Source organism: Streptomyces sp. ISL-99 (genome assembly GCF_018614005.1).
Lineage (GTDB): Bacteria > Actinomycetota > Actinomycetes > Streptomycetales > Streptomycetaceae > Streptomyces > Streptomyces flavidovirens.
Genome location: NZ_JAGGPC010000010.1, coordinates 1 through 109,269, shown reverse-complemented (window position 1 = coordinate 109,269; position 109,269 = coordinate 1). Strand labels below are relative to the sequence as shown.

The 109,269-nt window shown below is 69.3% G+C and carries 94 protein-coding genes, 1 tRNA gene and 4 pseudogenes; 62 read left to right on the top strand and 37 right to left on the bottom strand.

Annotated elements, in window-relative coordinates; all coding sequences use genetic code 11:
• The coding region (locus J7E91_RS06245) for a shikimate kinase (RefSeq protein ID WP_308376102.1) at window positions 1-545 on the top strand (545 nt) is incomplete at its 5' end.
• Complete coding sequence (aroB, locus tag J7E91_RS06240; RefSeq protein ID WP_214899798.1) at window positions 542-1,654, top strand: 3-dehydroquinate synthase; 1,113 nt, start codon at window positions 542-544, stop codon at window positions 1,652-1,654. The genes J7E91_RS06245 and aroB, both read left to right, overlap by 4 nt.
• On the opposite strand, the gene J7E91_RS06235 is transcribed toward aroB, so the two are convergent.
• Window positions 1,606-2,481, bottom strand: a complete 876-nt coding sequence (locus J7E91_RS06235; RefSeq protein WP_308376100.1) for an NAD(P)H-binding protein — start codon at window positions 2,479-2,481, stop codon at window positions 1,606-1,608. The genes aroB and J7E91_RS06235 overlap by 49 nt on opposite strands.
• A gap of 282 nt (window positions 2,482-2,763) precedes the next feature.
• On the opposite strand from J7E91_RS06235, the gene J7E91_RS06230 reads away from it, so the two are divergent.
• From J7E91_RS06230 to J7E91_RS06190, 9 genes are all read left to right on the top strand, one after another.
• A complete protein-coding gene (locus tag J7E91_RS06230; protein ID WP_374224632.1) occupies window positions 2,764-4,269 on the top strand; it encodes an MFS transporter in 1,506 nt (501 codons plus the stop codon).
• Window positions 4,270-4,348: 79 nt separating this feature from the next.
• The gene (locus J7E91_RS06225) at window positions 4,349-4,972 is read left to right on the top strand and encodes a TetR/AcrR family transcriptional regulator (RefSeq protein WP_308376098.1); all 624 of its coding nucleotides are present in this window, start codon (window positions 4,349-4,351) and stop codon (window positions 4,970-4,972) included.
• A gap of 173 nt (window positions 4,973-5,145) precedes the next feature.
• Window positions 5,146-5,988, top strand: coding sequence for a tryptophan 2,3-dioxygenase family protein (locus tag J7E91_RS06220; protein ID WP_214899797.1), 843 nt, complete (start codon window positions 5,146-5,148; stop codon window positions 5,986-5,988).
• A complete protein-coding gene (kynU, locus tag J7E91_RS06215) occupies window positions 5,981-7,198 on the top strand; it encodes a kynureninase (RefSeq protein ID WP_214899796.1) in 1,218 nt (405 codons plus the stop codon). Before J7E91_RS06220 ends, kynU begins: the two co-directional genes overlap by 8 nt.
• Window positions 7,199-7,301: 103 nt before the next feature.
• Window positions 7,302-8,186, top strand: coding sequence for an alpha/beta hydrolase (locus J7E91_RS06210; RefSeq protein WP_214899795.1), 885 nt, complete (start codon window positions 7,302-7,304; stop codon window positions 8,184-8,186).
• A gap of 85 nt (window positions 8,187-8,271) precedes the next feature.
• Window positions 8,272-9,099, top strand: a complete 828-nt coding sequence (locus tag J7E91_RS06205) for an NAD(P)H-binding protein (protein WP_214899794.1) — start codon at window positions 8,272-8,274, stop codon at window positions 9,097-9,099.
• 87 nt (window positions 9,100-9,186) lie between these two features.
• Window positions 9,187-10,503, top strand: coding sequence for a histidine kinase (locus J7E91_RS06200; protein ID WP_308376095.1), 1,317 nt, complete (start codon window positions 9,187-9,189; stop codon window positions 10,501-10,503).
• A complete protein-coding gene (locus J7E91_RS06195) occupies window positions 10,500-11,159 on the top strand; it encodes a response regulator transcription factor (protein ID WP_214899792.1) in 660 nt (219 codons plus the stop codon). Before J7E91_RS06200 ends, J7E91_RS06195 begins: the two co-directional genes overlap by 4 nt.
• 87 nt (window positions 11,160-11,246) lie before the next feature.
• The gene (locus J7E91_RS06190) at window positions 11,247-12,455 is read left to right on the top strand and encodes a cytochrome P450 (RefSeq protein WP_214899791.1); all 1,209 of its coding nucleotides are present in this window, start codon (window positions 11,247-11,249) and stop codon (window positions 12,453-12,455) included.
• A gap of 15 nt (window positions 12,456-12,470) precedes the next feature.
• On the opposite strand, the gene J7E91_RS06185 is transcribed toward J7E91_RS06190, so the two are convergent.
• Both J7E91_RS06185 and J7E91_RS06180 read right to left on the bottom strand, forming a co-directional pair.
• Window positions 12,471-12,752 carry a hypothetical protein gene (locus J7E91_RS06185; RefSeq protein WP_214899790.1) on the bottom strand — a complete coding sequence of 94 codons (282 nt, stop codon included), beginning with the start codon at window positions 12,750-12,752 and terminating at the stop codon, window positions 12,471-12,473.
• A gap of 172 nt (window positions 12,753-12,924) precedes the next feature.
• Window positions 12,925-13,743, bottom strand: coding sequence for a diacylglycerol kinase (locus J7E91_RS06180; protein WP_214899789.1), 819 nt, complete (start codon window positions 13,741-13,743; stop codon window positions 12,925-12,927).
• 165 nt (window positions 13,744-13,908) lie between these two features.
• Here J7E91_RS06180 and J7E91_RS06175 point away from each other — a divergent pair, with 165 nt between their 5' ends.
• A complete protein-coding gene (locus J7E91_RS06175; RefSeq protein WP_214899788.1) occupies window positions 13,909-15,192 on the top strand; it encodes an adenylosuccinate synthase in 1,284 nt (427 codons plus the stop codon).
• Window positions 15,193-15,230: 38 nt separating this feature from the next.
• Here the strand turns inward: J7E91_RS06175 and J7E91_RS06170 are convergent, their stop codons facing one another.
• The 3 genes from J7E91_RS06170 to J7E91_RS06160 form a co-directional block, all read right to left on the bottom strand.
• Complete coding sequence (locus J7E91_RS06170) at window positions 15,231-17,189, bottom strand: serine/threonine-protein kinase (RefSeq protein WP_214899787.1); 1,959 nt, start codon at window positions 17,187-17,189, stop codon at window positions 15,231-15,233.
• A gap of 82 nt (window positions 17,190-17,271) precedes the next feature.
• Window positions 17,272-17,721: a MarR family winged helix-turn-helix transcriptional regulator gene (locus J7E91_RS06165; protein ID WP_214899786.1), complete on the bottom strand. Its 450-nt coding sequence runs from the start codon at window positions 17,719-17,721 to the stop codon at window positions 17,272-17,274.
• Window positions 17,718-18,317, bottom strand: coding sequence for a DJ-1/PfpI family protein (locus tag J7E91_RS06160; RefSeq protein WP_214899784.1), 600 nt, complete (start codon window positions 18,315-18,317; stop codon window positions 17,718-17,720). The genes J7E91_RS06165 and J7E91_RS06160 overlap by 4 nt, the downstream gene beginning before the upstream one ends.
• A gap of 168 nt (window positions 18,318-18,485) precedes the next feature.
• Here J7E91_RS06160 and J7E91_RS06155 point away from each other — a divergent pair, with 168 nt between their 5' ends.
• From J7E91_RS06155 to J7E91_RS06140, 4 genes are all read left to right on the top strand, one after another.
• A complete protein-coding gene (locus J7E91_RS06155; protein ID WP_214899782.1) occupies window positions 18,486-19,847 on the top strand; it encodes an aspartate aminotransferase family protein in 1,362 nt (453 codons plus the stop codon).
• Window positions 19,848-19,965: 118 nt separating this feature from the next.
• Window positions 19,966-20,664 (top strand): GntR family transcriptional regulator, encoded by a 699-nt coding sequence (locus J7E91_RS06150; RefSeq protein WP_214899781.1) that lies wholly within the window; start codon window positions 19,966-19,968, stop codon window positions 20,662-20,664.
• Window positions 20,661-23,090, top strand: a complete 2,430-nt coding sequence (locus J7E91_RS06145; protein WP_214899780.1) for a dolichyl-phosphate beta-glucosyltransferase — start codon at window positions 20,661-20,663, stop codon at window positions 23,088-23,090. The genes J7E91_RS06150 and J7E91_RS06145 overlap by 4 nt, the downstream gene beginning before the upstream one ends.
• 94 nt (window positions 23,091-23,184) lie before the next feature.
• Window positions 23,185-23,835, top strand: coding sequence for a hypothetical protein (locus J7E91_RS06140; RefSeq protein WP_214899810.1), 651 nt, complete (start codon window positions 23,185-23,187; stop codon window positions 23,833-23,835).
• A gap of 159 nt (window positions 23,836-23,994) precedes the next feature.
• Here the strand turns inward: J7E91_RS06140 and J7E91_RS06135 are convergent, their stop codons facing one another.
• Entirely contained in the window at window positions 23,995-24,750 is a 756-nt protein-coding gene (locus J7E91_RS06135; protein ID WP_214899779.1) for an SLATT domain-containing protein, read from the bottom strand.
• Between the two features lie 295 nt (window positions 24,751-25,045).
• Between J7E91_RS06135 and J7E91_RS06130 the strand changes: the two genes are divergently transcribed.
• The 3 genes from J7E91_RS06130 to J7E91_RS06120 all read left to right on the top strand — a co-directional run bounded on the left by J7E91_RS06130 (window position 25,046) and on the right by J7E91_RS06120 (window position 26,713).
• Entirely contained in the window at window positions 25,046-25,381 is a 336-nt protein-coding gene (locus tag J7E91_RS06130) for a YbaB/EbfC family nucleoid-associated protein (protein ID WP_138896391.1), read from the top strand.
• Window positions 25,382-25,452: 71 nt separating this feature from the next.
• Window positions 25,453-26,052: a recombination mediator RecR gene (gene recR / locus J7E91_RS06125; protein ID WP_028810454.1), complete on the top strand. Its 600-nt coding sequence runs from the start codon at window positions 25,453-25,455 to the stop codon at window positions 26,050-26,052.
• Complete coding sequence (locus J7E91_RS06120; RefSeq protein ID WP_214899778.1) at window positions 26,045-26,713, top strand: DUF5063 domain-containing protein; 669 nt, start codon at window positions 26,045-26,047, stop codon at window positions 26,711-26,713. Before recR ends, J7E91_RS06120 begins: the two co-directional genes overlap by 8 nt.
• Window positions 26,714-26,850: 137 nt before the next feature.
• On the opposite strand, the gene J7E91_RS06115 is transcribed toward J7E91_RS06120, so the two are convergent.
• The gene (locus J7E91_RS06115) at window positions 26,851-27,264 is read right to left on the bottom strand and encodes an ATP-binding protein (RefSeq protein ID WP_214899777.1); all 414 of its coding nucleotides are present in this window, start codon (window positions 27,262-27,264) and stop codon (window positions 26,851-26,853) included.
• Window positions 27,265-27,347: 83 nt separating this feature from the next.
• On the opposite strand from J7E91_RS06115, the gene J7E91_RS06110 reads away from it, so the two are divergent.
• The gene (locus tag J7E91_RS06110) at window positions 27,348-28,151 is read left to right on the top strand and encodes a helix-turn-helix transcriptional regulator (protein ID WP_214899775.1); all 804 of its coding nucleotides are present in this window, start codon (window positions 27,348-27,350) and stop codon (window positions 28,149-28,151) included.
• Window positions 28,148-28,390, top strand: coding sequence for a DUF397 domain-containing protein (locus tag J7E91_RS06105; protein WP_214899774.1), 243 nt, complete (start codon window positions 28,148-28,150; stop codon window positions 28,388-28,390). Before J7E91_RS06110 ends, J7E91_RS06105 begins: the two co-directional genes overlap by 4 nt.
• A gap of 58 nt (window positions 28,391-28,448) precedes the next feature.
• Here the strand turns inward: J7E91_RS06105 and J7E91_RS06100 are convergent, their stop codons facing one another.
• Window positions 28,449-28,799, bottom strand: a complete 351-nt coding sequence (locus J7E91_RS06100) for a PRC-barrel domain containing protein (RefSeq protein ID WP_214899773.1) — start codon at window positions 28,797-28,799, stop codon at window positions 28,449-28,451.
• 163 nt (window positions 28,800-28,962) lie between these two features.
• On the bottom strand, window positions 28,963-29,133 hold the full coding sequence (locus tag J7E91_RS06095; RefSeq protein ID WP_214899772.1) for a hydrophobic protein: 171 nt from the start codon (window positions 29,131-29,133) through the stop codon (window positions 28,963-28,965).
• Between the two features lie 728 nt (window positions 29,134-29,861).
• On the opposite strand from J7E91_RS06095, the gene J7E91_RS06090 reads away from it, so the two are divergent.
• From J7E91_RS06090 to J7E91_RS06075, 4 genes are all read left to right on the top strand, one after another.
• A complete protein-coding gene (locus J7E91_RS06090) occupies window positions 29,862-31,133 on the top strand; it encodes an aspartate kinase (RefSeq protein WP_214899771.1) in 1,272 nt (423 codons plus the stop codon).
• A 7-nt stretch (window positions 31,134-31,140) separates the two neighbouring features.
• Window positions 31,141-32,199: an aspartate-semialdehyde dehydrogenase gene (locus tag J7E91_RS06085; protein WP_214899770.1), complete on the top strand. Its 1,059-nt coding sequence runs from the start codon at window positions 31,141-31,143 to the stop codon at window positions 32,197-32,199.
• Window positions 32,200-32,551: 352 nt separating this feature from the next.
• On the top strand, window positions 32,552-33,127 hold the full coding sequence (locus J7E91_RS06080) for a SigE family RNA polymerase sigma factor (protein ID WP_028810450.1): 576 nt from the start codon (window positions 32,552-32,554) through the stop codon (window positions 33,125-33,127).
• Window positions 33,124-34,431 carry a hypothetical protein gene (locus tag J7E91_RS06075; protein ID WP_214899769.1) on the top strand — a complete coding sequence of 436 codons (1,308 nt, stop codon included), beginning with the start codon at window positions 33,124-33,126 and terminating at the stop codon, window positions 34,429-34,431. The genes J7E91_RS06080 and J7E91_RS06075 overlap by 4 nt, the downstream gene beginning before the upstream one ends.
• Before the next feature lie 79 nt (window positions 34,432-34,510).
• Here the strand turns inward: J7E91_RS06075 and J7E91_RS06070 are convergent, their stop codons facing one another.
• Window positions 34,511-35,314 carry an SURF1 family protein gene (locus J7E91_RS06070; protein ID WP_214899768.1) on the bottom strand — a complete coding sequence of 268 codons (804 nt, stop codon included), beginning with the start codon at window positions 35,312-35,314 and terminating at the stop codon, window positions 34,511-34,513.
• Between the two features lie 325 nt (window positions 35,315-35,639).
• Window positions 35,640-37,454, bottom strand: coding sequence for a prolyl oligopeptidase family serine peptidase (locus J7E91_RS06065; protein WP_214899767.1), 1,815 nt, complete (start codon window positions 37,452-37,454; stop codon window positions 35,640-35,642).
• 112 nt (window positions 37,455-37,566) lie between these two features.
• On the opposite strand from J7E91_RS06065, the gene J7E91_RS06060 reads away from it, so the two are divergent.
• From J7E91_RS06060 to J7E91_RS06030, 7 genes are all read left to right on the top strand, one after another.
• Window positions 37,567-37,890, top strand: coding sequence for a VOC family protein (locus J7E91_RS06060; protein ID WP_214899808.1), 324 nt, complete (start codon window positions 37,567-37,569; stop codon window positions 37,888-37,890).
• Between the two features lie 72 nt (window positions 37,891-37,962).
• Entirely contained in the window at window positions 37,963-38,715 is a 753-nt protein-coding gene (locus J7E91_RS06055; protein ID WP_251015249.1) for a Crp/Fnr family transcriptional regulator, read from the top strand.
• A gap of 93 nt (window positions 38,716-38,808) precedes the next feature.
• Entirely contained in the window at window positions 38,809-39,618 is an 810-nt protein-coding gene (locus tag J7E91_RS06050; RefSeq protein WP_214899766.1) for a hypothetical protein, read from the top strand.
• A complete protein-coding gene (locus J7E91_RS06045; protein WP_214899765.1) occupies window positions 39,611-41,887 on the top strand; it encodes a hypothetical protein in 2,277 nt (758 codons plus the stop codon). Before J7E91_RS06050 ends, J7E91_RS06045 begins: the two co-directional genes overlap by 8 nt.
• Window positions 41,884-42,957 carry a hypothetical protein gene (locus J7E91_RS06040; RefSeq protein ID WP_214899764.1) on the top strand — a complete coding sequence of 358 codons (1,074 nt, stop codon included), beginning with the start codon at window positions 41,884-41,886 and terminating at the stop codon, window positions 42,955-42,957. Before J7E91_RS06045 ends, J7E91_RS06040 begins: the two co-directional genes overlap by 4 nt.
• The gene (locus tag J7E91_RS06035; protein ID WP_214899763.1) at window positions 42,950-44,392 is read left to right on the top strand and encodes a DUF4407 domain-containing protein; all 1,443 of its coding nucleotides are present in this window, start codon (window positions 42,950-42,952) and stop codon (window positions 44,390-44,392) included. The genes J7E91_RS06040 and J7E91_RS06035 overlap by 8 nt, the downstream gene beginning before the upstream one ends.
• A gap of 87 nt (window positions 44,393-44,479) precedes the next feature.
• Window positions 44,480-45,019, top strand: coding sequence for a Pycsar system effector family protein (locus tag J7E91_RS06030; protein ID WP_214899762.1), 540 nt, complete (start codon window positions 44,480-44,482; stop codon window positions 45,017-45,019).
• 380 nt (window positions 45,020-45,399) lie between these two features.
• Here the strand turns inward: J7E91_RS06030 and J7E91_RS06025 are convergent, their stop codons facing one another.
• Together J7E91_RS06025 and J7E91_RS06020 are read right to left on the bottom strand one after the other, a co-directional pair.
• Entirely contained in the window at window positions 45,400-45,969 is a 570-nt protein-coding gene (locus J7E91_RS06025; protein WP_214899761.1) for a hypothetical protein, read from the bottom strand.
• A 288-nt stretch (window positions 45,970-46,257) separates the two neighbouring features.
• Window positions 46,258-46,464, bottom strand: a pseudogene (locus J7E91_RS06020) (DoxX family protein); the annotation flags it as partial.
• Between the two features lie 200 nt (window positions 46,465-46,664).
• Here J7E91_RS06020 and J7E91_RS06015 point away from each other — a divergent pair.
• The 3 genes and pseudogenes from J7E91_RS06015 to J7E91_RS35705 form a co-directional block, all read left to right on the top strand.
• A complete protein-coding gene (locus J7E91_RS06015; RefSeq protein WP_214899805.1) occupies window positions 46,665-47,882 on the top strand; it encodes an amidohydrolase family protein in 1,218 nt (405 codons plus the stop codon).
• A gap of 422 nt (window positions 47,883-48,304) precedes the next feature.
• Complete coding sequence (locus J7E91_RS06010; RefSeq protein ID WP_214899760.1) at window positions 48,305-49,228, top strand: FkbM family methyltransferase; 924 nt, start codon at window positions 48,305-48,307, stop codon at window positions 49,226-49,228.
• Window positions 49,229-49,237: 9 nt separating this feature from the next.
• Window positions 49,238-49,519: pseudogene (locus tag J7E91_RS35705) on the top strand (UTRA domain-containing protein); the annotation flags it as partial.
• On the opposite strand, the gene J7E91_RS35700 reads toward J7E91_RS35705, so the two are convergent.
• The 5 genes from J7E91_RS35700 to J7E91_RS05985 form a co-directional block, all read right to left on the bottom strand.
• The gene (locus J7E91_RS35700; protein WP_308376088.1) at window positions 49,512-50,270 is read right to left on the bottom strand and encodes a glycosyltransferase; all 759 of its coding nucleotides are present in this window, start codon (window positions 50,268-50,270) and stop codon (window positions 49,512-49,514) included. The pseudogene J7E91_RS35705 and the gene J7E91_RS35700 overlap by 8 nt on opposite strands.
• A gap of 5 nt (window positions 50,271-50,275) precedes the next feature.
• Window positions 50,276-51,064: a GntR family transcriptional regulator gene (locus J7E91_RS06000; protein WP_214899759.1), complete on the bottom strand. Its 789-nt coding sequence runs from the start codon at window positions 51,062-51,064 to the stop codon at window positions 50,276-50,278.
• Between the two features lie 892 nt (window positions 51,065-51,956).
• Window positions 51,957-55,964 carry a WD40 repeat domain-containing protein gene (locus tag J7E91_RS05995; RefSeq protein WP_214899757.1) on the bottom strand — a complete coding sequence of 1,336 codons (4,008 nt, stop codon included), beginning with the start codon at window positions 55,962-55,964 and terminating at the stop codon, window positions 51,957-51,959.
• A 593-nt stretch (window positions 55,965-56,557) separates the two neighbouring features.
• Window positions 56,558-56,631 (bottom strand) — tRNA-Pro (locus tag J7E91_RS05990).
• A gap of 109 nt (window positions 56,632-56,740) precedes the next feature.
• Entirely contained in the window at window positions 56,741-57,691 is a 951-nt protein-coding gene (locus tag J7E91_RS05985; RefSeq protein ID WP_214899755.1) for a metallophosphoesterase, read from the bottom strand.
• A 76-nt stretch (window positions 57,692-57,767) separates the two neighbouring features.
• On the opposite strand from J7E91_RS05985, the gene J7E91_RS05980 reads away from it, so the two are divergent.
• A complete protein-coding gene (locus tag J7E91_RS05980; protein WP_214899753.1) occupies window positions 57,768-58,232 on the top strand; it encodes a GatB/YqeY domain-containing protein in 465 nt (154 codons plus the stop codon).
• A gap of 112 nt (window positions 58,233-58,344) precedes the next feature.
• On the opposite strand, the gene J7E91_RS05975 is transcribed toward J7E91_RS05980, so the two are convergent.
• Window positions 58,345-60,621 carry a transglycosylase domain-containing protein gene (locus tag J7E91_RS05975; RefSeq protein WP_214899751.1) on the bottom strand — a complete coding sequence of 759 codons (2,277 nt, stop codon included), beginning with the start codon at window positions 60,619-60,621 and terminating at the stop codon, window positions 58,345-58,347.
• 407 nt (window positions 60,622-61,028) lie between these two features.
• On the opposite strand from J7E91_RS05975, the gene J7E91_RS05970 reads away from it, so the two are divergent.
• Window positions 61,029-61,370 (top strand): WhiB family transcriptional regulator, encoded by a 342-nt coding sequence (locus J7E91_RS05970; RefSeq protein ID WP_028810436.1) that lies wholly within the window; start codon window positions 61,029-61,031, stop codon window positions 61,368-61,370.
• Here J7E91_RS05970 and J7E91_RS05965 read toward each other — a convergent pair.
• Entirely contained in the window at window positions 61,367-62,707 is a 1,341-nt protein-coding gene (locus tag J7E91_RS05965) for an ArsA family ATPase (RefSeq protein ID WP_214899749.1), read from the bottom strand. The two genes, J7E91_RS05970 and J7E91_RS05965, sit on opposite strands and share 4 nt — an antisense overlap.
• Window positions 62,704-63,693 (bottom strand): ArsA-related P-loop ATPase, encoded by a 990-nt coding sequence (locus tag J7E91_RS05960; protein WP_214899748.1) that lies wholly within the window; start codon window positions 63,691-63,693, stop codon window positions 62,704-62,706. Before J7E91_RS05960 ends, J7E91_RS05965 begins: the two co-directional genes overlap by 4 nt.
• A 70-nt stretch (window positions 63,694-63,763) precedes the next feature.
• Here J7E91_RS05960 and J7E91_RS05955 point away from each other — a divergent pair, with 70 nt between their 5' ends.
• The 4 genes from J7E91_RS05955 (at window position 63,764) to J7E91_RS05940 (ending at window position 66,268) form a co-directional block, all read left to right on the top strand.
• A complete protein-coding gene (locus tag J7E91_RS05955; protein ID WP_019355547.1) occupies window positions 63,764-63,925 on the top strand; it encodes a DUF4177 domain-containing protein in 162 nt (53 codons plus the stop codon).
• Entirely contained in the window at window positions 63,922-64,392 is a 471-nt protein-coding gene (locus tag J7E91_RS05950) for a RidA family protein (RefSeq protein WP_214899747.1), read from the top strand. Before J7E91_RS05955 ends, J7E91_RS05950 begins: the two co-directional genes overlap by 4 nt.
• An 89-nt stretch (window positions 64,393-64,481) precedes the next feature.
• The gene (locus J7E91_RS05945) at window positions 64,482-65,441 is read left to right on the top strand and encodes an NUDIX domain-containing protein (protein ID WP_214899746.1); all 960 of its coding nucleotides are present in this window, start codon (window positions 64,482-64,484) and stop codon (window positions 65,439-65,441) included.
• Complete coding sequence (locus J7E91_RS05940) at window positions 65,438-66,268, top strand: MBL fold metallo-hydrolase (protein ID WP_214899745.1); 831 nt, start codon at window positions 65,438-65,440, stop codon at window positions 66,266-66,268. The genes J7E91_RS05945 and J7E91_RS05940 overlap by 4 nt, the downstream gene beginning before the upstream one ends.
• A gap of 22 nt (window positions 66,269-66,290) precedes the next feature.
• On the opposite strand, the gene J7E91_RS05935 is transcribed toward J7E91_RS05940, so the two are convergent.
• Both J7E91_RS05935 and J7E91_RS05930 read right to left on the bottom strand, forming a co-directional pair.
• Window positions 66,291-66,836 carry a Uma2 family endonuclease gene (locus J7E91_RS05935; protein WP_214899744.1) on the bottom strand — a complete coding sequence of 182 codons (546 nt, stop codon included), beginning with the start codon at window positions 66,834-66,836 and terminating at the stop codon, window positions 66,291-66,293.
• A 123-nt stretch (window positions 66,837-66,959) separates the two neighbouring features.
• The gene (locus J7E91_RS05930; protein ID WP_014046869.1) at window positions 66,960-67,634 is read right to left on the bottom strand and encodes a Crp/Fnr family transcriptional regulator; all 675 of its coding nucleotides are present in this window, start codon (window positions 67,632-67,634) and stop codon (window positions 66,960-66,962) included.
• A 425-nt stretch (window positions 67,635-68,059) separates the two neighbouring features.
• Between J7E91_RS05930 and nth the strand changes: the two genes are divergently transcribed.
• The 4 genes from nth to J7E91_RS05910 all read left to right on the top strand — a co-directional run bounded on the left by nth (window position 68,060) and on the right by J7E91_RS05910 (window position 72,249).
• Window positions 68,060-68,809, top strand: a complete 750-nt coding sequence (gene nth / locus J7E91_RS05925) for an endonuclease III (RefSeq protein WP_214899803.1) — start codon at window positions 68,060-68,062, stop codon at window positions 68,807-68,809.
• Between the two features lie 64 nt (window positions 68,810-68,873).
• Window positions 68,874-69,623, top strand: coding sequence for a CoA pyrophosphatase (locus J7E91_RS05920; protein ID WP_214899743.1), 750 nt, complete (start codon window positions 68,874-68,876; stop codon window positions 69,621-69,623).
• A gap of 12 nt (window positions 69,624-69,635) precedes the next feature.
• Window positions 69,636-70,835: a MarP family serine protease gene (locus tag J7E91_RS05915; RefSeq protein ID WP_214899741.1), complete on the top strand. Its 1,200-nt coding sequence runs from the start codon at window positions 69,636-69,638 to the stop codon at window positions 70,833-70,835.
• Between the two features lie 49 nt (window positions 70,836-70,884).
• Window positions 70,885-72,249 carry a 6-phospho-beta-glucosidase gene (locus tag J7E91_RS05910; RefSeq protein WP_214899739.1) on the top strand — a complete coding sequence of 455 codons (1,365 nt, stop codon included), beginning with the start codon at window positions 70,885-70,887 and terminating at the stop codon, window positions 72,247-72,249.
• Window positions 72,250-72,259: 10 nt separating this feature from the next.
• Here J7E91_RS05910 and J7E91_RS35690 read toward each other — a convergent pair whose 3' ends face one another.
• From J7E91_RS35690 to J7E91_RS05885, 6 genes are all read right to left on the bottom strand, one after another.
• The gene (locus J7E91_RS35690; protein ID WP_078606705.1) at window positions 72,260-72,448 is read right to left on the bottom strand and encodes a hypothetical protein; all 189 of its coding nucleotides are present in this window, start codon (window positions 72,446-72,448) and stop codon (window positions 72,260-72,262) included.
• Window positions 72,449-72,565: 117 nt separating this feature from the next.
• A complete protein-coding gene (locus tag J7E91_RS05905; protein ID WP_214899737.1) occupies window positions 72,566-73,552 on the bottom strand; it encodes an alpha/beta fold hydrolase in 987 nt (328 codons plus the stop codon).
• On the bottom strand, window positions 73,549-74,013 hold the full coding sequence (locus J7E91_RS05900; protein WP_214899736.1) for a phage holin family protein: 465 nt from the start codon (window positions 74,011-74,013) through the stop codon (window positions 73,549-73,551). The genes J7E91_RS05905 and J7E91_RS05900 overlap by 4 nt, the downstream gene beginning before the upstream one ends.
• A 45-nt stretch (window positions 74,014-74,058) precedes the next feature.
• Window positions 74,059-75,498, bottom strand: coding sequence for a Na+/H+ antiporter NhaA (gene nhaA / locus J7E91_RS05895; RefSeq protein ID WP_308376080.1), 1,440 nt, complete (start codon window positions 75,496-75,498; stop codon window positions 74,059-74,061).
• Window positions 75,499-75,712: 214 nt separating this feature from the next.
• Complete coding sequence (gene acs / locus J7E91_RS05890) at window positions 75,713-77,680, bottom strand: acetate--CoA ligase (RefSeq protein ID WP_214899734.1); 1,968 nt, start codon at window positions 77,678-77,680, stop codon at window positions 75,713-75,715.
• A gap of 213 nt (window positions 77,681-77,893) precedes the next feature.
• On the bottom strand, window positions 77,894-80,410 hold the full coding sequence (locus J7E91_RS05885) for a bifunctional SulP family inorganic anion transporter/carbonic anhydrase (RefSeq protein WP_214899733.1): 2,517 nt from the start codon (window positions 80,408-80,410) through the stop codon (window positions 77,894-77,896).
• Between the two features lie 278 nt (window positions 80,411-80,688).
• On the opposite strand from J7E91_RS05885, the gene J7E91_RS05880 reads away from it, so the two are divergent.
• Window positions 80,689-81,978, top strand: coding sequence for a hypothetical protein (locus J7E91_RS05880; protein WP_214899730.1), 1,290 nt, complete (start codon window positions 80,689-80,691; stop codon window positions 81,976-81,978).
• Here the strand turns inward: J7E91_RS05880 and J7E91_RS05875 are convergent.
• Window positions 81,956-82,957: an ATP-binding protein gene (locus J7E91_RS05875; RefSeq protein WP_214899802.1), complete on the bottom strand. Its 1,002-nt coding sequence runs from the start codon at window positions 82,955-82,957 to the stop codon at window positions 81,956-81,958. The two genes, J7E91_RS05880 and J7E91_RS05875, sit on opposite strands and share 23 nt — an antisense overlap.
• A gap of 96 nt (window positions 82,958-83,053) precedes the next feature.
• On the opposite strand from J7E91_RS05875, the gene J7E91_RS05870 reads away from it, so the two are divergent.
• Entirely contained in the window at window positions 83,054-83,878 is an 825-nt protein-coding gene (locus tag J7E91_RS05870; RefSeq protein WP_214899728.1) for an oxidoreductase, read from the top strand.
• A 348-nt stretch (window positions 83,879-84,226) separates the two neighbouring features.
• Here the strand turns inward: J7E91_RS05870 and J7E91_RS05865 are convergent, their stop codons facing one another.
• The gene (locus J7E91_RS05865) at window positions 84,227-85,102 is read right to left on the bottom strand and encodes an HAD family phosphatase (protein ID WP_214899726.1); all 876 of its coding nucleotides are present in this window, start codon (window positions 85,100-85,102) and stop codon (window positions 84,227-84,229) included.
• A 432-nt stretch (window positions 85,103-85,534) separates the two neighbouring features.
• On the opposite strand from J7E91_RS05865, the gene ssd reads away from it, so the two are divergent.
• The 7 genes and pseudogenes from ssd to J7E91_RS05830 all read left to right on the top strand — a co-directional run bounded on the left by ssd (window position 85,535) and on the right by J7E91_RS05830 (window position 94,528).
• Window positions 85,535-86,656, top strand: coding sequence for a septum site-determining protein Ssd (gene ssd, locus J7E91_RS05860; protein ID WP_214899724.1), 1,122 nt, complete (start codon window positions 85,535-85,537; stop codon window positions 86,654-86,656).
• Window positions 86,653-87,801, top strand: coding sequence for a TadA family conjugal transfer-associated ATPase (locus J7E91_RS05855; RefSeq protein ID WP_214899723.1), 1,149 nt, complete (start codon window positions 86,653-86,655; stop codon window positions 87,799-87,801). The genes ssd and J7E91_RS05855 overlap by 4 nt, the downstream gene beginning before the upstream one ends.
• Window positions 87,798-88,667, top strand: coding sequence for a type II secretion system F family protein (locus tag J7E91_RS05850; protein ID WP_308376077.1), 870 nt, complete (start codon window positions 87,798-87,800; stop codon window positions 88,665-88,667). Before J7E91_RS05855 ends, J7E91_RS05850 begins: the two co-directional genes overlap by 4 nt.
• Window positions 88,657-89,442 (top strand): type II secretion system F family protein, encoded by a 786-nt coding sequence (locus J7E91_RS05845; protein ID WP_214899721.1) that lies wholly within the window; start codon window positions 88,657-88,659, stop codon window positions 89,440-89,442. The genes J7E91_RS05850 and J7E91_RS05845 overlap by 11 nt, the downstream gene beginning before the upstream one ends.
• A gap of 684 nt (window positions 89,443-90,126) precedes the next feature.
• A pseudogene (gene rpsC / locus J7E91_RS05840) lies at window positions 90,127-90,876 on the top strand (30S ribosomal protein S3); the annotation flags it as partial.
• Window positions 90,877-91,880: 1,004 nt separating this feature from the next.
• The gene (locus J7E91_RS05835; RefSeq protein ID WP_214899719.1) at window positions 91,881-93,008 is read left to right on the top strand and encodes a CHAT domain-containing protein; all 1,128 of its coding nucleotides are present in this window, start codon (window positions 91,881-91,883) and stop codon (window positions 93,006-93,008) included.
• Between the two features lie 38 nt (window positions 93,009-93,046).
• Entirely contained in the window at window positions 93,047-94,528 is a 1,482-nt protein-coding gene (locus J7E91_RS05830) for an alpha/beta hydrolase (protein WP_214899717.1), read from the top strand.
• A gap of 292 nt (window positions 94,529-94,820) precedes the next feature.
• Here the strand turns inward: J7E91_RS05830 and J7E91_RS05825 are convergent, their stop codons facing one another.
• The 4 genes from J7E91_RS05825 to J7E91_RS05810 all read right to left on the bottom strand — a co-directional run bounded on the left by J7E91_RS05825 (window position 94,821) and on the right by J7E91_RS05810 (window position 100,709).
• Window positions 94,821-95,312 carry a hypothetical protein gene (locus J7E91_RS05825; RefSeq protein WP_214899715.1) on the bottom strand — a complete coding sequence of 164 codons (492 nt, stop codon included), beginning with the start codon at window positions 95,310-95,312 and terminating at the stop codon, window positions 94,821-94,823.
• 2 nt (window positions 95,313-95,314) lie between these two features.
• Window positions 95,315-97,519 carry a site-specific integrase gene (locus tag J7E91_RS05820; protein WP_214899713.1) on the bottom strand — a complete coding sequence of 735 codons (2,205 nt, stop codon included), beginning with the start codon at window positions 97,517-97,519 and terminating at the stop codon, window positions 95,315-95,317.
• A complete protein-coding gene (locus J7E91_RS05815) occupies window positions 97,516-99,162 on the bottom strand; it encodes a hypothetical protein (protein ID WP_214899711.1) in 1,647 nt (548 codons plus the stop codon). Before J7E91_RS05815 ends, J7E91_RS05820 begins: the two co-directional genes overlap by 4 nt.
• A gap of 92 nt (window positions 99,163-99,254) precedes the next feature.
• Complete coding sequence (locus tag J7E91_RS05810; RefSeq protein WP_214899710.1) at window positions 99,255-100,709, bottom strand: site-specific integrase; 1,455 nt, start codon at window positions 100,707-100,709, stop codon at window positions 99,255-99,257.
• Between the two features lie 100 nt (window positions 100,710-100,809).
• Between J7E91_RS05810 and J7E91_RS05805 the strand changes: the two are divergent.
• The 3 genes and pseudogenes from J7E91_RS05805 to J7E91_RS05795 form a co-directional block, all read left to right on the top strand.
• A pseudogene (locus tag J7E91_RS05805) lies at window positions 100,810-100,941 on the top strand (DUF4244 domain-containing protein); the annotation flags it as partial.
• The gene (locus tag J7E91_RS05800) at window positions 100,928-101,299 is read left to right on the top strand and encodes a TadE family type IV pilus minor pilin (RefSeq protein ID WP_214899706.1); all 372 of its coding nucleotides are present in this window, start codon (window positions 100,928-100,930) and stop codon (window positions 101,297-101,299) included. The pseudogene J7E91_RS05805 and the gene J7E91_RS05800, both read left to right, overlap by 14 nt.
• Window positions 101,296-101,799: an Rv3654c family TadE-like protein gene (locus tag J7E91_RS05795; RefSeq protein WP_374224630.1), complete on the top strand. Its 504-nt coding sequence runs from the start codon at window positions 101,296-101,298 to the stop codon at window positions 101,797-101,799. The genes J7E91_RS05800 and J7E91_RS05795 overlap by 4 nt, the downstream gene beginning before the upstream one ends.
• On the opposite strand, the gene J7E91_RS05790 is transcribed toward J7E91_RS05795, so the two are convergent.
• Window positions 101,738-104,290, bottom strand: a complete 2,553-nt coding sequence (locus J7E91_RS05790; protein ID WP_214899705.1) for a DEAD/DEAH box helicase — start codon at window positions 104,288-104,290, stop codon at window positions 101,738-101,740. The genes J7E91_RS05795 and J7E91_RS05790 overlap by 62 nt on opposite strands.
• Before the next feature lie 81 nt (window positions 104,291-104,371).
• Here J7E91_RS05790 and J7E91_RS05785 point away from each other — a divergent pair, with 81 nt between their 5' ends.
• From J7E91_RS05785 to J7E91_RS05765, 5 genes are all read left to right on the top strand, one after another.
• Window positions 104,372-104,725, top strand: coding sequence for an STAS domain-containing protein (locus J7E91_RS05785; RefSeq protein WP_028810414.1), 354 nt, complete (start codon window positions 104,372-104,374; stop codon window positions 104,723-104,725).
• Window positions 104,726-104,821: 96 nt separating this feature from the next.
• The gene (locus J7E91_RS05780; RefSeq protein WP_214899704.1) at window positions 104,822-105,301 is read left to right on the top strand and encodes an ATP-binding protein; all 480 of its coding nucleotides are present in this window, start codon (window positions 104,822-104,824) and stop codon (window positions 105,299-105,301) included.
• A gap of 262 nt (window positions 105,302-105,563) precedes the next feature.
• On the top strand, window positions 105,564-107,981 hold the full coding sequence (locus J7E91_RS05775; protein ID WP_214899703.1) for a sodium-translocating pyrophosphatase: 2,418 nt from the start codon (window positions 105,564-105,566) through the stop codon (window positions 107,979-107,981).
• Window positions 107,982-108,199: 218 nt separating this feature from the next.
• Window positions 108,200-108,781 carry a small secreted protein gene (locus J7E91_RS05770; RefSeq protein ID WP_214899702.1) on the top strand — a complete coding sequence of 194 codons (582 nt, stop codon included), beginning with the start codon at window positions 108,200-108,202 and terminating at the stop codon, window positions 108,779-108,781.
• Between the two features lie 170 nt (window positions 108,782-108,951).
• A partial coding sequence (locus tag J7E91_RS05765) for a transposase (protein ID WP_214899701.1) occupies window positions 108,952-109,269 on the top strand: 318 nt, incomplete at its 3' end.

The following is a 109,269-nucleotide window of genomic DNA, read 5'->3' as shown; positions in this document are numbered from 1 at the left end:
TCGGATGCAACTCCCCGGGGTTGTCCCCTCTGGCCGTGCTCGTCGGCCCGCCCGGCGCGGGAAAGTCCTCGGTCGCGGAGATCCTCGCGGCCCGGACAGGTACGACGGCGCGCGACACCGACCAGGACATCGTGCGGCTGACCGGCCGCTCCATCGGGCAGATCTTCGCCGAGCAGGGCGAGCCGGGCTTCCGCTGCCTGGAGCACGAGGTGGTGAGCGCGGCCGTGCGCGAGCACTCCGGGGTGCTGGCCCTGGGCGGCGGAGCCGTCGTACACCCGGGGACGAGGGAGGTCCTGCGCGGGCTGCCGGTCGTCTTCCTGGACACCGGGCTCTCCGATGCCGAACAGCGGCTGCGCGGAAACGACTCCCGGCCGCTGCTGCGGGAGGACTTCTCGCGGCGCTGGCTGACCTTGATGGCCGAGCGGCGTCCGCTGTACCTGTCGGTGGCCCGGGTGGTGGTGTCCACACAGGGACGCACCCCCCAGCAGGTCGCCTCCGCGGTGCACTCCGAGCTGATCGGCACGGCTGTGGGAGCCACGTCATGAGGGTCACTCGCATCGCCGTCGGCGGGCCTGTCGGGACGGATCCGTACGAGGTCCTGGTGGGCCGTCAGCTCCTCGGTGAGCTGGGCGGGCTGATCGGCGACCGCGCCAAGCGGGTCGCGGTGGTCCACCCGCAGGCGCTCGCGGGCACCGGCGAGGCGATCCGGGAGGACCTGGCCTCGCAGGGCTTCGAGGCGGTCGCCATCCAGGTGCCCGACGCGGAGGAGGCCAAGACGGCCGAGGTCGCGGCGTACTGCTGGCAGGCGCTCGGGCGGGCCGGGTTCACCCGCACCGATGTCATCGTCGGCGTCGGCGGCGGCGCGACCACCGACCTGGCGGGCTTCGTCGCGGCGACCTGGCTGCGCGGGGTGCGGTGGATCGCGGTGCCGACCACGGTGCTCGGGATGGTCGACGCGGCCGTCGGCGGCAAGACCGGCGTCAACACCGCCGAGGGCAAGAATCTGGTCGGGGCCTTCCACCCGCCGGCCGGCGTGATCTGCGACCTGGCGGCGCTCGGCTCGCTCCCGGTCGACGACTACGTCTCCGGGCTCGCCGAGGTGATCAAGGCCGGCTTCATCGCCGATCCGGCCATCCTCGACCTGATCGAGTCCGACCCCGAGGCCGCGCGGACGCCGGACGGCCCGCACACGGCGGAGCTGATCGAGCGCGCCATCCGGGTCAAGGCCGAGGTGGTCTCCAACGACCTCCGCGAGTCCGGACTGCGCGAGATCCTCAACTACGGGCACACGCTCGCCCACGCCATCGAGAAGAACGAGCGCTACACGTGGCGGCACGGCGCGGCCGTCTCGGTCGGCATGGTCTTCGCCGCCGGGCTCGCTCGCCTCACCGGCCGTCTGGACGACGCGACGGCCGACCGGCACAGCGCCGTACTCGCCTCGGTCGGCCTCCCGCTGACCTACCGCGGCGACCAGTGGCCGGGGCTCGTGGAGACGATGAAGGTCGACAAGAAGTCCCGCGGTGACCTGCTGCGCTTCATCGTCCTCGACGGTCTGGCCGAGCCCGCCGTCCTGGAGGGCCCGGACCCCGCCGTCCTGCTCGCCGCCTACGCGGAGGTCTCCGCCGCAGGGCCCGAAGCGAAGGACGAGACATGACCTCGCGCCCAGGCCCGGAAGGTACCGGGTTCCCGGCCGGTCGCCTCCCGTACTCCTTCGCGGACCTCGCCCTTGGCTCCCTGGGCCTGCCGGCGCGCACTGTCGAGGAGGGCCTGCGCGAGCGGCCTCGGGAAGCGGGAGCTCCAGGCATCGAGAGCCTGTGCTTCGGTCAACTCCTCGTGCCGCAGCGGGCGTCCGAGCACCGCCGCAAGCTGCTCGACCTGCCGGCGGGCCGAGACGGGGGCGGGCCCGGTCAGCGCGTACGCCCGTCCCGCGCATTCCGGGTGGGTCAGAGCGCGCGCCGCCGCCCGGGCCACGTCCGCGGGGTCGATGCAGGAATTCACGGAACTGCCGTGCAGCGTACGCACCACGCCCTCCTGGCGGACGGTCCCCGCCCAGGCCAGGGAGTTGGACATGAAGGCGCGGGGGCGCAGCAGGGTCCAGGACATTCCGGATGCGCGCACCCGTTCCTCGCACTCCCGCTGCCACTGCGTGATCACGTCCTGGGCCTGCGGGTCGGTGACCGCGAGAGCCGAAAGCTTCACCACATGACGCACGCCGGCCTGGCGGGCGGCGGCGAGAAGGCGCTCGTCGTGGACGGGGCTCAAGGGGTCGAAGGTCACCGCCAGGACCGACTCCGCCCCGGCCAGTGCCCGTGTCAGTGCGGCGTGGTCACCCAGGTCCGCTTCGACCATCAGGCCGGGCATCCGCAGGTGGGCGGCGCGCTCCGGGGAGCGGGTCACGCAACGAAGGTCATGCCGGGGGACGAGGAGGCGTGCCACCTGGCTCCCCACCATCCCGGTCGCGCCGGTCAGCGCAATCTGCACGGTCTCTCTCCCCCTCACCGGCGGCGTCTGCTCGACGCGACGCCCACTGGAAAAGAAAAATAATAAACCTTACGCTTTATGTCGAGTGACCGATGATGCCAAACACGTGCAGGTGAGGGCGAGTTAGCCCTTGCTGGTCCGGAGCCAGGAGTGGGCGTACCCACCGTCGCGCCCTCTTTTCTAACTAGAGCGTTCGCTACAGAAGCATGCTAGGTTTGCCTCGCATCCTAAATGGAGCGCTCGTTCTAGCGCTTGGACGGTACACACCATGGAGGAAGTGCCTTGAGTTCACGTGACACCACACCCCGCCGGGCCTGGCTCGGCTTCACCCTTGTCCTCGGCCTGGTCGCCCTCGTGGCGATGGACGGCTCGGTGCTCTATCTCGCGATGCCGGGCATCACCGAGGCGATCACCCCAAGTGCCGGTCAGGCGCTGTGGATTCTCGACATCTACGGCTTCGTGGTCGCCTCGCTGCTCATCGCCTTCGGTAATCTCGGCGACCGGCACGGCCGGCTGAGGTTCCTGCTCGGCGGCGCGGCCCTCTTCGGGATCGGGTCCGCCGGTGCCGCGTTCTCCCCCAGTCCGGAACTCCTCATCGCCTCCCGGGCGTTGATGGGCCTCGGCGGCGCGACCCTGCTGCCGTCCGGCCTGGCGATCATCAGCAATCTCTTCCCGGACCCCAAGCAGCGCGCCCGGGCCATCGGCATCTTCGCGGCCACCTTCGCGGCCGGTTTCGCGGTCGGCCCGGTCGTCGGCGGTCTGCTGCTCAACCACTTCTGGTGGGGCTCGGTCTTCCTGATCAACCTCCCCATCGTGGCGGTCTTCCTGGCCTTCGCCCCGGTGCTGCTCAAGGAGGTCCGCGAGGCGCTGCCCGGCCGGGTGGACGCGCTGAGCGTGGCGCAGTCGGCGATCGGCATCCTGCTCGCCGTGTACTCGGTCAAGGCCGCCGCGGCGGAAGGCATTTCGCTCCACCAGGTCGTCGCCGGAGTGGCCGGCGTCGGCATCCTGTGGTGGTTCGTCCGCCGGCAGCTCACGCTCGCCGACCCGCTGCTCGACCTCACCCTGTTCCGTGACCGCGTCTTCACCGTCGCCGTCCTGACCGGACTGCTCTCCCTGGTGGCCTGGTCCGCGGCCGGCTACCTCAGCGGGGTCTACCTCCAGTCGGTGCTCGGCTTCGACGTGCTCGCCGCCGCGTTCCTCGCCCTCCCCGGCGCGGCCGTGCTCACCGCGGCCTGCATCGGTACGACCGGTGTGGTCGACCGGATCGGCAAGCGGTCCGCGCTGATCGCCTCGCACTTCTTCATGGGCACCGGGCTTCTGCTGCTGCTCCTGGCCGGGGTCTCCGGCGGCGCGGTCGCGTACGTCGCCTCCACGGTCGTCGCGGGTGTCGGTTACGGCCTGTCCTTCAGCCTGGTCGCGGAGACCGCCGTCGCGGCGGTGCCCCAGGAGCGGGCCGGTTCGGCCGGCGCGATCGCCGAGATGAGCAATGAGCTGGGCAACGCCCTCGGCATCTCCCTGCTCGGCTCGCTGGCCGCATTCCTCTTCCGGCTCCTCGGCCCCGGCACCGCCGGCACCCTCGACGAGACCCTGTCCACCCCGGGCCTGGCCGCCGAGACCGCCGCGCAGGCCAAGGACGCCTTCGTCACCGGACTGCACACGGCGATCGGTGTCGCCGCTGCGCTCACCTTCGCGCTCGGCTTCCTCGCGGTGCGCTGGCTGCCGCGGGAGGAGCGGAGCGAGAAGGCCGACCCCACGCGTCACCAGGAGCAGGATTTGGAGAACGTATGAACAGCGCCGAGCAGCAGCTCCCCGTCGTCCGGCCGCCGGGCAGCATGGGGAGGAAAGCCCAGCTTGGTAGCCTCGCGGCGTGAAGAAGAAGCCAGCGAGTGAGGCGCGGCCGGCGGCCAAGGACCCGGGGCAGACCTTCGGGACCCGCGAGCGCATCGTCCGGTCGGCCTCACGGCTGATGCAGCGGCAGGGGTACGACGGCACGGGCATCAAGCAGATCGCCCAGGAGGCCGAGGCCACCCTCGGCTCCGTCTACCACTTCTTCCCCGGCGGCAAGCAGGAGCTGGCGGTCGCCGCGATCGCGCATGCCAATGGCGAGTTCGTGGCCGACCTGAAGGCGGTGCTCGACGGCGAGGCCGATCCGGCCCGCGCCGTCACCGCCTTCAGCAAGCACCTCGCCGAGGAACTCCGCGCCTCGGACTGGACCGCCGGCTGCCCGATCACCACCACCGCGCTGGGCGCGGCCGGCCGCCTCCCGGATGTCCAGGTCGCCGCCTCCGAGGCGTTCGCCCGCCAGCGCGAGCTGGTCTCGGCGAAGCTGAGCGATTGCGGCTTCGGCGCACAGGAGGCACGCGAGCTGGCCCACATGGTGATCAACACCCTGGAGGGCGCGGAGATCGCCGCCCAGGTGGCCCGGAGCGACGATCCGCTGGAGATCGCCGGCCGCCACCTCGCCCGGATGATCACCGCACACCGCGCATAGCGACACCCTCGAGCGCCGCCGTGTTCCTCTCGGCGGCGCTCCTCGCACGGGTGGTGGCGGGCGTTCGTGCCGTCTCCCACGGCACCTCTTATGATGCCGGGAAGGGACCGGGGCTCCGTAGCCACAAGGAAGGGGCGGACCGCTACCTGGAAGTTCGTGTCGAGGAGACAGCGATGTCGCAAAACCCCGATGCCCCCGGTACAGGTTCGGACACCCCGAACCTGGATTTCGCGGGCACCACTCCCTATGAGGACTACGTCCAGGCGGACGTTCTCACCCACCTCCAGCACCCCCTCTCCGACGACCCGGGAGAGATGGTCTTCCTGGTGACGACCCAGGTCATGGAGCTGTGGTTCACCGTCATCGTCCACGAGTGGGAGACCGCGGCGAAGGCGCTGGGCGAGGACGACCTGCCGGTCGCCACGGACGCGCTCAAGCGCTCCCTGCGCGAGCTGGAGGCCCTCAACGCCTCCTGGCGGCCGCTCGCCCACCTCACCCCCGCCCAGTTCAACTCGTACCGCAGCGCACTCGGCGAGGGCTCCGGATTCCAGTCCGCGATGTACCGGCGGATGGAGTTCCTGCTCGGCGACAAGTCCGCCTCCATGCTCGTCCCGCACCGCGGCGCCCCGCGCGTGTACGCCGAGCTGGAGAAGGCGCTGCACCAGCCGAGCCTGTACGACGAGACGCTGCGGCTGCTCGCACGGCGCGGCCTGCCGGTTCCCGCCTCCGTACTGGAGCGGGACCTGTCGCAGAAGTACGAGCCCTCGGCCGAGGTCGAGGCGGTCTGGACCGAGCTCTACCAGGGTGACCAGAATGCGGAGCTGGTGCGCCTGGGCGAGCTGCTGACCGACGTCGGCGAGCTGGTCTGGCGATGGCGCAACGACCATCTCGTCGCGACCAGGCGCGCCATGGGCTCCAAGGTCGGCACCGGCGGCTCCGCCGGTGTGGCCTGGCTGGAGAAGCGCGCCACCAAGAACGTCTTCCCCGAGCTCTGGACGGCGCGCAGCCATGTCTGATGCCACCCACGATCTTCAGCAGCGGGCCATCGCTCGCGACTCCGCCGACCCGCTCGCCAAGCACCGCGAGCTGTTCGCGCTCGACGACGCCGAGACCGTCTACCTGGACGGGAACTCGCTGGGCGCCCTGCCCCGCCACGTACCGGAGCGCATAGCCGACGTCATCACCCGTGAGTGGGGCGAGCTGCGCATCCGCTCCTGGGACGAGAGCGGCTGGTGGACCGCGCCCGAGCGGATCGGGGAGCGGATCGCGCCGCTCATCGGCGCGGGCGCCGGTCAGGTCGTGGTCGGCGACTCGACAAGTGTCAACGTCTTCAAGGCGGTTGTGGGCGCTGCCCGGCTGGCGCCGGAGTCCAGGGACGAGATCCTCGTCGACGCCACCACCTTCCCCACGGACGGTTACATCGCCGAGTCCGCCGCCCGCATGACGGGCCGGCGAGCCGTGCCCGTCGCTCCGGGCGATCTGCCGGCCGCCCTCGGCCCGCGTACCGCCGCGGTGCTCGTCAACCACGTCGACTACCGCACCGGCCGCCTGCACGACCTGCCCGGACTCACCGCCGCCGCCCACGAGGCCGGGGCCCTGGCCGTCTGGGACCTGTGCCACAGCGCGGGCGCGCTGCCGGTGGGGCTCGACGCGCACGGCGTCGACTTCGCAGTCGGCTGCACGTACAAGTACCTGAACGGCGGCCCCGGTTCGCCCGCCTACCTGTACGTCGCCGAGCGCCACCAGGCCGCCTTCGACTCCCCGCTGCCGGGCTGGAACTCGCACACCGACCCCTTCGGCATGACGCCCGGTTACGCCCCGGCGGACGGCGCGGTAAGGGGCCGGGTCGGCACCCCCGACATCCTGTCGATGCTGGCGCTGGAGGCCGCGCTCGACGTGTGGGAGGGCGTCAGCGTCGAGGACGTACGCGAGAAGTCGCTCGCTCTGACGGACTTCTTCCTGGAATGTGTAAACGCGTACGTGCCACGGGGGCGGGTCACCTCGGTGACTCCGGCCGCACATGCGGAGCGCGGCAGCCAGGTCTCGCTGCGGTGCGAGGACGGAGCCGAGACGGGCGACGTCATGCGGGAGCTGATCGCACGTGGTGTGGTGGGCGACTTCCGCCGCCCCGACGTGCTGCGTTTCGGCTTCACCCCGCTGTATGTCGGCTTCGCGGACGCGGAGCGGGCGGCGCGCGTGCTGGGTGAGGTCCTGGTCGGGTCCTGAGCCGGAATACGGGGCAGGACCTGCCGGAAGCGCGGGCCTGAGGGCTGGTAGCGTCCCGACACCTAGATCAATTGGCTGTACGTAGCGAAGGGTTGGTCACCGCATGCCGGACCCCTCAGCCGAACGGGACGCTGTCGAGGCGGAGTCGGCCTTCTCCCACCCGGCCGTCGCGCCCGACACCACTGCCGCGTACGGCGAACACCCCGACCAGGTGATCGACTTCTACGCGCCGCGCGACGGCCGGGACCGGGCCCCGCTGGTCGTCGTGCTGCACGGCGGCGCCTGGCGGGCCCCGTACGACCGGCGGCACATCTCACCGTTCGCGGACTTCCTGGCCCGCCGGGGCTTCGCCGTCGCCAGCGTCGAGTACCGGCGGGGCGGCGAACCCGGCGGTGAGCTCCCGCAGCAGCGCGGCACGGAACCGGTCGCCGGGCGCTGGCCGGAGACGTTCGACGACGTGGCCGCGGCGATGGACCTGCTCCCCGGTCTCGTACGGGAGGCCCTGCCCGGCGCCGACACGCGGCGCATCGTCGTCACGGGCCACTCGGCCGGCGGCCACCTCGCGCTGTGGGCGGCCGCCCGGCACGTACTGGCCCCCGATTCGCCGTGGCACCTGCCGGCGGCGCCCGCGCTGCGTGGCGTCGTCGCGCTCGCGCCGATCGCGGACTTCGGCGTCGCGTGCGAACTGGGTGTGTGCTCCGAGGCGGCCGTACAGCTGCTCGGCGGCAAGGAGCACTTCGACGAGCGCCGGCCGTACGCCGACCCGGCCGCGCTGCTGCCGACCGGTATCGCCACCGTCCTGGTGCAGGGCCGCACCGACATCGTCGTCCCGCGGGCGGTCGCGGAGGCCTACACCGAAGCGGCGGCGAAGGCGGGCGAGCCGGTCTGGCTGACGCTGCTGGAGGATGTCGGGCACTTCCCGCTGATCGACCCGGCGGCGGACGCGTGCGCGGTGGTCGCGGAGGAGATCGAGCAGCTCGCGTACTGAGCGAACGGGCAGCGCGTCATTGCGGACAGTACCTGTCCGCAAGGGTTCCTACGGTCGTGGAACAAGCCGAGCAGAGGAGCCCTCCATGACGATTCTCGTAACCGGAGCGACAGGGACCGTGGGCCGCCAGGTGGTCGCCGAGCTGGTCCGCAGGGGCGAACGGGTACGGGCGCTGACCCGTGACCCGGCGAAGGCGGACTTCCCGGCCGGCGTCGAGACCGTACGCGCGGACCTGACCGACCCCGAGACGCTGGTCCCGGCTCTCGAAGGCGTCACGGGACTGCACCTGATCACCTTCGGGGGAGAGTACTTCGCCCCGCTGACCACGGGCCCCGAGATCGTCGCGCTGGCGTCGAAGGCCGGCGTACAGCGCATCACGGTCCTCAACGGCGGCGGGCCGAGCGACCTCCAGGACGCGGTGGAGGCCGGGGACGTGGACTGGACGCTGGTGATGCCGGTCGAGTTCATGTCGAACACGCTGGAGTGGGCCGAGGGGGTTCGTACGGAAGACAGCGTCTCGGAGCCCTTCGTCGACCGGCTGAGCGCCATGGTCCACGAGGCCGACATCGGCGCGGTCGCGGCGGTCGCCCTGACGGAGGCCGGACACGCGGGGCGTACGTACACGCTCACCGGTCCCGAGACGCTGACCGTGCGCGACAAGGTGCGGATCCTCGCGGCGGCGCGCGGCAAGGACATCGGCCTGACCGAGCTGAGCGCGGCGCAGGCGGCCGAGCGGTGGCGGCGGGCGGGGATGGACCAGGAGACCATCGACTTCCTGCTGGACGTGTACGGGAACACACCCGAGGTGGGCCGCACCGTGGTGGACACCGTCGAGCGGGTCACGGGCCGCCCGGCGCGCACCTTCGCCGAGTGGGCGCAGGAGCACGCGGACGTGTTCCGGGCGCGGGACTGACGTGGGCGCGTAGTACCTGGGACGGACGCGGGAGGATCCCCACGGGGGCGGACGCCCGCGGCCGTCCCCTCGCCTACCGTCTTGTACGTGACCGAGAAGACCCGCAGTCCCGAGTTCCACCTGGCCATGGGCACGCTGAGCGGCCTGCGCCAGGACCTCTTCCACGACGCCTTCGCCTACCGGCCGCTGCCGCCGATGCGTACGGACGGGCCGCTCACCCGGCGGCTGCCGGGGCGGCTGCGGAAGTACGCGGCCTGGACCCCGCACACCGTGGTGGTGGGGCTGGCGATGTTCGTGATGCTGCTCTCCATGGTCGTCGCCGACAGCGAAGGGGCCGGCGTCGGCGTCGCCCTGATCGGCTTCATACCGGCCGGCGCCCTGGTGATGACGCTGGTCAGGCCGGCCGGGGGCTGGTGGGTCTCGCTGCTGTCCACGCCCTTCGTCGGCGTCGTCGGTCACTACTCGGACGGCTGGCCGTGGTCGCCGTCCTCCTTCGTCGGGCACCTCGGCGTGATGGTGGTGGTCGCGGCCAGGACCCGACCGCGGACCGCGGCCTGGATGTGGGCGTGCACGGCGGCGTACGCCGTCTTCGCCGAGGTCTTCCTGGGGGGCGGCTACAGCACGGACAGCCCGCAGATGCTGGTCTTCTCCGCGTTCGCGCTGCTCACCACCGCGCTGGTGAGCGTGCGCCGCGAGGCGCAGCGCGAGGTCAAGGTGCAACGGACCGTGACCGCCGTGGAGCGCGACCGGCGCACGCTGCTGGAGGAGCGGACGACGATCGCCCGGGAGCTGCACGACGTCGTAGCGCACCACATGTCGGTGGTCGCGATCCAGGCGGAGGCGGCCCCGTACCGGGTCGAGAACCCGCCGCCCGAGCTGGAGCAGGCCTTCGTTACGATCCGCGAGAACGCGGTGGCGGCGCTGACGGAGCTGCGGCGCGTGCTGGGCGTCGTACGGGCGGAGGATTACGAGGCACCTGACGCGCCGCAGCCGACGCTGGCCGAGCTGGACGGGCTGATCGCCAATGTCCGGGACGCGGGCCTGACGGTGGACAAGACGGTGACGGGTTCCGTACGTGAACTGCCGCAGGGCGTGGAGCTCTCGGCGTACCGGATCATCCAGGAAGCGCTGAGCAACGCGCTGCGCCACGCGCCCGGTTCGACGGCGAAGGTGGAGGTGTCGTACGTGCTCGGGGGCCTGGGCCTGCGGATCGTGAACACCGCGCCGCAGGGCCTGGTCAAGATGTCGCCGGGGGCGGGGCACGGGATCACGGGGATGCGCGAGCGGGTGTCGATGCTGAACGGGGAGATGACGGCGGAGGCGACGGAGGACGGCGGCTACGAGGTGGCCGTGTTCATCCCGGTGGCGCCTGTAGTACTGAACTCCCCGGAGCCGGCCGCATGAGCATCCGCGTACTGATCGTCGACGACCAGATCATGGTCCGCGAGGGCTTCACGGTCCTGCTGAACGCGATGCCGGAGATCGAGGTCGTCGGCGAGGCGGTGAACGGCCGCGAGGCGATCACGAAGGTCGCCGAGCTGCGCCCGGACGTCGTGCTGATGGACATCCGCATGCCGGAGCTGAACGGCATCGACGCCACCCGCGAGATCGTCGCCGCCGACGCGGACGCGAAGGTGCTGGTCCTGACGACGTTCGACCTGGACGAGTACGTCTACCAGGCGCTGCGCGCGGGGGCCTCCGGCTTCCTGCTGAAGGACGCCTCGGCGCGGCAGCTGGCCGACGGGGTACGGGTGGTGGCGGCCGGGGAGGCGCTGCTGGCCCCGACGGTGACCAAGCGCCTGATCTCCGAGTTCTCGAAGCTGTCGGAGGCCCCCCGCCCGCCCGCGCTCGCCCAGATCGGCGACCTGACGGAACGCGAGACGGAGGTGCTGGTCCTGATCGCCCAGGGCCTGTCGAACGCGGAGATCGCCTCGCACCTGGTGGTGGCCGAGTCCACGATCAAGACGCACGTGAGCCGGGTCCTGGTGAAGCTGGGGCTGCGCGACCGGACGCAGGCGGCGGTGTTCGCGTACGAGGCGCGGCTGGTGACGCCGGGGTAGCCGATCACGTACACGGGTGACCGGACAGGGGAGCCGGCCCGAACGGGCTCAACGGAACTGGGGAATGACGTCCGCTAACGTCTCCCCATGGCAGAGACGTTCGATCCCTGGTCGCCCTCCTTCGTCGCCGATCCGTACGCCGCCTACGCCGCGCTGCGCGCCCGGGGCCGCGCCCACTGGTACGAGCCGACGCGGCAGTGGCTGATCCCGCACCACGCCGACGTCTCCGCGCTGCTGCGTGACCGCCGGCTCGGCCGTACGTACCTCCATCGCTTCACGCACGAGGAGTTCGGCCGTACGCCGCCGCCGCCCGGCCACGAGCCGTTCAACGTCCTCAACGACCACGGCCTGCTGGACCTCGAAGCCCCGGACCACACGCGCATCCGGCGCCTGGTCTCCAAGGCGTTCACGCCGCGTACCGTCGAGCAACTGGCGCCGACCGTGCGGCGGCTGGCGGCGGAGCTGGCCGGGGCGTTCGTCGCGGCGGGCGGCGGAGACCTGCTGTCCGCCGTCGCGGAACCCCTTCCGGTCGCCGTCATCGCGGAGATGCTCGGCGTACCGGAATCGGACCGCGAGCTGCTCCGCCCCTGGTCGGCGGACATCTGCGGGATGTACGAGCTCAACCCGCCGGAGGAGACGGCCCGGCGCGCGGTCCGGGCGTCGGTGGAATTCTCGGCGTACTTGCGGGAATTGATCGCCGTACGCCGCAGGACGCCCGGCCAGGACCTGATCTCCGCGCTGATCGCCGCGCACGACGAGGGCGGCGACCGGCTCAGCGAGCAGGAGATGATCTCGACGTGCGTGCTGCTGCTGAACGCGGGGCACGAGGCGACGGTGAACACGACGGCCAACGGCTGGCGGACGTTGTTGCGTCATCCGGAGCAACTGGCGGCGTTGCGCGCGGACCACGGGCTTCTCCCCACCGCCGTGGAGGAGTTGATGCGGTACGACACCCCGCTGCAGCTCTTCGAGCGGTGGGTGCTGGACGACATCGAGATCGGCGGGACGGTGATCCCGCGCGGCTCCGAGGTGGCGCTGCTCTTCGGCTCCGCGAACCGGGACCCGGCAGCCTTCGACCGTCCCGAGGAGCTCGACCTCGCCCGGTCCGACAACCCCCATGTGTCGCTGGGCGCGGGCATCCACTACTGTCTGGGCGCCCCGCTGGCCCGTCTCGAACTGGCCTCGTCATTCGGCGAGTTGCTGCGCCGGGCGCCGGGGATGCGGCTCGCGGCGGAGCCGGAATGGAAGCCGGGGTACGTCATCCGGGGTGTGCGGGAGCTGCGCGTCGAACTGTGAAGCCGGGGGTACGGCCTAGAGCAGCTCGATGGCGCCGACCAGCGGGAGGGGCGCGACGGCCAGGGCGAGGGCCGCCATCGAGAGGCCGGGGCGGATCTCGCGCTTGGCATGGATTCCCAGGCAGGCCGCGACAGGCGGCAGCACGAAGAGGGCGAGGAAGCTCCAGTGCCAGCCCTCCTCCATGGTCAGGAACCCCACGAGCGCCAGGCAGCCGGGTACCCACCCGACGGTCAGGTTGCGCGCGCGGGTGAGGAACACTTCGAGTCCGTCGAGGCTGTCGCCGTACAGGAATGACATGCGTGAGTTATCCGTTCCTTGACCTGGACCGCGCGATGGCACGCAAGGCGGTCGCCATCGTGTCGAAGGCCTTCGAGGCATCGGCCCACTTTTTCATGATCCAGGGCCTGCGCCGCCGCCCGGGCGTGCCCTCCCGGTGCGCGGATCAGGGCGCGGACCGGGGCGCGGACCGTCAGGCCGGCAGCGTCAGCGACCACGCCCCCGGCCGCACCGTCCACGTCCGCCTCCGCACCGGGCCCGCCACCCGCGCGTCGGCCCGGTACCGGAAGTCCGGGCCCGACACCGTCACCACGAGCGCCTCCACCCGCACCTGCTCACCGTCCTGCGGGCGGATCACCACCTCGGCGCGCCCGCCGCGCGAGCACACCGACACGTCCTCCACCGGCCGGTCCAGGTCGTTGAGAAGGACCCCGTCCGCCTCGACGCGCAGCCGGTACGTACGGGCGAGCGGCGGCGGCGCGGACTGCGGCGCGGGCCGCACCAGTGTGCGTACCAGCGAACGGCACGTGCCCCAGACGGACGCGGCGGCCGCGACCGGCAACGGCGCGGCCGGGATCCGCAGGTCGCCCAGCACCACCCCGTCGCTGTCGTCCACCAGCAGATCCAGCCGCCGCACCACTCCCTCCAGGACCGCACGGGCCGCCGCCACCGCCCCTATCGGCACGCCGAGCGCCTGCGCGATGTCCACGGAGGCTCCCACCGGGATCAGTGCGAGCGCCCCGGCGCCCAGCTCTCTTTCCCGGTGCAGCAGGGCCACGGCGCGCAGCAGCGCCCGGTCGTCGCCGACGACCACGGGGCGGCGGCTGCCCCTGCGGGCAAGGGCCCGCGCGAACTCCTCCGGCCCCTCGGGGAGGCAGATTCTGACGTTGGCGCGGGCGCACAGGACGTCCTTGGCGATCCGTACGGACTCGCCGTCCGTACGCCGGGCGACCGGGTCGATGACCACCAGCAGCGGATGCTCGGTGCTCGCGGCGGGCTCTGGAGCCGACACCTCGGTCCTTCCTCGGGTAGCATCTTTGTGCAAGAGCCCCTTGCGCTATTGCGCCAGGGGCTTCGTCTATTCCGGGGCAACCGGTCCGACGGCTCAGTATCGGGTGTACGCCGTACGTACGCCCCCTGACCTTGGACATGCCCCGCCCGGAAGGGGTGTACGCCTGTGCCCGCACTTGTGCTGCTCGGTGCTCAGTGGGGTGACGAAGGCAAGGGAAAGGCCACCGACCTGCTCGGTGGGTCCGTTGACTATGTAGTGCGCTATCAGGGCGGCAACAACGCCGGCCACACGGTCGTCGTCGGCGACCAGAAGTACGCGCTGCATCTTCTCCCTTCCGGAATCCTCTCGCCTGGGTGCACGCCGGTCATCGGTAACGGCGTCGTCATCGACCCGTCGGTACTGCTCTCCGAGCTGAGCGGTCTGAACGAGCGAGGCGTCGACACGTCCAAGCTCCTGATCAGCGGCAATGCCCACATCATCACGACGTACAACGTCACGGTCGACAAGGTGACGGAACGCTTCCTCGGGAAGCGAAAGATCGGCACCACGGGCCGCGGTATCGGCCCGACATACGCGGACAAGATCAACCGCACGGGCATCCGCGTGCAGGATCTCTACGACGAGTCGATCCTGACCCAAAAGGTCGAGGCGGCTCTGGAGATCAAGAACCAGCTGCTCACGAAGCTGTACAACCGCCGCGCAATCGAGGCCGGCCAGGTCGTCGAAGAGCTGCTGACGCACGGCGAGAACATCAAGCAGTACGTCGCCGACACGACGCTGATCCTGAACAACGCGCTCGACGAGGACAAGGTCGTCCTCTTCGAGGGCGGCCAGGGCACGCTGCTCGACGTCGACCACGGCACGTACCCCTTCGTCACGTCGTCGAACCCGACCGCCGGCGGTGCCTGCACGGGTACGGGCGTCGGGCCGACGAAGATCAGCCGCGTCATCGGCATCCTCAAGGCGTACACCACGCGCGTCGGTGCCGGTCCGTTCCCGACCGAGCTGTTCGACGAGGACGGCGAGGCGCTGCGCCGCATCGGTGGCGAGCGCGGTGTCACCACCGGCCGTGACCGGCGCTGCGGCTGGTTCGACGCGCCGATCGCGCGGTACGCGACGCGGGTCAACGGTCTGACGGACTTCTTCCTGACGAAGCTGGACGTGCTGACCGGCTGGGAGCAGATCCCGGTGTGCGTGGCGTACGAGATCGACGGCAAGCGCGTCGAGGAGCTCCCGTACAGCCAGACCGACTTCCACCACGCGAAGCCGGTGTACGAGAACTTCCCCGGCTGGTCCGAGGACATCAGCAAGGCCAAGACCTTCGACGAGCTTCCGAAGAACGCGAAGGCGTACGTGAAGGCGCTGGAGGAGATGTCGGGCGCGCCGATCTCGGCGATCGGTGTCGGTCCCGGCCGCACCGAGACGATCGAGATCAACTCGTTCATCTGAGCAGGCGGTACGACGCGGGGCCCCGCGTCGTACCGGCGTCAGCCTGATCTCTCGTACGTGAGGGACTCGCCGGTGGCCGGGTTCACCCGGCGCAGGCGGCCGTCGGGGAGCAGGCTCACCTCCGTGGCGGCGCCCGGTGAGCAGGAGCTCATGGGCTCGCCGACGGTGACCCTGGACGGGCCGATGCGCAGGGGGGAGCCGCTGCCGCCCGGCGCATCGGTCAGCTCCGCCTCGAAGACGCAGTGGTACGTGCCGCCGCCGGAGGCCGGTCCTTCCGCGGTGAGGGACAGGACCGTGTCACCGGTCTTTCCCTGCTGGATGACCAGGCGTCGCGTGCTGCGGCCCGCCGCGCCGTCCAGGCCGCCGCTCCAGGTGCCGAGGTACTCGGCGGGTATGGAGCCGTCTCCGGTGGTGGGGGAGGGAGAGGCGGAGGGGGTGGTGGTGGCTGTCGGGGCGGGGGCGGAGGTTTTCTGCTGGTCCGTCTCGCTCGCGGGGGGCGGGGAGGCGTTGTTGTGGTTGTCCGTGGCCGAAGTGTCCGTGTGCTGCTTCTCGTCGCCCGCGGTCATGAAGGCGTACACGGAGCCGCCCGCGGTGAGCGCTACGACCAGCGCCACCGCGATCAGGGCGGCCGTCGAACGGCTGCTGCGGGGTGGTGGTTCGGGGGCGGCGGCCGGTGGCTGGTAGACGTACTGCGGCGTGGGGTAGCCGTAACCGCCGGGTGGGGTGTGCGGCCGGGCTTGGTGCGGTTGTGCGTGGAGCGGCTGTGAGGTGTGCGGCTGTGCGTGGTGCGGTCGCGGCAGCGTGTAGCCGGCCGGGAGTGGCGGGAGGGCGCCCGGGGGCGGGGGCGCGGTGGGCGGCGTGACGACTGTCGGCGTCGCGTGCGGGCCGGGGGTGGCCCCAGGGGCCGGGGCTGCGGGGGCGGTGCCGTTCCGGGGCGTCTCCTCGGGCGCCGAACCTTCGGGTAGGTGCTGGTTCGCTGGCGGTGGTTGCGTTCGACGCCCTGCGGGGAGCGCCCCGGCACGTCCCCTCCCGGAGCCGTCGTCGGCGAGGCCGGGGGCTACGGGCGGCCCGGCCTCCGGGGTCGTGGTGGTGTCGGCCGGGTTCTCGACCTCCAGGAGCTCTATGGCGTGGCGGCCGAGCTGGGCCACCAGGGCCGCCGGGAGCCAGGGGTCGCCGCTGTCGCCGCCGCGGGTGCGCTCAAGGACCTGGGCGAGGGAAGGCCGGGCTTCCGGGTCTTTGTGCAGGCAGGCGTTGATGAGGTCCTGGAGGTTCTCCGGGATGCCGTCCAGCGTCGGCGGTTCGGTCGCTATGCGGTACATCAGGGCGTGGACTCCGCTGTCGGCCGTGCCGAAGGGGAGGCGGCCCGTCGCCGCGTAGGCCATGACCGAGCCCAGGCAGAAGATGTCGCAGGCCGGTGTGATGCGCTCACCGCGGACTTGTTCCGGGGCCATGAAGCCGGGGGAGCCGACCAGGGCGCCGGTCCTGGTGAGGCCGGCCGCCTCCGTGACCGTCTCCAGGGCGCGCGCGATGCCGAAATCAATGACGCGCGGGCCGTCGATGGCGATCAGGATGTTGGACGGCTTCAGGTCGCGGTGGATGAGACCGGCTGTGTGGATGTCCCGCAGCGCGTGGGCCAGCCCTGTCCCCAGGATGTGGACGGAGCGCTCCGGGAGCGGTCCGTCGCCAGAGACGACAGCGTGGAGGTCCGGGCCGGCCACGTAGCCGGTGGCCACCCAGGGGACCACCGCTTCCGTGTCGGCGTCGAGCACCGGCGCCGTCCACCGGCCGCCGACCCGTCTCGCCGCCGCCACCTCCTGGCGGAAGCGGGCGCGGAACTCCTCCTGCTCGGCGAGCTCTCGGCGTACCAGCTTGACGGCGACCGTACGGCCACGGCCCGAGCGGGCCAGATAGACCTGCCCCATCCCGCCCGCCCCGAGGCGCGCCAACAGCCGGTAGGCGCCGATCTGCTGCGGGTCGGCCGGTCCCAGTTTCTCCATGGCAGCGCCACCCCTCCCCCGAGGACTCCCCCAGTGGCTTGAGGATAGTGCGCCGGTACGCCAAGGACGGGCTCGAAGCGGCCTACGGTTCCGCCACCGCGTCCAGCGCCCTGGAGAGCCGCTCCAGTACGCGTACCGTCTCGGCGAAGTCCTGCTCGCCCAGCTCCGCCCTGAGCCGCGCCGCGAGCGCCGCGTGCCCCGGCTCGATCTTCCGTACGGCTTGCCGGCCCGCCTCGGTGGGCCGCAGCAGCTTGGCTCTGCGGTGGGCGGGGTTGGGGGCGTACTCCGCGAGTCCCTTGGTGACGAGCAGGTCGGCGATGCGCTGCACGCTCTGCCGGGTGATCCCCATGGTGCGGGCGATGCCGGCCACGGGCAGTGGATCGCGCAGTACGGCGCCGATGACCTGCCACCAGGCGGCGGTGAGCCCGGCCGGGCGGGCCAGTTCCTCGGAGATCGCGAGGAACTGGCCGTTGAGGCGGAAGGTGCCGAGCGCGGTACGGCTCAACAGCTCCTGCTCCGGGGTGCCGCTCACGACTCCAGCACCTCGAAGGCGGACGCGTCGGAGTTGTGGAACAGCCGGTACCAGGCGTCGAGCTTCTCGCCCTCGTACACGCCGAGCCGCGCGAACACCTCGCGGGCGAAAGCGACCGGCTCGGTGGGCCCGGCCGTGATCAGGAGGCCTTCTTCGTCGGTGACGGCGTCCTCGTCGCGGTAGTGGTCGCCGCCCTTGTAGCCGGTGGCGGCGAGGTAGAAGGAGACGGCGCTGGTGTGTGTGCGGTGGTCGAGTACGCCCTCGCGGGCCAGGCCGGCCGTCGCGCCGCAGATCGCCGCGACCGGTACGCCCGCGTCGAGGAACGCGCGTGCCTTGCGGGCGAAGGGGGCGAGGTCGTCGGACGTGTCCCACAGGCTCGCGCCGGTGAGGATCAGCAGGGCGCTGTCCTCGGGGTTCACGTCGTCGAGCGTGAGGTCGGGCTGGATGCGTACGCCGCCCATGGTCGTGACGGGGGCGTCGGTCGCTGCGACGGTTTTGACGGTGTAGCCGTTCTGGGTCAGGTGGGCGGTGGTGTGGCCCGTCTCCCAGTCGGCGAACGTGTCGTAAACGGCGAGGTGCACGGTCTTGGCTGCCATGACGGTCTCCTCGGATCGCGATGCTTATGGCAGCATGCTGTCACTGCGACAGCGTGTTGTCAATAGTTGTCCGGAAGGCTGTTCCATCGACACCCTGCCCACCAAAGTGGCGCAGGCCATACAAGGTGGCCATGTCGGCTCCCACCAGCGCGTCCCTACCCTGGGGCCATGACCCCTCATGCCCACTCGCAGTCCGGCGCGGCCGTGAAAGCCGCAGACCGCGCGCACGTGTTCCACTCCTGGTCCGCCCAGGGTCTGATCGATCCGCTCGCCGTCGCCGGCGCCGAGGGTTCGTACTTCTGGGACTACGACGGCAACCGCTACCTCGACTTCACCAGCGGCCTCGTCTTCACGAACATCGGTTACCAGCACCCGAAGGTCGTCGCGGCGATCCAGGAGCAGGCGGCGAAGCTCTCCACCTTCGCGCCCGCCTTCGCCGTCGAGCCGCGCTCCGAGGCCGCACGCCTCATCGCCGAGCGCACCCCCGGCGACCTCGACAAGATCTTCTTCACCAACGGCGGCGCCGAGGCCATCGAGAACGCCGTCCGCATGGCCCGTCTGCACACGGGCCGCCACAAGGTCCTGGCCGCGTACCGCTCGTACCACGGCGGTACGACGACTGCGATCAACCTGACCGGCGACCCGCGCCGCTGGGCGTCCGACAACGGCACGTCGGGGACGGTCCACTTCTGGGCGCCGTTCCTGTACCGGTCGGCCTTCTACGCCGAGACCGAGGCGCAGGAGTGCGCCCGCGCGCTCCAGCACCTCGAGGACACGATCGCCTTCGAGGGGCCGGCCGCCATCGCCGCGATCGTTCTGGAGACCATTCCGGGCACGGCGGGCATCATGACGCCGCCGCCCGGCTACCTCGCGGGCGTACGCGAGATCTGCGACCGGTACGGCATCGTCTTCGTCCTCGACGAGGTCATGGCGGGCTTCGGCCGTACGGGCAAGTGGTTCGCCTCCGAGCACTTCGACGTCGTACCGGACCTGATGACCTTCGCGAAGGGGGTCAATTCCGGTTACGTGCCCCTGGGCGGGGTGGCGATCTCCGGCGCCATCGCCGAGACCTTCGAGAAGCGGCCGTATCCCGGCGGTCTGACGTACTCGGGCCACCCGCTGGCCTGCGCGGCCGCCGTCGCCACCATCCAGGTGATGGAGGAGGAGCGGGTCGTCGAGAACGCGGCAACGATCGGCGAGACGGTGATCGCCCCCGGCCTGCGCGAGCTGGCCGAGCGCCACCCGAGCATCGGCGAGATCCGCGGTACGGGCATGTTCTGGGCCCTCGACCTGGTCAAGGACCGCGAGACCCGCGAGCCGCTCGTCCCGTACAACGCGTCGGGCGCGGACAACGCCCCGATGGCGGCGTTCGGCGCGGCCTGCAAGAAGAACGGCCTGTGGCCCTTCATCAACATGAACCGCACGCACGTCGTCCCGCCCTGCAACGTCACCGAGGCGGAGGCGAAGGAGGGCCTGGCCGTCCTGGACATCGCCCTGTCGGCGGCGGACGAGCACACCACCGCCGCCTGACAGCCGGCGTCGACCGCGCGGGCGGGGGCCCCGGCCCCCGCCCGCGTACGACACCCTCCGGCAGGCTCCCGGCCGCACCGCCTAAGGTGTCCGGAGCCATACGAAGGGGAAAGACGCCATGCCCGCGAGCGGACCTGTCACCCGCAACACCCTGCGGCAGCAGATAGCCGACGCGCTGCGTGACGAGGTGCTCGCCGGCCGTTTGCGGCCGGGGCAGGAATTCACCGTCAAGCAGATCGCCGACCAGTACGGGGTCTCCGCGACCCCCGTCAGGGAAGCGCTCGTCGACCTGGCGGCGCAGAGCCTCCTCGACTGCGACCATCACCGCGGCTTCCGCGTCCGCGAGATCTCCGTGGCGGACTTCCGCGGCATGGTCGAAGCCCGTTCCCTGATCACCGACGGCCTCTTCCGCAAGCTGGTGGCAGGAGGCTGGAGCGGCGCCTGCGCGGACGTGCTCATGGCCATCAGGCGCCGGGCCGACGAGGCGGCGCGGGCGGCCCGCGCGGGTGACCTGGACATCTTCATCGGGTACGACCTGCGCTTCTGGCGCGAGCTCGGCGCCCTCTTCGACAACCCGCACATCTCCGGCTTCCTGCACCAGCTCCGGCTGCGCTGCTGGGTCTTCTCCGTCCCGTACCTGCGCGGGGACCCGGGCCTCAGGGCCCGGATGTGGAACGACCACTCGGAAGTCGTGGACGCGGTGACGCGGGGGGACGCCGAGGCGGTACGGGCGGTCATCGCGGCGTATCACGCGCAGATGCTGGCCTGGGCCGAGCGTCTGGAGAGCGGCGAGCGGCCGGAGCGGCCGCAGCAGTGAGAGCCGACCTGACGGTCGTCGTTCCCGCGTACAACGAGGAACGGCGCCTGGGCCCCACCCTGGACGCGATCTGCGCCCACCTGGACGCGAACCCCGGCCGCTGGAGCCGCTGGGAGCTGATCGTCGTCGACGACGGCTCCACGGACGGCACGGCCGACGCGGTACGGGCGGCCGCCGCCCGGGAGCCGCGCATCCTGCTGGTGGAGGCCGACGAGAGGGGCAACCGCGGCAAGGGCCACGCCCTGCGCCGCGGCGTCATCGCCTCGCGCGGCGCCCGGGTGCTCGTCACGGACGCGGACCTGGCCACCCCCATCGAGGAACTCGACCGCCTCGACAAGGAACTCTCCCAGGACGACGAAGGGCTCGCCGCCGCCATAGGCTCGCGCGCCCACCCCGATTCGTCGATCGACGTACACCAGCGGCGCCTGCGCGAGTGGCTCGGACGGATGGGCAACCGGCTCATACGGGCCGTCGCCGTGCCCGGCATACGGGACACCCAGTGCGGCTTCAAGCTCTTCGACGGCGACAAGGCGCGGACCGCCTTCGCCGACGCCCGTCTCGACGGGTGGGGGACGGACGTGGAGATACTGCAGTTCTTCCGGCGGGCGGGCTGGCGGGTGGCCGAGGTCCCGGTCCGCTGGGCCCACCAGGAGGGCTCCAAAGTCAGGCCGGCCGACTACGCCAAGGTGCTCTTCGAGCTCGTACGGCTGAAGGCCCGCCGGATCCGGCGCGCCGATCTCGCCGTCGCCGCCCTCTTCCTCCTCGCCTCCGTGCTGCTCTACAAGGGGCTGTGGGCGGACCTGGACCGTCGCTATCTCGCCGACTCCGGGCAGGACCAGAACCAGTGGGAGTGGTTCTTCGCGGTCACCGCCGACAACATCACCCATCTGCGGAACCCGCTCTTCACGACCGCGCAGAACTATCCCGACGGCGTGAACCTCATGGCGAACACGGTCATGCTCGGGCTGTCCGTACCGTTCATCCCCGTGACGCTGGCCTTCGGGCCGACCATGACCTGGGCGCTCGTCCTGACCGGCGGCCTGGCCGCGACCGCCGTCGCCTGGTACTGGCTGATCGCGAAGCGGCTCGTACGCAACCGCTGGGCGGCGGCCGCCGGCGCCGCGCTGTGCGCCTTCGCGCCGCCGATGATCTCGCACGCCAACGCGCACCCCAACTTCGCCGTCCTCTTCATGATCCCGGTGATCATCGACCGGGCGCTGCGGCTCTGCGAGGGCGAGAGGGTCGTACGCAACGGCGTCCTGCTCGGCCTGTTCGCGACGTACCAGATCTTCCTCGGTGAGGAGCCGCTCCTCCTCGCCGTCATGGGCATGCTGCTCTTCGCCCTCTCGTACGCCCTCGCGCACCGCGAAGTGGCGCGGAAGGCGTGGCGCCCGCTGCTCAAGGGGCTCGGGGTGGCGGCCGCCGTGTGCGTACCGCTGGTCGCCTTCCCGCTGTACTGGCAGTTCTTCGGCCCGCAGAGCTACCACAGCGTGCTGCACGGCGACAATGCCGGCAACAGCCCGCTCGCCTTCCTGGAGTTCTCCGGGCGCGCGCTGCTCGGCGACGAGGCACGGGCCGACCCGCTCGCCATGAACCGCACCGAGCAGAACGCCTTCTACGGCTGGCCGCTGGCCGGTCTCGCCTTCGCCATCGTTCTGGCCCTGTGGCGGCTGCCGCTGGTCAAGGCGCTCACCTTCACCGGCCTGGCCGCGGCGCTCCTCTCACTCGGCCCCAGATTCCGCGTCCCGTACACCGAGGTGATCCTGCCGGGACCGTGGCGGGCCCTCGCCCACCAGCCGCTCTTCGAGTCGGTCATCGAGTCGCGGGTGGCGATGATCTGCGCCCCGGTGCTGGGCATCCTGGTGGCGCTGGCGGCGGACCGTATCCGCACCGCTCCCGACCGCCTCTCGCGCACCCTGGGGCTCACCGCGATCGCCCTCGCGCTCCTGCCGATCGTGCCGACGCCGATGCCGGTGCGGGAGCGCCCCGAAGTCCCCGCGTTCATCGCGGAGGGCAGGTGGAAGTCGTACGTCGCCGAGGGCGAATCGGTGGTCCCCGTGCCGCTCCCGGACGCCGGCAACGCGGAGGCACTGCACTGGCAGTCCGCCACAGCACCCGATTTCGCGGTCCCCGGCGGCTACTTCAACGGCCCCTGGGGCCCGGACCGCATCGGCATCTACGGCGCGTCCCCGCGCCACACCTCCAACCTCCTGCGCGACATCCGCTACGGCGGCGCGATCCCGGTGATCGGCGCCAACTGGCGGGCGCAGGCACGCGCCGACCTGGAATTCTGGCGGGCGGGAGTCGTCGTACTCGCGCCCCAGGACAACGCTCCGGCGCTGCGCGACGCGGTGTCGCGGCTGCTCGGACAGCCGGGGAAGCCGGTGGGCGGGGCCTGGATCTGGGACGTGGGCAGCGGCAGTTGAGGAGACTGCTGTCCGCCCGCCAACTGTGCGCGGCGACTTGGTAGCACTACGCTGCCTGGACCGTCGCACGAATCCAGTGGAGAGCGAGCCGTACGTGGCCTGTGACCTGTGGCTGGTCCCCCTCGTCGATGTGCTGTGCCACAGCCCCGACAATCCCTTCGCCGAAGAGATCGCGTCGTACGACAAGGCCCTCACCGACGCGGGCCTGCCGACCGTTCCCGTCTTCGCCTACATGCCGGGCCTCTCGGGCGATGTCGCCCCGGTGGCGGGCTTCGACTACGACGCCCTGCACTTCCTGCGGCGCGCGTACCTGCTCAAGCTCTGCGGTCTCGAAGTGACGCCGGTGGACGCCCTGGGCGGCGACTACGAGCAGCTCCTGGAGATGTTCGAGTCGACAGCGCAGCAGTCCCACCTGGTCTGGCACTACGACCACGCGGGCGCGTACGTCCCGGTCGACTACGCGGCGCCCCTGTCCAACGAGGAACTCCTGGCGGGGGGTGGGCCCCTGGGCTCCACGCAGGGCCTGCTGCGGGAGCTGGAATTCGTCGCCCCTGCGATCGGTATCGACCCGGCGAACCCGCCGTCGGCGCCCCGGCCGCCCGAGCGCCCGACCACCCTGGAGGAGCCGGCCGACACTCTTCCGTACGATGACAGCCCCTTCGCCCGCGAACGCCACGTCTGGCTGGGCCTGCACGCGGCGGCGACCCGAAGCCTCGGCCAAGGCTCCATGATCATATTCAGCTGACCGAACCCCGGAAATTCCGCACGCCTCCAGCCCGTCCGGCGTTTGAGGACCGGGGTCTGGGGCGGCGCCCCCCCACGCGGCGGAGCCGCAAAGTGTCACAGCGGGAAGGGGCGGGTCGGGGAAAGCCCCGCGCAGCGGCCCACGCACCCACCCCACCCCTCAGCGGGGTGACTCCGGCGGCCGCTGCCGAGGCATATTCGGCCGCGCCCCCGGCGGCAACGGGTACCGCCCGACCGACGCGCTCCCATCCGGGCGGCCCACCCCGCCCGGCCCCCCCGCAGACTGCATCACCAACGGCGCCGGCCCCGCCCGGAACTCCACCATCCAGTCCGCCGTCTCCGACCGCACCAGCTCCGAGATGTCCTCGGAGAACCGCCGGAGGATGCCGAGACAGCGCTCGGCCGCCTCGCTGGCCGTCCCCTCCGTGGGCCCGAGCATCTCCCGTACGCTCTCCGACGCCCAGTCGAACTGGAGCGCCTGCAACCGCCGCTGCACCGCCTGCGCCGCGGCCACGTCCCGCATCCACCCCGATGTGAGCCCGAAGTACCGGTCGCAGGCCACGCACGCGGCTCCCAGCAGCAGCGACAGGTAACCCCAGCCCGCCGCGCCGTCCACCGCCCCCGCCAGATCGACGAGCGGCAGCGCGGCCCCGACGATCACACCGGCGGCCGTGCCCGCCCGCAGCGCGCGCGCCGCGCGGCGCTTGCGGGCCCGGTCGGCGAGATACCAGTCGGCCGTGTGCAGCGCGCCCGCCTCCACCCACCGGTAGAGCTCGTCGAGACGCTCCGCCGGCTCGCCCCAGTCACCGAGCGGGAACGGCCGACCGGTCAGATCGTCCTCGTCGTGCGACTGCTCGGTCGCACCCCCGCCCTCCTTCCGGGCGGGCCCCTCGGGCTGCATCTCCGGCTGGCTCACCGGGCACTCCTCTGCGCTTGCGCTCTGTCCGGGACATTGCGAGTCGTGGTGCGACGTGGTGTGACATGGTGCGACGTGCTGTGACGCAGTGCATACGCATGCCCTTCCTACCGCCGAATGGTGGGCCGTGGGGCCGATATACCGGTATTTCCAGCTGGAACCGCGTCGTGGTCAGCTACAGGAGTCCCCAGGTCTCACTCGAAAGAGTCGATTCGTACGGCATGGGGCAAGGCGCCCGGCGAACACGTAGGCTCGCCTTACCGAAACAATCGTCGTCGAAGTGCCAGGAGTGACCGTGATTCCCGGTGGTGGCCAGCCCAACATGCAGCAGCTGCTTCAGCAGGCCCAGAAGATGCAGCAGGACCTCGCCAAGGCGCAGGAGGAGCTCGCCAGGACCGACGTCGACGGCCAGGCCGGCGGCGGCCTGGTCAAGGCGACCGTCAACGGCTCCGGCGAGCTCCGTGGTCTGGTGATCGACCCCAAGGCGGTCGACCCCGAGGACACGGAGACCCTCGCGGACCTGATCGTCGCCGCGGTCCAGGCCGCGAACGAGAACGCGCAGCAGCTCCAGCAGGAGAAGCTCGGCCCGCTGGCCCAGGGGCTCGGCGGCATGCCGGGACTGCCCTTCTAAGGCGGCCCCGCAGCAACTACCGTACGTACCAGGCAAGACCGCAAGACCGGCGGGACAAGGAAGGCAATCCGTTGTACGAAGGCGTGGTCCAGGACCTCATCGACGAATTGGGCAGGCTGCCCGGCGTCGGTCCCAAGAGCGCGCAGCGGATCGCCTTCCACATCCTCCAGGCCGAGCCGACCGATGTACGCCGCCTCGCCCACGCCCTCCTCGAGGTCAAGGACAAGGTCCGGTTCTGCGCGGTGTGCGGCAACGTCGCACAGGAGGAGCAGTGCGGGATCTGCCGTGATCCGCGTCGCGACCCGGCGGTCATCTGCGTCGTCGAAGAGCCCAAGGATGTCGTCGCGGTCGAGCGGACGCGGGAGTTCCGCGGCCGCTACCACGTGCTCGGCGGGGCCATCAGCCCCATCGAGGGCGTCGGCCCCGACGACCTGCGGATCCGCGAGCTGCTGGCCCGCCTCGCGGACGGTGCCGTCACCGAGCTGATCCTGGCCACCGATCCGAACCTGGAGGGCGAGGCCACCGCCACCTACCTCGCCCGGATGATCAAGCCAATGGGTCTGCGGGTGACACGCCTGGCCAGTGGACTCCCCGTCGGGGGAGATCTTGAGTACGCCGACGAGGTCACGCTGGGCCGTGCCTTCGAGGGGAGACGATTGCTCGATGTCTGACGCCAACGCAAAGCTGCTGCACGCGGTCGCGCAGGACCCGGACGATTTCGCCGTCCAGATCGCCGACCAGATCGAGAGCTTCATCGTCGCCGTCACGGAAGTGGCCAAGGGTGACGAGCCGGACAGCGCTGTCCCGTTCCTGCTGCTTGAGGTGTCCCAGCTCCTGCTGGCGGGAGGCAGGCTCGGCGCGCACGAGGACATCGTTCCGGACGAGCGGTACGAGCCGGACCTCGGCCCGGAGCCGGACCCGGACGATCTGCGGCAACGTTTCGCCGTCATGCTCGACCCGATCGACGTGTACTCCGAGGTCTTCGACCCGTACGAGCCGCGCAAGGCGCCCGTCGCCTGCCGCATCTCCGACGACCTGGCCGACGTCATCACCGACCTGCGCCACGGCCTGGCCCACTACCGGGCGGGCCGCACCAGCGAAGCGCTGTGGTGGTGGCAGTTCTCGTACTTCTCCAACTGGGGCTCCACCGCCTCCGCGTGCCTGCGCGCCCTCCAGTCCCTGGTGGCGCACGTCCGCCTCGACCAGCCGCTGCAGGAGCTGGACGGCCTGGACACGGACGAGGACCTGGGCGAGGAGGACCTGGAGAAGGAGGCGGGCAAGGTCATGGCCGAGGAGCTCGCGGGCCCGCTGGGCCTGCGTACGGTGACCTGACCGGTTCGCCGGGCCCTGGGGGCCGCCTGTCGAGCGGCCCCCAGCGGCTCACATGTCGCGGTGGACGTCGCGCAGGCGCCAACGGGCGCGCGTGACGTACCCCACGCGCCTCAAGGGAGACAGATCCCGCTGTCCCGCTACGTAGCGGATGTACATCTGCCCGCCTTGATGTCGAGCTCGACCCAGACGAACTTGCCGAACGGCCGCTCCCCGACGCCCCACCGCGATGCCACCGCCTCGACGAGCAGCAGGCCGCGCCCGGTCTGGTCGTCGTCGGCGGGGTGCCGCAGACGGGGGCGGCGGCGGCCCGCGTCGTGGCATTCGATGCGTACGCCCCCCGCGCCGACGCCGACCTTCAGCAGAAACGCCCCGCCGACGGGCACCCCGTACCGCACGGCGTTCGTCGCCAGCTCCGAGACGCACAGGAGCGCGTCGTCGAGGTCTCGGTCCGCCCCGCCCTTGATCAGAATCTCACGGGCGAAGACGCGCGCGGCGGGCACGGACGCGGCGGCTCTCGCGAACCGCTTCGAGGTGAGGAATGTGTCGTTCATGGTCACAGCGTGCTGACGGCTGGCTACGCTGAGGAGTGACGAGTCGGATACACGGTGCGGCGTATCAGTCGGAGGTGGTCACTGTGTCGGACCAGAAGTCGCAGCCGCCCGGGACGTGGCGCTACTGCGGAAACCAACTGCTGCGATGGCGTACGGAGTCCGGCCTGAGCCGCGAGGAACTGGGCGCGGCCGTCAACTACTCGTCGGCGACGATCAAGTCGATGGAACAGGGCGTACGCATGCCGACGCCGAAGGTGCTGGACGCGGCGGACGAGTTGTTCCGGGCAGGCGGAAAGTTGAGCGCGGCGAAGGAGTACCTGAAGCGGGAGAAGTTTCCGGCGCGGGCGCAGGACTACATGCTGCATGAGCGTGAGGCGATCAGTCTTTGGTGGTACGAAGTTGCGCTGATTCCGGGGCTGTTGCAGACGGAGGCGTACGCGCAGGCGCTGATCGGCAACCACTATCCGCCGCTGGACGAGGAAACCGTTGACAAGCGGGTTGCCGCTCGCCTGGAGCGCCAGTCGCTGCTCACCAGCAAGCCGCTGGCGGCGCTCAGCCACGTGGTCTACGAAGCGGCTCTTCGCGGCCCGCAGGTGGACCGCGAACAGTTGCTTCACCTCCTGGAGGCGGGCAGGCGGAGCAATGTCCTGCTGCAAGTGCTGCCGTACGGCCGGGCGGTTCCCGCCGCACTCCTCGGGCCGATGGTGCTGCTGGAGACCCGTGACCACGAGCGCTTCGCCTTCACCGAAGGGCCGATGGTGAGTCAGCTGACATCTGACCCCGAAGTGGTCAGCTCGCACAGTGAGCGGCTTAGCATGATCCGCGCGGTGGCTCTCAGTCCTGCTGAGTCGGCCGGTTTCATCGAGCGGATGGCGGATGAGCTATGAGCGAGCGGCTGATGTGGTTCAAGTCCAGCTACAGCGACTCGGAGGGCAGCGCCTGCATCGAAATCGCCCTGGGCTGGCGGAAGTCAACGTACAGCGATTCCGAGGGCGGGGCCTGCGTCGAGGTCGCCACCTGCCCCCACACCGTCCACGTCCGCGACTCCAAGCTCACCGCCGGCCCGGAGTTGACGGTCCCGGCCGCCTCCTGGGCCGCCTTCGTCGCGTACGCCGCCCGTCCCTGAACGCACGAACGGGTGCGGCGGCCAGAATTCTGGCCGCCGCACCCGGAGTCCGTGGTTCTCAGACGCGACGGTGGCGGCCGTAGTGGCTGCCGACCTGCTCGTGGTAGCCCGCGTCGCCAAGGTGCTTGTCCTTGTCGAACTCGGGTGCGTCCTTGATCTGGTCCTTCGTGAGGCCGACGTAGACCTTCTCTTCGGCGGCGTCGACACGCGTCACCGTGCCGGCCGGAAGCAGCACGTGCTTGCCGAAGATCCAGACCCCGGTGTCGACGACCAGGTAGGACGAACCCACCTCGTCGGAGTGCTTGTCGACCTTTCCGATGCTGCCGTCGGTCGCCTCGACCTTCCACCCGGTAAGGGTGTTACCGGCAGTGTGGCCGGTCGTCGGCTGGTAGCCCCAGATGTCGCTCATGAGAAAAGGCTCCTTTTGTCGACGATGAGTAGCCTGAGGAAACAGCACCCGAAGTAATTCGGTGACCGTTCCCGGTGAATCGCTTGCCCTGGTTTTGCGGTCTCACACGGGGAGCTGCGAGCGGAATTCCCCGTGGCCCACGTCGCGTGGGGGCGTGCTCGCTCTACCAGCGGTACCAGCGGCCACGCTTGCCGCCACTGGCCGCAGGGCGGATGACGAAGCCGAGCAGCCACACCACCACCACGATGACGGCGATCCACCACAGGGCCTTCAGTGCGAAGCCCGCACCGAAAAGTATGAGAGCGAGAAGCAGGACGAGAATAAGGGGAACCATGATTACCAACCTCCGATCCACCGTGTGCCCCGAAGAAATCCGGCCACACACTTTCGGTCGGCTCGGTTTTCTCACGTACGACGCTCCCGGTTGAAGCGCAGGTCGGCACGGGGCTCAGGTCTCGGGCTTCGAGCCCCTTCTTATGGATTGGGTGGCTGTGGTGAAAATTCAACCGACCAACTCCCCTACGGATCAACCGCGAGCACATCCGGAGATCGGGTTGCGCGGAACGTGTTCACGCTTAGGTTCGCGACACGTTGGCGCGCTCGAAGCCGGCCCGCGAGTACCGGGCGAGGTCAGCGGCTGCGAGAGAACCGAGGGGGGGACCGACCAGGCGGAGGACCTTCTCGACCCTGCCCGTGAGGTCCTTCAGACGGGCACGGATCGCGAGCCTGCACACCCCTGGCGCGATCGCCCGTAGCCGACTGGAGTCCAAGATGCCGCCCAGTCCACCACCGGCGCGAGCGTGCCGGCCTGCGGTAGCTGCCTCAGCCGGACGTCGACCAGCCGGCCCGCAGCCGAACCGCTTGTGACCATGTGACTCGCCCCACGTTCGGCGTACCGTGTGTGACCCTGGGGCAGGCATCCCACCGAGCAGGCCAGGGCCCGCCCGGGTTACGGCTGGATCGCATCACGAGCAAGATGTCTCAGGATTCGATACGGCGTGGGCGGGCCCGGCCCGCTCGGTAAACTGAGCCGACCGCAGTAATGACTAACGAGGAGCGCACGTGGGCCTTGTCGTGCAGAAGTACGGAGGCTCCTCCGTTGCCGATGCCGAAGGCATCAAGCGGGTCGCCAAGCGAATCGTCGATGCCAAGAAGAACGGCCACCAGGTCGTTGTCGTGGTTTCGGCGATGGGCGACACGACGGACGAGTTGATCGATCTCGCCGAGCAGGTATCCCCGATCCCTGCCGGGCGTGAGTTCGACATGCTGCTGACCGCGGGTGAGCGGATCTCCATGGCCCTGCTGGCCATGGCGATCAAAAACCTGGGCCACGAGGCCCAGTCGTTCACGGGCAGCCAGGCAGGTGTCATCACCGACTCGGTCCACAACAAAGCGCGCATCATCGATGTCACGCCGGGCCGGATCCGCACCGCTCTCGACGAGGGCAACATCGCCATCGTCGCGGGCTTCCAGGGTGTGTCCCAGGACAAGAAGGACATCACCACCCTCGGCCGGGGCGGGTCGGACACGACCGCGGTCGCCCTCGCGGCAGCGCTGGACGCCGAGGTCTGTGAGATCTACACCGATGTGGACGGTGTCTTCACCGCCGACCCCCGGGTCGTGAAGAAGGCCCGGAAGATCGACTGGATCTCCTTCGAGGACATGCTGGAGCTCGCCGCCTCCGGCTCCAAGGTGCTGCTGCACCGGTGCGTGGAGTACGCACGCCGATACAACATCCCGATCCACGTCCGCTCGTCCTTCTCCGGACTGCGCGGCACCTGGGTCAGCAACGAGCCGCAAGGGGACCAGCAGGTGGAGCACGCCATCATCTCCGGAGTCGCCCATGACGTCTCCGAAGCCAAGGTCACCGTCGTCGGTGTGCCGGACAAGCCGGGCGAGGCCGCGGCGATCTTCCGGTCCATCGCGGACGCCGAGATCAACATCGACATGGTCGTGCAGAACGTCTCGGCCGCGTCGACCGGTCTGACCGACATCTCCTTCACCCTTCCCAAGACCGAGGGCCGCAAGGCCATCGACGCCCTGGAGAAGACGAAGAGCACCATCGGGTTCGACTCGCTTCGTTACGACGACCAGATCGGCAAGATCTCCCTGGTCGGCGCCGGTATGAAGACGAATCCGGGTGTCACGGCGGGCTTCTTCGAGGCGCTGGCTGACGCGGGCGTGAACATCGAGCTGATCTCGACATCCGAGATCCGCATCTCGGTCGTGACCCGCGCCGACGACGTCAACGAGGCCGTGCGCGCCGTGCACTCCGCCTTCGGCCTCGACAGCGACTCCGACGAGGCAGTTGTCTACGGCGGCACCGGAAGGTGACTCGCAAGTGACGGACAAGCCGACGCTCGCGGTCGTCGGAGCGACCGGAGCCGTCGGCGCCGTCATGCTCCAGATCCTGTCCCAGCACGCCGATGTCTGGGGCGAGATCCGGCTCCTCGCCTCCCCGCGCTCGGCCGGCCGCAAGCTGGTCGTGCGCGGAACGGAGACGGAAGTCCTGGCGCTGTCGGAGGACGCCCTGGAGGGCGTCGACGTCGCGATGTTCGACGTACCCGACGAGGTGGCCGCGCACTGGGCACCGATCGCCGCCGCCAAGGGCGCGGTGGTGGTGGACAACTCCGCGGCCTTCCGGATGGACCCGGACGTTCCGCTGGTGGTTCCCGAGGTCAATCCCCACGCTGTACGGGTCCGCCCGCGCGGCATCGTGGCGAGCCCCAACTGCACGACCCTCTCGATGATCGTGGCGGTGGGCGCCCTGCACGCCGAGTTCGGCCTCGCCGGCCTCGTCGTCTCCTCGTACCAGGCCGTGAGCGGTGCGGGCCGGGCCGGCGTCGACACGCTGCGCACCCAGCTCTCGCTCGTCGCCGGTACGGAGCTGGGTACGAACCCGGGCGACGTACGCCGAGCCGTCGGCGACGACACCGGGCCCTTCGCCGCGCCGATCGCACTGAACGTGGTGCCGTGGGCCGGGACGCTCGCCGACGACGGCTGGTCGTCGGAGGAGCTGAAGGTCCGCGCCGAGTCGCGCAAGATCCTCGACCGGCCCGGCCTGCCGGTCTCGGTCACGTGTGTCCGGGTGCCGGTGCTCACCACGCACTCGCTGGCCGTGCACGCGCGCTTCGAGAACGAGATCTCGGTCGAGCGGGCGCACGAGATCCTGGCCACCGCGCCGGGCGTGGTGCTCTGCGACAATCCGGCGGCGGGAGAGTTCCCGACCCCGGCCGACGTGGTGGGCACGGACCCGACGTGGGTGGGGCGCGTGCGGCGGTCGCTGGACGACCCCGCCGCGCTCGAACTCTTCGTGTGCGGCGACAATCTCCGCAAGGGCGCCGCGCTGAACACCGCGCAGATCGCCGAACTGGTGGCCGCCGAAATCCGGGCGGCGTAAACCGGAACACTGCGTAGAATCTGTGAACGCTCCGTGAGTAAGTCGAAGTCTGTACTACTTGAACCGGGGCGTTGTTCTGTTCGACTATTCGCTCCCCGCCTTACTGCAACCGGCAGTCGGGAGGGGAGCGTCTTTGCGGTCGCCCCGGCAAAGTGCCGCGACAAACGGGGCATTCAGGAGGGCGAGTACGCATGGGGGCGTTCGTAACACCGTCAAAAGCGGTGCCTCGCGCGTACAACCCTGTCGGGGGGAAGAGTGTCCAACAGGCGTGGCAGAGGTTCTCGACATCACAGTGGTCCCGGTTCGCAGCGCGGCAGTGCGCTCGCTCCGCAGGACCCGCACGCCCGGCTGCATGCCGGTGATCGCCCCCATGCCGACGGCACGTACCGCCCGCATACCGTCCCCGCGCGAGGGCGCTGAAGACGCCATGACCGCGGGTACCACAGTTGACCACCTGACCGAGACCTATCGAGCCCATTACCGCTCCTTGCTGGGCCTGGCGGCCCTGCTGCTCGACGACACGGCCTCGTGTGAGGACGTCGTGCAGGAAGCGTTCATACGGGTGCACTCCGCGCGCAACCGCGTGCGTGACCCCCAGAAGACCCTGGCCTACCTGCGCCAGACCGTCGTCAACCTCTCCCGCTCGGCGCTCCGGCGCCGCATTCTCGGCCTGAAGCTGCTGTCGAAGCCGATGCCGGACATGGCGAGCGCGGAGGAGGGGGCGTACGACCAGCTGGAGCGCGACGCGCTGATCAAGGCGATGCGCGGACTCCAGCGACGTCAGCGCGAGGTGCTGGTCCTGCGGTACTTCGCGGACATGACCGAGGCCCAGTGTGCCGAGACGCTCGGCATATCCCTGGGCTCGGTGAAGGCGTACGGCTCACGCGGCATCGCGGCGCTGCGCGTCGCCATGGAGGCCTCGGCATGAGCGGCAAGCAAGAGCGGCACGGGCCGGACGGGCCGTTGAACGACCTGACTGGAAAAGCGATTGTGAACGACGGGCCGAACGAGCGCGAAGAGGGCAAGGAGCCGGCCAACGAGCCGGCCGACCTGCCAGACACCGAGCCGGCCGACGCGGCGGGCATCGACGACGGATCCGTTCCCGACGAGCTGGGCTCCGACGGATCCGGTTCCGACGAATCCGACTCCGACGAATCCGACTCCGACGGATTCGGTTCCGACGAGCTGGCCCTGCGCCGGATGCTGCGCGGCGCCGTAGAAGAACTGGAACCCTCGCAGAACGCCCTGGACCACCTGCGCAAGGCGGTCCCCGCCCGGCGCGCCAGACGGCGCCAGGCCATCGTCGGTATGGCGGCCGCCGCGCTCTTCGTGGGGACGGCCGTCCCGGCCTTCGTCCACGTGGCGAACTCCGGCGACGCGGCCGACGACCGCCCCTCGATAGCGGGCCACGGGCAGCACACGCACGGTGGCACCGGCTGGGAGAAGGGCGCCGAGGAGGGCAAGAAGAAGACGGACAAGCCTTCCGGCAAGTCGAGCCCCAAGAGCGAAGAGGAAAAGCGGAAGGACAAGAAGAAGGGCTCCAGAAAGGGTTCTTCCGGCACCGGTACGGGCCGCGGCGGCGGCGCCGGCGGCGCCGACACCTCGGGTGGCGTGCCCGCGTCCTCGCCCGCGTGCACCGCGAGCCAGCTCGCCGTCGCCTCGGCGGGCACGCTCCCGCCCGACGGCGAGGGCAAGGTGTACGGGACGTTCCGGATCTCCAACGTCTCGGAAATGGCCTGCGTGATCGCCGGCCGCGGCACGGTGTACGCCCAGCCGATGGGGGCGGCCGACCCCGCCCGCATCAACGTCGTCGACCACACCTCGGGGGACGCGGCGGCCGGCCTGCCGGACCCGTCCCTGGAGATGACCGGCCTGCTGCTGGAACCGGACATGGCGTACGAGGTGAAGTTCGCCTGGGTGCCCACGGAGACCTGCCCGACGACCGACCCCTCACCCGACCCCACGCCCCCTCCGGAAGACCCCGGGCCGGGTACGACGGATGGCGGTACGGGAACCGGTGACAACGGCGGCGGCGAGGGAGCCGGCGGCAACGATGGCGAGGCCGAGCCGGCCGGCGCGGAGCCGCAGCTCGGCACCGAGGACGGCGGCACGGCGGACGGCAGCGTCTCGGTGAGCCACACATCGCAGGCGGGCGCGCCGACCGCGGCGGTGACGGTTCCGAACGCGTGCGCGGGAACGATCTACCGCACGGGCGTGCTGGCGGCGTCGTAACGACGGAAGGACCAGGGGACGGGGCGGGCGCAGCCGGAGACGGCGCCCGCCCCGTTCGCGTACGACGACAGCAGCGCGACTAGAACCCGGAACCCGAACCGGAACCGGCGCCTACACCCGCGGGGCGTTCCGGTTCGTCGGGCGCGATGCCGAGGGCGAGGTCACGGGCGGCCTCCGCCTCGCGGCGCATCAGCCGGAACCACATGAAGAGAACGAAGCCGGCGAAGACGAACCACTCGCCGGTGTAGCCGAGGTTCTGGAAGGCCTTGAGGTCGAGGCCGCTGCCCTGCGGCGCGACCGCGGGGACGGGCAGCATGCCCGAATCGCTGTCGGTGAGGGTGATCCAGGCGTCGTAGACGTCGTAGGGCACAAGATTGACGAGCGAAGCGGCGCTGATCATCCCGAGCTGCCCCTCCGGCAGCCCGCCACCGGCGTGCACACCGTCGGTGCCCGGGTTCTCGGACGCCTGGAGCGCGCCGGTCACGGTGACTTCGCCCGGGGGCGCGGCGGGGGCCTTCGCCCCGGCGGGCAGCCAGCCGCGGACGACGGGCAGCGCCTTGCCGCCGTCCGTACGCAGCAGGGTCAGCACGTACGAGCCCCGCTTGCCGTCGACCTCCCGCTCGGGCACGACGAACTGCTCGGCGTAACGCCCGGTCGCGGTGGCGGGCCGCCCGGAGGTCTCCTTGTCGACGGGCAGCAGCTCGTCGAGCGGTACGGCGGCCTGCTTGCCCGGGTCGGGCTTCTCCTCGGCGGCCTGGTGGGTCTCGACACGGTCTTCGAACCGCCCGAGCTGCCAGGACCCCATGAAGACACAGAAGGGAATGGCCAGCACGACGAAGGCGTGGATCCCCCACCAGCGGGGCGTCAGCAGAAACCGGTACACCCCACCAAGGTACGGGCCCACGGACCCCCGGTCACAGCCCGGGGGCCCGATGCGCAGGACCCGAGCCCGCGGGGGCGTGCCAAGGAAGAACGAAGCTGCCGGACCCGCCGCTCCAGGGTGAGTCGCGGTATGAGCCTTCGGCTTGTCCGGCGAGCTTGAGGAGCAGGGGCTTGCCAGCCCCGGTGCGGGGCAGATCAGCCCGTCCGGCCTTTGAGGACACGCCCGGAGGGCGTCCGTACACGCGCAACCGCGCTGAACATCCCAGCCCGTCCGCCCCCTCGCCCGCACCCCCCGCCCGCCCCCGCCCCCGCCCCAGGCTCCGCCCCTACCCCAGATACCGCGCCGCGAAGTCGAGCTCAAGCCGGACCTGCTTGATCCGCTCCTCCACCACCAGCGACCCGTGCCCCGCGTCGTACCGGTACACCTCGTACGCCGCCCCCCGAGCCTCCAGCCGCTCCACGTAGTTCTCGACCTGGCGGATCGGACAGCGCGGATCGTTGACGCCCGCCGAGATGTAGACCGGCGCCCGCACCGTGTCGACGTACGTCAGCGGCGACGACGCCTCGTAGCGCTCCGGCACCTCCTCCGGCGTACCGCCGAGCAGCGTGCGGTCCATCGCCTTCAGCGCCTCCATCTCGTCGTGGTACGCCGTCACGTAGTCGGCGACCGGCACCGCCGCCAGCCCCACCGCCCACGCCTCCGGCTGCGTACCGAGCCCGAGCAGCGTCAGATACCCGCCCCACGAACCGCCCGCCAGCACCAGCTTCGCCGGGTCCGCGAGCCCGGACGAGACGGCCCACTCCCGGACCGCCGCGATGTCCTCCAGCTCGATCAGCCCCACCCGGTGCTTGAGCGCGTCCGTCCACTCGCGCCCGTACCCGGTCGAACCGCGGTAGTTGACCCGAACGACCGCATAACCGTGGTCCACCCACGCCGCCGGCCCCGCCGCGAACGCGTCGCTGTCGTGCCACGTCGGCCCGCCGTGAATCTCGAAGACCGTGGGGAACGGCCCCTCACCCGTCGCGGGCCTCTGCACGAGCGCGTGGATCCGCCCACCGGGCCCCTCGACCCACGCGTCCTCCACCGGGACCGAGGCAGGCGCCTTCATCCCCGGCGGGTCGAGCACCACGCGCCCCGACGTCGACCGCACCACCGGCGGCTCGGCCGCCGAGGACCAGAGATACTCCACCGACCCGTCGGGCCGGGCCGTCGCACCCAACACCGACCCGGCAGGTGCCGGCACCTCCACCAGCTGCCGCGTGGCGAAGTCGTACCGCCACAGCTCGCTGCGCGCCTCGAAGCTGTGCACGACGAGCAGCGCGGATCCGTCCCGGTACCACTCGGCGGACACGTCGCCGGGGAGCTCGATCCCCAGCTCGGTCTCCTCGCCCGACGCCACGTCCCACACCATCGGCTCCCAGCGCCCGCGCCGCTGATGCCGGACGAGCAGCCGCGTGTCACCGTCGACCGGAGCGAAACCGAGCACTTCGAGCCCCAGCTCGACCGCGCCGCCCTCGGTGTCGTCCAGGTCGGCCACCGCCGTACCGTCCAGCCGCAGCACGCGCAGCGCGGAGTGCATCGCGTCGCCGTGCTCGGTGTGCTCGATCGCGATCAGCGTCCCGTCGTGCGACAGATCCGCCACACCCGCCGACTCCCGGTGCCGGTAGATCTCGACGGGCCCGGCGCCCGGCCGTACGACATGCACCGTGGACCCGTCCTCGTCGGTCGAGCGCCCCACGACCGCCGTCCCGTCCCGCCCGAGCGCGAGCCCGGCGGGGTACGACGCCTGGAGCCCCGGAGCCGCGGGCTGATCCTCACCCCCCGCGAACGGCTGCCGCATCCAGACACCGAACTCGTCCCCGTCCCTATCGCTGAACCACCAGATCGACTCCCCGTCGGGCGTCAGCTCGCCCTCGGTGGTCCCGTTCGGCCGGTCGGTGGCCTGCCGCTGAGCCCCGCTCGCGCGATCCCAGGCGTACAGCTCGTACGTCCCGGTCGCATTGGAGATGAACAAAGCCCGCTCCGGCGCGTCCTCGGCCCAGTCGGGCAGCGAGACGCGCGGCGCCCGAAAACGCTTCTCCCAGTCAGGCATGGAAGGCATGGGCATGTCCTGTGCGGCGGACCCGGTGTTCTCAGTCATCCCCCCATTCTGCTCCGCGCCACTGACAGCCCTCAGCGCGTCGTCGTACGACCGATGAGTTTCCGGCTGCCTGCCGGTCCTACAGGTAAGAACCATGCCCTGGGAGGCGATCATGTTCGGTACGACGAAGGCGTACGGCGGCTTCTCGGTGGACGACATCGAAGCGGCCAGAAAGTTCTACGGCGAGACGCTCGGACTCCGGGTGTCCGAGCAGAACGGCATGCTGACCCTGCACATCGCAGGGGACCGGGACATCCTGGTCTACCCCAAGCCCGACCACACCCCGGCTACGTACACGATTCTCAACTTCCCCGTCGACGACATCGAGGGGGCGGTGGACGAGCTGAGCAGGAGGGGCGTGCGCTTCGAGCGTTATGACCACCTCAAAGCGGATGACCGTTCCCATGAGGATACGCGTTCGGTCAATTCTGGCTGAGAAGCAAGAGAACAGGCCACATCCCGGACTTTCTGTTTGCCGGTACTCGACTCGACGGCAGCATGGTGTGGCTTGAACGGCGCGCTGCGCCGCGGAGTGAGATCGTCGGGGGGGCTGGTGAATCACGAGTGGCCGCCGTCCACATTTCTTGGCCGGTTGCGGGGCACGACGCGGGAAGAACTCCTGAGTCAGGGCACCCCGATGACCTATCCGCCGCATCGCGCCCTGCTCCAGCAGGGCGAGGAGAGTCGGCACGTCCTGTTGATCACGAGCGGTGTCGTGAAGGTCGTCGCCAGTGCGGAGAGCGGTTACGACATGCTGCTCGCCATCCGCATAGCGGGTGACCTGGTCGGTGAGATGGCGGCCTTCGAGGAGCGCCCCAGGTCCGGCACGGTGGTCGCGTGCAGTGACGTGACCGCGCGGATCATCCAGGTGTGGGCGCTGGAGGCCTTCCTTTCCCGCCATCCGGACGCCATGCGGGCCGTCTTCCACATGCTGTGCGCCCGGCTGCGCTGGGCCAACCGGCGCCGGATCGACTTCCAGGCCTATGACTCGCTGACCCGGCTGGCCCGGGTCCTGGCCGAGTTGTGCCAGTCCTACGCCCAGCCCATGCCGGGCAGCGAAGGCAAGCGGTGCGACCTCGGCGTGACGCTGACACAGAAGGAACTCGCGTCGCTGGCCGGCTTGAAGCTCAACACAGCCGAGAAGAGCCTTGCCGTGCTGACAGCTCAGGGACTGGTGGAACGCAGTTACCGAAACATAACTATCTGTGACGTTCCGAAGTTGCTCGAATTCGCCAAAGTGGTTGCTGACAACCCGTATTGATACGGGATCACTTCGCTCACTCCCTCCTAGCCTCTGGGTCAGCACTTCGTGGGCATTGCCTGCCCATCGCCTGCCCAGAGAGGAATTGATCGGGTGGCTGCGTGGCCTGACTTCTATCCCTGCACCTGCATAGCCGTGGACGCACAGGCCTACGGAAGCAACAACGACCGTAGGCAGTCCGAAATCCAGCACGATCTGCCGCGGCTCCTCGACCGCGCCGCCAGGGGTGCCGGCCTGGACCGCGCGCAGTGGCAGATCCAGCGCAAGGGTGACGAGCAGCTGGCGGTGCGGCCGGTCGACGGCAAGGAACCGCGTCTGGTCGACGACTACATCCGCCATCTCGTCGCCGAGCTGCGCGAGTACAACGCTCAGCGAGTTCCCGAGGCCCGCATGCGGCTGCGGGCCGTCATCCACCAGGGGCTGGTGGAGCTGGCCGACAACGGCTTCGCCGGCACGGCCGTGGTGGCCACGGCGCGCCTGCTGAACGCGCGTCCGCTCTACGACGCCCTGGCCGCGCACCCCGGGGCCGACCTGGTGCTGCTGCTGTCCGACGACGTCTTCCGGTCCACGGTGGCGGGCAGACACACGACACTGACTCCGGAGGACTTCACCCGTGTCGCCGTCCAGGTGAAGGAGTACGAGGCCACGGCGTGGCTGCGCGTGCCCGAGTTCGGCGCACAGGCCATCGCCGCACGCGAACCCAGGGCCGCGGAGACGGGGAAGCCCGCGGACCCGGCGGCGGGGGAGCCCACGGCGATCCGGCCAGGACCGGCCGCCGCAGGCGGAGCCGGCGGGACGGGGATCAGCAACGAGTACCGGGCCGGCAAGATCAACGTCACCAATGTCGCCGGCCCAGTGGATGCCCGGGGTGCCGTTTTCGGCTTCGGGAGCGCCGATGGCTGACGAACAGGACCCGGACGACGGGCTGGCCGTACCGCCCGTACCCGCTCCCGACGAGGACGTCGCGCCGCCCCCGCCGGCCGATGCCGACGGTGCGCCGGAAGCCGGGGAGGACGCCCTCGGCCCGGGTGCTGGACCTGACGCGGCCCGCGAGCGGCGTCAGGAGCCGGACGAACGCGAGGAGGACGACCGGGGCTACGACGATCTGCGCCGCGTCCACCAGCTCGTCAACAACAACTTCTACGGCGTCGTCGACGCCTCCGGAGCGGCGTTCGGCTTCGACGCCGTCTCGTCTCCCGGTCTTGCCCCCGGCACCATCGAGCCCGAGGAGACAGACCGCGCCTTGCGGTTCTACGTCCCTCCGCAGTCCTGCTTCGACGAGGCGCTCGGTAAACTGCGCGAGAACGCTCTGGTCGTGCTGACCGGCCAGGGCAACTGCGGCCGGGGCGCAGGCTCCCTCGCCCTGCTCAGGGAGATCCTGGGCGAGGAGGCCAGGCTGCGCAGCCTGTCGCCCGCCAACGCCCTCGCCGAGCTGGCCGCGTCGCGGGACCTCAAGCCGGGTCAGGGGTACGTCATCCTCGACTACGTCGGCGAGCTGAATGTCGAGGCCGTGCAGGCGTACGCGATTGGTCGGCTGAGCGAGGAACTGCGCCGCAAGGGGTCGTACCTGGTGATCACGGCCGACGGCGCGACCCGTCGGCGGCTGGCGCTGCGGGACCACTGCGTGGCGTGGCAGGCCCCGGATCCCCTGGAGCTGTTCGAGTGCTGCAGGAAGTTGTTGCCGCATGCCGCCCTGGCGCCGGACACCGAGCAGGAACTGCGGGAGCGGATCGGTGAACAGCGGCGGCCGGCGGACGTCATTGCCGCGGCCGTGGTCTTGTCCCGGGAGGGCGCGGAGAAGGCGCTGGACACCTTGCGGGACCGGTGCCGGGAGCTGGTCCAGGAGTTGTTCCGCAAGCAGCCGTCCGCGGACGACCTGATACCGCTCGCGGCCCTGGCCTTTCTGGAGGGCATCCCGGAGCGGACGTTCGAGAAGGAGTGCGCCGTGCTCGCCGCCCACGTGCGCAACTGGGAGCAGAGCGGTGGAATGCCGGTCGGGGAGCCGGACGACGAGACCGGGACGGCGTCGAGCGGCGCGGTGGCCCAGCAGTCCCGGGCCCGGTGGAAAGAGCGGGCGATGGGGCTCGTGACGATCGAGTACCGGCCCGGGCCGGGCCGGAACGCCGGGCGCAGCGAGCGCCGCCTGGTCTTCGCCGAGCCTCGTGTCCGCGAGTTCGTCATCGAGGAATTGCACGACCTGTACGGCTACGAGCTCTGGTACCCGCTGCGCCAATGGCTGGGTGAGCTGGCCCTGCTGGGCGACCTGGACACCCGTACCGAGGTGGCCCGCGGCGTCGCGCTCCTGGCCCGGCGCGCCGTTGTCGAGGTCGACGAGAACATGTTGTCAGTGTGGTCCGAAGGGCTTACCAGCCAGCGGGTGACCGCCGCGCTGACGCTGCAGTTCATGTGCGACGTCGAACATCTCGCACCGCAGGCCCTGAACATCGCCCTGAGCTGGACGGATAACAGCGGGCCTGGCCGGGCCGTGACGGCGGCCATGGCGTTGACGGGCCGCCTGGGCTCCCTCTACCGACTGGAGGCGCTCAACTGGCTCTGCTTCCTGACGCAGCGCGGGGCGCGGATCGCTTTCTCGGCCCACCGTTCGCTGGTCCTGCTGCTGCAGAACGCCGAACAGGACCCGGAACGCGCGCTGTTCATCCTCCGGTACGTACGGACCGTGATCGCCAAGGCGGCGCCGGGGTCCCGGGAGCGGTTGATCGCGCTGCGCACCGCCGTCCAGTTCCTGGAAGCCGCCCGGCTGGAGGCCCCGGAACCCGTCACCGCGGAACTCCTGCGCACCGTCCCGGACAGTGCCCGTCACCTCGGCTCCCTGTGGGCGGATGTCTTGCACAGCGGCAACCGGAGCCAGGCGGTCAGCGCACTGTGCCGAACGCTGGTGCAGCTGCGGGACGACCCGTCCGTCACCGGTGCCGTACGCGAACTCGGCGAGGCCATGCGGAACGCCATGAGCAGGCGCCAGTGGGCCGCGCTGTGTCACCACCTGTCCATCGCCTTGAAGCACCCCGACTACGCGGTCCCGGGCGCCCGGCAACTGGCGCAGGTGCTCCTCGGATCACTGCGCGGCCGACCGCCGGCGGACTCCCGGCGCTCCACCGCGCCCCTCATACCCACCCCTCCCTTCCCTTCCGCTCAAGGAGGCCGAAGCAAGTGAACTACCCGGTCATTGCCGAGCACATCCTGGCCACGGCCCAGGGCGCCTGGTGGTCTCGGCGTCGCCGTCGCGACGACGTGCCGCATCTGCCGCCCGGCGCGATCTACGTCTTCAGGGTCGGCGGGAACTACCGCCTGTACCCCGAGGGCATGGTGTTCGACCCGTCCCACCCCGACGTACTCGACGCCTCCTCGGTCAGCCTGGTCGACACCCGGGCGCGCCTGGTCGAGGTGGAGCGCACGCTCCCGTCGGTGAGTGAGGCGGACAAGTTCACGGTGCGGGCGTCCTTCACCTGCCAGGTGACCGACCCGATTGTGATCGCCCGGCAGGGCATCATCGACGTCACCGTTCCGTTGCGCGCCTACCTGATGGGCGACGGCGACCTGCCGAGGGTGAGCGCCGGGCACCGCGTGGAGGAGGTCAACGCGGTACGGACCGAGGTCAACCACCGTATGACCGCCTACAGCGCGATCGTGCCGCCGCGGGTCGCGGGCATGGGCGTGGAGTTCGTCAGCGCCGAGGTGCACGCGTCGGACGACCTGCGGGACTGGGAACAGAAGCTGCGCGACGAGCGGCGCTCCTGGGAACTCCAGCGGGGACAGCGGGACTTCGAGACCCAGGACGCACTCCGGATCGCGGAACTGCTCTCCCAGGGATCCGACCACGTGGACGCCTTCGGCATCGCCCGGAAGGAGATCGACGTCACCGAGGCGGCGGCCCGCATCCATCGCGTCACCGAGGAGACGTCGGTCCGCCGTCACGCGGCCGAGACGTCGGACCGGACCCACGCGCAGGTGCGGGAGACGGCGGAGGCGCAGATGCGCCGCGACATGCTGCTGACGCTGCTGCGGCAGATGGGCGGCAGCGAGTACGTCGACTACCACCAGGTACTGGAACAGGTCCTGCGGGAGACGGGCGGCCAAGCCGCACCCGGGGTCGGATCCGCCGCCGGCACCGCCCGCATGGTCGAGCCGGGACCAGCGCGTCCCGGTCGCACGGAAACGGGCCGGGACGGCTCGCGCGACCCGCAGGGTGGTTTCGTCAAGGACGAGGGCGATCTCGTTGACTGACTTCTTGACGAACCGGGTGACGGTCCCCGGCACGGCGGGAGACCAGGACGCCGGTGATGATGATGCTGGGCGTCCTGTGAACGGCCGCGTCACCGGCCGCATCTCAGAACATGGAACCGCTACTCGCGGCACGGGCGACGGGGCCCCTGCCCCTGCCGCCCCCCGCCCCTTCGACGGCGCACGACGGCTGCGTGCCCTGACCGGCGTCGACGAGGAACTGCTGACCAGGGTCAGGTACGAGCGGAGCAAGTACACGGCCCTCGGTGGGGTAGTGCTCGGAACCTCCGTCATCGCGGCGTTCTCCATGTGGAACTTCGCGACCGAGGCGCTCGGGAGGGTCTCCCTCGTGGCCCTCGTCCCGACGGTGATCTGGATGCTGTTCGTGCTCAACCTTGACCGCTGGCTGGTCACTCCACAGCCGAACGCGCGACGACGGGTCGGCCCCCTCCTCACGCGCCTGCTGATCGCCCTGATGCTTGGCGCGGTGATCGCCGAGCCCTTGGTGCTGCGCATCTTCCAGACGGCCATCGAAGAACGCGTTGCCGACGAACGCACGGACACGATCGACCAGTTGCGCACGAACCTGGTCCGCTGCAACCCCGTACCGTCCACGACGCAGACCGTCACCCCGGAGGGTTGCGACAGGACGTACGTCCTCTCCTTCGGCAAGACGCCCGGCGAACGGGCCGAGGAACTCACAGCCCTGCGCTCGGACACCACCGCCCTGCAGAAGCGGGTGGACCGGGATGCCACCAGGCTGGAGGCCATCGATTCCGAGGTACGGGACGAGTGCCGCCAGCTGATCCGTATAGCCGCCACCGGCCTGTATCAGCGGACATCCGAGTGCCTGCGCCTGCGCGACAAGGCACAGGACTACCGGACGACCCACCACACCGATGAGAACGAAAAGCGACTGGCCCGCATGAACAGCCGCATCTCGAAGATCGAGGCCGAGCAGACCGTGTCACGCGGCGCCTTCCTCAAGACCCGGGCCGACGGTATCGAGGGGCGGCTGAACGAGGAGCGTGCCAAGCAGAAGGAGATCGGTGTCCTGGAACGGATGCGGGCGCTCGAGCAACTCGCGACCGGGAACCCGGTGCTGTTCGTGGGCATCTGGCTGGTCCGCCTGCTGTTCATCTTCCTCGACGTGCTCCCCGTGCTGGTGAAGTACCTGAGCGGCGAGTCCGCGTACGACCGGATGCTCACCAGCGCGAGCAACAGCGCGGTCAAGATCCACGACGAGGAGACCCGGTTCACCGAGCGTCGGGCCATGGCGAACCTCGAGATCGCACAGGACGCCATCGAACAGGAGGTCCGCCGTCACCGAGCCGAGTCGGAGGCGGCGCTCCGGGAACACACGGCAGCGATGAACATCCGGGTCCGGCAGGCGGTGAACGCGCTGGAGGACGAGCTCCGCCGCTCGTCGACGGTCTGACGCACCTGCCTGCACCAGGAACACAGCACCACGGCTGCCCCGCACGATGGGGCAGCCGCCCGGCACAGACCGAACGGAGGGGGAAGCGTGACCATACCCGGAGACGACGCCGGCACGGACCCGGATGTCGACACCGCAAACAACCGCAGCGCGGAACTCGCCAGAGTGCTGCTGTCCGAGGTCCGTGAGGAGCTCACGAAGGCCGACAACAAGGCCGGCCTCATGCTGGCGTCCCTGGGCGCGGCCCTGTCCGCCCTGCTCGGCGCGATCGGCAGCGGCGCTATCGCTCCACGACAGTACGCCGTCGTCCCGCAGCTCTTCCTTTGGGCGGGCTGCGCCGCCTGCGTACTGGCACTCGTCCTGCTGGGCCTGGCCTTGACTCCACGGCTCGGAAACCCCCGCCACTCCCGCACCCACTACTTCGGCGACGCGAGACTCGCGATGTCGATCGCGCACCTGGAGCAAACGGTCCGCCGCACCGACCTCGTGTCCCGGGACCTGGGCCAGCTAGAGGCCTTGTCCCGGATCGCCTGGACCAAATACCGCTGCATACGCCACGCACTGGCCTGGGCCACGGTTTTTTTCGCGCTCACGCTACTGGGCATAGTGACGGGAGCCTCGACTTAGCGGCACACAGGCTGAGGAATGGCGGACCATCCGATCGCAACGCCTCGGCGCAAAACCCCCGCTGATGACAACCGAGGTGCTCCCCGACCAGTCCCGAAACGGCCCACAACCACTCAGGGGCCTGACCCGCTTTCGCGGATCAGGCCCCTGACCTGGTGTTTCAGCTGTCGGGGTGGCGGGATTTGAACCCACGACCTCTTCGTCCCGAAGAAAGTACGGACAGCCCGCTGGCCTGCACTATTTGGCTAAGCCCCAGGTCAGAGCGTTGGTCTCCGTTGGTTTGGCGTGGTGTCGACGAGAACGACTTTCGTGATCCACTCCCCGCTCACTCCCCGGCACTCCCGGGGATACGCGAGCGGCGCCGGCACCCCCAGAGGGTGTCATGCGTTGCGGTTGCCGCCCTCGCGTCGGGCGCTGGGAAGCAGGAGGTCCCGCTCGGGGTGGTTCTCGCCAGAGACGCTGCCGTCCACGCCGAGATCCACGCGCGCCGATTCGTGGAAGCTGTTGATCGCCCGGAAGACGGCGCGGTTCCGCTGGCGCCATTCCTCTAGTGTCCCCTCGACCTTGCCGTTGGCCTGCCAGTCGACCTGGAGGGCGACGGCGTTCAGCTCGTGCGCCGCTTCCACCACGTCATCCCCAGCGAGGAGCATGATCCGCTCGAAGGCCCGGCCCCGGATGCGGCCGGCCTCGGACATCTCCGCGAGGATCTCCTGGTCGGGCTTGTCGCGGTCGCGGAGGCCTTCGCGGCACTCGTAGAGGTGCACGGCGAGGAAGATGCACGTACGGACGCTGTCGACGTACCCCTCGTACGCTTCGAGCTTCTTGCTGTCCCAGCGGGTCACCAGCTCATGCTTCTTACGCTGCCGCTCCATCGCGTACGTCGTGAGGTGCGTCGTCATCGCGCCCAGCAAGACGGCGGCGATTGTGACCCACTGCTCGGCGCTTCCCATGCATCCCCCAGACGCGGCAGTCATGTAGACGTCTAGAGGATCTTAGGAGTGGGGACGGCACGCCTTGCCGTGAGGTTCAGACATGGCTGAAACATGGGAGTGTCACAGTCGACGTGGTGACGTTCACGCAGGTCATAGGGTTCTGTGACGCCGTGACCGCTGTGACACCCCCATGTTTCAGCCTGGTACTCCGCTGGTGAGACCGGTCACGGTGGTCGTCGAGACTTCCGAGCTGTGAGCGGTGCTACAACCACAGCCCGATTGCGCTGTCGATCGACCAGGTCTGCAGCGCGGGTACGGCTTCACTGTTCGGTCGAATCCCTGGCGGACAAAGCCCCACCGGTGCTTGGCCGCCACCCCGGCCGCCCAGTTGATGCCGCCGCCAGTGAACCAGTCCCTCTTGCCCTTGTGGCGCCAGCTCTCCAGCCACCACAGGCCGAGGCCGATCCGGAGAACCGCGATCCACTCGGCGCCACCGAGCCAGATGGTCTGCATCCCGGGTCCCTCCACTCCACTGACTGACGATGTGTCAGTTCAGCCTGCAGTGGAGTCGTCTCGCAAGGGGTCCGTCGCCCGTCGACCTTGCCGCCCGGCGAGCGACCCCATAACCTCAATCTGATGGTTCGTCAGTTTCTTGTCGGGGGACCGACAGTCAGTAGGGGGTAAGCAACGTGGTTACCGACGACAGCGGCACCATGGATCTCCCGAAGGTGATCAGCGTGGACGATCACGTGATCGAGCCCGCACACCTCTTCGAGACCTGGCTCCCGAGCAAGTACCGGGACAAGGGCCCGAAGCCCTTCACTGCCGGCATTGGCGACCTGCGGTACATCGGAGGGAAGTACCGGTTCACGACCGATCCGGACGGCCAGCTCACCGACTGGTGGCGGTACGAGGGAGAGGTCTTCCCGTACAAGCGGATCATCGCCGCAGTCGGCTTCTCGCGGGACGAGATGACACTCGACGGCATCACCCGGGAGCAGATGCGGCGGGGCTGCTGGGACCCGAAGGCGCGCCTGGCCGACATGGACCTCAACCATGTGGAGGCGTCGCTCTGCTTCCCCACCTTCCCCCGGTTCTGCGGGCAGACCTTCGCGGAGGCCAAGGACAAGGAGGTCGGGCTCGCGTGCGTCCGCGCATACAACGACTGGATGGTGGAGGAGTGGTGCGGTGACAGCGGTGGCCGACTGATTCCGCTGTGCCTGATTCCTCTCTGGGACATCGACTTGGCGGTGGCGGAGATCAGGCGAAACGCAGCCCGTGGCGTCCGGGCGGTGACCTTCTCTGAGATTCCGACGTACCTGGGGCTGCCTTCCATCCACTCCGGCTACTGGGACCCGTTCTTCGCCGCCTGTGAGGAGACGGGGACCGTCGTCAACATGCACATCGGCTCGTCGTCGCAGATGCCCGCCGCGTCCCCGGACGCACCCCCTGCCGTCCAGGCCGCGCTCAGCTTCAACAACGCGATGGCGTCGATGATGGACTTCCTCTTCAGCGGCGTGCTCGTGAAGTTCCCGCGGCTGAAGCTGGCGTACAGCGAGGGCCAGATGGGCTGGATCCCGTACGCCTTGGAGCGCGCCGACGACGTGTGGGAGGAGCACCGGGCTTGGGGCGGAGTGAAGGACCTGATCCCGGAGCCGCCGTCGACGTACTACTACCGGCAGATCTTCTGCTGTTTCTTCCGCGACAAGCACGGCATCGAGGCGATCGAGACCGTCGGCGTAAACAACGCCACCTTCGAGACCGACTACCCGCACGTCGACTCGACGTGGCCGCACACGAAGCAGGTGGCGGCGGAGCACGTCGCGGGCCTTCCCGACGACGTCACGTACAAGCTCCTGCGGGGCAACGCGATCCGGATGCTTGATCTGCCCTTCGACCAGAACCTGTCAGCCGTTCCTGGCACCCGCTGAGCAGTGCGGCACCCTGCGGCGGTCAAGCCATTCGCCGACCGCGCGTTCCGTGCACATCGCGCGTCAGCCGCCGGGTCCGGGGCGCTCTTGGCGAGTGCTTCCACTGCCTCACTCGACAGACGTACGGCGTGAGCGGCCTTCGACCGCGCGGTCCACGGCGCTCCGTGCGCGGGCGGCATGGCGGGCATGGAGGGCTTCCTCCGCGGTTCCCGCGCCTTCTTGAACCTATGTGACCTCGGACTGGGCGGTGCCATTGGGTGTGGTCATGGCCGTCTCCTCGTCTACCGGTACACGTCGGCGGCAGGGTGACATGCCCTCGGTGAAGAGACCAGAGCGATGAAGGCGCCCCTTCGCCGAGGGCCGCGGCACGGGCATGGCGCTGAGCGTTACCGTTCCGGTGAACCCTGCGGAGAGGCGAGCGGATGCGTACCCAAGCGTCAGAGGTCCTGGTCACCCTTGGCCGGCGGTACGTCCGTGATGCGCCTGGGGTCATCGGCAAGCGCCTGATGGCCAGCCGGTACCTGAACCCCCATCTGCATGAACACCCACGTCAACGTGTCACCGAGGTCGAGTTCGGCGCCCGGTTCGCGGTCGACACGCAGGACCTCATCCAGCGCTACCTCTACCTGTTCGGCGTCTGGGAGCCGCACATGACCAGCTGGCTGAAGCGACGGCTGCGGCGTGGGGATACGTATGTCGATGTCGGCGCGAACATCGGTTACTACAGCCTGCTGGCTTCGAGGCTCGTCGGCGACGAGGGCCAGGTCGTCGCGATCGAGGCCTCTCCAGTGTTCCACCGGCAAATCCTGCAGCATGTCGCCCTCAACGGGTCCGGCAATGTCCGCGCGATCAACGGAGCCGTCTCGGATGTCAGGAAGCGACTGACCTTCGTCCTCGCCAGTTCCGACAACCTGGGGGCCAACAGCATCGTCCCGTACGAAGGGCCGGCTGAGTCGACGTTCGAGGTCGAGGCTGTTCCCCTGCCTGAGCTCCTTGATCCGAAGGAGATCGCCCAGGCCCGCGTCATCAAGATCGACGTGGAAGGGGCGGAGGGGAGCGTGGTGCGAGGGATGGCGCCCATGCTCGACGAGCTTCGGCCCGACGCCGAGATCACGGTGGAAGTGACCCCGCAGCGGATGGCGATGCTCGGGGACTCGGCCGACGAACTGATGGAGACGATGCGGGCGTACGGCTTCCATCCGTACCGCCTCGTCAACGAGTACACCCCGGACAGCTACGTGGCGGCCCAGCGCGGCGCCCCGCGCGTCCCCACTCGCCACGTCGGGCCGATCACCTGCGAGACCGATCTGATCTTTTCCAAGGTCGACGCCGAGATTCTGCCCTGACGCGAGGAGGCCCGGACGCTTGCAGTTGTGTCTGAGGGCGGCCCATACGCCGGGATGGGCGTGGTGCGCCGCATGGCCGAAATCGGCATCACCGTTAGTCGTGCAGAGGAACGGCCGGAGCCCGGACCCGCGGACGCCGAGGAGGCAGCCCTCCTCGGCGTTCAGCGCGGCGCGCTCGTCACACGTATCCAGCGGACCTACTACAGCAGCGAAGGGCGCCTGGTCGAAACGGCGGACATCGTCGTGCCGGCCGCCCTCTGCGAAGTCGTCTGTGAGGTTCTGGTCAGTCGTCAGCCGGATAGCGCCAACCGAACTCCGCCAGCTTCTCCGCCCGCGCCTGGACGACCGCCATGCGGGCGTCCCGCTCGGTCGCTTCTGTGTGGGACGGCTGACTGGTCGCCTGCCCAGGCCACTTGCGGTAGAGAAGGCCGACCTCCGGCGAGAACCAGCCGCGACTCGTGGCATTCAGCGCCATCAGCATCCCGGTGTCCTCGGAGGCCGGCAGGGCCATCCAGCCGCCTAGAGCGAGGAGCAGGTCCCGGCGCATGAACAGCGTCGCGGGGTGGACCTGCGCGCGGAAACCATTCGCCTTCCAGTACTCCAGGACTTCGCCCCGCTCGATCGGGCCGGCCTCCGGGTCGCCCGGGAAGCCTGCGGTCGAGCCGTCCGGCAGGAAGTCGAGCACGCGGGACGTCGCCCAACCGATCGTGGAGTCGCCTTCGAGTGCGGCCAGGTCTCGCGCCAAGGCGCCAGGCGCCAACTGGTCATCGGCGTCCAGGACCTTGACGTACTCGCCGTCCGCATGGGCCATGGCCATCATGCGGGCGACGCCCGGTCCGCCCGGCCGTCCCTGCCGGAAGCTCACGCGCTCGTCCTCTGGAACGTAGGGCGCGACCTGGTCGGTCTTGCCGTCCTCCTGGATCAGCCAGTGCCACTCCCAGCCGTCGGGGAGTTCCTGCTCGCAGATCGACTTGTACGCGTCCGGCAGGAAGTGGGCCGACGGGGCGTGAACGGCGGTGACGATGATGATGCGCCGGCTCACGGCACTCACCACCTTTCCAGGGGAGTGGTGAAGAGCATTTCCGTGCGGTCGCCCGGCAGCGTGACGTCGGAGATCTCCACGGCGCGGTTTTGGGTGTCGTACGAGATCTTGCGAAGGAGGATGACCGACGTCCCCGGCGGTAGCTCCAGCTCCTCGGCCTCTTCCGGAGTCGGCGGGCGGGAGTTGATGCGCTCCTCGATGCGGTCCAGCTCGATGCCGAGCGTCAGGAGCTGGTTTTGTGTGCCGCCGGGCCACGGCTCCTTGGTCTCGTCCAGGAGGTCAGGGTTCTCGGCGACCATGTCGCGGACCAGATAGGAACTCACGAGGGCGAAGGGGGCGGTTTCCGCCGCGTACCACGTCCGGTAGATCCGCTCAACCAGGGCCGCGCCCTCAGGGATGCCGAAGCCTTCGGCCAAGGACTTGTCCGCCTTGGCCTCGCCGTAGCGGGCCTGGAAGACGAGGTCGTTCACCTGTAGGCCGGTGTCGTGCTCCGTAGCGCCCGTCTGCGAGCGCTTCTGCTCGGGCTCGCGCGCGCGCTTCTTCTCCCACTGATGCCGCATGTTCGTGCGGAGTACGGGAGTGCGGGGCCGACGGACGAAGTTGCCGCGGCCGTGCTGCTTCTCGATCAGGCCCTCGTCTTGGAGGAGGCGGAGGGCTTCCCGCACTGTCGGCAGGCTCCGCCGGTGCTCCTTGACGAGGTCCGTCTCGGCGGGAAGTCGGTCGCCCGGTGCGAGCTGACCTGCGCGGATGGCCTCTCGCAGCTTGTCGGCGATCTGCTCGTACGCCTTGGCCATGTGGTCTCACCGTTCCAGTCGAGGGACGAGGCCAGCCTACGACTCCTCAAGAGGTCTTGACGAGTGGAGGAGTTCCACGTCATGGACCTCCTCAACTCATAAGGAGGTCTTGAGGACCTGACCTCTTTAGGGGCTGAAATGCCCGGAGGAAAGCCCGCGGGGTGAGTACGAAGGCCGCATTCGTCCCTTGAGAACCCCACAGCGTGCCTGAAAGGACAGCGCATTCGGTCCTCGGCGCCGTCGCTCCGACGGCGCCTGCTCAGCCGGCCGCCGACCACCGCGCGGACTCGGATACATCTGTGGCGGCGTCCAGGGCGAGACCGCAGCGCACTGGCGGCGTACGGGTTTCCTCCGGCCGAGCGGAGACGTATGTCTCCGTGCTCGCCGGTTGCTGCGCTTGAGGGGCTGCTCAGAGCTGATCGGTAGCCCCCTCCCGCAGTCAGAATGTCTTGAAGCTCCAGATCAGTTACCCGAGCAGTAATCAGGCCCGGTCCACTAACAAGCGGACCGGGCCTTTTCTGTGTTATTGCGATGTCAGGTGAGGAGAAGAGGTCTATTGCCTTAATCCGGGCTACCTGCTCCGCCGTATCGAAAGAACCTTGCAATTTGATGCCCTGTTTTGGGTGAGCCCACGGCAACCACCGGACGGCGGGATCACGGAAGCGCCCGACCGCTGGCGACGGGGGATGCACCAGCGATCGGGCTGCAGCCAACAGTAACAACGCTACCTGTGCGGCGGGAGTCGACTTCCCGGCCGAAATGGGCGGTTGTGATCGAGATCACGTGACGCGGTCCGCAGGGAGCGAAGTGCCGGGTCAAGGATGCTGCAGAGCCAACCGGAGGAATCCCGCCAGACTCTCGGGAACACGCCATTGGCTGAGCCTCGTCCCCGTTACTCGTCGCACGGAGGTGCGTACGAGAGACGGGGTAGATATTCGCGCCATCTTTCCGGCGTCAGAACGCCCCGAGTGGTCAAGCAAATGTGACGAATTGCCTCGTCGGTGTCCAGGTTCCACAGCCGGACGGTATCGGTGCCGCTGGACACTCCGAGCATGTGGCTTTGCGGACTGAACGACAAGAAATTGCCTGTCTTGGCGTTGGGGCTCATCGATTGCCCGATGGGAGCGGTCCTGGAGGGGTGGGCGACGTCCCAGATCCGGACTGTGTTGTCGTTGCCGCCACTTGCCAGGGTGCGGCCGTCCCAGCTGAACGTCAGCGACACAATCGCGTCGGTGTGGCCCGTGAGGGGAGAGCCCAACCGGGCAGCCTTGAGGGGGTCGGATACGTTCCAGATCCGGACCGTGCCGTCGTCGCTGCCGCTGGCCAATGTCCGGCCATCCGGGCTGTAGGCGAGTGTGTTGATGGGACCGAGGTGCCCCGTTAGAGGCGTGCCGAGTCGGGTGGCATGACGTGGGTTGGTCACGTTCCAGAGCCGGATGGTGTTGTCCGCGCTGCCACTGGCGAGAGCTCGTCCATCCGTGCTGAAGACGAGGGAGTTGACGTAGCCCTTGTGGCCGGCGAGCGGTGCGCCGAGCGGAAGGGGGCGGGACGGGGCGCTGACGTCCCACAGTTGGATGGTGCGCTCGGTGTAGGCGGTGGCCAGCGTGCGCCCGTCCGGGCTGAAGGCGAGCGCGGCCGCGAATCGTGTCCGCAGTTCGACGGACGGCCCGTAGGGGGCGGGGCGAGCCGGGTCGGTGACGTCCCACAGCTGCACTGCGCGGTTTGCCGTCAGTACCGCGAGCGTGTGGCCGTCGGGAGAGAACACCAGCGAACGCACGTCCCCCTTCCCAGGCATGAACGGCTTGCTCAGTGATACGGGCCGGGTGGGGCGCTCCACGCTCCACAGCCGAACCTTGTCGTCGCGCGCGGCCGTGGCGAGCACCTTCCCATCGGGGCGGAACGCTCCGATTCGGCCGATCATGTCCGACGTCGGTATCGACCACAGTCGGACTTTGTTGTCGCCGCTTCCGGTGGCGAGCGTTCGCCCATCGGGGCTGAAGCCGAGGGCGTACATCTCACCGCTACTGCCTGCGAGAGGCTCGCCGACCTGAGATGGATGGGCCGGATCACTGACATTCCACAGCCTCGCCGTGCTGTCTGCGCTGGCGGCCGCGAGCATGGTTCCGTCGGGGTTGAAGGCCACGGACCACACGGGGCCGGTGTGGCCGGTTAGCGGTGCGCCGAGCGGTTTCGTGTGGCGCGGGGCGGTCACGTTCCAGAGCCGGATGGTCTCGTCCGAGCCGCCACTGGCGAGAGTGCGGCCGTCGGGATTGAAGGCCACGGAGTGCACCGTGCTCGTGTGGCCGGTCAGCACCTTGTCGATCGGCTTCGGATGTCGTGGGTCGGTCGTGTCCCACAGCCTGATCGTGCCGTTGTCACCACCGGCCGCCAGCGTGCGGCCGTCGGGGCTGAAGGCCACGGAGCGCACGGCGGCGGTGTGGCCGGTCAACGCACCGAGCGCCTTCGGCCGGCTCGGGTCGTCCACGTTCCACAGGCGAACGGTGTGGTCCTCACTGGCGGAGGCCAGAGTGCGTCCGTCCGGACTGAAGGCGACGAGATAGATGGCGCCTCCATGGCCGGTCACGGGCGAGCCCAACGGACGTGGGTGGCTGGGATCCCGAACGTTCCACAGCCCGATCGTGCCGTCGTCCGAAGCGGTGGCGAGGGTGCTGCCGTCGGGGCTGAAGACCGCGCTGCTCACCCAACTCGTGTGACCAGTGAGGGGTTTGCCCAGGCGTTTGGGGCGAGTCGGGTCTTTCACGTCCCACAGCCGAACGGTCCGGTCGTAGCTGGCGGTGGCCAGGATCCGTCCGTTCGGGCTGAATGAGGTGAGGTAGACGGCGCCGGTGTGACCAAGAAGCGGCGTGGCCAGTGGCGCGTTCACTATCGAGACCAACCGATTCTTCGTGTCCTCGTCGTCCGGTCGCAAGCGGTGTGCCACCAGGCTGAGTTGAGCGGACATCGATGGATCCGTGTAGTGGGCGCGATCGGCTTCGGCGACCACTTGCTCGAACAACGCATCGTCCCGCTGCTGCCACGCGACCACCGCAGCACCGACAGCCAGCATCGCCAGGACGACCAGGGCCGCCACCGCACTGCGGCTGATCCAGACTGTGCGCTTACGCAGCCTGGCCGAAGCAGCCAGGAATTCCACGGCGCCCCGGGTCAGAAAGGTGTCACCAGCCGATTTTGCCCAGGTACGGGCCTGCTCCAGACGGGAGCCCCGGTACAGCAGTGACGTATCGCGGTCGGAGTCCTCCCAGGCCCTGCCGTCCTCCTCCAACCGCTGGCGCAGCAGGTTGTCGTTCCTGTCCTCGTCGATCCAGGCGCGCAGCCGTGGCCAGGCGTGAAGCAGCGCTTCATGCGTGATCTCCACGGTCTCCGCGCCGAGTGTCACCAACCGGGCGCGGACCAGGGCTTCGAGCGATTCCTCCGTCTTGTCGGGGTCAGTCGACTCCTCCGCCAGCTGGCGTCGCGTCCCCCGCCTACGGGTGGCCGGGGTGTCTTCGCCCAGCCGGACCAGCCTGAGGAGGAGAAGTCTCGCGGCCGTGCGGGCTGTTGGGTCAAGGCCGGACCATGCACGCTCGGCGGTCGCTGCCACTGCCCCCTGGATTCCGCCCGCCGCGCGGTAGCCGGACAGCGTCAGCTTTCCCGTCTTCCGCCGCTGCCAGGTGGCGAGCAGGGCGTGGGAGAGGAGCGGCAACACTCCCGCGTCGTGCGCACCGCGGGGTCCGCCAGTGCTCACTTCCTGGATGATCAACTCCGCAAGGCCTGGTTCGAGCTCCAGGCCGGCGGCCTTGGCCGGGCCGGTCACCGCGTCGCGCAACTCCGTGGTGGTCAGCGGCCCGAGCACCATGTGTCGGTGCTGCAGCGCGTCGGCCAGTTCGGGATACCTGAGGCACTGCTCGTAGAAGTCGGCGCGTATGCCGAGGACTACGAGCACGGGGGCTGGGCCATCGGCGTCGGTGGGCGAGCACGCAGCGTGGAGGAGCTGGATGAAAGTGCGCGTGTTCGCCTCGTCGGAGCAGAGGGTGAACGCCTCCTCGAACTGATCCACGATGACGACCGGACGGGCGGCGGAGGATGTCTCGCGCTGCGCCCACGCCGTGACGGACTCCCGCACCGCGTGAGCGAACTGCGGTGTGCCGGGCTCCTCCGCCGCCGGTTGCGCCGCAGCAGAGATCACACGGGCGAGCTCAGGAATCCGGCGGGTCAGCTCCGCGAGAGGATCACCTCCAGGTACGAGCTGCAGTACCTTGCCTGCCTGGCTGTTCTCGTCGTCCAGTGCGCCGTTCTGCAATGCGGGCACCAAACCGGCGTTCAGCAGGGAGGACTTACCCGCCCCCGAGGCGCCCACGAGCATGACCAAGCCACCCGTCATCTCCGCTGCGCGGAGCTGGGCAACGAGGGCATCTGTGCTCCGCTCTCGGCCGAAGAACCAATGGGCGTCTTGCTGACGATACGAAGCCAGTCCCCGGTAAGGGCACACCCCAGGGACGATCGAGACTTCGTCCGGATGTCCTTCCTCGTCTTCCTCAGATGTCGCGGCGCGGTCGCTGACCGAGTCGGCTACGGCGCGCTCCCATAGGAGCTGCCACTGGGCCAGGTCATACAGGCCCGTGGATACCGGCACGGGCCGTAGGCGCCGCGCGTCGGGGATCAGGACGCGCAGCACCGCTGCGAGGGCGGCGAACTGCGCGGGCGCGTTCTTTGCCCGTCGCCAGTCGCTGATCCGCTGTGCGGACACCCGCACGGGCCGCCCTCGTTCGTCGACCCGCTGAAGTCGGGCGACCGCCTCGGCCACGCGCTTGAGGGGAGGATTACCGGCCTCTCTGTACAGCAGCGCGAGACGTTCCGCGAAGGCTGTGCGTGGCCCTGAGTCGGCACTCAAGGTCTCCACCCCTTACTTCCGCCGCACCTGGATATCCGGACCGGAAAACGCACTTTATATGGCTGACCTGCGGCTAAGTGATCCGGATGAGGCTGGGCCCTCCTCGGCAAAAGGTGAAGCTGGCAGGATCGCGACGCAGTAGCGAACTAACCGCGCAGCGTTAGAGCAGGCCACCAGCTCGGTGCTCGGGTAGAGGCGACTCATGACGCCGCATTGTTCTCGGCTGGTTTCCGCCGGAGTGACTAGACGGTCCACGACACGCGCCGAGACGCCGATGCGGCGCGGATCGACACCGCCCGCGTCTTTGGGTACCGGTACCCAAAGACGCGGGCGGTGATGGGCGTCCAGGCCGGTACGTGGTTGTCCGGCACCGGCAGCGAACCCAGATTGCTCACGGCTGCAGTTCTGCGCGCTTCTGACATGGGATGGAGCCGCCGTGGACCTGGCGGCGCACCGTGCACTCCGCAGCCGGACTTCTCCGCCACTCCCCGGGATTGAGATCTCCATGATCCACTCCCCGCTGACTCCCGAGGACGCCTCGGAGAACGCAGCAGGCCCGGTTTCCGTTTCCGGAAACCGGGCCTGACCTGGTGTTTCAGCTGTCGGGGTGGCGGGATTTGAACCCACGACCTCTTCGTCCCGAACGAAGCGCGCTGCCAAGCTGCGCTACACCCCGATTGTCGCGCGCGTCGCGGCGACATCGATTACTTTAGCGGACTCGCGGCCGGAGGCGAAATCCGGTTTTCGCGGGCCCGCAGGTCGGCGGGGGCGGGCGCGGGGCGCCGTCAGCGGTTGCGGGGTGCCAGGGTCAGCAGCGTCGCCTCCGGGGGGCAGGCGAAGCGGACCGGAGTGTAGCGGTTGGTGCCGCAGCCCGCTGAGACGTGGAGGTACGAGCGGCGGCCGTCCGCGGAGTGGGTGGAGAGGCCCTTGGCCCGGTCCGTGTCGATGTCACAGTTGGTGACCAGCGCCCCGTAGAAGGGGACGCACAGCTGGCCGCCGTGCGTGTGGCCGGCCAGGACCAGCGGGTAGCCGTCCGAGGTGAAGGCGTCGAGCGTGCGCAGGTACGGGGCGTGGACGACGCCGATGGAGAAGTCGGCCGAGAGGTCCGGGCCGCCCGCGACCTCGGCGTACCTGTCCCGCTTGATGTGCGGGTCGTCGAGGCCGGTGAAGGCGATCTCCATGCCGTCGAGTCCGCCGAGCTTGAGCCGGCCCCGGGTGTTGGTGAGGTTCACCCAGCCCGCCGCGTCGAAGCCGTCGCGCAGCCGCTCCCACGGGTTGTGTACGACGCCGACGGCCGGCGGGTTGCCGTTCAGGCCGTGCTTGCCCTGCGCCTTCTCCAGGAGGTAGCGGGCCGGGTTGCGGAGCTTGGGGCCGTAGTAGTCGTTCGAGCCGAAGACGTACACGCCCGGGAACTCCATCAGCGGGCCGAGCGCGTCCAGCACCTCCGGCACACCGTCCGGGTCGGAGAGGTTGTCGCCCGTGTTGACGACGAAGTCGGGGCGCAGGCCGGCCAGCGACTGCAGCCAGCGCTGCTTCTTGCGCTGCCCGCCGACCATGTGGATGTCCGAGACCTGGAGTACGCGCAGGGGGCGTGCCCCCGGTGGCAGTACGGGCACGCTCACGCGCCGGAGCCGGAAGGACCGCGCCTCGAAGCCGGCGGCGTAGGCGAGGCCGGCCACGCCAACAGCCGTGATTCCTGCGGTGACTTTCAGGGGTACCCCGTAACGTGCGCGCATGCGCCCATCGTCGCAGACAGCGACGGCGCACGAAATCGGCGGGCGTCCGTGGGTGCGTACCTGCCACACTTGCCCCATGACCACGCTCAAGTCCAAGCTCAAGGAAGACCTCACCGCCGCCATCAGGGCGCGTGACGAGCTGACCTCGTCCACGCTCCGGCTGACCCTCACCGCGATCACCAAGGAGGAGGTCGGCGGCAAGACGGCGCGCGAGCTCTCCGACGACGAGGTGCAGAAGGTGATCGCCAAGGAGGCGAAGAAGCGCCGCGAGGCGGCGGAGGCCTTCGCCCAGGGCGGCCGGACCGAGTCGGCCGAGCGGGAGAAGGCGGAGGGCGCGATTCTTGACGCGTACCTGCCGCAGCAGCTGAGCGACGACGAGCTGAACGCGATCGTCGGGCAGGCCGTCGAAGAGGCGAAGGCCGCGGGCGCCGAGGGGCCGCGCGCGATGGGCGCCGTCATGAAGATCGTCAACCCGAAGGTGGCGGGCCGCGCCGAGGGCGGCCGCGTGGCCGCCACGGTGAAGAAGCTCCTGGCGGGCTGAGGAGCGGGCCGAGGAGCGGGCTGAGGAGTCCGTACGCGAGAGACGGCGAAGGGGCGCCCGGTGGGAAAACCACCGGGCGCCCCTTCGCCGTAACAGAGCGGGCAACGCGCGCCTACGGCCCGTTCCCGCCGCGGCCACCGCCGTTGCCGTTGCCGTTCCCGTTTCCGTTGCCGCCGCCGATCAGGTCCGGCGGGATGGAGATGCCCGGCCAGGGGTCGCCCCCGCCACCCCCGCCGCCGTCGCCGGGCTTGCCGTCGTCGTGGTCGCCGCCCCCGTCGCTGTCCCCGTCGTCGTCGCCCTTGTCGCGGTCGCGCTTGCCCTTGTCCTTGTTGTGCTCCGGGATGTGCACGGTGTTGAAGCCGGGCGCAGGCTTGCCGTCCAGCGCGCCGCTCATCGCGTCCTTCCAGATCGGACCCGGAACCTCACCACCGAAGACCTTGTCGTGGTAGACGCCGCCGATGGTGATGTCCACCATCGGGATCTGCTTGGACCCGGCCGCGCCGACCCAGACAGCGCCGGCCAGGTTCGGCGTGTACCCGACGAACCAGGCGTTGTGGCGGCCGTCCGTCGTACCCGTCTTACCCGCGTTGTCGCGGCTCGTGAGCCCCGCCCGCTGACCCGTACCGGAGTCGACCACGCCCTTGAGCAGCGTGTTGATCGTGTCGGCTGTCCTCTCGGACATCGCCCGCGAGCAGGTCGACTTGGGCACCGGCAGGCTCTTGCCCTGCGCGGTGGTGACCGACTCGATGAAGACCGGCGAGCAGTACGTGCCGCGGTTGGCGAAGGTCGCGTACGCGTTCGCCATCGTCAGCGGCGACATGCCCTCCGTACCCAGCGAGATCGCGGGCACTTCCTTCAGCTTCTGCCCGTCGGCCTGGATGACGCCGAGCTTGCCGGCCATCGTCGTCACCGGGCAGATGCCGATATCGGAGATCATCTGGACGAAGTAGGTGTTGACCGACTTCGCCATGGCCTCCTTCATGGCGTACGGCCCGACTTCCTGCTCGTTCTCGTTCTCGACCGTGTCGCCCATGTTGACCCAGGGCTTGCCGCACGTCTGCACGGGGCTCGGGTACGGCATGTCGTACGGCGCCGAGTACGTCTTCGTCGCCGGAATGCCCTGCTCTATGGCCGCGGCCGCCACGAACGGCTTGAAGGTCGAACCGGTCGGGAAGCCGTACGCCGATCCGCCCATCTTCTTGTCGGCGGAGAAGTTGATCGTCGTCTCGTCGCTCTTGAAGCCGTACGGCCTGGACTGGCCCATCGCGAGGACCTTGCCGGTGCCGGGCTCGACCAGCGTCACCGCCGTGGCGACCTTGTCGGACTGGTAGACGTGGTCCTTGATCGACGCCTGCACCGACTCCTGTGCCTGCGGGTCCAGCGTCGTACGGATCTTCAGGCCGCCCCGGTTCCAGACCTTGGCCCGCTCCTCCTTCGTCTTCCCGAAGACAGGGTCGGACAGGAAGACCTCGCGCACGTAGTCGCAGAAGAAGCCCGCACCGGTGACGGCCGTGATGCAGCCGTTCTTCGGCCTGCTGACGTTCAGCTTGATCGGGGTGGCCTTCGCCCGGTTCGCCTCCGCCTGCGACACGTCGCGGACGTCGGCCATGCGCTGGAGCACGGTGTTGCGCCGCTTGGTCGCCTCTTCGGCGTCGTTGACGGGGTCGTAGCGGCTCGGCGACTGCACGATGCCGGCCAGCAGCGCGGCCTCCTCCAGCTTGAGGTCCTTGGCGGACTTGCTGAAGTAGCGCTTGGACGCGGACTCGATGCCGTACGCCTGCTGCCCGAAGAAAGTGATGTTGAGGTAGTTCTCCAGGATCTTCTTCTTGCCCAGCTCCTCCTCGACCTGGATCGCGTACTTCAGTTCGCGCACCTTGCGGCCGAGCGTCTGCTGGGTGGCCTGGGCGACCTTGGTGGGATCGTCGCCGGCCTCCTCCACGAAGACGTTCTTGACGTACTGCTGCGTGAGGGTCGACGCGCCTTGCGTCACGCCGCCCGTCTGGGCGTTGCGATTGGCCGCGCGCAGGATCCCCTTGAGGTCGATCGCCCCGTGCTCGTAGAAGCGCGCGTCCTCGATCGCGACGATCGCCTTCTGCATGTACGGGGAGATGTCCTTCAGGTCCACGACGGTGCGGTCACGCGAGTAGACCGTGGCGATGGGATCGTTCTGCGCGTCGAGGATGGTGGTGCGCTGGCTGAGCGGCGGCGTCTTGAGGTTCGCGGGGATCTCGTCGAATCCCTCGACCGTTCCCTTGGCCGCGAGGCCCAGCGCTCCGGCTGCCGGCAGTGCGATGCCCGCCAGCACAGCTCCGGAGAGCGCGGCGACACCGAGGAATTTGGCGGCCTGCTGGGCCTTGGTGAGACCCCCGCCCGAGCGCTTCTTTGGCATGGGGGCAGCCTACGTTCTCATTCGCCGGACACGCGTATATGCCTTGGCCTAAGCTGCTCTCAACTGTCACAGCAGTGCGCTTTCGCATCAAGTCCTCTGACACCCCCCGCGTCAAATCCCCCCGTCTTGAAGATCTGGCAGAGGCATGCCCGAATGCGCCTCATGCGTCACCGGGTTTCCGTTGTGACCTTGCCGAACTGCCCTGCTTTGCCGGGTTGGTTACGTATACCCCCGCCTCACTCCGTCGGGTGATCTGTCGCTTACGCATAGTCCGTTCGGGCCATTCAAGATTGGGCCCGAAGGGGGTGTTGCGCTGTGCCCACCTTCCGTAACGTCCTCAACTGGCAGCGGTGAATATGCCGCTGCCGCCGTGGGGGAGCCTCGATTCGGGAGAGGACGGCGCCGGTATGGGCTGGGTAACCGACTGGAGTGCGCAGGCAGCCTGCCGCACTACCGATCCGGATGAACTGTTCGTACAAGGAGCAGCGCAGAACAGGGCGAAGGCGGTGTGCACCGGATGTCCGGTGCGGACCGAGTGCCTGGCCGACGCGCTGGACAACCGCGTCGAGTTCGGCGTGTGGGGCGGCATGACGGAGCGGGAGCGGCGCGCACTTCTGCGCCGGCGCCCCACCGTCACCTCCTGGCGCAGGCTCCTTGAGACCGCCCGTACTGAGTACGAGCGCAGCACGGGCATTTTGCCCGAGGACGACGAGACCGGGGCGTACATCGAGTACGCGGCTGTGGGCTAGCCCACGGGCTGGTCCGACCGGGCGAACTCGTCGGGCGTGGCGCCGGGCTCGACGGCGTCACCCGCGGCGAGCCGGTCAGCGATGGCCCGAAGCCCTGTGAGGTCGTGCACATCGCCCGGCAGGGCGGCGACTTCGGCCACCGCCACCTCGGGGTGGAGTGCGGTGAAGCGGTCGCGCGTTCGCTGTTCACGCGCGAGTACGTGCATGCGTTCGGCGTGCAGGCGCAGCAGGCCAGCGGTCAACTGCTCGACGGAGTGAGTGGCGCGGGTGCCGCTCTCGCTCTCTGAGGTGTCGTCCGGTGCGGGGTCAGCTTCGGGAGAGGTGGCCGAGGAGTCACGAACTCCAGCATGCCCGGCCTCCTGATCCACAATGCCGCCCTCGTCAAGATTTTCTGCGGCGGCAAGGGCCCGCTCGGCCGAGAGCTGAGGGGCGCCGCTGCCGTGGACCCGGTTGAGTACGAGCCCGGCGAACGGCATCTCCTCCGCCGCCAGCCGCTCGACGAAGTACGCGGCCTCGCGCAGGGCGTCCCGCTCCGGTGCGGCGACCACCAGGAACGCCGTACCGGGCGCCTGGAGCAGCCGGTACGTCGCGTCCGCCCGCGTGCGGAAGCCGCCGAACATGGTGTCCATCGCGGCCACGAACGTCTGTACGTCGCGCAGCAGCTGGCCCCCCATCAGTTTGCTCAGGGTGCCCGTCATCATCGACATGCCGACATTGAGGAACTTCATCCCGGCCCGGCCGCCCACCTTCGCGGGCGCCATCAGTACCCGGATGAACTTGCCGTCCAGGAACGACCCGAGCCGCTTCGGCGCGTCGAGGAAGTCCAGCGCGGACCGGCTCGGCGGGGTGTCGACGATGATCAGGTCCCACTCGTCGCGGGCCCGCAGCTGGCCCAGCTTCTCCATCGCCATGTACTCCTGCGTGCCCGCGAAACCGGCCGACAGGGACTGGTAGAAGGGGTTCTCCAGGATCGCGCGGGCCCGCTCGCCGTCCGCGTGCGCCTCGACGATCTCGTCGAAGGTCCGCTTCATGTCGAGCATCATCGCGGACAGCTCACCGCCGGCCGACTCGTCTATGCCCTTCACCCGGCGCGGGGTGTTGTCGAGCTCGTCGATGCCCATGGACTGCGCCAGCCGGCGGGCCGGGTCGATGGTGAGGACGACGACCTTGCGGCCGCGCTCGGCCGCCCGTACACCCAGGGCCGCCGCGGTCGTCGTCTTGCCGACCCCGCCCGCGCCGCAGCACACGATGATGCGCGTGGCCGGGTCGTCGAGCAGTGGGTCGATGTCCAGGGTGGGTGTCGCGTCCATGCTGCTGTCCGTGGCACTCACGGTCATGTAGTCCCCCCAGGGGCGATACGGGTCCTCAGTTCCTTCGCCAGCCGGTAGAGCCCCGCGAGGTCCATGCCCTCGCCGAGCAGCGGCAGTTCGTACGTCGCCGGGTCCAGCCGGGCCAGTACGGCGCGCTGCTCGCGCTCCAGCTCGACGCGCTCCGCGTGCTCCGCGGCCTGTTCGAGGAGCGGGTCCACGAGGCGCTCGGCGAGGCCGCCGCGGCGCGCGCCGCCCAGACCGGCCTGGGAGAGCGCCTTGGCGACGGCGGCGCGCCGCTCGCCGGCCGCGGTGCGCAGGGCGTCCTCGTCGAGGAGGTGCGGGCGGACCATGTTCACGATGACGTTGCCGACGGGCAGCTCGGCGGCGTGCAGCTCGGCGATGCCGTCGGCGGTCTCCTGGACCGGCATCTCCTCCAGCAGCGTCACCAAGTGGACGGCCGTCTCGGGTGACTTGAGTACGCGCATGACGGCCTGGGCCTGGTTGTGTATCGGGCCGAACCTGGCCAGACCCGCCACCTCGTCGTTCACGTTGAGGAAGCGCGTGATGCGGCCGGTGGGCGGCGCGTCCATCACGACGTAGTCGTACGCGTAACGGTTCTGCTTGTCCCGGCGGCGGACCGCCTCGCACGCCTTGCCGGTCAGCAGCACGTCTCTGAGACCCGGCGCGATGGTGGTCGCGAAGTCGATCGCGCCGAGCTTTTTGAGCGCCCGGCCGGCTCCTCCGAGCTTGTAGAACATCTGGAGGTAGTCGAGAAGGGCGCGTTCGGCGTCTATCGCGAGGGCGTACACCTCCCCGCCGCCCGGTGCGACCGCGATCTTTCTCTCCTCGTACGGAAGTGCTTCCGTCTCGAAGAGCTGCGCGATCCCCTGCCTGCCCTCGACCTCCACAAGGAGGGCGCGTTTGCCCTCCGTCGCGAGGGCGAGCGCGAGTGCTGCGGCCACCGTGGTCTTTCCGGTACCGCCCTTGCCGCTGACGACCTGGAGCCTGCTCACGTCTTTGAGCCTAACCAGTCGATGCCCGGGCTACGCAGGAGGTGTCTGTGGCAGGCACTACAGTCGCCGTATGACCAAGTGGGAATACTCGACCGTGCCCCTTCTCGTGCACGCGACCAAGCAGATTCTGGACACCTGGGGCGAGGACGGCTGGGAGCTCGTCCAGGTCGTGCCCGGGCCGAACAACCCCGAGCAGCTGGTGGCCTACCTGAAGCGGGAGAAGCAGGCATGACCGGTGTTGTCGAGGCGAAGCTCGCCGAGCTCGGCCTGGTGCTTCCGGAGGTCGTTCCTCCGATCGCCGCCTACCAGCCGGCCGTCCAGTCGGGCGTGTACGTCTACACCGCGGGCCAGCTCCCGATGGTGGACGGCAAGCTTCCGTGCACCGGCAAGGTCGGTGCGGAGGTCACGCCGGAAGAGGCGAAGAACCTGGCGCGTACGTGCGCGCTGAACGCCCTGGCCGCCGTCAAGTCGGTCACGGGCGACCTGGACCGCATCGCGCGTGTCGTGAAGGTCGTCGGCTTCGTCGCCTCCGCCTCCGACTTCACCGGCCAGCCGGCCGTGATCAACGGCGCGAGCGAGCTGCTGGGCGCGGTGCTCGGTGACAAGGGCGTGCACGCGCGCAGCGCGGTGGGCGTGACGGTGCTGCCGCTCGACGCGCCGGTCGAGATCGAGATCCAGGTCGAGCTGACGTCTGCCTGATGTCTGTCTGACGTCTGCCTGAAGACCGGCGTTCCGCCGGGGCAGCAGGTCCCCTCGAACATCCAACCGGGAGCGGATAGCCTCCGGCCATGTCCAATGGTCAGTGGTACCCGCCCGAGTGGCCGGACCGGATCCGCGCCCTCGCTCGTGGTGAACTCACGGTGGCGTCCCCCAAGCGGGCCGCCACCGTCATGCTCCTGCGGGACACGGCCGGCGGCCCCGCCGTGCACATGCTGCGCAGACGCGCCTCCATGGCCTTCGCCGGAGGCGCGTACGCGTATCCGGGCGGCGGAGTCGACCCGCGCGACGACGACCACCAGGTGGGGTGGGCGGGGCCGTCCCTCGACGAGTGGGCCCGGCGCCTGGGCGTGGATGCCGCGTCGGCGCAGGCCATCGTGTGCGCTGCGGTGCGCGAGACGTACGAGGAGGCAGGCGTGCTGCTCGCGGGCCCGACGGCCGGCACCGTGGTCGGCGACACGACGGGGGACGACTGGGAGGCGGACCGGCGGGCCCTCGTGGCGCGGGAGCTGTCCTTCGCGGACTTTCTCCAGCGGCGGTCGCTGGTGCTGCGCTCCGACCTGCTGGGCGCGTGGGCGCGCTGGATCACTCCCGAGTTCGAGCCGAAGCGGTACGACACGTGGTTCTTCGTCGCCGCGCTGCCGAACGGCCAGCGGACCCGTAACGCCTCGACGGAGGCGGACCGTACGGTGTGGATCAGTCCGGCGGAGGCCGCCGCGGGATACGACAAGGGCGAGCTGCTGATGATGCCGCCGACGATTTCGACGCTGCGCACGCTCCAGCCGTACGCCACGGCCGCCGAGGCGCTCGCGGGCGCGGCGGACCAGGACATGACGCCGGTACTCGCGCAGGCGCGCCTGGAAGGCGACGAGCTGGTACTGAGCTGGCCGGGCCACGATGAGTTCACGAAGCGCATCGAGGGCACAAGCCGGACAAAGAGCCCGGACGGCACAGCGAGCACGCACGACACAGAGATCACGGACGGCACAGGCAGCGCAGGCAGCACAGAGAGCACCGGAGGCACCGCATGACCGACGCAGCCGCGCTTCCCGGGCAGCCCCGTGGTGGCGTGCTGTCCGGGCCCGCCACCGCGCGCGCCGTCAACGTCCTCGCCCCGAACGCCTCCGTGATGACGCTCGACGGCACCAACACCTGGATCGTCTCCGAGCCCGGCTCGGAGCTGGCGGTCGTCGTCGACCCGGGGCCGCTCGACGACGTACACCTGCGGACGGTGATCGCCACCGCGGAGGAGGCGGGCAAACGGGTCGCGCTGACCCTCCTCACGCACGGGCACCCCGACCACGCGGAGGGCGCGGCGCGATTCGCCGAGTTGACACGTACGTCCGTACGGGCCCTGGACCCCGCGCTGCGGCTCGGGGGCGAGGGGCTCGCGGCGGGGGACGTCATCACCACCGGCGGCCTGGAGATTCGCGTGGTGCCGACACCGGGGCACACCGCCGACTCGCTCTGCTTCCACCTGCCCGCGGACCAGGCCGTACTGACGGGCGACACCGTCCTCGGGCGCGGCACGACGGTCGTGGCGCACCCGGACGGACGGCTCGGCGACTACCTCGACTCGCTGCGGCGGCTGCGTTCGCTGACGGTCGACGACGGGGTGCGCACCGTGCTGCCGGGGCACGGGCCGGTCCTCGAAGACGCGCAGGGCGCGGTCGAGTACTACCTGGCCCACCGGGCGAACCGGCTCGCGCAGGTCGAGACGGCCGTCGAGAACGGCTACGCCACCGCGTCGGAGGTCGTCGCCCACGTGTACGCCGACGTGGACCGGTCACTGTGGCCGGCGGCGGAGCTCTCGGTGCGGGCACAGCTGGAGTACCTGCGGGAGCACGGCCTGATCTAGTACGAGAGTGCTGCGGGCCCGGTCAGGCGTCCTTGCGCTTGAACTCATCGGTGGGGATGGGGACGGTGGACCCGTCTTCGAGGTGAAGGGTGACGGTCTCGCCGTACGTGTAGTACTCGCGCGCCTCGTAATCGTTGCCCCTAGGCCCCGTGAGCAGGGTGCATTCGCCCCGGAACGGGTCGATGATCAAGTAGATGGGCACGTCGTAGCGGGCGTACTGCTGCACCTTGATCTCGTAGTCGTTTACGTCGTCCTTGGTGGACACGATTTCGACGGCGGCCAGTATGGCCTCGTACGTGTAAGGCTCTTTCGCGCCCTCAGCCAAGATCGTCACGTCGGGTACACGGTCGGGGTCGCCGGGGAACTTGATCAGCACGTCGGAGATGATCCGCTCCTCGCTGATTCCCGCGGAGTCAGCGGCATTCTGTACGCGCCTGATCGTCCAGCTCTGCACATTGCTCTGCGGTGTCATCACGACACGGCCCCCCACGACCTCGACCTTGAAGCCTTCGTGCTCCTTGGCGATCTGCTCAGCCGCATGCCGCAGGACGTCGTCCATGACGCTCATAGCTGCCTCCTCGCTCGTCACCGACCGTATTCGCAGAATAGCCCCGACCACTGACAAGAGGATCGGGAACGCGGAAGGGCCACCCCACCAGGGGCGGCCCTTCCGGCGTCGTACGGGCTCGTACTAGCGCGAGCGCTTCGCGAGGCGCTCGACGTCCAGCAGGATCACGGCTCGCGCCTCCAGGCGCAGCCAGCCGCGGCCCGCGAAGTCCGCGAGGGCCTTGTTGACCGTCTCGCGGGACGCGCCGACCAGCTGGGCCAGCTCTTCCTGCGTGAGGTCGTGCACGACGTGAATGCCCTCCTCCGACTGCACGCCGAAGCGGCGCGACAGGTCGAGGAGCGCACGGGCGACACGGCCCGGCACGTCGGAGAAGACCAGGTCGGACATCTGGTCGTTGGTCTTGCGCAGGCGGCGGGCGACGGCTCGGAGGAGGGCCGTGGCCACCTCCGGGCGGGCGTTCAGCCAGGGCTGGAGGTCGCCGTGGCCGAGGCCGAGCAGCTTGACCTCCGTCAGCGCGGTCGCGGTGGCGGTGCGCGGGCCCGGGTCGAAGAGCGACAGCTCACCGATGAGCTCGCCGGGACCGAGCACGGCCAGCATGTTCTCGCGGCCGTCGGGGGAGGTGCGGTGCAGCTTCACCTTGCCCTCGGTGACCACGTACAGGCGGTCGCCGGGGTCGCCCTCGTGGAAGAGGGCGTCGCCGCGAGCGAGCGTCACCTCACTCATCGAGGCGCGGAGCTCCGCGGCCTGCTCGTCATCGAGCGCCGCGAAGAGCGGGGCGCGCCGCAGAACGTCGTCCACGAGTTCTCTCCTTGTCGACCTGCTCATCACGGGAACCGTGGTCACCATGATGCCGGACGGTAAAACAGTGCGATCAATCACAAGTTTGACGTACCGGCGTACCCGACCGTGCGGCAGGGGGCCGATTGGGGTGGTGATTGGCTGTGACCGGGGCGGATGTCGGTGCCGGGCTTTAGGCTGGCCGGGTGTCCGAATCGCCGGTGAGAGTGCAGCCCAAGGGGGCCGGACAGGTGACTGAAGGCCGTAATTCCGCTGTGGGCGAACAGGTCCCGGCTCAGGTCAAGAATGCCGCAAAAGAGGTAAAAGTGCCCAAGCCTGCGAAGGCGAAGGTCAAGGTAAATGCGGAGGAGGAGGCGACGGTGGAGGCGAAGCCCGCGAAGGTCGCCAAGCCCGCGAAGGCCGCCAAGCCGGAATCGCGCCTGGCCATGGTCCGCCGCGCCCGCCGCATGAACCGCGAGCTGGCCGAGGTCTATCCGTACGCCCATCCCGAGCTCGACTTCGAGAACGCCTTCGAGCTGCTGGTCGCCACGGTCCTCTCCGCCCAGACCACCGACCTGCGGGTCAACCAGACCACCCCGGCCGTCTTCGCCAAGTACCCGACGCCCGAGGACATGGCAGCCGCGGACCCCGAGGAGCTGGAGCAGCTGATCCGGCCGACGGGCTTCTTCCGCGCCAAGACCCGGTCCCTGCTCGGCCTGTCCGCCGCCATCAGGGACAACTTCGGTGGCGAGGTACCGGGCCGTCTGCAGGACCTCGTGACGCTGCCGGGCGTCGGCCGTAAAACCGCCAACGTGGTCCTCGGCAATGCTTTCGGCGTCGCCGGACTCACTGTCGACACGCACTTCGGCCGGCTCGTGCGGCGCTGGAAGTGGACCGAGAACGAGGACCCGGAGAAAGTCGAGGCGGACATCGCCGCGATCTTCCCCAAGACCGAGTGGACGATGCTCTCGCACCGGATCATCTTCCACGGCCGCCGCGTCTGCCACTCCCGCAAGCCGGCCTGCGGCGCCTGCCCGATCGCCCATCTGTGCCCGTCCTACGGCGAGGGCGAGACGGACCCGGAGAAGGCGAAGAAGCTCCTCAAGTACGAGATGGGCGGCTATCCGGGCCAGCGGCTGAAGCCCCCGCCCGGCTATCCGGGAGAGCCCGCGCCGCCGCTGGGAGCCGCCGAGTGACAGCCGCGTGCGACTGCGCGGAACGAACGGGCCCGGTTCGGGCGTTGTGACGACGGGGGTGCCTATGACGCGTGGGAGCGAGACATACGACGGCGGGGCGGCCACGGCTGCCGGGTCCGCCAGGACCGCCGAGGCGGCCGGTCCGGCCGAAGTCGCCGTGACGAGCCGTGGGCTGCCCGCCTGGCTCGACCCGGTGGCCGAGGTCGCCCGGTCCGTACGCCCCGAGCAGCTCAGCCGCTTTCTGCCGCCGGAGAGCGGCGCCGGGCGCCAGTCGGCCGTACTGATCCTCTTCGGCGAGGGCGAGAAAGGTCCTGAGCTGCTGCTCATGGAGCGGGCCGGAAGCCTCCGCTCGCACGCGGGGCAGCTGAGCTTCCCCGGTGGCGCCCTCGACCCCGCCGACGGCGAACCGGAAACCACGGGCCCGCTGCGCGCCGCGCTCCGCGAGGCCGAGGAGGAGACCGGGCTTGATCCCTCCGGCGTTCAGGTCTTCGGCGTACTGCCCCGCCTCTACATCCCCGTCAGCAACTTCGTGGTGACGCCCGTCCTCGGCTGGTGGCGTGAGCCGAGCGCCGTCGGCGTCGTCGACTCCGCCGAGACGGCGAGCGTCTTCACGGTCCCCGTGGCGGATCTCACGGATCCGGCCAATCGTGTGACGAGCGTCCATCCGCGCGGCCACAGCGGCCCCGCGTTCCTCGTCGGACCCGCTCTGGTCTGGGGTTTCACGGCGGGTGTGATCGACAAGATTCTTCACTACGCAGGCTGGGAGCGGCCCTGGGACCGCTCGCGGCAGGTCCCGCTCGACTGGCACGCGTGACAGGGTGGCCGTGTGAACGTCCTGGACATCTTGTTGCTGGTCGCGGCGGTGTGGTTCGCGATCGTCGGGTACCGACAGGGATTCGTCGTCGGCATTCTGTCGGTGATCGGCTTTCTGGGCGGTGGCCTGGTCGCGGTCTATCTGCTGCCGTTCCTGTGGGACCAGCTGACCGACGGATCGGAAGTCAGTTCGACAGCCGCCGTCGTCGCGGTCATCGTCGTGATCGTGTTCGCCTCGGTGGGCCAGGCCTTCACCACCCACCTCGGCAACAAGCTCCGCAGATACATCACCTGGTCGCCCGCCCGCGTCCTGGACGCCTCGGGCGGCGCGCTGGTCAACGTCGTCGCGATGCTCCTCGTCGCCTGGCTGATCGGCTCCGCGCTCGCGGGCACCACGCTGCCCACCCTGGGCAAGGAGGTCCGTAACTCCAAGGTGCTCCTCGGCGTCTCGCGGGTGATGCCCGACCAGGCGAGCATGTGGTTCACGGACTTCAGCTCCGTCCTCGCGCAGAACGGCTTCCCGCAGGTCTTCAGCCCCTTCTCCAACGAGCCGATCACCGAGGTCCAGGCCCCGGACCCGGCGCTCGCCGGCAGCCCCGTCGCCGCCCGCGCCAAGAAGTCCATCGTCAAGGTCGTCGGTACGGCGCAGAGCTGCGGCAAGGTCCTCGAAGGCACCGGCTTCGTCTTCGACAACCGCCGCGTCATGACCAACGCGCATGTCGTCGGCGGGGTGGACGAGCCGACCGTCCAGATCGGCGGTGAGGGCCGCCGGTACGACGCCACCGTGGTGCTCTACGACTGGGAGCGCGACATCGCCGTACTGGACGTCCCCAACCTCGACGCGCCGGCGTTGCAGTTCACGGACGCCGACGCCCGCAGCGGTGACGGCGCGATCATCGCGGGCTTCCCGGAGAACGGCGCGTACGACGTCCGGTCCGCCCGCGTCCGCGGCCGGATCAACGCCAACGGCCCGGACATCTACCACCGCGGCACCGTCCAGCGCGACGTCTACTCGCTCTTCGCGACCGTCCGTCAGGGCAACTCGGGCGGGCCGCTGCTGACGCCCGACGGCAAGGTCTACGGCGTCGTCTTCGCCAAGTCCCTCGACGACGCCGACACGGGGTACGCCCTGACGGCCGACGAGGTCCGCGAGGACGTCCGCCTCGGCCGCGCCGCCAACCAGCAGGTCGACAGCGAGAGCTGCGCGCTGTGAGAGGTGCGCGCGGTGAGAGGCGCGCTCTGAGAGGCCGGTTCAGCACGACATGCGTCTGACGATCCTCGGCGGCGGCGGTTTCCGCGTCCCTCTCGTGTACGGCGCGCTCCTGCGCGACCACGCCGAGGGCCGCGTCACCCACGTCACCCTCCACGACCTGGACCGGGCCCGGCTGACCGCGATCGCCCGGGTCCTGGCCGACCAGGCCGACGAGGTCCCGGACGCCCCGTCCGTGACCGTGACCACCGACCTCGACGAGGCCCTGCGCGGCGCCGACTTCGTCTTCTCCGCCATCCGGGTCGGCGGCCTGGAGGGCAGGGCCGCCGACGAGCGCGTCGCACTCGCCGAGGGCGTCCTGGGCCAGGAGACGGTCGGCGCGGGCGGCATCGCGTACGGACTGCGTACGGTCCCGGTCGCCGTCGACATCGCGCGACGCGTGGCGCGGCTCGCTCCCGACGCGTGGGTCATCAACTTCACCAACCCCGCCGGCCTCGTCACCGAGGCCATGTCCCGCCACCTCGGCGACCGCGTCATCGGTATCTGCGACTCGCCCGTGGGCCTCGGCCGCCGCGTCGCCCGCGTGCTCGGCGTCACCGACCCTGCGGCGGCGCGACTCGACTACGTCGGCCTCAACCACCTCGGCTGGCTGCGCGGGGTGTACGCCGACGACGGGCCCGGCCGCGACAACTTGCTCCCCGCCCTGTTCGACGACGAGCGCGCCCTGGCCTCCTTCGAGGAGGGCAGGCTCTTCGGCGCCGAGTGGCTGCGCTCGCTCGGCTCGATCCCCAACGAGTACCTGCACTACTACTACTTCAACCGCGAGACGGTCACCGCCTACCGCGAGGCGAAGCAGACCCGCGGCGCCTTCCTCCGCGACCAGCAGGCACGCTTCTACGACGGCATGGCGGACCGCACGTCGGCGTCGGGCGCCCTGGCCGCGTGGGACCGTACCCGCGCCGAGCGCGAAGCCACGTACATGGCGGAGAACCGGGAGGCGGCGGGCGCGGGCGAGCGCGCCGCCGACGACCTGGAGTCGGGTGGTTACGAGTACGTCGCGCTCGCCCTGATGCGGGCGATCGCCCGCGACGAGCACGCCACGCTCATCCTCAACGTCCGCAACGGGGACACCTTGTCGCTGCTCGACGAGGCAGCCGTCGTCGAAGTCCCGTGCCTGGTCGACGCGACCGGCGCCCGTCCCGTCGCCGTATCACCGCTGACCGGCCATGAGGCGGGCCTGGTGGCCGCGGTCAAGGCGGTCGAGCGGTGCGTACTGGAAGCGGGCGAGAGCGGGTCGGCGCGGGCGGCGGTGAAGGCGTTCGCGCTGCATCCGCTCGTCGACTCGGTCGGGGTGGCGCGCAGGCTGCTCGACGGCTACCGCAGCGCGCACCCCGGACTCGGGTACCTCAGGTCGTAAACCGGTAGCTTCAGTCGCGAGGGTGACGCAGCCGCGCCGAGACCCAGCGGGCCCGGCGGCGGAGGATGCGTGGAATCCCGATCGCGCGGGAGGGCGGGCCGTGGCCCTGATCCCGGGGACCGCCCCCTTCGTGGGTGCTCAGCGCTGTGGCCGAGCGGCGATTGCGTGCTGCGTCACCGTAGTCGTGCGTCCAGCCCATACCCCGACCTTTGCCCGTGCCCCAAGGTCCGTAATCGCGTTGGGGACAGCCAATTGGCCTATGCGCGAGGCAATTGGCTGTTCGTAGGACAAGCGTTCTGAGCGGGCCGGCGTGCGGTCAGCGGTCGGGCTCGGGATCCTTCAGCCAGTTGACCAGTTCGGCCGAGAAAGCCGCCGGGTCCTCCTCGTTCGGGAAGTGGCCGAGACCGTCGAACAGCCGCCACCGGTACGGCGCTTCGACGTACTGCCCGGAGCCCGCCGCGCTGCGCGTACGCATCACCGGGTCCAGGGAGCCGTGCAGATGCAGCGTCGGCACCCGTACAGGCCGCTTCATGCGCCGGTTGAACTGCAGCCCGTCCGGCCGCGCCATCGACCGCACCATCCACCGGTACGGCTCGATGGAGCAGTGCGCCGTCGACGGGATCGACATCGCCCGCCGGTACACGTCGACGTCCTCGTCGTCCGGCAGCCGCGGTCCCGACCAGTCGCGGATCAGCCGGCCCACCAACGCCGCGTCGTCGGCGACCAGCTGACGCTCGGGCAGCCACGGCCGCTGGAAACCCCAGACGTACGATCCGGCCCGCGTCTGTGACACGTCGGAGAGCATCGCCGAGCGCCAGCGACGCGGATGCGGCATCGAGGAGACCGCGAGCCGGCGCACCAGCTTGGGCCGCATCACGGCCGCCGTCCACGCCAGGTACCCGCCCAGGTCGTGTCCGACGAGCGCCGCGTCCGGCTCACCGAGCGAGCGCACGACGCCGGTGATGTCGAGTGCGAGGTTCGCCGGGTCGTAACCCCGCGGCGTACGGTCGCTGCCGCCGACCCCCCGCAGGTCCATCGCGACGGCCCGGAAGCCGGCGTCGGCGAGCGCGGTCATCTGGTGCCGCCACGTCCACCAGAACTGCGGGAAACCGTGCAGCAGCAGCACGAGCGGTCCGTCCCCGGCTTCCGCGATGTGGAAGCGCGCGCCGTTGGCCGCGACCTCGCGGTGGGTCCACGGGCCGTCGGGACGTACGACGGAAGTGGGAGCGGCGGCTGGAGCAGGGGTCGGAGCCGGGACTGGAGCTGGAGCGGTTGCGCCGGAGCCGGAATCTGGGGCGGTCATGTGGACGAGCGTGCCACAGCCACTGCCTTGTCACCGACCTGACGCGGATGAGGCTTGACGCCCTGGAGTACGGCCGCTGTCTGCTTGGCCGAGGCGATGCTCTTCTCCGGCGGCTTGACCTTCTTGAACTTCGAGACGGCGATGAGCGCCAGCAGCCCCGCCAGCAGCAGAAAGGCTCCGCCGACGATCAGGAAGGACCAGGCGAGCCCGAGCCCCAGGTTGTGGATGCCGTACGCCGCGGCGAAGCTCAGCACCGGCAGGGAAAAGAGCGCGAACACCCCCGCGACACCGATCGCCGTGCCACCCATGCCGACGCGCCTGGCGTCCTGCCGCAGCTCGGCCTTGGCCAGCGCGATCTCGTCGTGCATGAGTGCGGACATCTCGGCGGTCGCCGATGCGACCAACTGGCCGAGGCTGCGGTCGACGCTGTCAGCTGTCGCTGTGCGGGCGGGGTCGCTCATCGCTCTCTCCCTCTTCTGCCTTCTACGTCTTGATCTGATGTCGAATCATGCCGGACTGTCGTCCTGGCCGCTGGATGCCCCCGCGAGTTGTGCCAGCCTGCGGTGCTCGGCGGCCTTCTCCTCGTAGATCGCGGCCATCCGCAGGTGGTACTCGGGCTGGTCGAGCTCGTAGATGTCCGGAATGCCGTCGTTGTCCTCATCGCGCTCCTCGGCCTCGACCATCGCGCGGTACTTGCGTACCCGAAGCTTGAGCAGAATCCCGGAAAGTACGGCGGCGATCAGCGATCCGATGAGTACGGACGCCTTGATCTGGTCGGTCAGGCCGGCGTCCCCGGCGAAGGCCAGTTCGCCGATGAGCAGCGAGACGGTGAAACCGATCCCGGCCAGCGAGGCGACGGCGAAGACGTCGGGCCAGGCGAGGTCTTCGTTGAGTTCCGCCTTGGTGAAGCGGGCCGCGAGCCAGGTGCCGCCGAAGATGCCGACGGCCTTGCCGACCACCAGGCCGAGGACGACGCCGAGGGTCTCGGGCCGGGTGAACACGTCGCCGACCGCCTTGCCGGAGACGGTGACACCGGCGGAGAAGAGCGCGAACAGAGGCACGGCGATGCCCGCCGAAATGGGCCGTACGAGGTGCTCGATGCGCTCGCCGGGGGAGTGTCCCTCGCCGTTCTCGTCGCGGGTGCAGCGCAGCATGAGGCCCATCGCGACGCCGGCGATGGTGGCGTGGACACCGCTGTTGTACATCAGGCCCCAGATCACCAGGGCGAGCGGTACGTACACGTACCAGCCGCGCACGCGCGCCCGCACCAGCAGCCAGAAGACGGCCAGAGCCACGACGGCGCCGCCGAGCGCGACGAAGTTGAGGTCGCTGGTGAAGAAGACGGCGATGATCAGGATCGCGAACAGGTCGTCGACGACGGCCAGGGTGAGCAGGAAGGCGCGCAGCGCGGAGGGCAGTGACGTGCCGATCACCGCGAGGACGGCGAGCGCGAAGGCGATGTCGGTGGCGGTCGGCACGGCCCAGCCATCCAGGGACCCGTCCCCGGTCACGTTGACCAGGACGTACACGAGGGCGGGCGCCACCATGCCGCTGAGGGCGGCGACGACGGGGAGCGCGGCGGCCTTGGGGTCGCGAAGTTCACCGGCGACCAGCTCGCGCTTGAGCTCGATGCCCGCGACGAAGAAGAAGACGGCGAGGAGACCGTCGGCGGCCCAGTGCTGGACGGAGAGGTCGAGGCCGAGGGAGGCGGGTCCGATGTGGAAGCCGCGTACGGACTCGTAGCTGTCGCTGAGGCCGGTGTTCGCCCAGATCAGCGCGGCGACCGCGGCGATGAGCAGCAGTACGCCGCCGACCGTTTCGGTGCGCAGCGCGTCCGCGACGAAGGTGCGCTCGGGGAGCGAGAGCCGTCCGAGGAACTTGCGGGTGCTGGAGGCGGTCGGCGGTGTGGGCCGGTTGGGCGGGGCGGTCGGCTTGGGCGCGGTCACGGGTGGAACCTCCGGTCGGTGGGCAGCATGGAGCACATTGCCGACCAGACTTCCCGGCACACCTGTGGAGTTTTGACGCGTTCCTGACGCGAGCCACCACTCTACCGGGGCATGCAAGGGCGAAATCCGGCGATCGTCACTTTACGAGCAGAACGGGCACCCGGCGCGGGGAGCCGGGTGCCCGTTCTGGACGCTCACTGACGTGCTGGCGCCGTCAGTCCTCGCTGGACGCGCTCGGAAGCTTCGTCTGGATCAGGTCCATCACCGACGAGTCGGTGAGTGTGGTGACGTCGCCCAGCTTCCGGTTCTCGGCGACGTCCCGCAGCAGTCGCCGCATGATCTTGCCGGAACGGGTCTTGGGCAGCTCGGCCACCGGGAGGATCCGCTTGGGCTTGGCGATCGGGCCGAGCGTCGCGCCGACGTGGTTGCGGAGTTCGGCCACGAGGGTGTCCGTCTCGGACGCCGTACCGCGCAGGATCACGAACGCGACGATGGCCTGGCCGGTCGTCTCGTCGGCCGCGCCGACGACCGCCGCCTCGGCGACGGACGGGTGCGAGACGAGCGCCGACTCGACCTCGGTGGTCGAGATGTTGTGACCGGAGACCAGCATCACGTCGTCGACCCGGCCGAGCAGCCAGATGTCGCCGTCGTCGTCCTTCTTGGCGCCGTCACCCGCGAAGTACTTGCCCGGGAAGCGGGACCAGTAGGTGTCGATGAAGCGCTGGTCGTCGCCCCAGATCGTACGGAGCATGGACGGCCACGGCTCGGTGAGGACGAGGTAGCCGCCGCCTCCGTCGGGCACCTCGGTCGCCTCGTCGTCGACGACGGTCGCGCTGATGCCGGGCAGGGCGCGCTGGGCGGATCCGGGCTTGGTCGCGGTGACGCCGGGCAGCGGCGAGATCATCATCGCGCCGGTCTCGGTCTGCCACCAGGTGTCCACGATCGGGGTCTTGCCGGCGCCGATGTTCTCGCGGTACCAGATCCACGCCTCGGGGTTGATCGGCTCGCCGACCGAGCCGAGGATGCGCAGCGACGACAGGTCGAACTTTGCGGGGATGTCGTCGCCCCACTTCATGAACGTGCGGATCGCGGTCGGCGCGGTGTAGAGGATCGTGACGCCGTACTTCTGCACGATCTCCCAGAAGCGCCCCTGGTGCGGGGTGTCGGGCGTGCCCTCGTACATGACCTGGGTCGCGCCGTTGGCCAGCGGCCCGTACACGATGTACGAATGCCCGGTCACCCAGCCGATGTCGGCCGTGCACCAGTAGACGTCGGTCTCCGGCTTGAGGTCGAAGACGGCGTGGTGGGTGTAGGCGGCCTGGGTGAGGTAGCCGCCGGAGGTGTGCAGGATGCCCTTCGGCTTACCCGTCGTACCGGACGTGTAGAGGATGAAGAGCGGGTGCTCGGCGTCGAAGGCCTCGGGGGTGTGCTCGGCGGACTGCCGGCCGACGATCTCGTCCCACCACACGTCGCGGCTGTCGTCCCACGCGGTGTCCTGGCCCGTGCGGCGTACGACCAGAACGTGCTCCACCTGCGGGCACTTGGCGACGGCCTCGTCGATGGCGGGCTTGAGGGCGGTGGGCTTGGTGCGCCGGTAGCCGCCGTCCGCGGTGATGACGAGCTTGGCGTCGGCGTCCTGGATGCGGGAGGCGACGGCGTCGGCGGAGAAGCCGCCGAAGACGACCGAGTGCGCGGCTCCGATGCGGGCGCAGGCCAGCATCGCCACGGCGGCCTCGGGAATCATCGGCAGGTAGACGGCGACCCGGTCGCCCTTGCGTACGCCCAGCTCCGTAAGGGCGTTGGCGGCGCGTGAGACCTCGTCCTTGAGTTCGGCGTAGGTGATGGCGCGGCTGTCGCCGGGCTCGCCCTCGAAGTGGATGGCGACGCGGTCACCGTTGCCGGCCTCGACGTGACGGTCCACGCAGTTGTACGCGACGTTGAGCTTGCCGTCGGCGAACCACTTCGCGAACGGCGGATTCGACCAGTCGAGTGTCTCGGTGGGCTCGGTGGCCCAGGTGAGCCGCCGGGCCTGCTCGGCCCAGAAGCCCAGCCTGTCTGCCTCGGCCTGTTCGTACGCCTCCGCCGTGACATTGGCGTTCGCGGCCAGCTCGGCAGGCGGCGAGAAGCGGCGCTCCTCCTTCATGAGGTTGGCCAGGCTTTCGTTGCTCACGACATCTCCCATTCCCAGGGCGTCCGATGTGTCCCGTGCCCTAGCTCATCAGTCCCGTGCCCGGGTGACAAGAGCCTTCCGGGAATTGGTTTAGACCTGTGAGCTGGGGTGGGCCGCATCCGGGTCGGTGTTGGTGGCGGCGTACGGCCCCACCCCGCAGGGCGGTGCGGGGAGGGGCCATACGGTCTCACGGACGCGGAGCGCGGTCGGTTCAGACGCGTCGGTTCAGGCGCGCGACTCTTCGAGGGAGCCTTCCGCGTCCGAGTCCTCGACCGGGCCGACCCGGTCGAAGACCTCGTCGGTCTCACCGATCCGGACACCGTCCTGGAGCAGGTACGCCTGGGCCTCGCCGACATGGAAGTACATGCCGTGCAGTTCGAGCGTGCCCTCGTCGAGCCGCCGGCGCACCGCCTCGTGCGTACGCAGGTGCTCCAACTGCTGGACCACATTGGTCAGGCAGAGCTGCTCGACCGCGTCGGCCGGCAACCTCCCCGAGATCCTCGCCCATGAGTGCTTCCTGCTCCGCATGCGCTCCAGGCTGGGCACACCGTGCCGCAGCCAGCGCCGCAGCGGCGTCTGGGCCCCGTTCGGCGGCGTGTTGACCGGCGTGTCGAGCAGGGCCTGCATCGCACCACAGCCGGAATGCCCGCAGATAGTGATGGACTGCACCTTCAGGACGTCCACGGCGTACTCGATGGCGGCTCCGACCGAGTCGTCCGTGCTCTCCGCACCGGGCGGCGGCACCAGGTTGCCCACATTGCGTACGGTGAAGAGGTCGCCCGGGCCACTGGACGTGATCATGCTCGTGACCAGCCGGGAGTCGGCGCAGGTGATGAAGAGCTGCGACGGTGTCTGCCCCTCGCGGGCGAGCCGGGCCAGCTCCTCGCGCACCAGCGGCGCCGTATTGCGCTGGAACGCGCTGAGGCCGGTCGCGAGTTGGCCCGCGCTGCCGCCCGCCCGGCCCCGTGCGACCGATGCCGGGGCGGTGGCGTGGTTGTCGCAGTGGTGGTTGCGCCAGGGGGTCCACGGCCTGCAGCAGGTGTGGGTGGAGTGCGCGTTGCGTGGGACGCCGGCGGAGTCGCGGGAGCCGGCGGAATCAGCGGATCCGGCGGGGTCGTGGGAGCCGACGGAACCGGCGGTATCGGGGGAGTCGGTGGAGTCGGCCCCGGATGCCGGACCGGCGAACCGGTTGCCCGAGCGGCCGGTAATCTCCACGCGGCCGCCCTGCGCGGCATGGGAGTCCTGCCAGCCCTGGAGCGTTTCGTACGCCGCGTGGTCCATGAACGACCCGTCCAGCTCGACGACCACGTCCGCCCCTCTGGGCATCTGGTTGAGTGCCCGGCTGAGCCGGGGCACCGCCAGGAAGGTCAACTGGCCGCGCACTTGGATGCGATGGACGCCGTCCGCCGTCGTCTCCGCGGTGATATGGGTCCTGGCCAGCCGGTGGAGTGCTACCGCGACCGCCACCGCGATGCCGATCACCACACCTTCCAGTACGCCGAGGAGGGCGACACCGGCGAATGTCACCACGTAGACCAGCATCTCCCGGTGGCGGGAGGCGCTGCGGATGTGCCTGATGCTCACCATCTGGAAGCCGATGACCATCACCAGCGCGCCGAGCGCGGGCAGCGGGATCAGGTCGATCACCGGCACGAGGAACAGCGCCGCGAGGACGATCCACAGGCCGTGCAGCATCGTGGAGTGCCGACTGACCGCGCCCGCCGAGACATTGGCGACACTGCGGACGGCGACACCGGCGACCGGCAGTCCGCCGAGCGCGCCGGACAGGATGTTCGCGGCGCCCTGCCCGGCCAGTTCACGGTCGAGGTCCGACCGCTCCACCTCGGCCCGCGGTTCCTTGCGGCCGGCCACCAGCTTGTCCACGGCGACGGCTGACAGCAGCGACTGCACGCTGGTGACCAGCGTGACGGTGAGCACGGCCGCGGCGATGCCGAGCACAGGGCCTTCGGGCAGCCCCGGCAGCGCGTGGTTGCTCCAGGACGGCAGGTCGACATGCGGCACGTTCATCCCGGTCAGGGCGGCGAGCACGGCGGCGGCGCTCACGGCGACGAGGGCGGCGGGAATCTTCCGGGAGATCCGGCCCGTACGCCCCGGAATGTGTGGCCAGGCGAGCAGGACGGCGACGGTCAGGGCGCTCACCAGGACGGCCGGCCCGTGCAGGTCCGCCAACTGGGCGGGCAGCATACGGACGTTGTCGACCGGGGAGCTTTCCGGACTGCCGCCAAGGACGATGTGGAGCTGGGCGAGCGCGATGGTGATGCCGATGCCGGCGAGCATCCCGTGCACGACGGCCGGGCTGACGGCGAGAGCGGAACGGGCCACGCGCACGTGGGACAGCCCGAGTTGGGCGACCCCGGCCAGAACGGTGATGGCGCAGGTGGTGCGCCAGCCGTACTGCTGGATCAGATCGGCCGTGACGACCGCAAGACCCGCGGCCGGCCCGCTGACTTGAAGCGGAGCTCCGCCGAACCGGCCGGCCACGAGGCCGCCGACGGCGGCTGCGACCAGGCCCGCCTGGAGCGGTGCGCCGGTGGCCAGGGCGATGCCCAGGGAGAGCGGCAGCGCGATCAGGAAGACGGAGATGGAGGCGGACAGATCCGCTCCCGCGATACGGAAACGGCGGCGGCCGCCGCCGGGCGGGGGGCTGTGCGGACGCTGGAATCGGGATGCGCCGGTGGCGCGCGAAGAGTGGTCGGTGCGGGTGGGGACGCAAGCAGACATGGTTCCCGTCTCCTCCGGGGCAGCGCGGTCGCGGAATGTGGGACGCGGCCGTGGGTCACGGCGTGCAGCGGCGGGATTTTCAACTCTCGGTAAACGAATAGTAATGCAGAGTAAAGAAAGGGAGGGGTGAATAGGTTCAAATGGCGCAATCTTTCACCTGTTTCAGTGAATAAAGAATATGAATGGCTTGTCGTATTAATCCCTTCGTCGGGGTGTGTGAAGTTGGTTCCGCCAAGTCGGCATATCAGCGGATAACCTGACGAAAGAGGGTGGGCGGAATGATGGCCGCCACGAAGAGGATCGTCTTCGGCGTCGCCGCCGTGACCTTGGCCGGTGCTCTCACCGCCTGCTCGGGACAGGCCGGCCTGAGCGCCCCCGGCGCCAAGGAGGGCGCCCACGGAGCGAAGAAGCAGGGGCCCAAAGCGGGGCCCAAGGCCGCGGTACGGCTGATCGGTGACGGCTCGACGGCGTACACCGGAAAGCAACCGCACTTGCTCAAGCCGCAACGGCTGAAGCCCGGTCAGAAGCCGCCGCAGTTCGTGGTGTTCTCGTGGGACGGGGCCGGCGAGGACGGTCAGCGGCTCTTCTCCCACTTCCGCAAGGTCGGCAGGAAGTACGACGCGACGATGACGTACTTCCTCAGCGCCGTGTACCTGCTGCCGGAGGACAAGCGGCACCTCTACGACCCGCCTCAGCACTCGACCGGCCGCTCCGACATCGGCTTCAACGACATCGAGGGAATCAGCGACACCGTCGAGCAGCTACGCGGCGCGTGGCTGGAGGGCAACGAGATCGGCACGCACTTCAACGGCCACTTCTGCGGCAAGGACGGAGGCGTCGGCACCTGGTCCCCGGAGGAGTGGACGATCGAGATCGCCCAGGCCAAGGCGTTCGTGAAGCGCTGGAAGACCAACTCGGGCCTGAAGAACGCCGGGCCGCTGCCCTTCGACTACGACAAGGAGCTCGTCGGCGCGCGCACGCCCTGCCTGGAGGGGCAGAAGAACATGATGCTCGCGGCAAAGGAGCTGGGCTTCCGCTACGACTCCAGCGGTGTCGGCAAGCAGGTGTGGCCGAAGAAGACCGACGGCCTGTGGGACATCCCGCTCCAGCTGGTCCCGGTGCCCGGACGGGCCTTCGAAACGCTCTCGATGGACTACAACTTCATGATCAACCAGTCGAGAACGGTCAACGGCGATCCGGCCCAGCACGAGTTCTGGGGCAACCAGATGCGCGACGGCCTGCTGCAGGCCTTCGACCGCTCGTACAACGGAAACCGCGCCCCGCTGATCATCGGCAACCACTTCGAGTCCTGGAACGGCGGCACGTACATGCGCGCCATCGAGGAGACGATCAAGACGGTCTGCGTGAAGCGGGACGTGCGCTGTGTCTCCTTCAAGCAGGTGGTGGACTGGCTGGACGTACAGGACCCGGAGGTGCTCGCGAAGATGCGCATGCTGGAGGTGGGGGAGGCCCCGAAGGAGGGCTGGGCGTCATTCCTGGCCACCCAGCCCACGACCGCCCCGAGCGCCGGGGCGGCCTCCCCGGTCAAGCCGGCTGAGCGGCACTAGCCTCCGCGAAACGCTCCCCCAGTACGAAGGCGGGGTCGACCTGGGCAGCCAGGTCGGCGCCCGTCTTCGCGTTGCCCCAGCTCTCCGCGTTCTTCAGGTGGAAGTGCACCATCTGGCGTGTGTAGCGCTCCCAGTCGCGCTCCGCGTACGAGTCCTCCGCGGTGTTCTGCAGGGTCTGGAGGGCGAGGCGGTTGTCGGCCTCAAGGAGCTCGAAACGGGACGGGCGGCCCTTCTCCATCGCGCGGACCCAGTCCGACGCCCGGAAGGTGACCAGGAGATCGTCGCCCACCTGCTCACGCAGGAAGTCGATGTCGTCCTGGCCCTGCACCTTGTTGCCGACGACCTTGAGCGATACGCCGTAGTCCCGGGCGTACTCCTTGTACTGGCGGTACACGGACACACCCTTGCGGGTCGGTTCGGCCACCAGGAAGGTCATGTCGAAGCGGGTGAACATGCCGGAGGCGAAGGAGTCGGAGCCGGCCGTCATGTCGACGACGACGTACTCCTCCGGGCCATCCACGAGATGGTTGAGGCACAGCTCGACCGCCCCGACCTTGGAGTGGTAGCAGGCGACGCCCAGGTCGGATTCGGTGAACGGCCCCGTGGCCATCAGCCGGATCTCACCGTCGTCGAGCCGCACGGTACGGGCGCACGCGTCGTACACCGGGTTGTCCTCACGCACCCGCAGCAGGCGTGAACCCTCCCCCGGCGGCGTAGTCTTGATCATCTTTTCGGCGGAGGTGATACGGGGGTTGGTGCCGCGCAGGTAGTCCTTGATGAGGGGCAGGTGCGCACCCATCGCCGGCAGCGCAGCGGCCTCGGCCTCGTCGAGACCGAGCGCGGCGCCCAGGTGCTGGTTGATGTCGGCGTCCACGGCGACGACCGGGGCCTCGTTGGCGGTGAGGTGGCGGATGAAGAGCGAGGACAGCGTCGTCTTGCCGCTGCCGCCCTTCCCTACGAAAGCGATCTTCATGTTCACCAAGGGTAATCGCATGATTGCGTGGTGTGCGCACAGTGAGTGAAGAAGACCACTCCAAGGTGGGGTGCGTGCTATGGGTGCGTAGGCTCCTTACTTATGAGTACGACTGCTGATCCACTGGCGGCGCTGGGTGCGCTGCCCGGCGTGCCCGAGGCCGTGGACTCCGTGCGCAAGGCCGTTGACCGGGTCTACGGACACCGCGTCATGCGGCGCCGCAGCAACGAGATCACCGCGGAGGCGGCGCTGCGCGGCGCGCGCGGCTCGGCGGCGCTCTCGGGTGCGGACTGGGCGTTGGAGGAGGTGCGCCGGCGTACCGACTTCAGCATCGACGAGGAGTCCCGGACGGTCGGCGCGGCGCTGCGGCTGACCGCCGAGGCCGGACAGCTGCTGTCCATCTGGCGCCAGTCGCCGCTGCGGGTACTGGCCCGGCTGCATCTGGTGGCGGCGGGCGGCGCGGGCGTGTCCGACGAACTGGTGGGCCGGCCGCGGCTCGCGGGCGAGCCCGTTGACGAACCCCTGGTCGAGCTTCCGCTGCCGGGCGCCGACGAGGTGGCGGGCCGGCTCGAAGGACTCTCGGAGCTCATCATCGCGGGCGGTTCCGCGCCGGCGCTGGTGACGGCGGCCGTGGTGCACGGAGAACTGATGGCGTTGCGCCCGTTCGGTTCGCACAACGGCCTGGTGGCGCGCACCGCCGAGCGGATCGTGCTGATCGGCAGCGGCCTCGACCCGAAGTCGGTCTGTCCGGCGGAGGTCGGGCACGGGGAACTGGGGCGAGCGGCGTACGTAGCTGCCCTGGACGGTTATGCCTCGGGAACGCCGGAGGGGATGGCGGCCTGGATCACTCACTGCGGGCGCGCGGTGGAGCTGGGCGCCAGGGAGTCGACGGCCGTGTGCGAGGCGCTTCAGCGCGGAGCCGCCTGAAGAACCCGCCTCAGGAGCCCGCCTCAAGAACTTTCGAGGTTTCGCGGCAGACAAAGGGTTGCGGCGGTACCGGTGAACGGTACCGCCGCTGGCATGTCCGCCCGAGTTACCATGCGTCCTCGAATTTATGCCCATCAGGTCGGGAACTTTGCCCGTCACCTGGTGCGGCTGGCCCGTAATCGACGGGTCGACGTCGCGTGGGTGCTCAGCTTCCATGCTCGGTCCGTGGGGCCTTACTGCGTCTTGGGTCATCCTCTCGGATGTCCCTGGTCTCGCGGGCCGTTAAGTCCTTTGTACTCCTGAAGTCCGGGAAGCGAAAGCCCTGGACGTGCCTCTTTGCAATGTGGTTCAAATACGGGCAAAGCTTTCGTATCGTCGGCGGGCTCGCCGGGCGGGTCTGCGGCTGACGTACCAGACCAGGCCCGCGGTCGCCGCGGCCGCTCCGACTGCGGCGGCGGCCACGAGCGCGGGGCGGGGCGGCATGGAAAAGGCGGGCAGCCGCTGCTTGAGGCGGACCGGCCGGTTGAAGACGAGGATGGGCCATTCGCGGGCGACCGCTTCGCGGCGCAGCGCCCGGTCCGGATTGACCGCGTAGGGGTGGCCGACCGATTCGAGCATGGGTACGTCAGTGGCCGAATCGCTGTACGCGTAACAGCGCGCCAGGTCGTACCCCTCGGACGCCGCGAGCTCCTTGATCGCCTCGGCCTTGGTGGGGCCGTACGCGTAGTACTCCACCTCGCCCGTGAAGCAGCCGTCGTCGCCGATGACCATCCGGGTCGCCACGACGCGGTCGGCTCCCAGGAGCTCACCGATCGGCTCGACCACCTCCGCGCCGGAAGTGGAGACGATCACGACGTCGCGGCCGGCGGTGTGGTGCTCCTCGATGAGGGAGGCCGCCTCGTCGTAAATGATCGGGTCGATCAGGTCGTGCAGGGTCTCGGCGACGATCTCCTTGACCTGCTGGACGTTCCAGCCCTTGCAGAGCGCGGAGAGGTACTCCCGCATGCGCTCCATCTGATCGTGGTCCGCGCCACCGGCGAGGAAGACGAACTGGGTGTAGGCGGTGCGCAGAGCAGCTCTGCGGCTGATCAGCCCGCCTTGATAGAAGGACTTGCTGAAGGTCAGCGTGCTCGACTTCGCAATCACGGTCTTGTCGAGGTCGAAGAAGGCGGCTGTTCGCGGCAAGGAGCGGTTTTCCACGAGGCGAGCATAGGCGCCCACCATTCGGCGTACGCTGTGGCGCGTGGGTTTGCCTGAGAAGGCTCTCGGGTACACCATGGAAGTCACGGATCGTTCGCGACCGTGCTACCCCGGTCCGACTCCTCCCCCCCCCGAGTCGGCCGTGGAGACGACCCCCGTTCTCCCCCCCGACGGGGGTCGTCGCATGTCCGGACGCGTTTTTGCCCTCCGGCTCTGATCATTTCTCCCCCTCTTGGCCCGTGGCCGCAGTCGCCTTGCACTGGAGAGACGCGTCACGGTCCGTAGTCGTTCCGCCGCTCTCCGGAAGTCACTGGTATAGGTGAGCGGGATATTCACAACCGATGAGTTGTCCTCAGTTTTTCAGCAAGATCCACACGATTTCCCAGATCCCCCCACGGTGATTCCGTCCGCGAAGTTCGTGGACAGAAGGAATCGCAGTGAGAGGGGGCGGAGATCGTGACCGGATCCGTCACACCCGACCGACCGCAGGCCGCAGAAGCCCGGCAGGACGGACCGCTGATCGTCACCGAGGATGTCGACCTGCTCGACGATCTGCTGCGGCTGTGCGCCGCGGCCGGCGCCGAGCCGGAAGTCCACCACGCGGTGCCCGAGCGCAGGGGCAGCTGGGAGACCGCGCCACTGATCCTCGTCGGCGACGACGCCGCCGAACGGGTGCGCGGGGCGGTCCGCGGACGAGGGGGAGCGCGCAGGCCCGGCGTGATGCTCGTGGGCAAGGACCAGGACGACCCCGGCGTGTGGCAGCGCGCCGTGGAGATCGGGGCCGACCATGTGCTGCGGCTGCCCGACGCGGAGAGCTGGCTCGTCGAGCGCATCGCCGATGTGGCGGAAGGCGTGGGGCGGCAGGCCATGACCGTGGGGGTACTCGGCGGGCGGGGCGGGGCAGGGGCTTCGACTCTGGCGTGCGCGCTGGCCGTGGCCGCGGCCCGGACGGGGCTGCGCACCATGCTCATCGACGGCGATCCGCTGGGCGGCGGCCTCGACGTACTGCTCGGCGGAGAAGCCGCGGAAGGCATGCGGTGGCCGGATTTCGCCGAATCCAGAGGGCGGGTCGGCAGCGGCGCGCTCGAAGAGTCGCTGCCCGAGCTGCATGCGCTGCGGGTCCTGAGCTGGGATCGCGGCGACCGTGTGGTGATCCCGCCGGAGGCGATGCGCGCGGTGCTGGCCGCGGCGCGAAGGCGGGGCGGAGTCGTGGTCGTGGACCTGCCGCGCCGGGTCGACGAGGCCGTGGCGGAGGCGCTGGCCCAGCTCGACCTCGGACTGCTGGTGGTCCCCGCGGAGCTGCGGGCCGTAGCGGCGGCGAGCCGGGTGGCGTCGACCGCCGGCATGGTGCTGCGCGATCTGCGGGCGGTGGTGCGCGGGCCGTACGCCGCGGGCCTGGACGACGAGTCGGTGGCGAGGCTGCTCGGGCTTCCGCTGGCCGGCGAGCTGCCGGTGGAAGCGGGGCTGCTGGAGGCGCAGGCCGGTGGAATGCCGCCGGGCGGCAGTGCCCGCGGACCCCTGGCCCGGTTCTGTACGGCGTTCTGGGAGCAGGCACTCGCCGGGGGCGGTGTCTCATGAGCGTGGAAATGCTGGAAGCCGTAAGGCGGCGGCTCGCGGAGAGCGGGGCGGAGCCGACGCCGGCGCGGGTGGCTGCCGCGCTGCGGGCCCAGGGGCGGCTGCTGGGGGACGCGGAGGTGCTGGGGGCGGCCGAGGAGCTGCGCTGCGAGCTGGTGGGGACGGGAACGCTGGAACCGCTGCTCGCCGACCCGTCCGTGACGGATGTGCTGGTGTCCGCACCCGACCGGGTGTGGGTGGACCGGGGCGGTGGCCTTGAGCTCACCGGGCTCTCCTTCACCGACGCGGCCGCCGTGCGCAGGCTCGCGCAGCGGCTCGCGGCGGCGGCCGGGCGGCGGCTGGACGACGCGAGGCCGTGGGTGGACGCCCGGCTGCCGGACGGGACGCGGATGCACGCGGTCCTGCCGCCGGTGGCCGTCGGCTCCACGTGCCTGTCGCTGCGGGTGGTGCGGCCCAAGGCGTTCTCGCTGGCCGAACTGGTCGCCGCGGGGACGGTGCCGCCCGGCGGCGAGGCGGTGCTGCGCGCGCTCATCGAAGCCAGGCTCTCGTACCTGATCAGCGGGGGCACGGGCACGGGAAAGACCACACTCCTCTCGACACTTCTGGGGCTGGTCGGGGAGGGGGAGCGGATCGTACTGGCCGAGGACTCGGCCGAGCTGAGGCCCGATCACCCGCATGTCGTGCGCCTGGAGTCGCGGCCCGCGAACCAGGAGGGCGCCGGGCAGGTCACGCTGCAGGACCTGGTGCGCCAGGCGCTGCGGATGCGCCCCGACCGGCTGGTTGTCGGCGAGGTGCGCGGGGCCGAGGTGACCGAACTCCTGGCCGCGCTGAACACCGGGCACGAGGGCGGGTGCGGCACCGTGCACGCCAACGCGGCGGCGGATGTCCCGGCGCGGCTGGAGGCGCTTGGTGCGGCGGCGGGGCTCGACCGGGCGGCGCTGCACAGCCAGTTGGCGGCGGCCCTGGCGGTGGTGGTGCATCTGGCGCGGGGCCGGGGTGGGCTGCGGCGGGTCGCCGAGGTCCATGTGCTGGAGCGGGACGCGGCGGGGCTGGTGGTGACCGTGCCGGCGCTGCGGTGGGGTGCGGAGGCCTTCTCGTACGAACGCGGCTGGCCCCGGTTGCGTGCGCTGATCGGGGGTGCGCTGTGACGGGCGCCGGCGTGGGGCCGCTGTACGCGGCGGCAGTGTGCGCGGGGGCCGCGGCCTGGCTGCTGGCCGGGCGCGACCGGGACCTGCGGCGGGCGCGGCTGATGTTCGCGGGCGGATCGGTGGACCCCGGGGGTCCGGCCGCCCTGTGGGAGCGGGTGGCGACGCCGGTGCGGAGGCGGCTGCGGCGGGAGTGGCTCTGTGTGCCAGTGGCGGTGCTCGTGGCCGTACTGGGCGAGTCGGTGCTGCCGTTGCTCGCGGGAGTGGTGGCGGTGCCGCTGGTGGGGCGCCGGCTGCGGGCCGGGGAGCTGCGCCGGGAGCGGAAGCGGCGGGCGGACGACGTCATCGCACTGTGCGGGGCGGTGGCGGGCGAGTTACGGGCCGGGAGGCAGCCGGGGCAGGCACTGTTCGCCGCGGCTTCGGGAACCGGTGGCCTGGGCGCGGCGGAGGCCGACGTGATGGCGGCGGCGCGGTTCGGCGGGGACGTACCGGATGCGCTGCGCAGGGCGGCGCGGGAGCCGGGAGCGGACGGGCTCGTGGGGATGGCCGCGTGCTGGCGGGTGGCCGTGGACGGCGGCGCCGGCCTCGCGGCGGGGCTGGACCGGCTGGAGTCCGCGTTACGGGCCGAGCGGGATCAGCGGGAGAACCTCCGGGCCCAGTTGGCGGGCGCCTGGGCGACGGTGGCGCTCCTGGCACTGCTTCCGGTGGCGGGGCTGCTGATCGGCGGCGCGCTGGGGGCCCGGCCGCTGCGGGTGCTGCTGCACACCCCGGCGGGGCTTGGGTGCCTGCTGGTCGGCGGGCTGTTGGAGGGCGCGGGCCTCTTCTGGGCCCGGCGCATCGTACGACGGGGGAGGGCTCATGAGCGGTGATGTCGTCCACAGGCTGGGGATGGTGATGTCGCTGGCGGCCACCGCGGTGTGGTTCGTGCTCGCGCTGGCCGGGCGGCGGCGGGAGCGGTTGCTCCGCAGGCGGTTGACGACGCTGCTGGCGGTGGAGGCGGCGGGGGCGGGGGCGGGGCTCGGACGGCGGCGGTGGCGGCCCGAGCACGGGGTGCGGGTGCTGCGCTGGGCGCCGCCGCTGGGAGCCGCTGCCACCGGTTATGTGCTGATCGGCGGCCTGACCGGCTGTGCGGTTGGTGCGGCTGCGGCGTACGGGACCGTGCGGTGGCTGCGGAGGCGCACGCCGAGTGAAGAGGTCCCGGTCGACACCCGCCAGCTGCCGCTCGCCGCCGATCTTCTGGCGGCCTGCGTCTCGGCCGGCGCCGGGCCGCGCGAGGCGGCGGAGGCGGTCGGGGATTCGCTCGGCGGCCCGGTGGGCGAGCGGCTGGCGCGGACCGCCGCCGAACTGCGGCTCGGAGGTGAACCGGCGGACGCGTGGGGGCGGCTGGGCGCGATACCGGGCGCCGGGGGGCTGGCCCGCTGCCTGGAACGGGCGGGCGCCTCCGGGGCTCCGTCGGCCGAACCCGTTTCCCGGCTGGCCGAGGGTCTCAGGGCCGAACGGGCGCGGGAGGCCTCGGCACGGGCCCAGCGAGCGGGCGTGCTGATGGTCGGGCCGGTCGGGCTGTGCTTTCTTCCCGCCTTCCTGGTGGTCGGAGTGGCACCCGTGGTGATCGGACTGGCGAGCGGACTGATGAACGGCAACTGACCGTGCACGGCAACTGATCTTGAACGACAACTGACCTTGGGGGTCGACATGTGGGTGTGGATGCGGGTGCGGGCACACAGGCTGGTGAGCAGGGCGGCCGGCGGGGACGCGGGGATGACGACTGACCGTATTGCGGCACTCGTCGTGTCCCGCACAGCCTGTGTCGCTTTACTGCCGTGTCCGCTCTTCCCTTAGCGTCACGCTTCCATGCCCCTCAGTGTCTCATTCCCCATCTACTCATGTGATGTAAATCGCATGGGGGTAGGTCGGGTACTTCGACCGTAGCTCTGCATCTTCTCAAGTCGAGGCTGTCCTTACGAATCACCGCCGTGAGCGCCGCTGTTCGCCAGCTGGCTCCTGCCGTGTGGTGTCCTGCCCTGCGCCCCTGTTTCCTCACTGCTCGGGGCCAAAGCCCGCGCCGCCGGCCGCGTGGCTCTTTGCGCAGTGCGGCGCGGGCAGCGGGAGCGCGCTGGACCAGACGCATCTCGCTGCGGCCATGGCAGCATGTGTCGCGCACGGCCGCCGAGGCGCTGGCACCAGTCGGCGTCGCCGATCTCGCCTCTGGGTCAGCTGTACCGGTCGGCGTAGCCCGCCGCGAGCGGGTTGACCAGCTCTGCGAGACACTGGAGAGGTCCAAGGTCCCCGCTTCGCCACGGTCAAGAGCACCAGGGGAGGGACCCGGTAATGGGCCAGAAGGTAAACCCGCACGGGTTCCGGCTCGGCATCACCACGGACTTCAAGTCCCGTTGGTACGCCGACAAGCTCTACAAGGACTACGTCAAGGAAGACATTGCCATCCGTCGGATGATGACGTCTGGCATGGAGCGCGCCGGCATCTCGAAGGTTGAGATCGAGCGCGCCCGTGACCGCGTGCGTGTGGACATCCACACCGCTCGTCCGGGCATCGTCATCGGCCGCCGTGGCGCCGAGGCCGACCGCATCCGCGGCGACCTCGAGAAGCTCACGGGCAAGCAGGTCCAGCTGAACATCCTCGAGGTCAAGAACCCCGAGATGGACGCTCAGCTGGTTGCTCAGGCCGTTGCCGAGCAGCTCTCGTCCCGCGTCTCCTTCCGCCGCGCCATGCGTAAGAGCATGCAGTCGGCGATGAAGGCCGGCGCCAAGGGCATCAAGATCCAGTGTGGCGGCCGTCTCGGCGGCGCCGAGATGTCCCGGTCCGAGTTCTACCGCGAGGGTCGTGTGCCGCTGCACACGCTGCGCGCGAACGTGGACTACGGCTTCTTCGAGGCCAAGACCACCTTCGGCCGTATCGGCGTGAAGGTCTGGATCTACAAGGGCGACGTCAAGAACCTCGCCGAGGTCCGTGCCGAGAACGCCGCGGCCCGTGCGGGTAACCGCCCGGCCCGTGGTGGCGGCCCGGCCGACCGTCCGGCCGGTGGTCGTGGTGGCGAGCGTGGCGGCCGCGGCCGCAAGCCAGCCGGCCGCGGTAAGGAGCACACGATGGCTGAGATCGTCAGCGCTCCCGATGCAGGTGGTGTCATGGGTCGTCGTGTCAATAGTGAGAAAGTTCAGCAGGCCGATCTGGATGCGGCACCGGTCCGGGGAATCGCCGCCCGTAAACAAGTGGACCTGCTACTGCCACCTGATTTGACGGCTGTCGATAACCAGAGGATCAATTTTTGGATTCACGAAAGACGCCGCAATCCTAACCAGCCACTGAGGGTGGGCTGCACTTACACCGGATATTTCCGAGTGGGTGACATCGTCCTCGAAAATCTAGCTATCGAGCAGACCCACCCACCTACGGACGATGTTCCACCTGACGGCCTCGGGACCGTTTGGCTCGTAAGATCATCAACTGTCGTCTTTCATGCAGACCCGAAGCAGAAAGCTGGGATTGTCGAAGTAACAAGAAATCGAGAGGGCGACGAGAGTCACTCATTGGCAACCTTCGAGCTGCAGATTCCGGTAACGGGAAACTCTGAAGACCGGACGCTACTCTTGACTCCACTTACGAGTCATAAGCCCCGGATCGATGTGATGGTCCTCGCTGGCAACGATGTTTATAGGGAAGCCGTCATCCACCTCCGGGTGGCCGAAGGGGACATGCGTACGGAGACAAGCGGCAGCACCGCGGTGTGAGGCAGCATCGAAGAGGTGTATCGACGGTAGAGGAGGATCTAATGTCATCCCGAAAAAATGCTGCGCGGGATGGGCGCACTCCCTCGAGTAACGCCGTCGAAGGATTGCCTGCCAGCTCACTTACCGAGGAACGGCATTACCCAGCAGCCCATACGGGCCTCCTCATTCCCCCTGAGTGGAAACCACCAGCGAGAACTCTGACATTGACTCTCTTTCCTCCGTGGGCTTGGTGGAGTCTTGCAGGCGCAGGCCCGTACGGCACAGTCGACAACGGCTCAGTCGAATGGGGGCTAGACGTAAAACAGGTGGGTAACCGTATATCTGCAATCCAGAGAGCCTTGGGAGCAGTCTGGGAAGAGAGCCCAGAGTATTTTGACGACATCGATCGAGATGATTTCATCAACCGCCTGGACAGCTTTTCCCCTGCTATCGGCTGGCAGGAGCCCATCGACAAGGCGACGGAAGAGCACCATCAAGCGTGGGAGACCGTCGCAAAGAGCAGCAAGATGAGAGATCTTGCCGACTGGGGCTGGGTGCTATTTGAGCAAATATTCCCGCCGGGACACAAGCTGCGCCGGAAGATTGACGCGCTCGACCCCGGGGACTTCCTGCATATCAACTGGTACTCCAAGCACCAAGCCGTGCGAGTTCCATGGTCGTTGCTGCACAGACACGAACCGCCCAGCGAAGGTTCACCTGTAGACCCGCTTGACTTTCTCGGGCTGCGGCTGCGGATAGCTCACAAGTGGCACGACCCGCCAGGAGAAACATCAAAAGCTCTGGAGTCAATCCCGAACGAGTCCGAGTCGCCCCGGGCTACTCGTGCACACATATTTTATTGGGGATCGGGCGGCACGGCAGCGACCGCACAAGAACATCTGCAGGATCTGGAACAGTGGTGCACGTTGCCTCTCCCAACAGGGGGCGAGAACCCGAAAGAACAGGTTTGTCGATTTCTTAAGACTCCTGGGCCGCGGCCCGTTGCACTGATTTACGTATATTGTAAGTGCTCGACAGGGTCCGCCTCCGGACCAAATCTGCTTTTCGGGAACACCCCAGAACCTGCGAATGAGCTCAGCCTCGCCGACCTCGGCACCGGTTGTATCGAAGATCATCCACTGGTGTTCATCAATGCATGTGACACGGCATCTTCTCATCCATTCTTCGACAAGAATGAGATCCAAGAGAGGTTTTTTAGGCGAGATTGTCGCGCGTATGTCGGCAGCGAGTGCAAGGTACCCATCAAATTCGCGGCGCGCTTCGCGGTAACATTCTTCCACTTCCTTTACTTGCGACCAGGCGACACGCCGACTCCAGCCGGCGAGGCGCTGACACGAGCGAGGAAGTTCTTCTGGGACGAATACAGGAATATTGGAGGCCTATTCTACAGCTACGTCAACGACTACGACCTCTTCATGGCCCCCGACGAAGACGTAGCTGCACTCCGGCGATCCGCGATCGTATAGCGTCCGAGCTTCCTCATTTGCGCGCTTAGGAGGTCTCCATGCTAGAAGACAACGTCGATGACGTCATGGTGAGATTCGCCATCAGCGATACGCGACATCGCCTTCAGATGGCGCAGGACCCGGCGACATCGAATGCTGTGCGAGCTTTGCTCGGCAACAAGGCATTCATCGAGTTGGAGCAACTCTCGCGAAGCATTCCTGGCTACCATTTGGCCGCCGAGGCGCCAACTGATCTGATATTTGTGCCCGGAGTGATGGGCAGTACGTTGGCGAGTCTCGGGTTGGCCGGAATCTGGTGGTTCGACTTTCGAAATCTCCGGCACATCAATGATCTGCGGCTTTCGGTTGACGGGGTGGAAGACGAAAATCCGGCGCATCGAGTGGCCCCCGTTGCGGTCGATGTAGTCTACGAAGCATTTTTCGCCGCTGTAATAAAGCATGAAAGCTTCGGTGCTCTCGGATTTCCCTACGACTGGCGAAAGCCGCTCGTTTCGAGCGCGGAGCGCCTTCGGGAAGACATCCTGAAGGTTAATTCATTGAATGGTCACAGGCCCGTACATCTTGTTGCTCATAGCATGGGTGGTCTTGTCGTCCGGACCGCACTGATGCGCTTCCCGGAGCTGTGGCGCTGTATAGGAAAGGTAGTATTCCTTGGCACTCCACACTACGGATCACCCGCTATTGGAGGATATCTCAAGAATCATCTTTGGGGCTTCGAACGAATGGTTTTGCTTGGAAAGCTTCTGAGTCGCGAGACGTTCAGGTCGATGTGGGGCGTTCTCAGTCTCTTGCCGGCACCAGTTGGCGTGTATCCCGGAACGCGTAATGGAGAAACTCGGCCGGGCGTCGCACAGGTCGGCGGCTACGCCCATCCATGCGGAAATTTCGATTTTTACCGCGCTTCGGCTTGGAATCTCGGACTCTCTAGCGAGCAGGAAGATCAACTGCAGCGTTTGCTCAGTGCCGCGGACGCGCATCACCGTGAATTGTATTCATGGCACATGAATTTGGATCAAAGCTACCGCAACCGGATGGCCGTCATCGCCGGCGTTGGATTCAATACGTTGTTCCGCCTTGCGTACAACCGGCGCCTCGGCATTCTATGGGAACATATGGATCGTGTGACCCTCCGAAATTCCACAGACCGACACCGCGAGGGCGATGGTCGTGTACCACTGCCGTCTGCGGAACTAGATTGGGTTCAGACTCGATATGTGCACGCCGAGCATGGCAGCCTCCCTACGATCCCCCTAATCTATGATGACGTCCTGCGGTTTCTTTCAGATCAAGCCATGCAGTTGCCCACCACTCCGCAATCAGCTCTCCAGACGCACCTCGCTGGTGACGTCTTGGCCAGCACTACGCCAGCGCTGATCGGCACGCGGGTTCGCCATGGTGAAGATCCGCATGACCCGGGCTATCTCGATTTTCACTCCCCGCCTGAAGCGGAGGTCCAAGTGCTGGAACGAGAACTGAGGCTTGGCGAGCTTCCAGAGTTTGCTCGCCTGAAAATTCTGTAAGCCCATAGAGCACCGCACGCCTCGGGGCATGGCGGAATTGGTCGAACGTGCGGTAGCGGCTTGTTAGGCTGGCCACCCGCCGTGATTCGATTGGTGTACCGGCCTGGCGTCCAGCAGGACCTGGGCAGCGGCGGCGACTCCTTGCAGAGGCAGCCAGACGAGGTTCGCGTAGGGCCCCCGTTGCTGAGCTGATGTCCCGGCTGGTTGCCAGCAGTAATCGCACCCATGCGGCCGGATTCGGCCGCGGTAGTTGGCGATTCCAGGAATCGCGTCACTTAAGGCAGGATCGCCTTCAACTGCTTGATCCGTACGGTGCCGCACGGGGGTCCGGTAGGCGGCGGACATTACCGGCCGCCGCAGCCTGCTCGCGCAGACGCGTGATCTCGTCGTGCTGGGCGGCCAGTCGGGAGATCGCCAGCGTCTTGAACGCGGTCAGCTCAGCCAGTTCCGCATCGCGGCTGGCGACCCGTTCTGTCAGCTTGGCGACCTGAGTCTTGAGCCGTTCGATCTGGGCGACCCGCGGGTCGACGACCTTTCCGGCCTCCTGGAGAGCGCGGAGCCGTCGCTCGAACTCCTCGCCAAGGTGCTGGTAGGGGCCGGGCCGGGCGGATCCGTTGCGGGCCTTCTTCGGATAGAACGCGGTCCGGCTCACCCCGGCCTCGGCGGCCAGGGTCTTGAGATCGCACTTGCCGCCGGGCGGCAATTCGCCCGTCAGCAGCCGGTCCATCGCTGCCCGGATCGCTGCCTCGTTGCGGCTCTTGGCGTCTTCGCTGATGCGGGGCATCTTCAGTCCTGTCCGTATCCGGTGCCAGCGGTGATGATCTCTTCCACGACCTGCTGGGCCCGCTCCACTTCCGGCCGCAGCCGGGCCTTCTCTGCCTTCGGGAAGCGCGGGTTGTCCAGGAAGACCTTGCTGTTGGCCGCCTTGCTCTGCCACACCGGCAGATGGCAGGGGTGATGGGTCGCCTGCGGGCAGCGGGCCGAGTCGCACATCCCTGCCAGCGGTTTCGTCGCATTCGGGGTTCCGGCGAGCTTGAGACACAGCGCTTTCGACGGGTCCCGGAACCAGCAGTAGTTCGCGGTCTGCAGATGCAGGCTCTTGGACTGCTGCCGCAGCAGCATCTCGAGGCGACGCTCGTTGTCTAGCACCGCCGCCGTGCCGGGATCATGCTCGGTCAGGGCGTCGTCGATGTGCTCGAAAGCCTTGATCAGATCGCGGGCTCCGGGCCCGGCCGGGAGCTTGCCTGCCCGGTAGTCGGCAAACGCTTGCGACGTCAGCTCCAGATGATGCTGTTCCTGGGCCTGCTCGACGTCCGCCAGCAGCGTTCCCTGCGAGCCGCCCGGGCGGTGTGCGTAGCCCTCGGTGGTGACCACGGACACGTGCTTGAGGTGGATCTTCGCGGCGAGGAGCCCGCCAGGCCGATACGCGAGGGCGAGGGCGAGGGTGCGGCGGAGCATGCGGCCGTTGACCGGGCCGGCGGGAATCGGTGCGAGTCCGAGCCGCTGGCCGTCGGGGCCGTTGACCCATTTCCGCAGTCGCGCGTGAAGGAAGTCCGTGGGCGATCTCGGGAAGACCCAGCTGTCGCCCTCGGCCCGGTTGATGCGGGCAGCCAGCTGCACGGCCCGGTACGCGGGCTCGAGGACCACCCATTCCTCACGTACGCCGCCCAGTTCACGGCCCTTGATCAGTTTGGCGGCGAGTTTGAAGCGCTGCGTGTCGCCGGAAACGGTGACCGGGGCCTGAGGGGAGGCCACCGTCAGCTCGTCCAGCTCACCTGCCCGCATCCCGCTGATCGAGGCGACCAATACCCGGCAGGCCGCCAGGACCACGAACGCCAGGTCGCGCAACCGGTGCCCGGTCAGCGGCAGCGTCCACGGCACTATCGCCGGCTCGTCATCGTGACGGGCGACCAGGGCCGCATCCCGGCCGAACATGCCCGCGACACCGACTTTCGCCACCGCGTCCTCGAACATCGGCCTCACCTCATCCAGCATCCGGTCAGGCAGACTCGAGTAGTTCGACCGTTCGTTGACCAGCTGGTTCAGGTGGACCCGAAGCAGCGGATCGGACGCGTCCCACCCCTTACCTATCCGCTTGGTCACGTGCCGCTCGTCCAGCTCCGGCAGCGGCTTCCCCTGCCGTACATACGTTGCCAGGACCTGGGAGAGCGTGCGCCGCAAGGGAGCGGAGAGGTGCCGTGGTGTTGATGAGTTTGTCTCCTCCCGCCTCTTCAGCATGAGCTCGAACTCGTCGGCGACCAGTGGCCCCAGCGTTTCCACCACATAGAGGGCGGCGGCCACGGTGGGCTGGAACACTTCCTCGGCCACCGGGGGAACCGAGTTCTCGCCCTGGTTCTTCCAGCCCGCCACATCCGTGATCGAGTTTCCCTTCCACGGGACGAAGCCCGGCCGGTAGGCGGCGGCCGTGAACAGTTCCCGGTAGAAGGCCAGGTTCCGGACCGGCTGCAGGATCGTCAGCATCGTCCCGGCAGTGATGGGCCCCGACCCGCGCGTATTGCGCTTCCGCTGCAAACGCACATCCCGGTAGACGTCGCAGTGTTCCTGCATCACCTCACCCAGATCAGCAATCCCTTGGGTGGTCAGGAAGTTCAGCCAGCGGACCAGCTGTACGGCGATGTTGAAGCACGACGGGGGCTTGAACTTGGAACGGATCGCATCCGGCTGGGCGAGAACCCGTTCGTGGCCGGGGACGGCCAAGGCGAACATGTACTCCTTCGCGGTCAGCCGGAACGCGGGGTCGGTGATCGGCCTGAAGTCCAGGCGTCTGGCGTTGGTCCGCACACTCTTGGGCATGTCCTTGAGGCCCGACAGGTCCCAGAAGTCCTCATCGAAGCTGGGCCGCGGCCCGCCGGGCAAGACCTCCCAGCCCGCCGCCTGGCACACGTCCAAACCGGCGAAGGGCGAGGCCGCCGCCCAGTGGGCCGGGATCGGCCCACTGGGCATCGTCACGACAAGATGCTGGGCGGTCATGCGGTGCTCTCCTCGGGACGCAGGGGGAGTTCGGCATCGTCGTCGGCGACCTCCATGGACGCCGACGCAAGCACCGCCGGATCGAAACGGGGCAGGATGTCGTGATCGAGGCGGTCGGCGTACGGGCCGAAGACCGCCAGGAACTGGTCCACGGTCATCCGCCTCGACTGCCGGGCGAAGTACGCCTTCAGCCGCAGCAGATTCGCCGCATGCCGCGGCAGGAACACCGACAGCGGGCACAGCAGACACACCCACGGCCGGGCCGGGCACGGCTTGCCCTTCGGCCCGTGCAGCCCCGCCAGCTGGTTCGAGCACGCCGCGGTGAACACGTCCATCTCCCCGCCCAGCAACTCCGCCACAGCCCCCTCATCAAGGCCTAGACGGGCCAGCTCCTCGGGCCGGGAGGCGGCGAACGCGGCGGCTTCGGCCTCGTCCAGCACGATCGCGGGCCGTGCCCGCCGCAGGATGTCCCCCTGGGCGTCCTCGATGATCGTCTCCACCGCCTCAGCCTGGGCCGGCGTGGTCGTCGAGACATAGTGGCTGCCCTCGACACCCGTCGTGTGGTTCGGATCGATCTTCGTGCGGCCACTCCAGCCCTTGCGGGCCAGCATGTTGTGGTACGTCGTCCGTATCCGTCCGGCATGCACCTTCAGTGGCTCTCCCGCATCTGTCATCAGCCCCAGGTTTCGCGACAGGTGATCGCGGGCCTTTTTCCCGCTGGCCGGGGACGTGATCGGGGATTGGACGCCGAGCCGGATGCGCGGCTGGTCGGGCGAGTGCTCGTTACTCAGGAAGATCCACACGTGATCAGCACGGTCGGCCGGTGCGAAACGGCGAAGAGGTTCCGACAGCTCCAGCCACCGCTCCAGCAGCCGAATCGCTCGCGCTGGCAGGTTCACCGACTCCGGCCCCCGGCGCTTCTTGACATAGTCCATCAACAGCGTGCGGTCCCCGGCCCAGGTGAAATCCTCCAGCCCCAGGTCACGAATACCGTCCGAGACCACCCCGCTGTAGACACCGAGCAGGACACGCAACCCGTACACCGCGGCAACATCAGGGAACAGCGCGGCCCGCACAGCGATGAACTCGGCCCCGACTCCGTCGCGGAACGCGTCGACCTTCACACCGAGCTCTGCCGCGGCTGCCGCGACCTTCAACGGTCCCCGGTGAAGCAGCAGCCAGGCGAAGTTCTGCCGGTTCACCCCACGATCGGTGTCGTCGGGGCCGAGCTCGGCCAGCGCCAGGGCCTCACGGTGGGCGGTGAGCAACTGCCCCATGCGGCTTCGCAGAGCCGCCTCGATCCTCTGCCACTCGCCCTCGGTGTACGGCTCGAGCGGCTTCCCGCCGTCCGGCTTCTTGATCGGCCTCCCGTCCAGATACTCCTGGAGGCCGGGGTCGACCCGCTGGCCACAGCCCTGCAAGAGGGCGCGCGTGCGCTGGACCCGGATGCCGGTGGAGGACATCCAGTACTGCAGCATCACCGGCTTGGTCAGCTCCTCCACCCCGCCGCTGAAACCGGCCTCGTGCAGCTCGTTCACCATGCGCCTGATCGCGGACGCGTACTGCACCGCCCCGATCCGCCGCTTGACCGTCCCCAGCGGATGGATCAACTGCACCATTCCCAGGGCAAGGTCCTTCGCCAACTGGGGATTTTGCGTCGTGTCCAAACGCGCTGTCCACGTAGTGCGGTCCGGGAAGGTGCACTCCACCCGCAGCGGCTCCAGCTCAACCCGCGTCACCATGAACCGTCGCCGTCCTCATCGTCGTCGAACTCGGCTGCCGCCTCGGCGGTGTCGGCGCCGCTGTGCCGGCCTGCATCGCGGTAGACATCGCGGTAGATCCGGTGCACATCCAGCCGTGCGAGGTACATTTCCGTGGTGGTTACACTCGTATGGCCCAACAGGTCACGCAGCACCAGCAGCGGGTCCTGCTTCGTCAGGTACAGGGCCAAAGCCGCGTCCTCGTCCGCATCGGACACCAGCGCCGCAGCCCGCGCGTAATGGCCCTTGACCAGCTTCTCCAGCGTTGCCATGGCAAAGGTGTGCCGCAGAACGTGGGGCGTCACGGTCGGGAATCGGGGCTCGAAGTCCCGCCGAATACGGGCTGACGTGCGCCGGAACGTCGTAGCCCAGTCGACGAACGGAGTCCCGTCCGACTGCACCGCGATGATGGCCGGAGTGCCCTCCGACGTCACCATCCGCAGCCGTTCGTTCAGCGTGAGCTTCCGCCACGACACCCGCCGGCCGCCGACCGTGCCGCCCTCCCAGTCCGGCACCGTGACCGGCAGAGGGCCGCCAAGCTTTGCGTCCGGCGTGTACTCGCGGCCCATCAGCACAGCGGCCCGGTCCAGGTCCATGTACTGCCTGATCTCCATCAGCGCCGCGTAGTCCGTCCACGTCTCCCGCGCCTTCTTGCCCTTCGTGATCTGCGCGGCCAGCGGAAACCGGACCGGGACAGCGCTCCGCCGAGCCGGAAGCGTCGGCAGCTCGTACGACAGCAGGTGAGTGAACTCCTGCGAACGTAGTCCGCTCGAGATCACGAACGACGCCATCGCCGCATTACGGCCCAGATGACGGCCACGGAAGCCGTCCGGCTCACCATCGGGACGCAAGCCCGCCAGCGCCCGTACGAACATCTGGCTGAAGTCCGCCTCGAGGTACTTCACCCTCGCGTGCGGCTTCGCCTGCCGGAGCGTCGCGGTGTTGCGGCGAGTCTTCTGCATCCCGGCATCGGTGTAACGCCGCACGATCGCGTACGTGAAGGGCTGAACGGTGCAATGCCCCTGGTCAACAGCCCACTCGTAGAACCGCGCCACCGTGTTGATGTTCAGGTTCCACGTGCCCTCGTCCCACCTGGCCTTCAGGGGACCGGCGAACCGGTACTCCGAGAACGAACTCAATGCCGCCCGAACCTCGTCCCTTTCTCCGAACGGATCAACACCCCGCTCGTCCAGGAACTCCAGCCAGTTCCGTACGGCCTGGGCGTACGTCTTCCACGTCTTCTTGGCCGGGGCACCGCTGATCGGCAGCTCTCGGAACCAGGAGTTCGCCACCGCAGCAGGCCGAAGCTTGCCGGCTTCCTCTAGGACCAGGTCCTCGTCGATGAGCACGGGCATGCCTTCGGGGATCAACGGCCGTCGGCCCAGGCTCCAGGTGTCCCACTCGTTGGGACTGTAGAAGATCAAGTGCATCCCTGGACCGTATGTATGAGACACGATCGACTGCAAGGGACTTCAAAGAAGCGAGTCGCCCCAGCCTGGGTCTTTGAGACACGGCAACTAAGCAACGATTACGTCCGAGTACGCGATGGGGACGATCGCGGCCTGCGGCTTCGCGGCGGTGCTCTACAAGGTGGTCACGAGCGACATGGTCTCGTCGGCTCTGGAAGCGGTCGTGGGGAGGGCGCTCAATGTGCCGTTCTGAGGCCGTGGGACGGGCGGACCAGGGCTATGTCACGGCGGAGGCGGCCGTGGTGGTGCCGGCGCTGGTGCTCTTCGCGATGACGCTGGTCTGGGCGCTGATGGCGACCGCCGCGCAGATCCAGTGCGTCGACGCGGCGAGAGCGGGCGCCAGGGCCGCCGCGCGGCAGGAACCGGAGGGCACGTCGGTCGCGGCGGCCCGGCAGGCGGCACCGCGCGGGGCGCGCGTCACGATCGGCCGGGAGGGAGATCTGGTCCGCGTGACGGTGGAGGCCCCCACCCCCGGCATCGGCTCTCTGGCACTGACGATACGGGCGGAGGCGGTCGCGCTGGCCGAGGAGAGCGTGGGGGTGGCGGCGTGAACGGGAGGTGGGGCCGGCGGGATTTCCGGGACGACCCCGATGTCCAGGACGGCCGGGGTGGCGCTGGTCGTCGGTGCGGGCGGGGAGTGCGGGGTGGGAGGAGTGACCAGGGGGCGGCGACGGTGTTGGCTGTTGCGGTCGTGGCTGTGCTCGGGATCGTGTTTGCGGGGGCGCTGGCGATGGGCCAGGCGGTTGTGGCGCGGCATCGGGCCGGGGGCGCCGCGGATCTGGCGGCGCTCGCGGCGGCTGGGCAGTGGATGCGAGGGGAGGCCGCCGCCTGTGGTCGGGCGGCCGAGGTGGCTGCGGCTCAGGAGGTGCGCCTGGTGAGGTGTTCCGTGTCCGGCGAGATCTCCGACGTCACGGCGGAGGCCGGTACAGGGCCCTACAGCGTGGCTGTGAGGGCCCGGGCAGGGCCGACGGGACATCCCGGCGCGGGATTCACTCGGAGGGCCTCTCAGGGACTTCAGGGGACTTCGGCGCATCCGGCGCATCTGGGGTAGCCGGGGTAGCCGGGTGGTCAGGGGCCTCAGGGTTGGTCGGGGCTCCCTTGAGGAGGACGGTCAGGAGGCGGACGGCGGCTCGTTTGTTGAGGGGGTCGTTGCCGTTGCCGCACTTGGGGGACTGGACGCAGGAGGGGCAGCCGGCCTCGCACTCGCAGGAGGCGATGGCCTCACGGGTGGCGGTCAGCCACTGACGGGCCGTGTGGAAGGCCCGCTCGGCAAAGCCCGCGCCGCCCGGATGGCCGTCGTACACGAACACCGTCGGCAGCAGGGTGTCCGGGTGGAGCGGGATCGAGACCCCGCCGATGTCCCAGCGGTCGCAGGTGGCGAAGAGCGGGAGCATCCCGATGGACGCGTGCTCGGCGGCGTGCAGGGCGCCGCCCAGCTGCTCCGGGTTGACACGGGCGGCGTCGAGCTGGTCCTCGGTGACCGTCCACCACACGGCGCGGGTCCGCAGCGTACGGGGAGGGAGGTCGAGTTTGGTCTCGCCGAGCACTTCGCCGGTGATGAGTTTGCGACGGAGGAAGGAGACGACCTGGTTGGTGACTTCGACGGAGCCGAAGCAGAGGCGGCCTTCGCCCCAGGGGATCTCGGTGTCCGTCTCCAGGACGGAGATGGCGGTGATGTCCCGGGCGGTGGTGGAGTACGGCGGGTTCGCCTCCTCGACCAGGGCGACAGCGCCGTGCGGGTCGTCCAGGTCCAGGTGCCGCACCAGGTACGTACGGCCCTGGTGGAGGTGGACCGCGCCGTCGTGGACGGACGCGTGGGCGGCCGACGCGTCGACGGTGCCGAGCAGCCGGCCGGTGTCCGCCTCGACGATCTGGACGGGGCGACCGCCCTCGCCCCGGATGTCGGTGAGGTCGGCGGCCCGCTCGCGGCGGGTCCAGTACCAGGACCTGCCCCGGCGGCGGAGCAGGTTGGCGGCCTCCAGCTGCGGCATCAGGTCGGCGGCGGCCGGGCCGAAGAGCTCCATGTCGGTGTCGGTGAGCGGGGCCTCGGCGGCGGCGGCGCACAGGTGCGGGGCCAGGACGTACGGATTGGCCGGGTCGAGGACGGTCGATTCCACCGGCCGGCGGAACAGGGCGTCGGGATGGTGGACGAGGTACGTGTCCAGCGGGTCGTCGCGGGCCACGAGGACCGCCAGGGCGCCCTCACCCGACCGGCCGGCCCGGCCCGCCTGCTGCCAGAGGGAGGCGCGGGTGCCCGGGTATCCGGCGATGACGACGGCGTCCAGGCCCGACACGTCGACGCCGAGTTCCAGTGCGGTGGTCGCGGCGAGGCCAAGGAGCCGGCCGGAGTGCAGGGCGCGTTCCAGGGCGCGGCGTTCCTCGGGGAGGTAGCCGCCGCGGTAGGCGGCGACACGCTGGGGAAGCGAGCGGTCTACGGCGGCCAGGCGTTCCTGGGCGATGAGGGCGATCAGCTCGGCGCCACGCCGGGAGCGTACGAAGGCGACCGAGCGCACTCCCTGCACGGTCAGGTCGGTGAGGAGGTCGGCGGTCTCGGCGGTGGCGGTGCGGCGTACGGGTGCGCCCTTCTCGCCGTGCAGTTCGGTCAGCGGCGGCTCCCAGAGGGCGAACACCAGTTCACCGCGCGGGGAGGCGTCGTCCGCCACCTCGTGGACGGGAACGCCGGTCAGGCGGCCCGCGGAGACGGCGGGTTCCGCGGAGGTGGCGGAGGCGAGCAGGAAGACCGGGTTCGCGCCGTAGCGGGCGCACAGGCGGCGAAGACGGCGGATCACCTGGGCGACGTGCGAGCCGAAGACACCGCGGTAGGTGTGGCACTCGTCGATGACGACGAAGCGCAGGGCGCGCAGGAAGGAGGCCCAGCGGGGGTGGGAGGGAAGTATCCCCAGGTGCAGCATGTCCGGATTGGTGAGGACGTAATTGGCGTACTGACGTACCCATTCGCGTTCTTCGACCGGCGTGTCGCCGTCGTAGACCGCCGGCCTGACGGCGTTGCCCAGCGGCGCGGCGAGGGCCTTCACCGCCCGGCGCTGGTCGGCCGCGAGGGCCTTGGTGGGGGAGAGGTACAGGGCCGTCGCGCCACGCCCGTTCGGTGCCTCGGAGCCGTCGAGAAGCGTGGTGAGGACGGGGGCCAGATAGGCGAGCGACTTCCCGGACGCGGTGCCGGTGGCGATGACGACGGACTCGCCGTCCAGGGCGTGCTCCGCGGCCTGCGCCTGGTGGGTCCACGGGTGCTCGATCCCGGCTGCCTGAATCGCCGCGATCACTTCGGCACGGATGCGGTCGGGCCACACCGCATGAGAACCCGCACGTGGGGGCAAGTGCTCCGTATGAGTGATGCGCGAGGACCGGCTCCCGCCCGCGGTGAGCCGGTCGAGGACCGTACTGGGAGAAGGGCGCGCGCCCGCGTTCTCCGTAGGTCTGCTGGGACGGTGATTCTTGGCCATCGGCACCGAGTGTGTCACTGGCGTGACGGACAATGGTTCCAAGGCATCGTGCATGCCTGCAGGTAAGTGATTGAATGCCATCGCGGCTGGCGTTCCGTCCTCTGGCTCCGCCGGGGAGACCTCAGGGGGGCGGCCGCTCGATAGCAAGGTGCTGGAGGATCCGTGGACCTGTCCCTGTCGACTCGCAACGTGTCTGGACCTGGTGGCGACCGCACGGTCGTCGAGGTCGGTGGCGAGATTGATGTGTATACCGCGCCCAAGCTGCGCGAGCAGTTGGTCGAGTTGGTGAACGACGGCAGCTACCACCTGGTTGTCGACATGGAAGGCGTGGACTTCCTCGACTCCACCGGGCTCGGCGTGCTGGTGGGCGGACTCAAGCGTGTCCGGGCCCATGAGGGCTCGCTGCGACTGGTCTGCAACCAGGAGCGCATTTTGAAGATCTTCCGAATCACCGGACTGACCAAGGTGTTCCCCATTCACACCTCGGTCGACGAAGCCGTCAACGCCACCGACTGACGGCTTCCGGGAGAGACCGGAAGAAGGAACAGGGGCACCGGGCCGCAGGCCTGGGGCCCCTGAGAAGCACGCCCGTACGTCCGAGGGGGACCGCAGATGGCCACCGTTGAACTCCGCTTCAGCGCCCAGCCCGAGCACGTCAGGACGGCCCGCCTGGTGGCGGCCGCCGTGGCGCGCCGGGCCGGGGTGGACGAGGCGGTGCTGGACGAAGTCCGACTCGCGGTCGGCGAAGCGTGCAGCCGTGCGGTGGGACTGCACCGCAGCAATGGCATCTCGGCTCCGGTCCGGGTCGCACTGACCGAGGAGGAGAAGTCGTTCTCCATCGAGGTCGGGGACGAGGTGCCTGGTTCGGGAGGCGGTGCTGCCGGATCGGTTCCCGGGGTGCGCAGCACCACGGGGCCCGGGGTGGACTCCGGGAATGCCGGAGCCGACTCCGACGCTGATTCGGACGGTGAGGACGAGATGGGGCTGGCGGTCATCAGTGGACTCGTCGACGATGTCGAAGTCGTCACCGGCGCGTCCGGTGGCACCATCCGCATGAGCTGGCCGACGGCGTCGGCGACCGTCGTCCCCTGATGTTCTGCCGGTCCCAGCGGACCGGATCTTTACGTGAGGCCCTGCTGAGCAGGGCCTTTCGTATTTCCCTAGATCTTTTCCGGAGATCGTTCCTGAATCGCCAATGCGTTTGCCCCATTACCGATTTTGAGGGGATTGCGGGAACGCGATCATTTGCTGAGTGGCAAGCGAAGGTCAATTCGGTTTGCGGCGCTCTGTTTTGATCAGGTTCCGCTCCCTACAATCCGTCCACATCTTGAGCTCTGAGCGTCAAGGAGGACGAATGGCGGGGCTCTTCACATCGGATCAGCTGGACCACCCCTCTACTCTCGCGGCAGCGGTACTCACCGACGAGAACCGGATCATCGTGATCGTCATCGCCGTAGTGGCACTGGCGGCCCTGGTCGTCGCCCAGCTGCTGGTACGTCAGGTACTGGCAGCCGGCGAAGGCACCGACAAGATGAAAGAGATCGCGGCAGCCGTGCAGGAAGGCGCGAACGCCTATCTCGCCCGGCAGTTGCGCACACTCGGCGTTTTCGCCGTCGTCGTGTTCTTCCTGCTCCTGCTGCTTCCGGCCGACAACTGGTCGCAGCGCGCCGGACGTTCCGTGTTTTTCCTGGTCGGCGCCCTTTTCTCGGCGGCGACCGGTTACATCGGGATGCGGCTGGCCGTACGCAGCAATGTGCGCGTGGCAGCCGCCGCGCGTGAAGCCACCCCGGCCGAGGGTGAGCCGGAAAAGGACCTGACGGCCGTCGCGCACAAAGCGATGAAGATCGCTTTCCGTACCGGCGGCGTGGTCGGCATGTTCACCGTGGGTCTCGGCCTGCTCGGTGCCTCCTGCGTCGTCCTCGTCTACGCGGCCGACGCGCCCAAGGTGCTGGAGGGCTTCGGGCTCGGCGCCGCGCTCATCGCGATGTTCATGCGAGTCGGCGGCGGCATCTTCACCAAGGCCGCCGACGTGGGCGCCGACCTGGTCGGCAAGGTCGAACAGGGCATCCCGGAAGACGATCCGCGCAACGCCGCGACCATCGCCGACAACGTGGGCGACAACGTCGGAGACTGCGCGGGCATGGCGGCCGACCTCTTCGAGTCGTACGCCGTGACGCTCGTCGCGGCGCTCATCCTCGGCAAGGCCGCCTTCGGCGACGCCGGACTGGCCTTTCCGCTGATCGTTCCGGCGATCGGCGTGGTCACCGCGATGATCGGCATCTTCGCGGTCGCCCCGCGGCGCGCCGACCGCAGCGGAATGACGGCCATCAACCGCGGCTTCTTCATCTCCGCGGCGATCTCCCTCGTCCTGGTGGCGGTGGCGGTCTTCGTCTACCTGCCGTCCTCGTACGCCGACCTGGACGGCGTGACCGACGCCGTGGTCAAGGGGCATGACGGTGACCCGCGGGTGCTGGCGCTCATCGCCGTCGCCATTGGCATCGTCCTGGCCGCCCTGATCCAGCAGCTGACGGGGTACTTCACCGAGACGAACCGGCGCCCCGTCAGGGACATCGGCAAATCCTCGCTGACGGGCCCCGCCACCGTCGTCCTGGCCGGCATCGCCATCGGCCTGGAGTCCGCCGTCTACACCGCGCTGCTCATCGGCCTCGGCGTGTACGGCGCCTTCCTGCTCGGCGGTACGTCGGTCATGCTCGCCCTCTTCGCGGTCGCCCTGGCGGGCACCGGCCTGCTCACCACCGTCGGCGTCATCGTCGCGATGGACACCTTCGGCCCCGTCTCCGACAACGCCCAGGGCATCGCCGAAATGTCGGGCGACGTCACGGGCGCGGGCGCGCAGGTCCTCACCGACCTGGACGCCGTCGGCAACACCACCAAGGCCATCACCAAGGGCATCGCCATCGCCACCGCGGTTCTCGCGGCGGCGGCGCTCTTCGGCTCGTACAAGGACGCCATCGCGACGGCGCGCGACGACGTCGGGGCGAAGGTGAGCGAGCTGGGCCTCCAGATGGACATCTCGCAGCCCAACAACCTCGTCGGCCTGATGCTCGGCGCCGCGGTCGTCTTCCTCTTCTCGGGGCTTGCGATCAACGCGGTGTCCAGGTCGGCGGGCGCGGTGGTCTTCGAGGTGCGGCGGCAGTTCCGCGAGCATCCGGGGATCATGGACTACACGGAGAAACCGGAGTACGGCCGCGTGGTCGACATCTGCACCAAGGACGCGCTGCGGGAGCTGTCCACTCCCGGTCTGCTCGCCGTCCTGACGCCGATCGCGGTCGGCTTCTCGCTCGGCGTCGGCGCGCTCGGCGCGTTCCTCGCGGGCGCCATCGGCACCGGCACGCTGATGGCCGTCTTCCTCGCCAACTCCGGCGGCGCGTGGGACAACGCCAAGAAACTCGTCGAGGACGGCCATCACGGCGGCAAGGGCAGCGAGGCCCATGCCGCGACCGTCATCGGTGACACGGTCGGCGACCCGTTCAAGGACACCGCCGGTCCGGCGATCAACCCGCTGCTGAAGGTGATGAACCTGGTCGCGCTGCTCATCGCCCCCGCGGTGGTGCAGTTCAGTTACGGCGCCGACGCCAACGCCGGGGCGCGCGCGGTGGTGGCGACGCTCGCCATCGTCGTCATCGTCGGCGCGGTGTACGTCTCCAAGCGGCGCGGAATCGCCGTGGGTGACGAAGACAACTCCGGAGGTGTCTCCGGACGGGTGCCCAAGCCGGCGGATCCGGCGGTGGCGTCCAAGGTCGTCTCGTAACACTCGTAGGACTCGTCATACCTGCTCAGAAGGCGGGCGGACGGCGCGTGCTGATGCGGCGTCCGCCCGCCGGCCCTGTTCCGGCGGGCGTTTTCGTGAGGCGTCTCTCCCTTGGTGCAAATGGCTTCAATAGCCCATGGACCGGACGTACGGCATGCGGATGTCGCCCACTTGGCGTGTATGTTCCGGGGCCGAGAGCCTTGGAAGGGACCAATCCGGTGAACAAGAAGTTTGCGGCCGCGCTGTCCGGCGGTGCGGTACTGGTAATGGCGCTGTCCGGCTGCGGCGGTGACGACAGCGACGACAAGGTCAACGACTGGGCGAAGACGGTCTGCGACCAGGTGCAGCCCCAGTTGAAGAAGATCTCGGACGCCAACACCTCCATCCAGAGGCAGACCGCCGACAACAGCAAGCCCGCCGACGTCCAGAGGACGGACTCCCGGGCCTTCCAGCAGATCTCCGACGCCTACAAGGCGATGGGCACGGCCGTGGACAAGGCAGGCGCCCCGCCGGTCGACGACGGCGAGACCACCCAGAGGGAAGCGGTCAAGGAGCTCAACGACTCCTCGGCGGCGTACGCCGGCCTGAAGAGGCAGGTGGACGGGCTCGACACCAAGGACCAGGCGAAGTTCGCGGACGGCCTCAAGGGCGTCGCGGACGAGCTGAGCGAGATCAGCAGGAGCGGCGACCAGGCGCTCCAGAAGCTCCAGTCCGGCGAGGTCGGCAAGGCGATGGCCAAGCAGCCCGGTTGCCAGAAGCCGGGCGCGAGCAACACCGCCTCGCCCGACGCGAAGGCGTAATCAGGACGCGCACGGCCCTGACGCGCCCCAGTTGTGGCTCGTACGGCCCCGCCGCGCGGCCCGGCATCCCGAACAGATGCTGTTGGTTAATTCGGGCCTGTGCGTGACGTCGGCCTTCAAGACCCGGTTGTGGTCTTGAAGGCCGACGTTGTCGTGTGGGGTGGGTGCGGATGTCGATGCAGCCGAAGGGGTCCGGGGAGATCCCGGCGGAGACGGTGCGGGTGGCGCGGGCCGCGTTCCCGAAAGGGAGCCTGGCGATCCGGGTGCGGGACGAACTGGGGTCGTTGTTCAGCGACGAGCAGTTCGCCGGTCTGTTTCCGGTGCGGGGGAAACCGGCTTGGTCACCGGGGCGACTGGCGATGGTGCTGGTGTTGCAGTTCGTGGAGGGGCTGACCGACAGGCAGGCCGCGGAGGCGGTGCGGGCTCGTATCGACTGGAAGTACGCGCTCGGGCTGGAGTTGGCCGATGCCGGTTTCGACTACTCGGTG

Coding starts and splice junctions, on each gene's coding strand:
- J7E91_RS05905 (WP_214899737.1), bottom strand. CDS start 73,552: ATGACCGCCCCAGATTCCGGCTCCGGCGCAACCGCTCCAGCTCCAGTC.
- J7E91_RS05950 (WP_214899747.1), top strand. CDS start 63,922: ATGACCGGTGTTGTCGAGGCGAAGCTCGCCGAGCTCGGCCTGGTGCTT.
- J7E91_RS06000 (WP_214899759.1), bottom strand. CDS start 51,064: ATGGCCAAGGCGTACGAGCAGATCGCCGACAAGCTGCGAGAGGCCATC.
- J7E91_RS05885 (WP_214899733.1), bottom strand. CDS start 80,410: ATGTCTGCTTGCGTCCCCACCCGCACCGACCACTCTTCGCGCGCCACC.
- J7E91_RS06095 (WP_214899772.1), bottom strand. CDS start 29,133: ATGGTTCCCCTTATTCTCGTCCTGCTTCTCGCTCTCATACTTTTCGGT.
- J7E91_RS05940 (WP_214899745.1), top strand. CDS start 65,438: ATGACCGACGCAGCCGCGCTTCCCGGGCAGCCCCGTGGTGGCGTGCTG.
- J7E91_RS06160 (WP_214899784.1), bottom strand. CDS start 18,317: ATGGCAGCCAAGACCGTGCACCTCGCCGTTTACGACACGTTCGCCGAC.
- acs (WP_214899734.1), bottom strand. CDS start 77,680: ATGGGAGATGTCGTGAGCAACGAAAGCCTGGCCAACCTCATGAAGGAG.
- J7E91_RS05870 (WP_214899728.1), top strand. CDS start 83,054: ATGAGTACGACTGCTGATCCACTGGCGGCGCTGGGTGCGCTGCCCGGC.
- J7E91_RS06210 (WP_214899795.1), top strand. CDS start 7,302: ATGCCGGACCCCTCAGCCGAACGGGACGCTGTCGAGGCGGAGTCGGCC.
- J7E91_RS05965 (WP_214899749.1), bottom strand. CDS start 62,707: ATGACCGTGAGTGCCACGGACAGCAGCATGGACGCGACACCCACCCTG.
- J7E91_RS06115 (WP_214899777.1), bottom strand. CDS start 27,264: ATGAACGACACATTCCTCACCTCGAAGCGGTTCGCGAGAGCCGCCGCG.
- J7E91_RS05865 (WP_214899726.1), bottom strand. CDS start 85,102: ATGGTGGGCGCCTATGCTCGCCTCGTGGAAAACCGCTCCTTGCCGCGA.
- J7E91_RS05825 (WP_214899715.1), bottom strand. CDS start 95,312: ATGCCCCGCATCAGCGAAGACGCCAAGAGCCGCAACGAGGCAGCGATC.
- J7E91_RS05900 (WP_214899736.1), bottom strand. CDS start 74,013: ATGAGCGACCCCGCCCGCACAGCGACAGCTGACAGCGTCGACCGCAGC.
- J7E91_RS05920 (WP_214899743.1), top strand. CDS start 68,874: ATGACGCGTGGGAGCGAGACATACGACGGCGGGGCGGCCACGGCTGCC.
- J7E91_RS05975 (WP_214899751.1), bottom strand. CDS start 60,621: ATGCCAAAGAAGCGCTCGGGCGGGGGTCTCACCAAGGCCCAGCAGGCC.
- J7E91_RS06060 (WP_214899808.1), top strand. CDS start 37,567: ATGTTCGGTACGACGAAGGCGTACGGCGGCTTCTCGGTGGACGACATC.
- nth (WP_214899803.1), top strand. CDS start 68,060: ATGGTCCGCCGCGCCCGCCGCATGAACCGCGAGCTGGCCGAGGTCTAT.
- J7E91_RS06150 (WP_214899781.1), top strand. CDS start 19,966: ATGCCCGCGAGCGGACCTGTCACCCGCAACACCCTGCGGCAGCAGATA.
- J7E91_RS05955 (WP_019355547.1), top strand. CDS start 63,764: ATGACCAAGTGGGAATACTCGACCGTGCCCCTTCTCGTGCACGCGACC.
- J7E91_RS05985 (WP_214899755.1), bottom strand. CDS start 57,691: ATGCGCGCACGTTACGGGGTACCCCTGAAAGTCACCGCAGGAATCACG.
- J7E91_RS05945 (WP_214899746.1), top strand. CDS start 64,482: ATGTCCAATGGTCAGTGGTACCCGCCCGAGTGGCCGGACCGGATCCGC.
- J7E91_RS06025 (WP_214899761.1), bottom strand. CDS start 45,969: ATGGGAAGCGCCGAGCAGTGGGTCACAATCGCCGCCGTCTTGCTGGGC.
- J7E91_RS06205 (WP_214899794.1), top strand. CDS start 8,272: ATGACGATTCTCGTAACCGGAGCGACAGGGACCGTGGGCCGCCAGGTG.
- J7E91_RS05775 (WP_214899703.1), top strand. CDS start 105,564: ATGGCGGGGCTCTTCACATCGGATCAGCTGGACCACCCCTCTACTCTC.
- kynU (WP_214899796.1), top strand. CDS start 5,981: ATGTCTGATGCCACCCACGATCTTCAGCAGCGGGCCATCGCTCGCGAC.
- J7E91_RS05800 (WP_214899706.1), top strand. CDS start 100,928: ATGTGCCGTTCTGAGGCCGTGGGACGGGCGGACCAGGGCTATGTCACG.
- J7E91_RS06080 (WP_028810450.1), top strand. CDS start 32,552: ATGCCGGTGATCGCCCCCATGCCGACGGCACGTACCGCCCGCATACCG.
- J7E91_RS05855 (WP_214899723.1), top strand. CDS start 86,653: ATGAGCGTGGAAATGCTGGAAGCCGTAAGGCGGCGGCTCGCGGAGAGC.
- J7E91_RS06190 (WP_214899791.1), top strand. CDS start 11,247: ATGGCAGAGACGTTCGATCCCTGGTCGCCCTCCTTCGTCGCCGATCCG.
- J7E91_RS05820 (WP_214899713.1), bottom strand. CDS start 97,519: ATGACCGCCCAGCATCTTGTCGTGACGATGCCCAGTGGGCCGATCCCG.
- J7E91_RS05980 (WP_214899753.1), top strand. CDS start 57,768: ATGACCACGCTCAAGTCCAAGCTCAAGGAAGACCTCACCGCCGCCATC.
- J7E91_RS06100 (WP_214899773.1), bottom strand. CDS start 28,799: ATGAGCGACATCTGGGGCTACCAGCCGACGACCGGCCACACTGCCGGT.
- J7E91_RS05845 (WP_214899721.1), top strand. CDS start 88,657: ATGAGCGGTGATGTCGTCCACAGGCTGGGGATGGTGATGTCGCTGGCG.
- J7E91_RS06155 (WP_214899782.1), top strand. CDS start 18,486: ATGACCCCTCATGCCCACTCGCAGTCCGGCGCGGCCGTGAAAGCCGCA.
- J7E91_RS06185 (WP_214899790.1), bottom strand. CDS start 12,752: ATGTCATTCCTGTACGGCGACAGCCTCGACGGACTCGAAGTGTTCCTC.
- J7E91_RS05830 (WP_214899717.1), top strand. CDS start 93,047: ATGCTAGAAGACAACGTCGATGACGTCATGGTGAGATTCGCCATCAGC.
- J7E91_RS05935 (WP_214899744.1), bottom strand. CDS start 66,836: ATGAGCGTCATGGACGACGTCCTGCGGCATGCGGCTGAGCAGATCGCC.
- J7E91_RS05790 (WP_214899705.1), bottom strand. CDS start 104,290: ATGGCATTCAATCACTTACCTGCAGGCATGCACGATGCCTTGGAACCA.
- J7E91_RS05880 (WP_214899730.1), top strand. CDS start 80,689: ATGATGGCCGCCACGAAGAGGATCGTCTTCGGCGTCGCCGCCGTGACC.
- J7E91_RS06120 (WP_214899778.1), top strand. CDS start 26,045: ATGTCTGACGCCAACGCAAAGCTGCTGCACGCGGTCGCGCAGGACCCG.
- J7E91_RS06010 (WP_214899760.1), top strand. CDS start 48,305: ATGCGTACCCAAGCGTCAGAGGTCCTGGTCACCCTTGGCCGGCGGTAC.
- J7E91_RS06220 (WP_214899797.1), top strand. CDS start 5,146: ATGTCGCAAAACCCCGATGCCCCCGGTACAGGTTCGGACACCCCGAAC.
- J7E91_RS05910 (WP_214899739.1), top strand. CDS start 70,885: ATGCGTCTGACGATCCTCGGCGGCGGCGGTTTCCGCGTCCCTCTCGTG.
- J7E91_RS06065 (WP_214899767.1), bottom strand. CDS start 37,454: ATGACTGAGAACACCGGGTCCGCCGCACAGGACATGCCCATGCCTTCC.
- aroB (WP_214899798.1), top strand. CDS start 542: ATGAGGGTCACTCGCATCGCCGTCGGCGGGCCTGTCGGGACGGATCCG.
- J7E91_RS06075 (WP_214899769.1), top strand. CDS start 33,124: ATGAGCGGCAAGCAAGAGCGGCACGGGCCGGACGGGCCGTTGAACGAC.
- J7E91_RS06195 (WP_214899792.1), top strand. CDS start 10,500: ATGAGCATCCGCGTACTGATCGTCGACGACCAGATCATGGTCCGCGAG.
- J7E91_RS06045 (WP_214899765.1), top strand. CDS start 39,611: ATGGCTGACGAACAGGACCCGGACGACGGGCTGGCCGTACCGCCCGTA.
- J7E91_RS05780 (WP_214899704.1), top strand. CDS start 104,822: ATGGCCACCGTTGAACTCCGCTTCAGCGCCCAGCCCGAGCACGTCAGG.
- J7E91_RS06105 (WP_214899774.1), top strand. CDS start 28,148: ATGAGCGAGCGGCTGATGTGGTTCAAGTCCAGCTACAGCGACTCGGAG.
- J7E91_RS06015 (WP_214899805.1), top strand. CDS start 46,665: ATGGATCTCCCGAAGGTGATCAGCGTGGACGATCACGTGATCGAGCCC.
- J7E91_RS35690 (WP_078606705.1), bottom strand. CDS start 72,448: ATGGGCTGGACGCACGACTACGGTGACGCAGCACGCAATCGCCGCTCG.
- J7E91_RS05810 (WP_214899710.1), bottom strand. CDS start 100,709: ATGCACTTGATCTTCTACAGTCCCAACGAGTGGGACACCTGGAGCCTG.
- J7E91_RS05970 (WP_028810436.1), top strand. CDS start 61,029: ATGGGCTGGGTAACCGACTGGAGTGCGCAGGCAGCCTGCCGCACTACC.
- J7E91_RS06170 (WP_214899787.1), bottom strand. CDS start 17,189: ATGGAGAAACTGGGACCGGCCGACCCGCAGCAGATCGGCGCCTACCGG.